The sequence below is a fragment of the Colwellia sp. 1_MG-2023 genome, from assembly GCF_030546755.1.
GTDB lineage: Bacteria > Pseudomonadota > Gammaproteobacteria > Enterobacterales > Alteromonadaceae > Thalassotalea_H.
Map to the genome: position 1 here is coordinate 115,343 of NZ_JAUOPE010000001.1, position 115,343 is coordinate 230,685.

At 37.4% G+C, this 115,343-nt stretch carries 96 protein-coding genes, 1 other RNA gene and 1 pseudogene (1 of these 98 cut by a window edge); 41 read left to right on the top strand and 57 right to left on the bottom strand.

Features of this window, described 5'->3' with window-relative positions:
• The first annotated feature begins 202 nt into the window (after positions 1–202).
• Positions 203–1,090, top strand: coding sequence for a dienelactone hydrolase family protein (locus Q4493_RS00435; RefSeq protein ID WP_303448538.1), 888 nt, complete (start codon positions 203–205; stop codon positions 1,088–1,090).
• Between the two features lie 160 nt (positions 1,091–1,250).
• On the opposite strand, the gene ssrA is transcribed toward Q4493_RS00435, so the two are convergent.
• The 10 genes and pseudogenes from ssrA to Q4493_RS00485 all read right to left on the bottom strand — a co-directional run.
• Positions 1,251–1,601, bottom strand: a transfer-messenger RNA (tmRNA) gene (ssrA, locus tag Q4493_RS00440).
• Positions 1,602–1,751: 150 nt separating this feature from the next.
• Positions 1,752–3,149: a polysaccharide lyase family 7 protein gene (locus tag Q4493_RS00445; protein ID WP_303448540.1), complete on the bottom strand. Its 1,398-nt coding sequence runs from the start codon at positions 3,147–3,149 to the stop codon at positions 1,752–1,754.
• 187 nt (positions 3,150–3,336) lie between these two features.
• Complete coding sequence (locus Q4493_RS00450) at positions 3,337–4,281, bottom strand: polysaccharide lyase family 7 protein (RefSeq protein WP_303448543.1); 945 nt, start codon at positions 4,279–4,281, stop codon at positions 3,337–3,339.
• Between the two features lie 124 nt (positions 4,282–4,405).
• A complete protein-coding gene (locus Q4493_RS00455) occupies positions 4,406–6,331 on the bottom strand; it encodes a hypothetical protein (RefSeq protein ID WP_303448545.1) in 1,926 nt (641 codons plus the stop codon).
• Positions 6,332–7,166: 835 nt separating this feature from the next.
• The gene (locus Q4493_RS00460; RefSeq protein WP_303448547.1) at positions 7,167–7,592 is read right to left on the bottom strand and encodes a DUF3010 family protein; all 426 of its coding nucleotides are present in this window, start codon (positions 7,590–7,592) and stop codon (positions 7,167–7,169) included.
• A gap of 107 nt (positions 7,593–7,699) precedes the next feature.
• On the bottom strand, positions 7,700–7,939 hold the full coding sequence (locus Q4493_RS00465) for a hypothetical protein (protein ID WP_303448548.1): 240 nt from the start codon (positions 7,937–7,939) through the stop codon (positions 7,700–7,702).
• 89 nt (positions 7,940–8,028) lie between these two features.
• On the bottom strand, positions 8,029–9,027 hold the full coding sequence (locus Q4493_RS00470; protein ID WP_303448549.1) for a Gfo/Idh/MocA family protein: 999 nt from the start codon (positions 9,025–9,027) through the stop codon (positions 8,029–8,031).
• Positions 9,028–9,119: 92 nt separating this feature from the next.
• Entirely contained in the window at positions 9,120–9,803 is a 684-nt protein-coding gene (locus tag Q4493_RS00475; RefSeq protein ID WP_303448550.1) for a response regulator, read from the bottom strand.
• Positions 9,804–9,873: 70 nt separating this feature from the next.
• Positions 9,874–11,529, bottom strand: coding sequence for an ATP-binding protein (locus tag Q4493_RS00480; RefSeq protein WP_303448552.1), 1,656 nt, complete (start codon positions 11,527–11,529; stop codon positions 9,874–9,876).
• Positions 11,530–11,682: 153 nt separating this feature from the next.
• Positions 11,683–11,862 (bottom strand): annotated as a pseudogene (locus Q4493_RS00485) (hypothetical protein); the annotation flags it as partial.
• Between the two features lie 56 nt (positions 11,863–11,918).
• On the opposite strand from Q4493_RS00485, the gene Q4493_RS00490 reads away from it, so the two are divergent.
• The gene (locus tag Q4493_RS00490; RefSeq protein WP_303448554.1) at positions 11,919–13,568 is read left to right on the top strand and encodes a cytochrome-c peroxidase; all 1,650 of its coding nucleotides are present in this window, start codon (positions 11,919–11,921) and stop codon (positions 13,566–13,568) included.
• A gap of 83 nt (positions 13,569–13,651) precedes the next feature.
• Here Q4493_RS00490 and Q4493_RS00495 read toward each other — a convergent pair whose 3' ends face one another.
• Positions 13,652–14,131, bottom strand: coding sequence for a GNAT family N-acetyltransferase (locus Q4493_RS00495; protein ID WP_303448556.1), 480 nt, complete (start codon positions 14,129–14,131; stop codon positions 13,652–13,654).
• Positions 14,132–14,463: 332 nt separating this feature from the next.
• Between Q4493_RS00495 and Q4493_RS00500 the strand changes: the two genes are divergently transcribed.
• The gene (locus tag Q4493_RS00500) at positions 14,464–15,936 is read left to right on the top strand and encodes a dipeptidase (RefSeq protein ID WP_303448557.1); all 1,473 of its coding nucleotides are present in this window, start codon (positions 14,464–14,466) and stop codon (positions 15,934–15,936) included.
• 123 nt (positions 15,937–16,059) lie between these two features.
• Here Q4493_RS00500 and Q4493_RS00505 read toward each other — a convergent pair whose 3' ends face one another.
• The 17 genes from Q4493_RS00505 to Q4493_RS00585 all read right to left on the bottom strand — a co-directional run bounded on the left by Q4493_RS00505 (position 16,060) and on the right by Q4493_RS00585 (position 37,404).
• Positions 16,060–17,859, bottom strand: a complete 1,800-nt coding sequence (locus Q4493_RS00505; protein WP_303448558.1) for a DEAD/DEAH box helicase — start codon at positions 17,857–17,859, stop codon at positions 16,060–16,062.
• Positions 17,860–18,150: 291 nt separating this feature from the next.
• A complete protein-coding gene (locus Q4493_RS00510) occupies positions 18,151–18,975 on the bottom strand; it encodes a hypothetical protein (RefSeq protein WP_303448560.1) in 825 nt (274 codons plus the stop codon).
• 206 nt (positions 18,976–19,181) lie between these two features.
• Positions 19,182–20,627 (bottom strand): NADH-quinone oxidoreductase subunit N, encoded by a 1,446-nt coding sequence (locus tag Q4493_RS00515; protein ID WP_303448562.1) that lies wholly within the window; start codon positions 20,625–20,627, stop codon positions 19,182–19,184.
• 2 nt (positions 20,628–20,629) lie between these two features.
• The gene (locus Q4493_RS00520; protein ID WP_303448563.1) at positions 20,630–22,066 is read right to left on the bottom strand and encodes a NuoM family protein; all 1,437 of its coding nucleotides are present in this window, start codon (positions 22,064–22,066) and stop codon (positions 20,630–20,632) included.
• On the bottom strand, positions 22,063–23,925 hold the full coding sequence (nuoL, locus tag Q4493_RS00525; RefSeq protein WP_303448564.1) for an NADH-quinone oxidoreductase subunit L: 1,863 nt from the start codon (positions 23,923–23,925) through the stop codon (positions 22,063–22,065). Before nuoL ends, Q4493_RS00520 begins: the two co-directional genes overlap by 4 nt.
• Before the next feature lie 8 nt (positions 23,926–23,933).
• Entirely contained in the window at positions 23,934–24,242 is a 309-nt protein-coding gene (nuoK, locus tag Q4493_RS00530) for an NADH-quinone oxidoreductase subunit NuoK (protein ID WP_303448566.1), read from the bottom strand.
• Positions 24,239–24,769, bottom strand: coding sequence for an NADH-quinone oxidoreductase subunit J (nuoJ, locus tag Q4493_RS00535; protein ID WP_303448568.1), 531 nt, complete (start codon positions 24,767–24,769; stop codon positions 24,239–24,241). The genes nuoK and nuoJ overlap by 4 nt, the downstream gene beginning before the upstream one ends.
• Positions 24,766–25,281: an NADH-quinone oxidoreductase subunit NuoI gene (gene nuoI / locus Q4493_RS00540; protein ID WP_303448570.1), complete on the bottom strand. Its 516-nt coding sequence runs from the start codon at positions 25,279–25,281 to the stop codon at positions 24,766–24,768. Before nuoI ends, nuoJ begins: the two co-directional genes overlap by 4 nt.
• Positions 25,281–26,252, bottom strand: coding sequence for an NADH-quinone oxidoreductase subunit NuoH (nuoH, locus tag Q4493_RS00545; RefSeq protein WP_303448571.1), 972 nt, complete (start codon positions 26,250–26,252; stop codon positions 25,281–25,283). Before nuoH ends, nuoI begins: the two co-directional genes overlap by 1 nt.
• Positions 26,245–29,094, bottom strand: a complete 2,850-nt coding sequence (gene nuoG / locus Q4493_RS00550; RefSeq protein ID WP_303448572.1) for an NADH-quinone oxidoreductase subunit NuoG — start codon at positions 29,092–29,094, stop codon at positions 26,245–26,247. The genes nuoH and nuoG overlap by 8 nt, the downstream gene beginning before the upstream one ends.
• 1 nt (position 29,095) lies before the next feature.
• Positions 29,096–30,397, bottom strand: a complete 1,302-nt coding sequence (gene nuoF, locus Q4493_RS00555; protein WP_303448573.1) for an NADH-quinone oxidoreductase subunit NuoF — start codon at positions 30,395–30,397, stop codon at positions 29,096–29,098.
• Entirely contained in the window at positions 30,394–30,933 is a 540-nt protein-coding gene (gene nuoE / locus Q4493_RS00560) for an NADH-quinone oxidoreductase subunit NuoE (RefSeq protein WP_303448575.1), read from the bottom strand. The genes nuoF and nuoE overlap by 4 nt, the downstream gene beginning before the upstream one ends.
• Positions 30,934–30,947: 14 nt before the next feature.
• The gene (gene nuoC, locus Q4493_RS00565) at positions 30,948–32,744 is read right to left on the bottom strand and encodes an NADH-quinone oxidoreductase subunit C/D (RefSeq protein WP_368506770.1); all 1,797 of its coding nucleotides are present in this window, start codon (positions 32,742–32,744) and stop codon (positions 30,948–30,950) included.
• The gene (locus Q4493_RS00570; RefSeq protein WP_368506771.1) at positions 32,744–33,382 is read right to left on the bottom strand and encodes an NADH-quinone oxidoreductase subunit B family protein; all 639 of its coding nucleotides are present in this window, start codon (positions 33,380–33,382) and stop codon (positions 32,744–32,746) included. Before Q4493_RS00570 ends, nuoC begins: the two co-directional genes overlap by 1 nt.
• The gene (locus Q4493_RS00575; RefSeq protein WP_303448577.1) at positions 33,382–33,849 is read right to left on the bottom strand and encodes an NADH-quinone oxidoreductase subunit A; all 468 of its coding nucleotides are present in this window, start codon (positions 33,847–33,849) and stop codon (positions 33,382–33,384) included. The genes Q4493_RS00570 and Q4493_RS00575 overlap by 1 nt, the downstream gene beginning before the upstream one ends.
• A 571-nt stretch (positions 33,850–34,420) precedes the next feature.
• A complete protein-coding gene (locus Q4493_RS00580) occupies positions 34,421–36,811 on the bottom strand; it encodes an ATP-binding protein (RefSeq protein WP_303448578.1) in 2,391 nt (796 codons plus the stop codon).
• A gap of 110 nt (positions 36,812–36,921) precedes the next feature.
• Entirely contained in the window at positions 36,922–37,404 is a 483-nt protein-coding gene (locus Q4493_RS00585; RefSeq protein WP_303448579.1) for a hypothetical protein, read from the bottom strand.
• Between the two features lie 267 nt (positions 37,405–37,671).
• On the opposite strand from Q4493_RS00585, the gene leuS reads away from it, so the two are divergent.
• From leuS to lipA, 13 genes are all read left to right on the top strand, one after another.
• Positions 37,672–40,251: a leucine--tRNA ligase gene (gene leuS, locus Q4493_RS00590; RefSeq protein ID WP_303448581.1), complete on the top strand. Its 2,580-nt coding sequence runs from the start codon at positions 37,672–37,674 to the stop codon at positions 40,249–40,251.
• A gap of 31 nt (positions 40,252–40,282) precedes the next feature.
• Positions 40,283–40,846 carry an LPS assembly lipoprotein LptE gene (gene lptE / locus Q4493_RS00595; protein WP_303448583.1) on the top strand — a complete coding sequence of 188 codons (564 nt, stop codon included), beginning with the start codon at positions 40,283–40,285 and terminating at the stop codon, positions 40,844–40,846.
• 50 nt (positions 40,847–40,896) lie between these two features.
• A complete protein-coding gene (gene holA / locus Q4493_RS00600; protein ID WP_303448585.1) occupies positions 40,897–41,940 on the top strand; it encodes a DNA polymerase III subunit delta in 1,044 nt (347 codons plus the stop codon).
• A gap of 4 nt (positions 41,941–41,944) precedes the next feature.
• Positions 41,945–42,652 (top strand): nicotinate-nucleotide adenylyltransferase, encoded by a 708-nt coding sequence (nadD, locus tag Q4493_RS00605; RefSeq protein ID WP_303448587.1) that lies wholly within the window; start codon positions 41,945–41,947, stop codon positions 42,650–42,652.
• Between the two features lie 133 nt (positions 42,653–42,785).
• Positions 42,786–43,103, top strand: a complete 318-nt coding sequence (rsfS, locus tag Q4493_RS00610) for a ribosome silencing factor (protein ID WP_303448589.1) — start codon at positions 42,786–42,788, stop codon at positions 43,101–43,103.
• Between the two features lie 9 nt (positions 43,104–43,112).
• On the top strand, positions 43,113–43,583 hold the full coding sequence (gene rlmH / locus Q4493_RS00615) for a 23S rRNA (pseudouridine(1915)-N(3))-methyltransferase RlmH (RefSeq protein WP_303448590.1): 471 nt from the start codon (positions 43,113–43,115) through the stop codon (positions 43,581–43,583).
• Between the two features lie 2 nt (positions 43,584–43,585).
• Complete coding sequence (gene mrdA / locus Q4493_RS00620) at positions 43,586–45,583, top strand: penicillin-binding protein 2 (RefSeq protein ID WP_303448592.1); 1,998 nt, start codon at positions 43,586–43,588, stop codon at positions 45,581–45,583.
• Positions 45,583–46,698 (top strand): rod shape-determining protein RodA, encoded by a 1,116-nt coding sequence (gene rodA / locus Q4493_RS00625; protein ID WP_303448595.1) that lies wholly within the window; start codon positions 45,583–45,585, stop codon positions 46,696–46,698. Before mrdA ends, rodA begins: the two co-directional genes overlap by 1 nt.
• 12 nt (positions 46,699–46,710) lie before the next feature.
• Positions 46,711–47,508, top strand: a complete 798-nt coding sequence (locus Q4493_RS00630; protein ID WP_303448596.1) for a septal ring lytic transglycosylase RlpA family protein — start codon at positions 46,711–46,713, stop codon at positions 47,506–47,508.
• A gap of 177 nt (positions 47,509–47,685) precedes the next feature.
• The gene (locus tag Q4493_RS00635; RefSeq protein ID WP_303449079.1) at positions 47,686–48,858 is read left to right on the top strand and encodes a serine hydrolase; all 1,173 of its coding nucleotides are present in this window, start codon (positions 47,686–47,688) and stop codon (positions 48,856–48,858) included.
• Between the two features lie 178 nt (positions 48,859–49,036).
• Positions 49,037–49,300 (top strand): DUF493 family protein YbeD, encoded by a 264-nt coding sequence (gene ybeD, locus Q4493_RS00640; protein ID WP_303448598.1) that lies wholly within the window; start codon positions 49,037–49,039, stop codon positions 49,298–49,300.
• A gap of 88 nt (positions 49,301–49,388) precedes the next feature.
• The gene (gene lipB, locus Q4493_RS00645; RefSeq protein WP_303449080.1) at positions 49,389–50,051 is read left to right on the top strand and encodes a lipoyl(octanoyl) transferase LipB; all 663 of its coding nucleotides are present in this window, start codon (positions 49,389–49,391) and stop codon (positions 50,049–50,051) included.
• Positions 50,041–51,009 (top strand): lipoyl synthase, encoded by a 969-nt coding sequence (lipA, locus tag Q4493_RS00650; protein ID WP_303448599.1) that lies wholly within the window; start codon positions 50,041–50,043, stop codon positions 51,007–51,009. Before lipB ends, lipA begins: the two co-directional genes overlap by 11 nt.
• Before the next feature lie 65 nt (positions 51,010–51,074).
• On the opposite strand, the gene Q4493_RS00655 is transcribed toward lipA, so the two are convergent.
• The 5 genes from Q4493_RS00655 to prmB all read right to left on the bottom strand — a co-directional run bounded on the left by Q4493_RS00655 (position 51,075) and on the right by prmB (position 57,970).
• On the bottom strand, positions 51,075–52,445 hold the full coding sequence (locus Q4493_RS00655) for a PepSY domain-containing protein (protein ID WP_303448601.1): 1,371 nt from the start codon (positions 52,443–52,445) through the stop codon (positions 51,075–51,077).
• A gap of 34 nt (positions 52,446–52,479) precedes the next feature.
• A complete protein-coding gene (locus Q4493_RS00660) occupies positions 52,480–54,564 on the bottom strand; it encodes a TonB-dependent receptor (protein WP_303448602.1) in 2,085 nt (694 codons plus the stop codon).
• Positions 54,565–54,658: 94 nt separating this feature from the next.
• Positions 54,659–55,825, bottom strand: coding sequence for an MFS transporter (locus Q4493_RS00665; protein ID WP_303448603.1), 1,167 nt, complete (start codon positions 55,823–55,825; stop codon positions 54,659–54,661).
• Positions 55,826–55,888: 63 nt separating this feature from the next.
• A complete protein-coding gene (gene aroC / locus Q4493_RS00670; RefSeq protein WP_303448604.1) occupies positions 55,889–56,980 on the bottom strand; it encodes a chorismate synthase in 1,092 nt (363 codons plus the stop codon).
• Positions 56,981–57,022: 42 nt separating this feature from the next.
• A complete protein-coding gene (prmB, locus tag Q4493_RS00675) occupies positions 57,023–57,970 on the bottom strand; it encodes a 50S ribosomal protein L3 N(5)-glutamine methyltransferase (RefSeq protein ID WP_303448606.1) in 948 nt (315 codons plus the stop codon).
• 114 nt (positions 57,971–58,084) lie between these two features.
• Here prmB and smrB point away from each other — a divergent pair, with 114 nt between their 5' ends.
• Positions 58,085–58,630, top strand: a complete 546-nt coding sequence (gene smrB, locus Q4493_RS00680; protein WP_303448607.1) for an endonuclease SmrB — start codon at positions 58,085–58,087, stop codon at positions 58,628–58,630.
• Positions 58,631–58,649: 19 nt separating this feature from the next.
• On the opposite strand, the gene sixA is transcribed toward smrB, so the two are convergent.
• On the bottom strand, positions 58,650–59,126 hold the full coding sequence (gene sixA, locus Q4493_RS00685; protein ID WP_303448609.1) for a phosphohistidine phosphatase SixA: 477 nt from the start codon (positions 59,124–59,126) through the stop codon (positions 58,650–58,652).
• A gap of 188 nt (positions 59,127–59,314) precedes the next feature.
• Here sixA and Q4493_RS00690 point away from each other — a divergent pair, with 188 nt between their 5' ends.
• The 3 genes from Q4493_RS00690 to Q4493_RS00700 all read left to right on the top strand — a co-directional run bounded on the left by Q4493_RS00690 (position 59,315) and on the right by Q4493_RS00700 (position 67,282).
• Positions 59,315–62,098 (top strand): insulinase family protein, encoded by a 2,784-nt coding sequence (locus Q4493_RS00690; protein WP_303448610.1) that lies wholly within the window; start codon positions 59,315–59,317, stop codon positions 62,096–62,098.
• Between the two features lie 146 nt (positions 62,099–62,244).
• Positions 62,245–66,813, top strand: coding sequence for an EAL domain-containing protein (locus tag Q4493_RS00695; RefSeq protein ID WP_303448612.1), 4,569 nt, complete (start codon positions 62,245–62,247; stop codon positions 66,811–66,813).
• Positions 66,814–66,949: 136 nt separating this feature from the next.
• A complete protein-coding gene (locus Q4493_RS00700; protein ID WP_303448614.1) occupies positions 66,950–67,282 on the top strand; it encodes a hypothetical protein in 333 nt (110 codons plus the stop codon).
• Positions 67,283–67,524: 242 nt separating this feature from the next.
• Here Q4493_RS00700 and Q4493_RS00705 read toward each other — a convergent pair whose 3' ends face one another.
• The 3 genes from Q4493_RS00705 to fadI all read right to left on the bottom strand — a co-directional run bounded on the left by Q4493_RS00705 (position 67,525) and on the right by fadI (position 71,408).
• On the bottom strand, positions 67,525–67,728 hold the full coding sequence (locus tag Q4493_RS00705; protein WP_303448615.1) for a hypothetical protein: 204 nt from the start codon (positions 67,726–67,728) through the stop codon (positions 67,525–67,527).
• Between the two features lie 216 nt (positions 67,729–67,944).
• The gene (gene fadJ / locus Q4493_RS00710) at positions 67,945–70,086 is read right to left on the bottom strand and encodes a fatty acid oxidation complex subunit alpha FadJ (protein WP_303448617.1); all 2,142 of its coding nucleotides are present in this window, start codon (positions 70,084–70,086) and stop codon (positions 67,945–67,947) included.
• A 17-nt stretch (positions 70,087–70,103) separates the two neighbouring features.
• Positions 70,104–71,408, bottom strand: coding sequence for an acetyl-CoA C-acyltransferase FadI (gene fadI, locus Q4493_RS00715; RefSeq protein WP_303448618.1), 1,305 nt, complete (start codon positions 71,406–71,408; stop codon positions 70,104–70,106).
• A gap of 264 nt (positions 71,409–71,672) precedes the next feature.
• On the opposite strand from fadI, the gene Q4493_RS00720 reads away from it, so the two are divergent.
• The 8 genes from Q4493_RS00720 (at position 71,673) to Q4493_RS00755 (ending at position 80,146) form a co-directional block, all read left to right on the top strand.
• Positions 71,673–72,629, top strand: a complete 957-nt coding sequence (locus Q4493_RS00720) for a MoxR family ATPase (protein ID WP_303448619.1) — start codon at positions 71,673–71,675, stop codon at positions 72,627–72,629.
• 20 nt (positions 72,630–72,649) lie between these two features.
• Entirely contained in the window at positions 72,650–73,678 is a 1,029-nt protein-coding gene (locus Q4493_RS00725; RefSeq protein ID WP_303448622.1) for a DUF58 domain-containing protein, read from the top strand.
• Positions 73,666–74,196, top strand: coding sequence for a DUF4381 domain-containing protein (locus Q4493_RS00730; protein WP_303448624.1), 531 nt, complete (start codon positions 73,666–73,668; stop codon positions 74,194–74,196). Before Q4493_RS00725 ends, Q4493_RS00730 begins: the two co-directional genes overlap by 13 nt.
• Positions 74,196–75,230 carry a VWA domain-containing protein gene (locus Q4493_RS00735; protein ID WP_303448625.1) on the top strand — a complete coding sequence of 345 codons (1,035 nt, stop codon included), beginning with the start codon at positions 74,196–74,198 and terminating at the stop codon, positions 75,228–75,230. Before Q4493_RS00730 ends, Q4493_RS00735 begins: the two co-directional genes overlap by 1 nt.
• Entirely contained in the window at positions 75,223–77,073 is a 1,851-nt protein-coding gene (locus tag Q4493_RS00740) for a VWA domain-containing protein (protein ID WP_303448627.1), read from the top strand. Before Q4493_RS00735 ends, Q4493_RS00740 begins: the two co-directional genes overlap by 8 nt.
• The gene (locus tag Q4493_RS00745) at positions 77,067–78,731 is read left to right on the top strand and encodes a BatD family protein (protein ID WP_303448628.1); all 1,665 of its coding nucleotides are present in this window, start codon (positions 77,067–77,069) and stop codon (positions 78,729–78,731) included. The genes Q4493_RS00740 and Q4493_RS00745 overlap by 7 nt, the downstream gene beginning before the upstream one ends.
• A 193-nt stretch (positions 78,732–78,924) precedes the next feature.
• Positions 78,925–79,440 (top strand): sigma-70 family RNA polymerase sigma factor, encoded by a 516-nt coding sequence (locus Q4493_RS00750; RefSeq protein ID WP_303448630.1) that lies wholly within the window; start codon positions 78,925–78,927, stop codon positions 79,438–79,440.
• Positions 79,433–80,146 (top strand): DUF3379 family protein, encoded by a 714-nt coding sequence (locus tag Q4493_RS00755; protein WP_303448631.1) that lies wholly within the window; start codon positions 79,433–79,435, stop codon positions 80,144–80,146. Before Q4493_RS00750 ends, Q4493_RS00755 begins: the two co-directional genes overlap by 8 nt.
• A gap of 361 nt (positions 80,147–80,507) precedes the next feature.
• On the opposite strand, the gene putP is transcribed toward Q4493_RS00755, so the two are convergent.
• A complete protein-coding gene (gene putP, locus Q4493_RS00760; RefSeq protein WP_303448632.1) occupies positions 80,508–81,995 on the bottom strand; it encodes a sodium/proline symporter PutP in 1,488 nt (495 codons plus the stop codon).
• A gap of 214 nt (positions 81,996–82,209) precedes the next feature.
• On the opposite strand from putP, the gene Q4493_RS00765 reads away from it, so the two are divergent.
• Positions 82,210–83,433, top strand: a complete 1,224-nt coding sequence (locus tag Q4493_RS00765; RefSeq protein WP_303448633.1) for an EAL and HDOD domain-containing protein — start codon at positions 82,210–82,212, stop codon at positions 83,431–83,433.
• 121 nt (positions 83,434–83,554) lie between these two features.
• Here the strand turns inward: Q4493_RS00765 and galE are convergent, their stop codons facing one another.
• The 9 genes from galE to Q4493_RS00810 all read right to left on the bottom strand — a co-directional run bounded on the left by galE (position 83,555) and on the right by Q4493_RS00810 (position 94,089).
• Positions 83,555–84,565: a UDP-glucose 4-epimerase GalE gene (gene galE / locus Q4493_RS00770; RefSeq protein WP_303448635.1), complete on the bottom strand. Its 1,011-nt coding sequence runs from the start codon at positions 84,563–84,565 to the stop codon at positions 83,555–83,557.
• An 88-nt stretch (positions 84,566–84,653) separates the two neighbouring features.
• Positions 84,654–85,610: a DHHA1 domain-containing protein gene (locus Q4493_RS00775; RefSeq protein WP_303448637.1), complete on the bottom strand. Its 957-nt coding sequence runs from the start codon at positions 85,608–85,610 to the stop codon at positions 84,654–84,656.
• Positions 85,611–85,710: 100 nt separating this feature from the next.
• Positions 85,711–86,316, bottom strand: coding sequence for an adenylyl-sulfate kinase (gene cysC, locus Q4493_RS00780; protein ID WP_303448639.1), 606 nt, complete (start codon positions 86,314–86,316; stop codon positions 85,711–85,713).
• Between the two features lie 78 nt (positions 86,317–86,394).
• The gene (locus Q4493_RS00785; RefSeq protein WP_303448640.1) at positions 86,395–88,122 is read right to left on the bottom strand and encodes an SLC13 family permease; all 1,728 of its coding nucleotides are present in this window, start codon (positions 88,120–88,122) and stop codon (positions 86,395–86,397) included.
• 119 nt (positions 88,123–88,241) lie between these two features.
• Positions 88,242–89,666, bottom strand: coding sequence for a sulfate adenylyltransferase subunit CysN (gene cysN, locus Q4493_RS00790; protein WP_303448641.1), 1,425 nt, complete (start codon positions 89,664–89,666; stop codon positions 88,242–88,244).
• 87 nt (positions 89,667–89,753) lie between these two features.
• Positions 89,754–90,653, bottom strand: coding sequence for a sulfate adenylyltransferase subunit CysD (gene cysD, locus Q4493_RS00795; protein WP_303448642.1), 900 nt, complete (start codon positions 90,651–90,653; stop codon positions 89,754–89,756).
• A gap of 404 nt (positions 90,654–91,057) precedes the next feature.
• Positions 91,058–92,680, bottom strand: a complete 1,623-nt coding sequence (pgi, locus tag Q4493_RS00800) for a glucose-6-phosphate isomerase (RefSeq protein WP_303448643.1) — start codon at positions 92,678–92,680, stop codon at positions 91,058–91,060.
• A gap of 189 nt (positions 92,681–92,869) precedes the next feature.
• On the bottom strand, positions 92,870–93,769 hold the full coding sequence (gene galU / locus Q4493_RS00805) for a UTP--glucose-1-phosphate uridylyltransferase GalU (RefSeq protein WP_303448644.1): 900 nt from the start codon (positions 93,767–93,769) through the stop codon (positions 92,870–92,872).
• Positions 93,770–93,864: 95 nt separating this feature from the next.
• The gene (locus Q4493_RS00810; protein ID WP_303448645.1) at positions 93,865–94,089 is read right to left on the bottom strand and encodes a hypothetical protein; all 225 of its coding nucleotides are present in this window, start codon (positions 94,087–94,089) and stop codon (positions 93,865–93,867) included.
• Between Q4493_RS00810 and Q4493_RS00815 the strand changes: the two genes are divergently transcribed.
• The 4 genes from Q4493_RS00815 (at position 94,065) to serA (ending at position 98,463) form a co-directional block, all read left to right on the top strand.
• Positions 94,065–95,609, top strand: a complete 1,545-nt coding sequence (locus Q4493_RS00815; RefSeq protein ID WP_303448647.1) for a peptide MFS transporter — start codon at positions 94,065–94,067, stop codon at positions 95,607–95,609. The genes Q4493_RS00810 and Q4493_RS00815 overlap by 25 nt on opposite strands.
• Before the next feature lie 126 nt (positions 95,610–95,735).
• Complete coding sequence (locus Q4493_RS00820; RefSeq protein ID WP_303448648.1) at positions 95,736–96,344, top strand: 5-formyltetrahydrofolate cyclo-ligase; 609 nt, start codon at positions 95,736–95,738, stop codon at positions 96,342–96,344.
• Between the two features lie 84 nt (positions 96,345–96,428).
• Positions 96,429–97,085 (top strand): ribose-5-phosphate isomerase RpiA, encoded by a 657-nt coding sequence (rpiA, locus tag Q4493_RS00825; protein WP_303448649.1) that lies wholly within the window; start codon positions 96,429–96,431, stop codon positions 97,083–97,085.
• A 148-nt stretch (positions 97,086–97,233) separates the two neighbouring features.
• Entirely contained in the window at positions 97,234–98,463 is a 1,230-nt protein-coding gene (gene serA, locus Q4493_RS00830; RefSeq protein ID WP_303448650.1) for a phosphoglycerate dehydrogenase, read from the top strand.
• A 114-nt stretch (positions 98,464–98,577) separates the two neighbouring features.
• Here the strand turns inward: serA and Q4493_RS00835 are convergent, their stop codons facing one another.
• From Q4493_RS00835 to ribE, 4 genes are all read right to left on the bottom strand, one after another.
• The gene (locus tag Q4493_RS00835; protein WP_303448651.1) at positions 98,578–99,039 is read right to left on the bottom strand and encodes a phosphatidylglycerophosphatase A; all 462 of its coding nucleotides are present in this window, start codon (positions 99,037–99,039) and stop codon (positions 98,578–98,580) included.
• Positions 99,026–100,012 (bottom strand): thiamine-phosphate kinase, encoded by a 987-nt coding sequence (gene thiL, locus Q4493_RS00840; RefSeq protein WP_303448653.1) that lies wholly within the window; start codon positions 100,010–100,012, stop codon positions 99,026–99,028. The genes Q4493_RS00835 and thiL overlap by 14 nt, the downstream gene beginning before the upstream one ends.
• Before the next feature lie 146 nt (positions 100,013–100,158).
• A complete protein-coding gene (gene nusB, locus Q4493_RS00845; RefSeq protein ID WP_303448654.1) occupies positions 100,159–100,572 on the bottom strand; it encodes a transcription antitermination factor NusB in 414 nt (137 codons plus the stop codon).
• Positions 100,573–100,601: 29 nt separating this feature from the next.
• The gene (gene ribE / locus Q4493_RS00850; RefSeq protein ID WP_303448655.1) at positions 100,602–101,066 is read right to left on the bottom strand and encodes a 6,7-dimethyl-8-ribityllumazine synthase; all 465 of its coding nucleotides are present in this window, start codon (positions 101,064–101,066) and stop codon (positions 100,602–100,604) included.
• A 440-nt stretch (positions 101,067–101,506) separates the two neighbouring features.
• On the opposite strand from ribE, the gene pssD reads away from it, so the two are divergent.
• From pssD to Q4493_RS00870, 4 genes are read left to right on the top strand one after another with little or no spacing between them, the layout of a single operon-like run.
• A complete protein-coding gene (gene pssD / locus Q4493_RS00855) occupies positions 101,507–102,001 on the top strand; it encodes a PssD/Cps14F family polysaccharide biosynthesis glycosyltransferase (RefSeq protein ID WP_303448656.1) in 495 nt (164 codons plus the stop codon).
• Positions 101,998–102,450, top strand: a complete 453-nt coding sequence (pssE, locus tag Q4493_RS00860; protein WP_303448658.1) for a PssE/Cps14G family polysaccharide biosynthesis glycosyltransferase — start codon at positions 101,998–102,000, stop codon at positions 102,448–102,450. Before pssD ends, pssE begins: the two co-directional genes overlap by 4 nt.
• A gap of 48 nt (positions 102,451–102,498) precedes the next feature.
• Entirely contained in the window at positions 102,499–103,359 is an 861-nt protein-coding gene (locus tag Q4493_RS00865) for a glycosyltransferase family 2 protein (RefSeq protein ID WP_303448659.1), read from the top strand.
• Entirely contained in the window at positions 103,337–104,233 is an 897-nt protein-coding gene (locus Q4493_RS00870; RefSeq protein WP_303448661.1) for a glycosyltransferase, read from the top strand. Before Q4493_RS00865 ends, Q4493_RS00870 begins: the two co-directional genes overlap by 23 nt.
• A 73-nt stretch (positions 104,234–104,306) precedes the next feature.
• Here Q4493_RS00870 and Q4493_RS00875 read toward each other — a convergent pair whose 3' ends face one another.
• From Q4493_RS00875 to Q4493_RS00890, 4 genes are all read right to left on the bottom strand, one after another.
• Positions 104,307–105,575 carry an oligosaccharide flippase family protein gene (locus tag Q4493_RS00875; protein ID WP_303448662.1) on the bottom strand — a complete coding sequence of 423 codons (1,269 nt, stop codon included), beginning with the start codon at positions 105,573–105,575 and terminating at the stop codon, positions 104,307–104,309.
• Positions 105,576–105,613: 38 nt separating this feature from the next.
• On the bottom strand, positions 105,614–106,075 hold the full coding sequence (locus tag Q4493_RS00880) for an adenylyltransferase/cytidyltransferase family protein (protein WP_303448666.1): 462 nt from the start codon (positions 106,073–106,075) through the stop codon (positions 105,614–105,616).
• Positions 106,076–106,367: 292 nt separating this feature from the next.
• On the bottom strand, positions 106,368–107,471 hold the full coding sequence (locus Q4493_RS00885) for a glycosyltransferase (RefSeq protein WP_303448668.1): 1,104 nt from the start codon (positions 107,469–107,471) through the stop codon (positions 106,368–106,370).
• 55 nt (positions 107,472–107,526) lie between these two features.
• Positions 107,527–108,675, bottom strand: coding sequence for a CDP-glycerol glycerophosphotransferase family protein (locus Q4493_RS00890; protein ID WP_303448670.1), 1,149 nt, complete (start codon positions 108,673–108,675; stop codon positions 107,527–107,529).
• Positions 108,676–109,250: 575 nt separating this feature from the next.
• Between Q4493_RS00890 and Q4493_RS00895 the strand changes: the two genes are divergently transcribed.
• The 3 genes from Q4493_RS00895 (at position 109,251) to Q4493_RS00905 (ending at position 112,365) form a co-directional block, all read left to right on the top strand.
• Positions 109,251–110,555, top strand: coding sequence for an O-antigen ligase family protein (locus Q4493_RS00895; protein WP_303448671.1), 1,305 nt, complete (start codon positions 109,251–109,253; stop codon positions 110,553–110,555).
• The gene (locus Q4493_RS00900) at positions 110,552–111,304 is read left to right on the top strand and encodes a WecB/TagA/CpsF family glycosyltransferase (protein ID WP_303448672.1); all 753 of its coding nucleotides are present in this window, start codon (positions 110,552–110,554) and stop codon (positions 111,302–111,304) included. Before Q4493_RS00895 ends, Q4493_RS00900 begins: the two co-directional genes overlap by 4 nt.
• A gap of 131 nt (positions 111,305–111,435) precedes the next feature.
• Entirely contained in the window at positions 111,436–112,365 is a 930-nt protein-coding gene (locus Q4493_RS00905; protein ID WP_303448674.1) for a Wzz/FepE/Etk N-terminal domain-containing protein, read from the top strand.
• Between the two features lie 98 nt (positions 112,366–112,463).
• Here Q4493_RS00905 and Q4493_RS00910 read toward each other — a convergent pair whose 3' ends face one another.
• Together Q4493_RS00910 and Q4493_RS00915 are read right to left on the bottom strand one after the other, a co-directional pair.
• The gene (locus Q4493_RS00910; protein ID WP_303448676.1) at positions 112,464–113,612 is read right to left on the bottom strand and encodes a polysaccharide pyruvyl transferase family protein; all 1,149 of its coding nucleotides are present in this window, start codon (positions 113,610–113,612) and stop codon (positions 112,464–112,466) included.
• Complete coding sequence (locus Q4493_RS00915) at positions 113,612–114,610, bottom strand: nitroreductase family protein (protein ID WP_303448677.1); 999 nt, start codon at positions 114,608–114,610, stop codon at positions 113,612–113,614. Before Q4493_RS00915 ends, Q4493_RS00910 begins: the two co-directional genes overlap by 1 nt.
• A gap of 313 nt (positions 114,611–114,923) precedes the next feature.
• On the opposite strand from Q4493_RS00915, the gene Q4493_RS00920 reads away from it, so the two are divergent.
• A protein-coding gene (locus tag Q4493_RS00920; protein WP_303448679.1) for a flippase crosses the window boundary here: on the top strand, positions 114,924–115,343 show its beginning. Its footprint extends 909 nt past the window's final position; 420 of the gene's 1,329 nt are visible here — the first part of the coding sequence; it begins with the start codon at positions 114,924–114,926; its stop codon lies off the right edge, out of view.

The window sequence follows — 115,343 nt, forward strand, 5'->3', positions numbered from 1 at the left end:
TATAAATTGTCCAATCTTAACTACCTCTCGCTTTCATTAGTATCATAATTATTTGTTTAACTAAATATTCTAACATTTTTTTGTAATCTATAAATTGGACACATAGTCAATTTTCTTGCTGGCTCAAGGTTAAAAATGGTGCTATTTTTAAACCTTAAAAATACCTATGTCATCAATTTAACAAAGACTAAAGGCCACAAATATGAAAGAACAATCGACTCAAATTCCACAAGAAGCATTTGATTGGTATGACGACTATGCACATGGTGGTATGGAACGACGCGACTTTATGAAAAAGTTAGGCACTTTAGTTGCTTTAGGTTACTCAATGACCACACTAACCTCTGCCCTTTTGCCTAATTACGCTTTAGCTGAGCAAGTCTCTTTTAATGATGATGATATTGTTGCCAGTTATCAGGAGTTTGATTCACCTCAAGGGCACGGCAAAGGTCGAGGGTATTTAGTTAAACCAACAACTAAAAAGAATACTTACCCTGTGGTATTAGTAATTCATGAAAATAGAGGCTTAAACCCCTATGTTAAAGATGTTGCCAGACGACTAGCTAAACAAGGTTTTATCGCTTTCGCTCCCGATGCGTTATTCCCCGTTGGTGGATATCCAGGTAACGATGATGAAGGCAGAGCAATGCAACGCGAATTAGATCGAGCTAAGATTCAACATGACTTTGTAGCAGCTGCCAACTTTTTAAAAGCGCAGCCATACAGTAATGGAAAATTAGGTGCTGTCGGATTTTGCTTTGGTGGCTACATGGTAAATTATTTAGCTGCTATCGATAGCAAATTGTTAACTGCAGGCGTGCCTTTTTATGGAACCCCTGCTACGAAAGAACTACGAAAAAATATCAAAGCATCAATGATGATCCAACTTGGTGAACTAGATGAAAGAGTGAATAAATCGTGGCCTGAATACGAGCAAGATCTGAAAAAGCAATCTGTTGACTATCAAATGTATATGTATAAAAACGCAAAGCATGGTTTTCATAATGATTCAACGGCCAGATTCGATAAAGAAAACGCCGAACTTGCTTGGCAACGCACGATTGATTTCTTCAAAAGTAAATTAGCCTAACGTTAATTTTTGACTAACAACAACTCATCAGTAAGAATAATCATGGGTATAAGTTACTCAGTTACTAGTCAGCTAGATATGAGAGTATTGTTTTAGATTTCTCTTTTACTATCAGTATAGCGATAGATAACAGATATTTTAGAAAGGTACTCTAAGTTGCATTTGGACCTGGGGGGAATCGAACCCCCGTCCAGAAAGCCTAGACCTTCGGTACTACATGCTTAGTCGATTATTTATTTAACCAATTAGACGCCAACCGACAGGCTTCGTCATGGTGAGCTTAATACTATTTCGCGGTTCAGCCTTAAGCGTGCTTCCCTCGCTATCCTATTTGGGGTGACCATCAATCCTCTAAACAACAGGACAATTTATGAGGTGATGGCTAGCCTTAAGCGGCTAGTGCGAACGTTTCGTCGTTTGCAATTATAGTTTTGCGGCTTTTTACCAGGCCAACCGCCCCTGGGCATGCACCTCAAGCTTCGTGAATCCTGTCGAATCCTAGATCAAGCCCGTTGCAACGGAGCACATGTCATATATAGTTATATACATGTCAGTGCAGGTCCAAATGCAACCTAGATGTGCAACCATTCTATCACAGTAAATTGAGCCGACAACGGTTATTTAATCTATTTAACGCTATTCGGCTAATTTACGAACAATGTTAACCATCGTAATTTGAATGGCTATTTTCTATTTTATAAAACGTTGCTTGAACATAGTCTTTAGGATCACCCGAATTGTTTTGATTATATACCCCTGCTTTAAAATACATATATTGACCGCCTGCGTCATACCCACTATTGCTCATATCAATCACTTCAGTAATATCTGCTTGACCATCTCTCGTTAACGTGAATGTTAATAAGTTGCCAGCAACTGAAATTTGATAGCCAAACCGTTCATTTAATTCAATACCATTTTCAGGGTTCTCTGCACTTTTTGATCGCGTACCAATTAATTCAAAATACGTATCATCGCCATCTTTTATTTCATGAGCTAAATAAATAGCGCCCTTTGAATTATTAGGTAATTTACGATAATAAACACGAATGGGCTCATCGTCATTTGCATGAATTTGACCTATGATCACTCGTCCTACTTGTGAGCTATCCCCTGTCTCTGTAACATAATTTACTGACAATTCAGCAGTAAGCGTACCATCAACCCCACCTGCCTTTGATTGATCGCTTGCTGGTGCACTAGAGAATACCCAATTATTTTTATTTACCCCTTGCGTGCTGATACTCGTGTTGCCACGCCTTAACATTTCCCTTAACTCTGTACGAGTATATTTGGTATTAGTCGAGGTTTTAGCGCCTTCGATAGGTGATCGAAATACCATGCCGCCCTCTTTATCTAAAAAGAAAAATTCAGCATTAAAATAATCATCGTTGAGCGTAGATTCATAGATACTTTTAGCTTTTGAATTGCTGCTTTCATCCACAGGAATACTTAAATACCAATCGTTTAGTTCTATCGACGAAGTTATATCTTCTCGACAACCAAAAGCTTCAACTTCAACGATATGATTACCATCATTTTTATCACTTCCATTGGCAATAATTTTGATATATTTGGCCGAGCTTTCAGTTAACTCCACATACTCACTACGGGTGGTTGATGGGTTACTTATTGCCGATGTTAAAACCGCTTGCCAGTCTTCTTTATCTTGCGAAGTTGCTATGTCAAAACTATAGCTTCGTTCATCGGTATTCAACCAATTAATTGAAATTCCTTTGACTAATGATGTTTCATCGAGTGTTAAAATTAAATCATGCTGATTATTGTTGGTTGACCAACGATTTGTTTCAATAAATGAGCCATCAATCGCTTTACTTGCTTCAAAACCTTGCATTTGTGATTGTACTGATGCTTGTGTTAATTCAAGTTTATTTAAACTTGAGCAACTAATATTCTCTATTATTACTTCTGGTGTTTCAGGCGTACTTGGTTGCTCTTGAATAGGGGGTTGAACCTCCTTTTCTGATGAAGATGATGAACCACAGCCTTGTAGTAAAAATACTATACTGAATAAGGTAAAATAGTGTCGTAAAAGCACTTAAGCCTCCAACATTGTAAAAACAATGTATGTTTAAAGTTGCTGAATATAAAACCTTTATTCGCTATTAAAAATCCTAATAATTAAAAGGAAGTATTAGCGAGGTTCTGATTACTCTTGATTTGTACTGCTGAATTACTCATCCAGCAATATGTGTTTTTTTTAGAAAAGTTCTAGAGTATAAAACTTATCGTTTTTTGTGATTGTTTTCTAATTGATAAAAGGTAGCCTGTACATAATCAGTTTTATCGCCGGTATTATTTTGATTGTAAACACCTGCTTTAAAATACATATACTGATCACTCTTGTTATAGCCACTTTCACTCATATCAACTTCTTGTACTACATCGGCTTTTCCTGGACGCATTATAGTAACGGTTAATAAATCACCCTCAACATGAATTCGATAACTAAACACTTCGTTAAGAAGCACGCCATCAGGATCATCTTTAGCGTTACTCGCACGTGAACCAATTAAGTCATACCATTGTTCATCACCCGTTAAAGGTTCATGAGCTATATAAATGGCACCATATTTATTTTCAGGCAGTTTGCGATAATATAATCTGACAGGTTCGTCATCTTTCGCATGAATTTGACCTATGATGACACGACCGACTTGTTTCTCATCTCCCGTTGTTGTGACGTGATTAACCGCAAGCGTCGCATCTAATGTGCCATCAACACCGCCAGACTTTTTCCTAACGGATCTTTTGACCGTGCTAAATACCCAATTATTTTTGGTAATACCTTTCGTTTTAACTCTAAGATTACCGGCTCTGAGCATTTCTCGTAATTCAGTTCGAGTATATTTAGTGTTTTTCGAGGTTTTTGGTCCATCAATGGGCGCAGTAAAAACCATTCCGCCATCTGTAGCGGTATAAAATATTGGTGAAATGGTTAATCCTTTTGATAAATAATTTTCTGGAATATTATCAGCGATACCATCTTTATTTGTATCAACAGGTAAACTAATACTCCAATCAGATAAATCAAAGTTTTTAGCAGGTGTTAACGTAGGATCAAGTTTGATCACTTCGTTACGGGTATTTCTAATTTCCTCAGCTTGAATCTGTCCGACAACTGAAATAATTAGCGCTAAGCTCATTAATTTTTTAACTGAAAACAACATTATTTTTTACCTTTGATATATTCAAAATAAAAAATAGCGCTACTAATAGCGCTATTTTAATAAGTTGAGTTAGCCCGATTGTAATACCAAATTAACTCAACTTAATTTTTCAATAGCTGCCTAATTATAGTCTGTCGGCAACAACCGCTTCAGCAGTACTTGAGTTATACGGTGAAGCTGAATTATCCGTATCTAAAGAGTCACCTACTGTGTAACCTTCAAAGTCATCTGAGAATACTTCAGTTGTACCTTCCATATCAGAATAGAGTTTAAAGTCATCAACTAAGAATGCTGCATCAGTTACACCACCATTGTCTCCAATTTTAAAGATCACCGTTGAAACGCCATCAGTCGTTAAATCAGGACCTTCTTGTGTAGCTGAAAGAAATGGACCATACATCACACCATCAATAGATAAAGTTAATGTTGTTACTTCAGTTGTACTTGAAGAATCCCATGTCATTTCAACATCATGCCACTCACCTAAAGTGTAAGTAACTTCGCTTAAAATACCTTCAGCGTTATTACGAATTTCAAACACACCATTTTGAATTCTTAAATCAATCACAGCATTATTTGTACTAGTTGAGCTACCGTATAATCCTATGTAAGCATCTTTACCGTCATCCATTGTTTTGTTAAATGAAACAGTCAGTTTACCTTGCTCTAATGTTGAATCTTTGTAACGTAATTCACCGGCATCATCTGTCATAGTATCTGTGATAGAAGCAAGTTTGAAGTTTGGCTCAGCTGGTTCTTCAGGCTCTTCTTCAACTAAACGCTCAGCTTCAGCGACAACAGCTTCTGCAGTGCTAGAGTTATATGGTGATGCTGAATTATCAGTATCAAGTGAATCACCTACAGCATAACCTTCAAAATCATCAGAGAATACTTCAGTAGTTCCCGCCATATCAGAATAAAGCTTAAAGTCATCAACTAAGAATGATGCGTCAGTTACACCACCATTATCACCTAATTTAAAGATGACTGTTGATACACCATCTGTAGTTAGATCTGGACCTTCCTTCGTTGCTGAAAGAAATGGACCATACATCACACCATCAATAGATAAAGTTAATGTTGTTACTTCAGTTGTACTTGAAGAATCCCATGTCATTTCTACGTCATGCCATTCACCTAAGGTGTAAGTCACTTCACTTAAAATAGCATCTTCATTATTACGTATCTGAAATACACCATTTTGAATTCTTAAATCAATCACCGCATTATTTGTACTAGTTGAGCTACCGTATAATCCTATGTAAGCATCTTTACCGTCATCCATTGTTTTGTTAAATGAAACAGTCAGTTTACCTTGCTCTAATGTTGAATCTTTGTAACGTAATTCACCGGCATCATCTGTCATGCTATCAGTAATTGATGCTACTTTAGTGATCTCTACTGCAGGTGGAACAATCACTTCATCAGTAACAGGGCCAACGCCTTCAGACGTTGCCATTTCATCAAACCCGTCATTATCAGTATAAACTACTGAAACTGTGATAATCGAACCTAGCTCAGCCGCAGTTAAGGTATAAGTTGAAGCATTTGAATCAGCAATATCTGAACCATCAACCATCCAAGTGTAAGCGATTGGCGTTGCACCTGAACCATTTGGATCGGTAACCGTTGCTGTAAGCACGCCATCAACAACTGCATCACCAGAAATAGCAACAGTACCTTCAGTGTTCACAGCTGGAAACTCTACCGTGCTTGAAGGGTTAGATTTAGCAATTTCATCATAGCCATCGTCATCTGTATATGAAGCAGAAACCGTGATTTTCGTAGCAGCATCTGCATCTACAAGCGTATATGAGCTTGAAGTTGCACCCGAAATTACCACATCGTTAGCCATCCAAGAATAAGTTACCGCAGCAGCGTCATAACCATTAGTGTCAACCAAATTTGCTGACAATGCTGAACCCACTATCGTGTCACCAGAAATACTTATTGAGCCAATTGAGTTACCTTCTTTATTGCCTTCAAAGTCATTATCACATGCACTTAATGCCAAAAGAATTGGCAAACTCATTAATAATTTCGTTTTCACAATCATTATTCCCCTAATAAATTATTGTATGAACCATTTAAGTACTAAAAAAGAAAACTAATTTTGTTATTTATATTTCTTCAGTACTAAATACTATATACGATACTCTCAACAGCTTACCAATTTGTCAACCAAAGTTTTAAAAATAACTGGATAAAAATAAGTAATCGGTAAACCAAAACGGTTAACAATGGCAACTTACTATTATTATTTCGCAAGTTATATTTATAGTAGGGCGTGTTGATCTTTCGCGATGATTTTTGCAACTGTTTGTTTGGTATTTATACAAAGCATTGCGAATGTTATGTGGTTATTCCACCTCAATGAGCAAAAATGCAGTAGAAATGACAAACAAACGTTGCCCGAAGGGTTCAATTAAAAGCCATTTTTTATTCGTTGCTCGCTATTTACATGGAACAACCATGCTACTTAACTCACGCCTTGAATAAATGACTTTTATTTTGAACAAAATTTAACCTCGAAAGGTCAACACGCCCTAATAAAGAGAATTGAATTGATAAAGTTAGCTAAGTTAAATTTTATTTAGCTTATTATCTCAAACAAGAGTTATATGCTTTCTTTGTACTTTATTTAGCTAGAAAATCGTGGTTATAGGTATGTAAAGCAATACCTTAATTGTTTTTTATCATGATCAAAGGGGGAAGTTAAGAAGAAAAATATTTGGTAAGCTCACACTTAGTTTACTATTAGCCAAAACAACAAACTTACCAATACCCTTAATATTGGTAACCACTAGAAATGTTTTTTTAACGACATATTAAAGGATGATAAAAACACTTCGCATGAGAAATGTTTTTATCATTAAGACTGGAGTTTACTGGTTTTCCAAGTATGAAAAAACCGTTTGAAAGGCTGTCTCTTGAAGATTTTTTAATCCTGTATCTCTAAAATCAATATTCACTTGTGACTTTGCTAAGGTATTTTTGACATAACTTGCCGACAATATTTCAACCGGTAAATTATTGATTAATTGAATAGCAGCTTCTAATTTAAAACCAACTGGGCCACCAGAAAACTTGCCTTTTAAAGCTCTACCTTTGATAACAACTTTATCAATTTTGTAATCTTCAATTAATTTTGCAAAAGCAAATTGAAAATCTCGTAAATGATCAGCGTCACCAGCATCTTTTATTGATATTTTAGGCACTCTAATGTGTGGAATATCATATAAACCATTAGCTTTTGACATCACACAAATAATGGCATCACTACCCTTTAACTCTACACCACAAACTTTCATAATTTTCCTCACGTATAAACTCGCGTTATTATAAGTGAGATTACCAAGGTCTGCTGCTTTTTATTAAAATATTTAGGAAATAATTACCGCCTGATATATAAAACGGTTTAGTTTTCTTTTTTCAATTTTATGATTAAATCAATATGAGGAATTAACTCTTCTATTTCTCTGATATGATCACGTAACGACTTCCACTGACCTAACTCTAACTTTCCTGAGTCTAAAATAGCTCGTTTTAATTCACTCACTAATGAATTTTCATCTTGCTGGCCAATAAATTCATTTATTCGCAGTAAATCATCCAGATCAGATTGTGAAAGGATTTTTAATTCTTTTTCAGCTGCCACAATAAATACCTCACAGTTTATTCAAAATAACTTATCTGTTTCAACGAAATAAATAAGGATACTGTTGAGTATAGCTTACACTTTACAATTTACACATTATCATTAGGATAAACAATTGATTGCTGAGCTCTCACTTGCTCTAGTACCTTTAATACATTTAACGATAATTGCCATGTATTAATGGGCGACTCTATACGTTTTTCAGAAATTAAATCTAAAAAATGCTGACATTCATACACCATTTTATTGCTATGCTGCTCAACTGAAAGAATCCGTTCTTCACCATCGTTAAGCACGAGCTTTACTTGATTGAACTCGGATGAGTGCTGCCAAACAAGTCTTCCTTTTTCTCCTTGCAATTCACCTATATTTTCACCCGAACTCACTTTTGAATGGCTTATTATCGCCTGAACTTGTGACGATTTTTCATAACTTAATAACACATCTCCGCAACCATCTACACCAGAAGGTAATTTAGTGCATTGACTTTGGATATTGTCTGGCATGCCAAATAGTGAAACGGCAGCATAAAGTGGGTAAATACCAATATCAACCAATGAACCGTTCGCGAACGTTAAATTAAAGGTATTAGGGTTTTCACCATTTAAATATGCTGGATAGCGTGATGAATATTGGCAAAAACTAGCAGTAAACTTTCTTAAATGACCAATTTTATCGAGAGAGTTTTTAATAATTAAAAAATTAGGAACAAATGAACTTAACATGGCTTCCATTAAGCAAACATGATTTTCTTTAGCCGTTGTTACCATCATCTGAAACTCATTGCTATTAACTGCAATAGGCTTTTCACATAAAACATGCTTACCTGCTTCCATCATTTTTATCGCTTGTTTTGCATGTAAACTATTTGGAGAAGCGATATAAACAGCATCAATGTCTGCACAAGAAGCTAATTGGGATAAATCATCAAAAAAGGTATGAGCATTATGTTCTTTAGCAAATAATTGTGCGGTATCAATATTGCGAGAATACACCGCGTGTAAATGAAATCGCTCGTCATGTTTAGCCGCAGCTAAAAACATTTTCGTTATTTTACTGGTACCGATAACCGCAAACTTTATCTTCACATCATTGCCTATTTAATTTTTTATATGGTTTATTTATTGATAGTAAGTGACTTTTTCATTCTCTCTTTATTCACTCTTCATTCGATTTTCATTCACTGTTCATTAGGCAAAAACCGATACCCCACGCCATAAACTGAATGAATTAACTCTTCGCTGGGACTTAATTGATGGATTTTTTTTCTTAATTTTTTAATATGGCTATCAATTGTTCTATCACTGACAATGCGGTTATCTTCGTACATATTTTGCATTAATTGTTCACGAGAAAATACTCGGCCAGGCTCAGCGCACATTGGTTTGAGTAACTGAAATTCAACCGCAGTTAAATCTAAACTGTTACCTTGATAATTAACTTGATAGCGGCTTTCATCTAATTCCAACGTTGAACTAGATTTTAAAGGGTGTTGACTAAATTGTGTTCTTCGCAGTACTGCTTTCACCCGTGCCACAACTTCTCTTGGACTAAATGGCTTACAAATATAATCATCTGCACCAAGCTCTAGGCCTAATAGTCGATCTATTTCTTCAACTTTCGCGGTGATCATTAAAATAGGCACTTGGGTAAACTGACGTAACTCACGACAAATTTGCATACCATCTTTATTGGGTAGCATTAAATCAAGTAATATTGCCGCTGGATTATTTTTCTTTACCCATTCAATGACATCATTACCGTCATGAATGCAATGAGAGGTAAACTGTTCAAGAGAAAAGTAATCTACCAATAAGTTAGCCAACTTCACTTCGTCTTCAACAATCAAAATTTGATTTGACATAACACCTTCGAATTCATAGCTTTCTGACATATCTACTGTATAAAAATAAAGGGAAAAATAACAATAATCTTTATTGTAGTGGTAAACATATATGAATAGCTAAACCACCTAAATGAGATTTTTCTGCGTATATTTCACCCTGATGAGCCTGCACAATATGCGCGCAAATAGATAAACCTAAACCACTCCCGCCGGTTGCTCTATTACGAGAGCCTTCTACCCGGTACAAATGTTCAAACAATAAGGCCAAATGTTTATCTTCAACACCAACACCATCATCTTCTACGATAATTTTAATTTTTTTATCTAGATGGTAAATTTGTAATGATAGCCGAACTATCGTGCCTGACTCGGCATATTTAATACAGTTATTGATTAGGTTTTCCAATAACTGACATAAACGAGTTTGATCGGCAAAGATCATTGCTTTGTCATGAGGGATCTCTTTTTCTAATGTAAAACCTTTTTGAGCAAGATAACTGCCTAGTTTTTCTACTTGTTGGTCGAGGAAAACAACCACGTCGATAGTTTGCTTCCTGTAGCTCATCCCACCAATATCAGCACTCGTTAATGCGTGTAAGTCACTAATTAATCTTTGTAAATGAGTAACTTCCTGATGGGCTGAGTGTACATGCTCTAACGATAACTCTCTTACGCCGTCAATAACCGCTTCAAGCTCACCTTTTAATATAGCAACTGGCGTTCTAAGTTCATGTGAAATATTAGCTAACCAACGTTTTCTCGCACTTTCATTCTCCATTAAGGTTTTGGCAAGTTCATTAAAATCTCTCGATAACTGAGAAAACTCATCTTTTCGCTCAATAGATATGTGTGATTTATACTGACCTTGAGTCAGTTGACGCATTCCTTTAGTAAAAGTACGTATTGGCGATATTATATGCCGCGCGAACGGGTAAGTGATCATCATCACCAACAGCATAACCGCAGCAGAAATATACCAAAGATAGTTTTTTTGTTGCTCAACAAAGTCAAACTCATAACCCTGCGCTAACCGGTTTCTTTTTGATATAGCCATAAAACCAATCACTTGCTGATTAATCTTTAACGGCGTATAGCTATATTCCCGCTCTTTTGGAAAATAACCAACCACATAATTTTTATTCGCATCTAATAGGGCATAACTTACCGCATGCTTTCTAACCGGTGCTCGAAGATTATCTGTTTGAACATTATTACTCATAGGATGAGGAATTCCCTCAGCTTTACCCATAGGCTTTTTCGGAGGTTGACCGCTTCTAGGATGCGCTTGTCCATTGTAGGGTCTATGTTGAGGATGTCCTTGTCTACGGGCTTGTTTTTGCTCTTGTGGTGGTATTTTACTTTCTTTTCTATGGTCACTTTCACCATAAACTGACCGTCTTTCAAAGCGCTTTTTTTCGTGAAAGCGTGGAGCTTGTCCTAACTCAGAACGAAAGCGAGGCATTCCTGCTGAGTGTGGTGGCAGTGCAAAGTCACTATTTAATAATGCTTCTCTGAGCATAAAATCAAAATCACGATCAGCCCCTCTTAAACTTTCCCAACTACTATTTTGTTGATAAATAATGGCGAGTTGCTGCATAAAAGGACGAAGTTCACTAATTTCTCGCTGATTGACATACTCAATCATGCCTTTATCAAGACTCCACTTCATCAAGCTCACTAAAGACACCACTAGAACTGTGGCAAATACAATCAAAACACTGAATAATTTATTTTGTATTCTCATTAATAACCTTGATTGTTCCTTTTACATTTTATTTTTAAAAAGTGTAACTGACTTGTTTTCTTAGATTTTTATCATTTAATCTTTACTAAGATTACTATTTCATCACACGATTACCTAGTGGTAATTCTCGCTTCCTTAAAATTTGCCCTTTATTTACACATTTGCTGCACATTTGACGAGTAAATTAGGGGCTGTTGATCTTTCGAGATTGTTTTTTCCGCATTTTGTTGGGTATTTAAACAAGGCAGAGCCTTTGTAATAGGGTTGTTCCACATAAAAAGGCGATTACGCCGTAAAAATAACCAACAAACGCTGTCCGAAGGATTCGGCTAAAGATCAACAGCCCCTAAATGATGACGAAATAATATTAGCGATAAGTGAGTAATCATATGAACATAAAATCAGTAACAAACGTTATTCTATTAAGCGGTATACTCATTAATCAAGGTTTTGCGCAAGAAGGCCCAAGACGTCCTCCTCCACAGCAGCCCCCCGGTCAACCTCAACCACAACCGCCTGGCCAACCACAGCCTCCGAGCCGAACTGAACCTACTAATGAAAATATTGATGAGCAATTACAAAATATTATTAGTCAACAAAATATTCTCCCCATTGAGCTTAGCAATATTGATGTTCTTCCCGTGTCAGATCAAAAAGTACAATTGGGAAAAAAATTATTTTTCAGTAAAAACTTAGGTGGGGAACAAAGTGCCGCATGCGTAAGTTGCCATCATCCTATGCTAGGTGGCGGTGATGAACTATCTCTTTCTGTTGGCGTTGATGCTGTTGATGAGTTAGATAATCAAGCACATGACTTACTTGGTCATGGCCGATTTAATGAAAATAATAATCACCCTGTCGTTCCGCGAAACGCCCCTTCACTTTTTAACATTGCGCTATATAACCAAGGGCTATTCTGGGACAGTCGCGTAGAAAGAACACGAAACGGCGCCATACTCACGCCTGATTCAACCATTGATCAGCAAGGCAGAAGACGTCCAGATCAAAATATTCCACCAGGTGCCACATTAGTGAATGCTCAAGCAAGATTCCCAGTCACTTCAGGCGAGGAAATGCGTGGCAGTTTTGCAGCATCATCCAATAATCAAACGTTACGCTCAGCACTTGTTGCTCGGTTAAATAATGACATTGGTAACATATCAACAACGTGGCCAAGTGAATTTTCACAAGTATATGGCGATCAAGAAGTAACCATAAACCGCGTGTTTGATGCAATAGGAGAATATGAACGCTCAATGCTATTTGTAAATAATCCATGGCAGTCCTATTTATCAGGAAATACTCAAGCGATTACTGACAGCCAAAAACAAGGCGCAATATTATTCTTTACGCCTAGTCAACAAGGAGGCGCCGGTTGTGTCGCTTGCCATAATGGCAATAACTTTTCAAATTCTCGTCATCACTTAGTCGCATTTCCTCAAATAGGAGTCGGTAAAGGAAACCCTAGTACCACAGAGACAAGTCAGGATTTTGGTCGTGAAAATATCACGGGAAACAGTAATGATAGGTATCATTTTAGAACACCAAGTTTGCTAAATGTGGCCGTTACTGCACCTTATGGCCATACCGGCGCCTATCAAACTCTCGAAGAAGTGGTTGAACATTATAATAACCCTAGACGTGCAATAGAGCGGTTGTTTGCAGCAAGAGACAATCAAGCTCCTATCAATAATAATTCACCTTTTTGCCGTTTACCTCAAATTGAACAATTAATGGTAAAACATAATGTTAATTGTGAAGATGTATTTTCAGATTCGTTCGCCAATTCAATTGAAATAGCAAATTACTTACAAGCCGCTCGAAATAACAATATAATCGCTTCAGCACCTTTACGTGCAAGGCCTAACTTATCGCCATTTCAAGTAAGTTTAGTGGTTGATTTTCTGCATACTTTAACGGATCCATGCGTTGAAAGTAGAGAATGTTTAAATCCTTGGCTTCTCGATGATAATGATTTAGCTACTTTTCCTGACTCTCAAGCATTACCAGCAAAGGATAAATTTGGCAATGTGCTTTAACAACTAACCTAAAGGTCGGGAATTCTTTCATCCATCAAAAAAAGAGCTTATTTATTAAGCTCTTTTTTCGTTTTAACTAGCCGTTATTTGGCAAAGTCTAGTAACGTTTTTCCAGACATTCTATAGCCTAGCCATTCATGTTGTGGTTCAGCACCCAGTGATTCATAGAATTCACGAGAAGGAGTATTCCAATCTAAACAACTCCATTCAAAACGACCACAACCTTCATTTAAGGCAATTTTCGCTAGTTTTTTTAGTAATGCAACCCCTGCCCCTTGGCCGCGATATTCTGGAGAAACGTATAAATCTTCTAAATAAAGACCTGGTTTTGCTAACCAAGTAGAGTAGTTGTAAAAATACACTGAAAACCCGATGGCTTTGCCATCAAGTTCACAAATTAAACCATGTACACCACCCTTTTCACCAAACATACTTGATTTGATTGTTTCTTCTGTCGCAAGCACTTCATGTTCCGCTTTTTCATAAATAGCAAGTTCACGAATAAAGTATAAGATGGTTGCTGCATCATCAATCGTTGCAGTTCTAATATTTAGGTTTGACATATATTGCTCGTTTAAGTGTGTTGTTTATATAAATGTGACGATAATAGCGTATTTCAAATACTGACGTTTTTTCACTTATTGCTATTATCAAATTCTGTTTAAAGCTTTATCTAACTGTATAGGTTTATTTTTTTATTTATTGTAGCTGTTTTTACCTTGAACCAGTTAATATATTAGAGGTCTACGTTATCAGTTTATATTTGAGATCAACCATTACTATCAAATATTGTACGTTAACTGATTTGTTACTTTATTAATATCTGAAAGGAAATCTTGTGTTAAAAAACTTGAAAAATTCATCCTTGCTATCACACGCTTTATTGGGAATAACTTTGCTGATATTCACTAATAATACTATGGCAGACACAGTGAGTGACCTAGCAAAAAATACTGCACAATACGCAGTAGAAACCTACAAAAAAGACATGATTGACAGCCTCAGCCAACTGGTAAAGCACAATACAGTTGCTGTTGAAGGAGTAAAATCTACTGATAACCCAGAACATATTGCCTTTAAAGCAACATTAAAAGATCAAGCTAAGCACTTAGGCTTAGATTATCACGATGACGGTTATGTGGTGATAATCGGTTTAGGTGACAGCGAAGATAGGGTTGGCATTATCACTCATGGTGATATTCAACCTGTTAATCCTGCCAAATGGGCTAAGTCACCTTTTGAATTAGATAGTACCACTGAGCCTGGCAAGTTAATCGCTCGTGGCAGTGAAGACGATAAAGGGCCAATTTCTACTGTACTTTACGCCATGAAAGCAATTAAAGACAAAAACATTAAATTATCTAAACGATTAGAACTTTATATTTATATGGCAGAAGAATCTGACTGGGGACCATTACAAGCGTATGTTAAAGAGAACCAGTTACCAGAAATCAATATTACCACAGATGCCGAATACCCTGTTGTTACCGCAGAAAAAGGCTACGGTACGTTGAAAATAGCATTTAACAAACAAAATAAAGCTAACAGCTTAGACCCATATATTAGTCATTTTGAAGGTGGATATTTTGGCAGCCAAATACCTGAAGACGCTAAAGCGATTATCGAAAATGCCGACATATCTTTACTGCAAAAATTAATGAATAAAGTACAATTTTATCAAGGAGTCTCATTTGATCTGACGTTAAAAGACAATCAATTGATCATTACTGCTTTAGGAAAATCGGCACATTCTTCTAAACCTCAAGAAGGTGTGAACGCTATCCCTTATTTAGCGGATTTATTGTCGAATACGCGTTGGCCAAACAATGGTGCCGGAACTTTAGTTAATTTTATTAACGACAATATTGGCTTAGGCCTAGAAGGAAAAAAATTCGGCAGTATCGCTTACGCTGATGACTTTATGGGACCGATGACAGTGTCACCAACAGTAATCAAACAAAATAAAAACAATGTCGAATTAAATATCAATATCAGACGACCAAAAGGTAAGAGTGCACAGCAATTGCGAAATGAAATTAATCATGCCATTGCCAGCTGGAAGTTAAAGAATATGGCAGATATAACTGAATTAGATCATTATATCGGCGACCCCTTTGTACAAGATAAGGCACCACAAACTGAGACATTGTTAGCCGTTTTTTCTCATTTCACGGGTATAGACGATGCTAAGCCAATTTCAATTGGCGGCGGTACAAACTCTCGTTTATTTCCTAATGCGGTTTCTTTTGGTCCGTCTATGCCTGGCGCTGAATATACAGGGCACTCTGAGCATGAGTTTATAACGGTAGAACAATTTGTGCTTAATTTAAAAATGTATACCGCGGTATTGGTTGAATTAGCAAAATAAGTTTATTTGATTATTTATCTAACTCATTAATTACACTAATAAAAAAACAAAATCAACAAACAAAAAAGGCGAGTCAGATGACTCGCCTTTCCTTTAAATATTACTGCTTATCAGTATTAATACTTAGTTTGCGCGTCTTGGACGCTCAGTTCTATTTGAACGACGAGGACGGTCTTTAACCAAAGCCGCATCTGAAACTGAAATTTCTAATGCTTGACGTCTAATGCGAACATTCTTTAATTGTTTAAATGACTTATCAGGCATACCTTTTGGTAATTGCACAAAAGTATGACGTTCATGTAAATTAATTTGGCCAATGTAACTGCTATCAAGTGAAATTTCATTAGCAATAGCACCAACAATATCACCAGGTTTAGCGCCATGCTCTTTACCAACTTCTAAACGGTAAGTTTGCCAATCTACATCGTTACGTACTTCTTTTGCTTTACGAGGAGCACGTTCAGCACCATTATCACGACCACCGCGGTTATCTCTACCACGACCTTCGCCACGAGCATCACGACGAGAGTCATTTCGACCACGTCCATCTCTATCATTGCGATTTTCTGAACGCGCATCACGACGAGGTTTAGGATCTTCTTTCGGCTGTAAAGGTTGCTTTAATTGTTTTTGGAACAATAAAGCTGCCGCTAAATCTGTCATAGAAAGTTCAGACTCTGCAGCCATACCTTCAATAATTTCGCGCATTGCTGATAAATCTTTTTCAGCAATTATTTCAGCTATTTCAGTGCGTGTTCTTTCGATACGTTTTTTACCAATTTCTTGAATATTTGGTAAGTCGTAAGGTTTCACTACCCCTGAAGTTAAACGTTCGTAATGACGTAATGAATACATTTCACGCGGACGAACAAAAGAGATTGATGTCCCTTCACGACCCGCACGACCCGTACGACCAATACGATGAACATATGATTCATTATCGCTCGGTAAATCATAGTTAATAACTAAAGAAATACGAGGAATATCTAAACCACGTGCCACTACATCAGTAGCAACTAGAATAGAAGAGCCACCTGATTTTAATTGGTCAATCGTACGTTCACGCTGTTGTTGGTTCATATCACCATTAAGCGCTAAAGCCGGATAACCTGCACGCTCTAATTTTTCAGCCACATCAACTGTATCGTTACGGGTACGTACAAAAATAATCATCGCATCGTATTCAACGATTTCAGCAATACGTGTTAAGGCTGTAATTTTTTGAATGCCGCTAACTTTCCACGCATATTGTGTAATGTTAGCTTTTTCTTTCTTAACCGCGGCAATTTTTACATGTACCGGATCTTTTAAGAATCGATTAGCAATTTTACGAATACCAGCTGGCATTGTTGCTGAAAATAAACACATTTGTGTAGATTCAGGCACATGATCTAATGTCCAAGTAATGTCTTCTAAAAAGCCCATGTTTAACATTTCATCAGCTTCATCAAGCACACAAACTTTTAACTGGTCTAATTTAAGACTCTTACGACGTAAGTGATCCATTAAACGGCCAGGTGTGCCAACAACTACTTGTGCACCACGCTCTAATTGCTGAAATTGTGGGCCATAAGATTGACCACCATATAAAGTAGCAACCTTAAGTCCATTAATATTTTTCGCGAATGACTCAATTGCTTCTGCAACTTGCATGGCTAATTCACGTGTTGGTGCTAACACCATCAATTGTGGTTTTCTAATTGAAGTATCTATTTTAGCTAAGGCAGGTAAGCCAAAAGCCGCCGTTTTACCGGTACCAGTTTGCGCCTCACCTAAGACATCATAACCTTCTAATAAAGGTGGAATTGTCTTTGATTGAATGGGTGTTGCATTATCAAAACCAAGTGTTTTAAGGGCAGATAATAGATTTTCAGGCAAACCAAGGGCATCAAAGCCTACAGAGGCATTGTCAATATTTAACATAAATTTTGTCTTCTCAATGGCAGGTATAGCTGTAAACTAACAACCCCTGCGTTCAATAACGAGGAAACCACCGGAAGACTCAAGGCACATTCTAAAGCTTAGTTAGGAAACTAGCTGGGCAAGTCTATTGGGATAACCCCACACTATAATAAATATATCAGGTACATCCAACGACCTGATATCGAGGCGCGCATTATACAGATGTTTAAAATAGAAGCAAGTAAAACCCAACTAAACGCTAAATTATTGCAATTTAGCGTTATTTAACGACACAATTAAGTTAATTACCGACTAGCTATCTATATTAAATCCGCCTTTAACATTATCAACTGTTAAGCCACCTGAGCCTGATTCTAAGATTTTCAACCCACCGACATTATCGACCGTAATACTGCCTGAACCATCATCAATGGTAACCATACCGGTAATTTGTTTTACGGTTAAATCACCAGAACCATCATCAATATCAGCACTACCTTGAATATTACTCACGTAAATAGTTCCTGAGCCATCATCTATTTCAATATTGCCTTTAATTTCATTAATATTTATTTCACCTGAGCCATCAATAACATGCAAATTACCTTTAACTTGACTCACGTCTATTTCCCCAGAGCCATCATTAATATTGGTATCGCCTTCAATATCTTGAACCAATACACCACCCGAGCCATCTTTTATATCCAGTTGACCAAGTATGTTTTTCACTTCAATATCACCAGAGCCATCATTAATCGCTATCGACATAGACTTAGGCAGATGAATAACTACGTCAATATGCGGTGAGTTGCCTACCCAATAGCCTGATGTACTATGATTTTTCGCCACAAAAAAGCCAGAACTTCCCGACTTATTTAAAGAAAGTTCATAGTTATCGGTATATTTTTTATCCATATAAATATCAGCAGTCACTTGAATTTCAGTTAACTCTGCATCACCAACCACCGTTAATGAACCACTACCTGTTTCAATATCTAAAGCCGTTAAAGAACTAGCGTCTAAGGATAGTTCTTTTTGGATATGAAAATCTGCGCGAGAAGGTGAAGAAGCGATCACTACGCAACCACTCATTAATGTTGCAAGCGTAATAGCTGTAATTATTTTTATATGTTTCATTTGCAATATTCCTTGAATAATAAATAAAAGATCATCGTACGGATCAATTTACCAAGGATGTATACAAACATCGCGCCAATATAATTTTTATAAATTTAACAATGAGTTAAAAATAAACTTGTATTAACTGATTTATTTAACAGCCTATAAATAGTCAAGAAAACAATAAGTTTGTTAAATTAACCAAGTCATTATTTTATAAAGAATTAAATCGCCTGTAATACACTACCGATAGCATCAGGAAAAATACCAATTGCTAAGCCAGTAAAAATAAATAAGGTAACGACAAACTTTTCAAGCAGCGACATAGAAACGGTATGTTTATCATCACTCACTTGATCTTGCGAAAACAACGAAAATATAACCGGTAAATAATAAGCTAAAGCAATACCGCTACCGATAATCAGCGCAGCTAATAATGCCCAAAGTGATTGATTAGCCGCTAAACTGACTAAATAAAACTTACCAATAAACCCAGCTGTTAAGGGGATGCCTGCAAAGCTTAACAAAGAAAAGATTAACAAGCATGCTTTCAAAGGCTGCTGCCAAAATAATCCACACCAATCGTTAATCGTAACATCGAGGTACACATCACGGTCTCGATCCATCAAAGTTATTACCGTAAAAATTGACGCATTCGCCAAAAGGTAAGCAGTTAAATAAAACAACACACTCTGCCATGCCATATTAAGTCCACTGCTGTTACTGATCAGCACTACAATTAACAGATAACCCATATGTGCAATTGAAGAATAAGCCAGCAAGCGCTTAATCGATTGTTGTTTTAATGCCAGGCTATTACCGACAATCATCGATAAAATGGCAATCCACGATATAAATTCAAAGAGCTTTTCATGCTGTAATACCGCCAAGTTTGTTGCGGTATAACAACATTTTAATAACACGATAAACATCGCACACTTAGAAACAGTCGCTAATAACATAGCTACAGGAGAACTTGCTCCTTGATAAACGTCTGGTGTCCAAAAATGAAAAGGCACCAAAGATAACTTGAACGCTACCCCTGAAAAAAACAGCATAAAACCAATTTGGTAAAGCAAAGGTATAGTCAAACCAGTATTTTCTATACTTGACTGTGTAAAACTTAAATCACCCGTTTGAGCATAAATAAATGCAATGCCAAGTAACATAAAACTCGATGCACTGGCACTTAAAATCAGATATTTAAATCCGGTTTCAACGGCATTGGGCGCTTTTCGGCAATAACCAACTAAACCAACCAATGCGATGCTTAATAATTCAAAACCTAGAAATAAACTAGCAAAATGATCACTAACAACTAAAATTCCAGCCCCTAACACCACTAATAATAATAATAAGTAATATTCGTCATGTACGTCTTCGACTTGTTTAAGCATTATTTTGCTCAAATACAAACAAATCATAGTTGCCGATAACACTAAAATAAAAGCAAAACGGCTATAATCATCAACCGCTAATAACTGAGTGACCGATAATTTATCGACCCCAAAACCATTAATCGTCGCAACCAATGAAAGTATTAAAATAAACAAAGTGAAGTTTGCAATAAGTTGCTGACTTCTTCGCCATGCCACTAACAACATAGCTAAAACAATACCTGCAGCAATAATTAATTGTGGGATAATCATACTAAGGGCAAGTAAATCCATGGTTATAGCCCTCCATTATAAGAATACTGCAACACTAAATTTGGAAATAGTCCGAGTACTAACAGAAAAATAAAAAGACTTGCCGCGATAAATCCTTCTCTTATCGATAAATCAATAAAACTGTTTTTTACCGGCCCCTGAAAACTCGACTGAAACAGTAACATGCCATAAATCGCTGAACCTATAATGCCTAAAGCGGCAAGGATAGTGATCAAAGGAAAACGTTGAAATGCGCCAATCAAACTATAAAATTCACCAATAAAGTTCGCCAAGCCCGGCATACCAAATGCCGCAGCAGCAAATGCTAAAGCAAAACCTCCCATCACTGGCGATGATCGCCAAAAACCTCCCATCTGCCTTAAGTCTCGTGAGTGAATACGCGCATAAATCATGCCTGCAAAGGCAAATAATGCCGCACTGCTTAAACCATGAGCAACTAAGGTAATAACCGCCCCTTGAAAGGCATTAGCATTAAAAGCAAATAACGCCAACATTACAAAGCCCATATGACTAATACTGCTGTAAGCGACTAATCGTTTAAAATCGGTTTGTGCAAAAGCCATTTTCGCGCCATATAAAATACTGATTAAAGCTAACACCGCAGCAATTGGCGCAAACTCAGCACTCGCTTGAGGAAATAAGACGATCACAAAGCGAATTAAACCATACGCCCCTGTTTTTAATAAAATACCGGCAAGTAAAACACTGCCTGCCGTTGGTGCTTGCGTATGAGCATCAGGTAACCAACTATGCACAGGAAAAGAAGGCAGCTTAACTGCAAAAGCAATAAAAAATCCTAACATTAAATAATAAGAATAATCTGCAGTAAGGGTTAAAGTTAACCAGTCTTCATAAGCAAAACTTAACTGACCTACTTGTTGCTTATGAAGAAAAGCCATCATGATAATAGCAATGAGCATTAATAAACTACTCACTTGAGTGAATATGAAAAATTTAATTGCCGCAAATTGACGATTTTCATGTCCCCATATCGCTATCAATGCAGTCATCGGTAACAGCATCACTTCCCAGAAGAAGAAAAATAGAAACATATCTACTGCAGTAAATACCCCAATAATACCTGCAATAGTGGTTAATAAATTAAAATAGTAGAAACCTTGTCGATGAGTGATCTCACGCCATGAAATTAAAATAGCCACAACAGTTAGTATGAACGTTAGTATTAACAACAAGTTACTTAAGTTATCTAAAGCGATCATATAACGGATATTAAACACCGAAATCCATGTCACATTGGTTAGTAACACTAAATCGGCAAAACTATCAGGCGAGGTAACAATATAAAGGGTAAAACTAAATCCTAGTACTAGTGTTGCTAACAAGGCAATAAACTTTGCTTGACCTGACCGTTTTGTTTCCATATACCAAGCAAAACCACCCGATAAAACAAGCCCAATCATCAGTAAAGAAATGATCATAATAACCAGCCTCCAATAAAGCAGACCAAACCTATTGCAAAGGCTGCAGCATACCAACGCATTAAACCATTTTGACTATATACTAATACGTCTCGCCATAAGCCAATATACCAAGTAAGACTCATCACTAATTGATCAACCACATCACGTTTATTTAAACGAGCAATAGCAACAAAAGGTTTGATCAAAAGTATTTCATATAAACGATCAAAACCAAGCCCTGAAAAACAAAAGCGAACAATCGGGTTTTGGTTTTGTTCAGCCTTTTGGTAGTTCATAGGCTCTACACTGCGATACTTGCTAAAATAAAACCAAGAAAACACAATGCCAATGATAGGTGTCGCAATAGCCACAGCATGTAACCATTGAGGCTCAACCATATGACTCACCTCTTGAGACGCTTTAGCGAAAACGGTTGATAAATCAGGAGCGAGAAAACCGCCAACAAGGGATAAAACAGCTAACGTAATTAACGATATTTTTAATCCTACACTTGATAAGTTTTCAACTTGATGACTGAACCGCTCTTTACTTAAAAAAGCAATAAAAAATAGCCGACAGCTATAAATACTGGTTAGTAATGCACCTAAAATGGCACACCACCATAAGGCCTGCCCCGCAGTTGGTGAAGACCAAAGATGAGCAATAATGGCTTCTTTTGAAAAAAAGCCAGACGTTCCCGGTAACGCCATCAGACAGATCAAGCCAATAATAAACAGACCTGACTCAAACGGTAACCGCTTTAACACGCCTCCCATTTTAAAAATATTTTGTTGATGATGTAATGCATAAATAATCGCACCTGCAGTTAAAAACAGTAACGCTTTGAAAAAAGCGTGAGTCATCAAATGAAAAATACCCGCAGACCAAGCACCAGCACCTAAAGCTAACATCATATAACCTATTTGACTCATGGTGGAATAAGCTAAAACTCGTTTGATATCAGACTGTACCAGCGCAGCAAAGCCGGCTAGAAGTAAAGTGCTTGCTCCAATCCAGGCAACATAATTCATCACTTGCGGTGACAAGATAAATAAGCCGTTCATCCGCGCAATTAAATAAACACCTGCCGTTACCATAGTTGCCGCATGAATCAAGGCGCTTACGGGTGTTGGCCCAGCCATCGCGTCAGGCAACCATGTTTGTAAAGGTAGTTGCGCTGATTTTCCTACCGCGCCACCTAGCAACAATAAACAAATCCAATAAGCGTCATTATTCCCAACTTGCCATTGAGCCGTGGCAAGCTCATTCACTTCAACAATATTTACGCTACCTAAGGAGTTAAAGAGCATAAAGAGCCCTATTGCCATTGACGTGTCGCCGATGCGCGTGACAATAAAAGCTTTTCTTGCTGCTAATACATTGGCTTTTTCTTGATACCAAAAACCAATCAGTAAAAAACTACACAGGCCAACGCCTTCCCAACCTAAATAAAGCAAAACTAAATTATCGGCTAAAACCAAAATCAGCATCGCAACGATAAATAAATTCATATACGCCATAAAGCGAGAAAAATTCTCATCTTCTTTCATATAAACAGCGGCAAAAAGGTGAATAAGAAAACCCACACAAGACACAACGCAAATCATCACTGCAGATAATGCGTCAAGATAAAAAGAAAAATTAACACTGGCAAAACTATCGCCATCACTTAATGAAAACCACCGCCATAAATGAGAGGTAATGACCCCATCAGGTGCTTGATTTAATGTATTTAATAACACTAAACTCGTAATAGCGCATATCAACATAGCACCAACACTTAGCACGCTAGTTTGCCACCATGACAGTTGTTTTTTTAATAGAACTATTAATAAGAAACTGATTAACGGATAAAAAGGTAACAGACTTAATAACATGATCACTCCTACCCTTTTAATTGGCTTAAACAGTCGATATCGAGAGACTTAAACCTTTGCTGTAAACGAATAAGTAACGCGAGTCCAACGGCCACTTCTGCTGCCGCCAATGTTAATATTAAAATAAACATCACTTGTCCATCTGCTTGCTGCCACACACTGCCTGCACCAATAAATGCAACGCCGACCGCATTTAGCATTACTTCTAAACTCATCAACATAAACAACGTGTTTTTTCGAACGATCACACCAAAAAAACCGATGGTAAAAAGAATGCAAGCCAAAATTAATACGTGCTCAAGTGGTATGGCTGTCATAAATGACCTCCTTGGGCGTCAGGTTTTGCATAATGATAACCAGCGACAAGACCGGCTAATAAAAGAAAAGAGGCTATTTCAACCGCAAGTAAATACGGACCATAAAGCAGAATACCCACTTCTTTAGAGCTTATGACGGTTGCATTGAGTTGCTGCTGAATATCAGCGCTATCAAAAGAAAACAATAAGGCGACCAGCAATAATACCGCTAATACACATGGGCCAAGCCAAATCGTTAATCCTTTACTTTGCGGGGCATACTTCGTTTCATCATTTTTTAAACCAAACATCATAATGGCAAAAACAAATAACACTAAAATTGCGCCAGCATAAACAATGACCTCTAAACCGGCGGCGAAAGGAGCTCCCATCAAATAAAAACAAACGGCAACAGCTAGCAAAGATACGACTAAATATAACAAGGCATGCACGGTATTTTTTTGCGTCACCACTTTTAAACTGGCGATTATGGCAATCAAGGCCGCTAGATAAAATAACGATTCAATTGAAGCAAAACGAACAATCATGGCATTAACCCCTTCACATCAATCGGCGGTTTCTCTTGTACGCCTTCCCCTTTATCTTTGTCTTTTATTTTGATACCTGACTGTTGATAAAAACTATAATCAGGATATTTACCGACACCTTTTATTAACAAATGTTCTTTTTCGTACACCAAATTTTGACGGTCATATTCGGCTAACTCAACATCTGGGGTTAACTGAATGGCATAAGTAGGACAGGCTTCTTCACAAAACCCACATAAAATACAACGAGAAAAATTTATCCGAAAAAATTCGGCTCGCTTTCTTCCGTCATCATCAATGGTTTGTTGCAAAGCGATACAATCAACAGGGCAAGCTACCGCACATAAATTACAGGCAACACAACGCTCTTCGCCATTAGGCTCTCTTGTTAAGACAATACGCCCTCTATATCTTGGCGCTAGGTATGGTTTTTGTTCAGGGTATTCAACCGTATCCGCCTTAGTAAATGTATGTTTTAGCACTAACCACATGGTTCTTAATTGACTAAACATTACAATACCTCCATCAGTTTGAGTGCTGCGGTGGCCAATAAATTAAAAAGCGCCAGTGGTAACATCACTAACCAACCAAACGCTAATAACTGATCGAACCTTGGCCGTGGTAATGAGGTGCGAAGGAGAATAAAAAATAAAATGAAAAAAGCAATTTTAACGATAAACCACACTATCGCTGGCAACCATGTATCTAAAGGTGCGGGCATTAACCAACCACCAAAAAATAACACCACTGACATTGCCGAAATTAATGTCACGCCTAAATATTCTCCTAAAAAGAATAAGGCGAATTTCAAGCCTGAATATTCGGTATGAAAGCCTGCGGTTAACTCCGTTTCAGCTTCTGGTAAATCAAATGGCAAACGATGACTTTCAGCAATACCCGCCACTAAAAAAACAAAACAGCCAATAAATTGTGATTGAATAAACCACCCTTCCGATTGCGCTAATACGACCTCGCGTAAATTAAAACTCCCCGAAAGTATCACCACCCCCATCACGGATAAGCCCATGAACACTTCGTAACTCACCGTTTGCGCCGCCGCTCTCATGCCGCCAAGTAAGGCATATTTCGAATTTGAAGCCCAGCCCGCCAATACAACGGAGTAAACTGCCAGTGAAGCCATCGCGAGAAAAAACAACAAACCGATATTTAGATCAGAAACGCCAATATCAGGGGCAAAAGGGATCACCGCAAAACTCATCAATACACAAACGGCACCAATAATTGGTGCTAAGGTAAAAACTAACTTTTCACTAAAAGGTGGGATCCAATCTTCTTTGCCGAGAATTTTTAATAAATCGGCAAAAGACTGCAAAATCCCAAAAGGCCCTACTCGATTAGGTCCTAAACGGTCTTGCCATATACCTATCATACGGCGCTCAACCCACACTAACATGGCTGCCATAGGGATCAATAAGGCAATAATGATAGATATTTCAACGAGTTTCCAAATCATTTCAGGCATTATCTAACCCTCCTGAGACTAATCGAATTGGAATATAAGCGTCTTGTACTTTAAGTTTTTCAAGGATCAACGCTTTATCTTGATTTGCTTTTTGTCGTAATTGTTGACACCGGTTTTGATAACTTTCTACTTGTTGTGCACTTGCAATTGAGACACTAACCTCGCTATAAATTCGATCAGGCAATTGGTCGATATCACCATAAATTAAATCACCGGTTAGTTTTTCATCCAGCAAAAGTTGCGCAATATATTGTCTTTTTTCACCGGTACACGCAGCGGTAAGTTCAAGGCTCACCCAATGATTTTCCATTAATTGTCTTTTCGCTATTTCGGTTGATGACATAAAAACCTTATTTACTTGATGTAATAAAGCAAATTCCGGATTCAAACTCGATTGCAAACCGCTTCGGTGCCATGGTATTTGCGGGTAAAAACATTGCTGATGCTCACTTAAAGGTGTTCGAGGCTCTATTACACGTTTAATGTCAGTGAAATCAATAAACTGGGCGTTTGCTTGATGGGTTAACTGCCCGGCTACCTTTCGTTGAAATTGATGAATTGATTGATTTGAATTCCAGCCAGGAGACCAAGTAAAAGGCATTTCTGTAGCATGATTTAAATCTCCACCTTCCATTGAAAATCGATAATTGTCTGTACTTTGACTAACTTTCGCTTCATGAACACTGATATTGGCCATTTTAGCCGTGCGACCGCTAGCTCGATGAGGCTCTCTTGCTATTGCTTTAATAGCCTTAGCATCATTAGCGTTTGCCGCTGTATTCAGCGGCCAATTTGCATCTTGTTGAAAAAAGAGCTGATGAAGTTCTGCTAATGAATCAACTTCTTGTGCAAGGGCATGTTTAGGGTAAATAGCTTTAGCAATTAATGATAACCAACGCCAACTCTCTTGCACCGGTAAAACACTTGGATGGACTTGATAAAAGGCTTGGATTTGACCTTGATAATTGACCAAATGCCCATCACTTTCTGTGATCGGCGCAGCAGGAAAAATAATATCAGCCAAAGCCGTTATTTGATTGTCACTGTGATCTAAACAAATGATAGTTTTATCCGTTTCTTTTAAACAATTTAGCTGTGCATCATTGAGCACCGCAAAGTCATTTTCTAACAGGATAAGACCATCGATTTCATCTTCTGTATCCATGACCTTATAGAGGACTTGTTCAATCGATAAACTGTTTTCATCCATCAAGGCTAATTGCCCAATACTATTGGCTTCGGGCGGTAATAAACACGCTCGTAAAGTATGTTTAGCCTTAGACAACACCGCAATAAATTCAATGGTTGCGCTAAATAAAGCGGATGATTGATGACTCCAACCACCTACAATTAAAGGCTTTTTAGCCGCTAATAATTTATTCAACAACGAAACATTATCATCACTTAATTTTGACAATTCATGATTATTTTGAAGCAAGGTGGTAAACAAATGTAGCAGTTCAATGGTGTCTTGCGTTTTTTGCAATATCACCGCTTCAGCAACATCGTCTAATTTAGTTGCTTTACTTTGCAGTAAATACAATGGTGAGAGGGTGTTACCTCCTATAGTTCTCACGGCACTGTCTTGCCATGAAGGCACGCCCAGTTTTTCAGCTTGTTCAATACTTGCATTACGTAATGCTTGACGCACCGAAAGCGCTATTCTTGGAGCAATTTGGGTAATATCTTCATCAATAATAAGCACAAAATCGCTTTGCTCAATTTCAGCTAAACTAGGCGCTTTATGATGCTTTAAAAATTGTTGATGTTGCTCTGCAAATACCATTTCATTGTGGCTATAACCTAGAGAGAATTGTTTTTTTCCAACAAGTTGTTGCAAATAATAGTTTGCTTCAAATGAAGCACGGGCAGAGCCAACACCGATAAAGTGCTTTCCTTTAAAATGTACTAAGGCTTTACTTACATCTAAGCGGCTCAGTTTATTAGGGAATTGTGGCGAGATCCCTTTGGTTTTTCTAATCCGAGTCAACCCATTAACAAAACCAATACCAAATCGTCCTTTATCACATAAAAAATAACCATTTATGTCATAGTTATAACGATTCATCACTCGTCGAACACTGCCATAACGCTCACCAACGCTAGTATTACAACCAACGGAGCAAAATGAACAAATGGAAGGAGCCGATTGTAAATCCCATTTTCGCGTATAGTGGGCAGAAAAGAGTTTATTGGTGAAAACACCCGTTGGACAAACTTCAATTAAATTACCGCTGAATTCGCTTTCAAGTTGCCCTTCTTCTTGGCGACCAAAACACACTTTATTACTTGTGCCATACACACCGAAATCAGTACCGCCAGCATAATCTTTGTAATAACGAACACAGCGATAACAAGTAATACAACGATTCATTTCATGACCAACAAATTCACCCAAATTTTGATTAACAAAGGTGCGCTTGTCGCCTTTATATTCTCGTGTGCTATGACCTGTCATTACCGTCATATCTTGTAAATGACATTCACCACCTTCAGCGCAAACCGGACAATCATGCGGGTGATTAGTCATCATGGCTGAAATAACTTGCTCTCTAAAAGTTTCAGATTGACTGTCTTTTAAACTAATGCGCATGCCGTCTGTAACAGGTGTTGTGCAAGCCATGACTAAACGGCCGCGTTGATCATTTTCATCTTGATATTGAGTAACAGCACATTGTCGACATGCGCCAACAGAGCCCATTGAAGGGTGCCAACAAAAATAAGGTAGGTTTAGTTTTTGTGAAAGCACGCCAGCCAATAAATTATCGTCGGTACTCACTTGATAGGGTTGATCATCAATATACACAGTAACTGTATTTGGCGTGTTGTTATCATCACTCATCTTAGTAAGCTCCATGATAAGGGCAACAACCATGTTCAATGTGTTGCATAAATTCATCATTAAAATACGTTAACGCGCTTTTTAATGGCTCAACGGCACCAGGGGCTAATGCACAGTGGGTTTTGCCTATCCACATAAAATCACATAATTTTAACAGCGAATCGATGTCGTCAATGGTGCCTTTTCCTTGTTCAATACGCGTTAATATTTCAACCGCCCATGGAGTCCCATCACGACAAGGTGTACACCAACCACACGATTCTTGTGCAAAAAATTGTAAAAGATTTAACACCATAGCCACAGGACAATTCTTATCATCTAAGACAATTAAACCACCGGTACCTAATCGGCTTCCTGCTTTAGCAATAGAGTCATAATCCATCGGAGTATCTAAATGTTCAGGCAATAGAAAGTCTGTTGATGCGCCGCCTGGTAACAAGCCTTTAAGCTTCAAGCCATCTTGCATGCCGCCAGCATGTGTATTAAGCACTTCACCAATCGTGACCCCCATAGGCAATTCCCATAAACCAGGATTTTTTATCCGACCACATGCACCATATATTTTACTGCCGGCATCACTATTAGGGCTGATGTTAATAAACCAATCAGGACCATTTTTAAGAATATGAGGAAGGTTACTTAAAGTTTCGACATTATTAACAATTGTAGGTTTGCCAAATAAACCTGCTACTTGAGGAAATGGCGGCTTAGCACGAGGATTAGCACGTTTACCTTCAAGCGCATTAATCAAGGCCGTTTCTTCACCACAGATGTAACGCCCGGCACTAGTATGTAAATATAAATCTAGCTGATACTCACTGCCTTGAATATTTTCCCCTAGCCAATTAGCTTGATAAGCCTCTTTCAACGCAGATTCGATACGTTTTGCCGCGAGATGATATTCGCCACGTAAAAATATATAGGCTTTATTAGCGCCTATGGTATAGGCAGCTATAATCATAGCTTCAATTAATTGATGAGGCACACCTTCGAGTAATAAACGATCTTTAAAAGTGCCCGGCTCCATCTCATCAGCGTTACAGACTAAGTATTTATTATCTTGGCTGCGTGCATCTGATTCATCATAATGTGGTACAAAGCTCCATTTCATCCCAGTTGGAAAGCCCGCACCGCCACGGCCTTTTAATTGTGAATTTTTCACAATATCGAGCACTTGCGACGGGCTATACTCTTTCAACGCTTTTTCAGCGCCTAAATAACCACCTTGTTGAGAATATTCATTTAAATTCAAAGGCGATTGTAAATTAACTAAATGGGTCAATGGATGAGTTAAGGCATTCATAATTCAACCTCAACGTTTTCATTTTGATTTTGATTTTGCAAAGCTGTGATGATTTCAACGGCTTTTTCCGGGGTTAAATGCTCATAGTGTTGTTTGCCTATCATCATCACAGGCGCCTTATCACAGCCGCCTAAGCAAACATTTGATAGCAAAGTAAAAAGGTTATCTTCAGTCGTTTGTCCATAGCCAATATTAAGGTGTTGTACTATGGCATTGAGCACTTGTTGATAACCCGTTAAGTGACAACTCACACTATCACAAAGATGGATCACATATTTGCCAACAGGTTGTCGATAAATCAAATTGTAAAATGTTGCGACACCCTCCAATTCAGCTGACGACATCCGTAAATAAGTCGCGATAACATGTAACGACTCGTCACTGATCCAACCGCGATGTGCTTGCACAACTTTTAACGCTTCAATGCCGGCCGCCTCGCGAGTTTCCATAATGCTAATTTCATGATCAATTTCTGCCAATTCTTGTGAGGTTAAGTAATCTTTTGGATGTACTGTAATTGTTTTAATGATTTCCAATGCAACTTCCTCCTCTATCTATCAACATCAGCCATGACATAATCAACACTGCCTAACGTGGCGATTAAATCTGCTACCATTTGCCCTTTGCAGATCACCGGTAGCATTTGTAAATGAGCAAAACTTGGCGTGCGAATACGGGTGCGATAACTCATGGTTGAGCCATCACTAATCAAGTGATAAGCCATAATGCCTTTTGTGGCTTCAACACTCATTGAAACCTCTCCTGCTGGAATAGTTGGTCCCCAAGAAACATTGACAAAGTGTGGGATCAAACTGTCGATATCTGTCATGGTATTTGCTTTATTTGGCGGCGTAGTTTGCGGATGTTCTGCCTTGTAAGGACCTTCAGGCATATTATTTAAGCATTGCTCAATAATACGAATGCTTTGACGCATTTCCTCAACGCGGACACGACAACGATCGTAACAATCACCTTTATGACCAAGTGGCACTTCAAAATCAAATTGCTCATAACCGCTATAGGGTCGTTGTTTACGTAGATCCCAAGAAAAGCCGGTAGCCCGTAATCCAGGTCCTGTAATCCCCCATTCAATGGCTTCTTTCGTTGAATAAGCGCCAACATCAACCGTTCTTTTTTTCAGAAGACTGTTTTGCATCACCATTTTTTCATATTCATCGAGTCGCTTAGGCAAATAATTAACGTAATCACGCACTAAGCTATCCCAACCTTTTGGCAAGTCTGAAGCTATGCCACCAATACGAAACCAACTTGGATGCATTCTTGCCCCAGTAAAGGCTTCAATAATGCCAAAGAGTTTTTCTCGATCGACAAACATATAAAATATTGGCGAAAGTGCACCAATATCTTGAGCAAAGGTGCCATAGAAGAGTAAATGAGAAAGGATACGAAACATTTCAGAGGTCATAATGCGGATCATTTTCGCCCGCTCAGGTACTTCAATTCCCGCTAATTTTTCCACCGCCATCACATAGGGAAAATTATTCATCACGCCACCGAGGTAATCGATACGGTCGGTATAGGGAATATAACTATGCCAAGATTGACGTTCGCCCATTTTTTCAGCACCGCGATGGTGATAACCGATATCAGGAACACAATCGACAATTTCTTCGCCGTCCATTTGTAGCACAATGCGAAACGCGCCATGAACACTAGGATGGTTTGGACCAAGATTTAAGAACATAAAATCATTATCTTGGCTCTGGCGTTTCATTCCCCAGGCTTCAGGGTTAAATTGTAAGGCTTGTTGCTCTTCATCTTGCTTATGAGGAGGAAGTACGAAAGGATCCATTTCAGTGGCACGAGCAGGATGGGTTTTCAATAGTGGGTGACCTTGCCAGGTATTGGGCATTAAAATTCGCGTTAAATGCGGATGTCCCTCAAAAATAATACCGAACATGTCCCATACTTCACGTTCATACCAGTTGGCATTTGGCCAAAATGAACAAACGCTTGCTAAGGTTTTATCATCGTTAGTTAGGGCAACTTTAATGCGAATGTCTTGGTTTCTTTGATAAGATCGCAAGTGATAACTAACCGTAAAATCACTGACGAGGCCTGCAACATGCTGCCTTTCAGACTCATCGATAGCGCTGATATCAAAACACATATCAAACGGCTCTGATAAGTCAAACCTAAGTACTTGCATTAATTGTGTTAATTGCTTTTTATCCAGCCAAAATGTCTCTATACCATCAACAATATTTTCAATCGCTGTAACCGGCGTTAACACTAAATGATCGGCGATTGCTTGTATTTCGTCACAAATAGGTAACACGTGAGTCGGTTGCCAATCTTTACTGGCTTTTAAGTCTATATTCGCCATTAAATTGAATCCGGCTCATCAAGATTAGTGACATTCATGCGATGTTCGTGTTTGATGTCACGTAATGAAGGTTTCGCGATTTGTGACACAGATTGTTCGCCAACCACCCAGCTTAATGGTCTTGGCTGATGGGCAATAGAGTTTTGCAATAATAATAACGCCTCCAATAAGGCTTCAGGTCTGGGAGGACAACCGGGCACATAAACATCAACAGGGATAAATTTATCAACGCCTTGCACAACACTATATATGTCGTACATACCGCCAGAATTTGCACAAGAGCCCATTGAGATGATCCAACGAGGTTCTAATAATTGTTCATATAGATGTTGGATCACAGGCGCCATTTTTCGAAAGCAAGTGCCAGAGATCACCATCAAATCGGCTTGTCTTGGTGTTGCTCTGATGACTTCAGCACCAAAACGAGCAATATCATGTCGAGAAGTAAAGCTGGTTGCCATTTCTACATAACAACAACTTAAGCCAAAATTAAATGGCCAGATTGAGTTTTTTCTCCCCCAATTCACCATATCATCAAGCTTGGCCATAAAGACATTTCGCTTAAGCTCTTCTTCAGAAACTTGTTGAGCTTGCGCCATGGCTTCATCTAATTTAGCTTTTGTTAACGACCACTCCATTAAGCACCTCTCGAATTATCAGTAAATTGATGTGATGATTTAGGGGGGGTTGCACTAGGATTAGTTAATTGTGATAGTCGATAAGGTAAGTGACGCTTTTTCAGTGATAAGCCACCAATGCGCCAGATATAGATCAGGGCAACCAGCAAAACGATTATAAAAATGCTCGCTTCAATAAATCCTAACCAACCCACTTCATCAAATGCAATTACCCAAGCGAACAGATAAATCGTTTCTAAATCGAAAATAACAAAGAAAATAGCGTAGAGAAAAAAATGGCTGGTAAAACGTGTTTTGTTGTCTGACACTGAAATGATGCCAGATTCATAAGGTGTGTTTTTTGCGCGACTTTTAGTTTTAGGCCCCAAAAAGTGAGACAATAACATCATCACCGCCAGCATTGCCGCCAATATTAAAAAATATGCAGCGATAGGCCATAACTGATCTATTTGATTCGATTTATCCACGACGCCCTCACAACTGACAGTATTAACTACTGACAAAAACGATAGACAACTGACTTATCGTACCCAAAATAAAGAATGCTACGGTTTTATAATTGAGTATTCGTTTACTTTTTAACCATCTTTATTAAATGATAAACCAAAGTCAAAAAATTGCAAAATATTCTTAAAATTCAACAACTTTAATAATTTAAGGCATGCATTAGTCGGGGCGTCAGAGCGAAAGTGACGTCAAGTGAAGCGGCAAAATGAGCATGCCATATCGGATAAAGACCTTAATGCGTTTCACTGAAAGCAGTAATAGCGCGTTACTCAGTTTACAAGCAGTTAAGGGTATTGTTTTTTATTATTGTTATAAACCATCCTTCTCTACAGAGTATTGATAATTTTTTAAAAACGCAGTTATCTATGAATTAAATCAATTATCAATTTAATAAAACGATAAATGTATATTTTGATCTCAGTATAGAAAGAAAAACTTTATTTGCTTAATTTTTAAACAAATAAAGTTTTTGAAGTGATTGAACGTACAAGGGGAATTTATTGTACGATTGAAGTAAAGCTTTGGCTGGACTTAACCTTCGCCACCTTCTAATAATTCTGACAAATGAGACAACTTGTTTAGTACTAAAGCGTGAATTGATTTTCTTGGATATCGCCCTACGCTATTCATCACACCAGCGCTTTGTCCCATCAATATTTCTAATGATTGATCAACATTATCAACCGCATAAATATGAAAATCATCGTTTTTAACCGCATTAATCACTTCATCACACAACATTAAGTTAATCACATTAGTTTTAGGAATGATCACTCCTTGTTCACCTGTTAAACCTTTATCTTTACATAAACGATAAAAGCCTTCGATTTTTTCATTTACGCCGCCAATAGATTGCACTTCACCATGTTGGTTCATTGAACCCGTAATCGCGATACTTTGATCGATAGGCAAGTGAGAAATAGCAGAAATAAGCGCGCAAAGTTCAGCCATTGAGGCACTATCTCCATCAATATGACCATAAGATTGTTCAATGGCGATATTGGCAGATATTGCCACGGGTAAGTTTTGTCCATATTTATGGCCAATATATCCAGACAGTAACAATACACCTTTTGAGTGGATTGACTTGCCTAAATCAACTTCTCGTTCAATATCAGTTATACCGTGGCTACCAGCATAAACAGTTGCAGTTATTCTTGCCGGTGTGCCAAAAACACTATCACCAATTTCGAGTACGGTTAAACCGTTTACTTTACCGATCTGCTTACCTTGCGTGCTGATCAATACTTGTTCTTCCTTTATTTCAGAAAGCCATGCTTCACTAATTCTTCCCGTTCTTCGCTGTTGTGCATTTAATGCTTGAACAACAAATTCAGGTGTTAGCATGTTTTGCACCGTTTGCTTTTTCCAAAAATAAACGGACTCATCCAATAAGTCATTAACCTGAACAATATTGGACGATATTTTATGTTGATGCTCAGCTCTTCGTAAGGCATATTTTACTAATTCTTTAATGGCAGCATCTGAAACCTTAGGATAATCATATTTTTCGGCACGCTGTCTGATCAATTGCGCATACTCAATCAAATTCTGATCGGTACTATCTAAATAACGGTCAAAGTCTGCTAGCACTCTAAATAGTTCAGTAAATTCTTGATCGTAGTCTTGCAACATATAATAAATTTCAGGATCACCTAATAAAATTACTTTAACTTTCAGCGGGATTTTTTCAGGTTGTAAACTAAATGCCCCTGGCTGTGAAAATTCAGAGTAAGGATTTTCAATGGTAATTTCTTGGGTTTTAAGCGCCAACTTTAATCGTGACCATACCAAAGGTTGATTCAGCAGTTTTTCCGCCTCCAATAGTAAATAACCACCATTAGCTTTATGTAACGCGCCCGGTCTAATTAAACGGTAACTGGTATAAGAGCTTCCCTGAAAACTAGCAAAATCAACATGGCCAAATAAATTTTGAAAAGTTGGATTTTGTTCATAAACAACAGGCGCTCCCTCTTCGGGTTCACGCGCAACAAGTAAGTTTGGTAAAAAGCGTTCTTGCATCAACTTACGAGCATCTTTGTCGTTTTGGTTTTCGTTACCTTCATCGACTAAAATTTCAAGCACCGCATCAACCACATGCGCTTTAACTTTTGAAAGATACTTGAGTACACCAATATTGCTGGCAAATTCATGCTCTAACTCTTTTAAAAATGGCCGAATACTTTGTTCAGCCGTTTCATGTTTAAGTTTGCGCATTTTATCGGAAGAAATGCGTTTCCAAAGGGGTAACTCGATCAATTGCTCAGACAATAAGTTTTCTAATTTTTCCAATAAAACATAAAAATCATTACGTTTTTTTTCATCTAAATTAGCAAATTCTTTATCGCCTAACGGTTTACCATCCACTAATAACGAAAAGCCAATTTCACCATTTTCTTCAAATAAAATGACATCATTTTTTAAAGCTGTCTCTTCAACTTTACTGATCGCTTCGTCATACTTTTGATTAAACTCGCGATCAATAGCCGCTTTTTGTCGTTGATAGCCTGGATTATCAAATATTTCAGGAAATAAATCTAACAACTCGTCTATAAATGTGTTGATTCGAGTAAGTAACTGCTTACCATCACCAGGACTTACATAGAGTTTATAAGGGGCATGTACATCATCAAAATTATTAATGTAGCACCATTCAGAAGGTGTTGATTGCTCACTGGCTTTTGCACTTAACATTTGTCTAATTAATGTTTGACGACCTGTACCATGCTCTCCCATAGCAAAGACATTAAAACCGCGAGATTCCATAGACAAACCAAAATCTAAGGCTTCTTTAGCACGATGATGACCAAGAAAAATATCGTTGTTATCGCTATTTTGCTCCGATAACGAAAAAATATCATCACGTAAATCGGCCGTTAATTGTTTTGGAGATAAACGCCATTGCGTTGAATGTTGAGTCATGAATGAATCACCGTAAGCACCTAAAGCATATTTTGCGAACATAGTTAATGATGGATGATTGTACTCGCTAAGCGTTTTAATTGGAAAAAGATCTTAAGCTATTCAAACAATTAAGGGGTTAAACTTTTTCTTAAAAATTGATTATGTCCACAATGCAAACAATTATTCACGATAGAGAAGTGAGTGATTTGTTGGGTTTTCGAGCATTTTTGACATGCTAATAAACCAAAACCGATCACATCATTGGTTTGATAAATACCATCATGCTCAAAGTCTTCGCATAATTCTGCCCACTCCACTTGAGATTTATCGGTAATATTAGCCATAACAGCCCAGAAAGATTCTTTCATTAAACCTAAATAAATAGAATGTTTGGCCTGTTCTTGATTCTGCTGATAAAACTCATGTAAATCGTATTTAAAATTATCAATAAATTGTTTAAGTTTTTCTTCTGGAATTTCCTCAGCGGCTTTAATTAAAACTTTAGCATGTTCAATTAATTCAACGGCTTGGGTGACTTCGTGTTTTTTAACATCAGTTAGCCATTGCGCCAAGTTTTGATAAAAATCTGCTAATATATTTTTATTCGCCATCACTCGCCCCTTATTCGTCTTTAATTAATTTATAGCTTAATTAACTCACGAATACCTAACTAATACCGCATTAATAGGCCAGTAAGTTGGTTGTTCAGTTATTTAAGCGATAATTTTGATGAAAAACCACTCTATATCACGGATTAAACTTGTCGACTGTAGGGGTGTTCATGTATTCTATGGCGATTATTTTACTCGCCATATTTCCTGACTACTGACACATTAAGTCATGAGTGGCTCCCACATCAATTTTTGAGAAAATCGTTAATGGAATCCATTTACAACCCCCAAGCAATCGAAGCTGAAGTACAATCTTTTTGGACTACAAATCAAACGTTTAAAGCGGTTGAACAACCAGAAAAAGAAAAGTTTTATTGTCTCTCTATGTTTCCCTACCCAAGTGGTAAATTACATATGGGTCACGTGCGAAATTATAGTTTGGGTGATGTTATTTCTCGTTACCAACGCATGCAAGGTAAAAACGTCATGCAACCTATGGGATGGGATTCTTTCGGTTTACCTGCTGAAAACGCCGCAATTAAAAATAACTCAGCCCCTGCCAAGTGGACATATCAAAACATTGATTACATGAAAAACCAATTGAAATCATTAGGTTTCGGTTATGATTGGGATCGTGAATTAGCAACCTGTAAAAAAGATTATTATCGTTGGGAGCAATGGTTTTTCACTCAACTTTTCGAAAAAGGCTTAGTGTACAAGAAAAATGCCACCGTAAACTGGGATCCTGTTGACCAAACAGTTTTAGCCAATGAACAAGTGATTGATGGTCGCGGATGGCGTTCTGGTGCAATTGTTGAGCGTAAAGAAATTCCACAGTGGTTCATCAAAATTACCGACTATGCCGAAGAATTATTAACTGATTTAGACCAACTTGAAGGCTGGCCTGAACAAGTTAAAACCATGCAAAAAAATTGGATAGGTCGCTCTGAAGGGGTTGAAATGACCTTCCAAGTTGCCGACTCTGATGACAGCTTTGATATTTATACCACTCGACCTGATACCTTAATGGGCGTCACCTATGTTGCCTTAGCAGCTCAACACCCTCTGGCGTTAGCCGCTGCAAAAAACAATGCTGAACTCGCTGAATTTATTAACGAATGTAAAACCAATAAAGCGACTGAAGCCGATATGGCGACAATGGAGAAAAAAGGGGTTGATACTGGCCTTAAAGCTGTTCACCCATTAACGGGTGAATTAGTGCCTGTATGGGCAGCTAATTTCGTATTAATGGATTATGGTTCAGGTGCGGTCATGTCTGTACCAGGTCATGACCAACGAGATTATGAATTTGCCAAAAAATATGACTTAGCAATTAAACAAGTTATCGAAGGCACTGATGCAGATGATATTGCCAAAGCTGCTATCACCGAAAAGGGTAAACTAATTAACTCAGGCGAGTTTGACGGTTTGAACTTTAAAAAAGCATTCAAAGCAATTGCTTATAAATTAAAAACGGAAAACAAAGGCCAAATAAAAGTTAATTATCGCTTACGCGATTGGGGTGTTTCACGCCAACGTTATTGGGGAACACCTATCCCAATGATCAATTTAGCAAATGGTGAATCAGTTCCTGTTCCTGCAGATCAATTACCCGTTGAACTGCCTGAAGATGTGGTAATGAACGGTGTAACATCACCGATTAAAGATGATCCAGAATGGGCAAAAACTACCTTTAATGGCGAAGCAGCGTTTCGTGAAACGGACACGTTCGATACTTTTATGGAGTCATCTTGGTATTACGCACGCTATTGTTCACCAAGTGATGATAAGCAAATGCTTGATCCTGAAAAAGCCAATTATTGGTTGCCGGTTGATCAATATGTAGGTGGTATTGAACACGCTATTTTACATTTACTTTATGCCCGATTTTTCCACAAGCTATTACGTGATTTTGGTTTAGTAAACAGTGATGAACCTTTTAAAAGTTTGTTATGTCAAGGCATGGTATTAGCCGATACTTATTATCGTGAAGCAGAAAATGGTGCACAAGATTGGATTGCTCCTACAGACGTTGAAGTAGAACGTAACGAAAAAGGTCAAGTCATCTCTGCAGTAAGTAAACTAGACGGCCAACCTGTTATTTCAGCAGGCATGAGCAAAATGTCTAAATCTAAAAATAATGGTATTGATCCTCAAGAAGTTATTAATCAATATGGCGCTGATACCGTACGCTTATTTATTATGTTTACTTCACCACCTGAGCAAACATTAGAATGGTCAGATTCAGGCGTAGAAGGTGCTCACCGTTTTATCAAACGTGTTTGGAAATTAGTGCATGATTTTCAGCAAGGTGACACACCGGTTTCACTTACAGGATTAACGCTCAATAGCGCACAAAAAACATTACGTCGTGAACTGCATAAAACCATTCATAAAGTCAGTGATGATATTGGTCGACGAAATACCTTTAATACCGCGATTGCAGCCATTATGGAATTAATGAATCACTTATCAAAAGCGAGTATTGACAGCACTGAAGATCGCGCTGTGATGCACGAAGCGATTCAAGCATTAGTGTTAATGCTTACGCCAATCGTACCCCATGTTTGCCATCATTTATGGCAAATGGTTGGTGACGGTAGCCCTGTTGAAAATACACTTTGGCCACAAGTAGACGAAGCAGCTTTAGTAGAAGATGAAAAACTCATTATTGTTCAGGTTAATGGCAAAGTGCGTGCAAAACTTACCGTTGCTGCTGATGCCAGTAAAGAGCAAGTTGAAACAATGGGACTAAATGAAGAAAATGTCGCTAAATTTATTGATGGTAAAACGGTACGTAAAGTAATTTATGTACCAGGTAAGCTATTAAATATTGTAGCGAATTAATCCATTTTCTATAAGAGAAATGATCGTTAATATGAGTCAAGTAAATAAACATTTAGCATTAATTAAACGTTCGGTTTTATTAGTTGCTCGCGCTAAATTAAGCACTTTCAAACCTAATCAGTGGTTACTGCCACTGGTTATACCACTGATGGTAACAGGATGTGGCTTTAAATTTCGTGGTGATTATTTACTTGCTCCTGAGCTACAAACTTTGTATCTCAGCTCGGTTGATAAACATGGCGAATTAACCCGATTAACTCGCCAACATTTAACCCGAAATCAAGTAACACTAACAGAAACATTTACTCGACAAACCCCAGAGTTACGCATACTAAAAGATGAATTAGACCGCCGCACTTTATCCGTGTTTCCCAATGGGCAAGTGGCTGAATATGAATTAATTTATACCGTCAAATATCAATTACGTTTTGCCAATGAAGAAATTCAGTCATTTAAATTTGAAATCAATCGTGATTATCAAGATGATCCCGATATTGCGTTAGCTAAAAGTCGTGAATTGTCATTAATGCTAAGAGAAATGCGACAAGAAGCGGCTGATAAAATATTAAGAAATATGGCCACCATTCAACGATAACACACGAGTAATACAACTAGTTTTTCCGTTGAATTGCCAAGGTAATCAATATGCGTATTTATCATAACCAATTAATCAACACATTAAATCAAGGCGTTAAACCTGTTTGGTTGATATTTGGTGATGAGCCTTGGCAAAAAAACGACAGCCTTTCAAACATTAAAGCTCACTTTAAACAACAAGGGTTTGATGAATTAATTCGCTTTAGCGTGGATGATAAATTTGATTGGTCTTTGCTATTACAAGAATACCAAGCCATGAGTTTATTTTCGAGCCAGCGCATTATCGAGCTTGAGTTAATGACTAACAAATTGGGTGATAAAGGCAGCAAAGCTCTAGCTCAAATCAGTGAACAATTACATCCTGATGTCTTGCTTATTTTACACGGCGCGAAAATGGATGCTGCGGGTCAGAAACGAAAATGGTTTAAGGCTTTAGAAAAAAACGGTTGTTTTTTACCGCTTTATGATATTGAAGGTAAACAATTAACCCAATGGATTCAACGCCAGGCCAGACAAAACAATCTTAATTTACACCCTGATGTTTTCCTCATGTTAGCGGAATTATTTGAAGGTAATTTGAACGCCTTAACGCAAGAAATTCAAAAACTCTCAATATTATTCGGACAACAATTAATTACAATAACTGATGCAGAAAACTTACTGGTTAAACAGGCTAAATTTAATCCATTTCAATTAATAGATGCGATGTTAGTAGGTGATATCAATAAGTGTGTAGCCATGTTAGATCAGCTGCAACAAGATGGAACGGCCATTAATCAACTTATTTGGTTTATTCATAAAGAAATTAAACAGTTGTTTGTAATACAAGAAAAAATGGCGATGGGAGAATCGTTCGCTAACCTGTGTAAAGAGTTTCGTATTTGGGATAAAAGAAAACCTTTATATCAACAAGCCATCAATAGCATTTCTTCACATAACTTAGCCTATGCACAAGCAAGAATTGCGGATGTTGATACTATCAGTAAAACCAATAGTGAATTTAATCCCTTTGTATTACTCGCTGATGTGCTTGTCAGTTTGTATCATGGCGAAACAATGAAGCATTATTCATTAAATTATGACTATGGATAAGTTTTTGAAACAAAAGTGCCAAAAAGATAAAAGTGAACAGCAAAGCACTTCAGTAAAATCGAAAATTTCTCCTATGGCACGTATTGGTATTTTAGGTGGTACGTTTGATCCTATTCATCAAGGTCATATTACCCTCGCTTTAGAAAATGCTAAATGGTTATCTTTAAATTCAATTTACCTCTTACCTGCGCATATTCCGCCGCATAAAACACAAACAACAGCCAGTGCAATTCACCGTAAAGCTATGGTTGAATTAGTTTGTCAGCAATATCCCATCTTGCAACTTGATGAGCGTGAGTTAACAAAAAACACACCTTCTTATACAGTAGAGAGCTTAAAAGAGATCAAGGAGCAAAATCCAAATAGCCAAATATTTTTTATCATTGGCATGGACTCATTATTAACCTTTACCCAATGGCATCGCTGGTCTGAAATACTCCAATATTGCCACTTAGTGGTGAATACTCGACCAGACTATGATTTAAAAAAACTTAAACAAGCTTGCCACCAATCTTTATCACTCTACTTTACTGATGACCTTAAAATATTGGATTGTGTAAAATCTGGAAAGATCATCTTTTACCAGAACACGCATATCGACATTTCTTCTACCGATATTCGACGTGAACTGAGCCAAGGAATATTTGCTCAAAACAAACTTTCAACTAAGGTAATCGACTATATCAAACAACATCAGTTATATAGCCAATAATAAAGTTGCCAGTATAAAAACGCGATGTGTGAATCCTAAATGCGTAAAAATATAGCGTCGCTATTAACCTAGCTATAGAATAGTGATATTATTAAACAATATATCCGTTTATAAATGATGAAGAGAATTTACTTTGCAAATTGAAGCATTAACCGCTTTTGTTATTGAAAAAATAGAAGACATGAAAGGGCGTGATCTTATCACGTTGAATATTGCCGAAAAATCTGACTTTGCAGATGTTATGATCATTGCGTCTGGCAACTCAAACCGTCATGTAAAATCAATCGCACAATCATTAACAGCCGAATGCCGTGCTGCTGGTACTGAGCCACTAGGTGTTGAAGGTAACGATGTTGGTGAATGGGCTTTAGTTGATTTAGGCGAAATTGTGGTTCATATCATGACAGACACCACCCGTGATACTTATCAACTAGAACAACTGTGGGAATAAGTTAAACACATGCGTTTAACCCTATATGCTGTAGGCAATAAAATGCCTACATGGGTCACTCAAGGTTTCAACGAATATAGCCGTCGTTTCCCAAGAGATATGTCATTTCATTTAGTTGAAATTACCCCAGGAAAACGCGGTAAAAACGCCGATATCGCCCGCATATTAGAAAAAGAAGGTGAGCAAATGCTCGCCGCTATTCCCAAAGGTAGTCGTATAGTTACGCTAGAAGTTGAAGGCAAGCCTTGGACAACACCGCAATTGGCAAAACAACTGCAAAGCTGGCAACTCGATAGTCGCGATGTGGCATTATTAGTCGGTGGCCCTGAAGGTTTAGCACCCGCTTGTATTAAAGCATCTGAACAAAAATGGTCCTTATCACCATTGACACTTCCTCATCCAATGGTAAGAATTGTGCTCGCTGAAAGTTTATATCGCGCATGGAGCATTAACAATAACCACCCTTATCACCGAGAATAAAGATGCCTAGGCAAAAACGTGTCGTTATTCGAAATCATAGTGCTGAAGCAAATTTATTTGCCCGTCGAGCATTTATAACGTTACTAGGTGTGATTGTTATCATTCTTATCTTGTTCAATAATATTTATGAACTAGAGATCAGCTCTTATGAAAAATATCAAACACGTTCAAATTCTAATCGGATAAAACTCCTCCCTGTTGCGCCTAACAGAGGGCTAATTTATGACAGAAATGGCGTATTGCTTGCCGAAAACAAGCCTATTTATAGTTTAGAAGTTATCCCTGAACAGGTTGAAGATCTTGAAAAAAGCATCAAAGAAGTCAGTGAATTATTAGACATTCCGCAAGAGAAACAAAGCAAACTGTTTGAGTCATTGCGCAGTAAACGACGCTTTAAACCATTAGAGTTGATTTCAAGGTTAAGTGATCAACAAGTTGCGTTATTTTCAGTTAATCAACATAAATTTCCAGGCTTGTTTATCGATGCTCGATTAAAAAGATACTATCCTTTTGCCGATTTAACGACACACTCGTTAGGTTATGTAGCTCGCATTAATCGCCGAGATGCTATTAAATTAGAAGAACAAGGAAAAGAAGAAAACTATGCTGCGACGCGAAATATAGGCAAGTTGGGCTTAGAAAAGTTTTATCAAGATATTCTCCATGGCACCATTGGTCACCAAGAGGTAGAGATAAACAACCAAGGTCGCATTATTCGCACGTTAAGCTTTACTCCACCAGTGCCGGGTAAAGACTTAACTTTAACACTTGATATTGAATTACAAATGATTGCTAAGCGTGCCTTATCAGGCAAACGTGGCGCCATAGTCGCTATTGATCCGCGCGACGGCGGAGTGCTCGCCATGTACTCTAACCCCAGTTATAACGGCAATTTATTTGTGCACGGCATCAGTAGTAATAATTATAAAAAATTACTCAGCTCTCACGACCGACCACTTATTAACCGGACTGTACAAGGTTATCCCCCTGCTTCAACCATCAAGCCGCTACTTGCTCTCACTGGATTAGAAGAAGAATTAATAACCCCCGAAAAAGAAATTTATGATCCCGGGTTTTATCAACTACCGGGTATTGAAACTAAGCGTCGTGATTGGAAAAAATGGGGACATGGTAAAGTCAACCTATCTAAATCTTTAGAACAATCCTGTAATGTTTATTACTATGATTTATCTTATAAATTAGGGATCACACGTATTGCAAGGATGATGGAAAAATTTGGTTTTGGTGAATATACTGGCATAGATATTTATGAAGAAAACCGAGCAATAATGCCTAGCGTAGAATGGAAGCGTGCTCGTTATAACCAACCTTGGTATACCGGTGAAACTTTATCAGTAGGTATAGGGCAAAGTTTTTGGACTGTAACCCCACTGCAATTAGCACAAGCAATGTCGATATTAGTGAATAAAGGACAAATCAAAGTCCCCCATTTATTAAAAGCAACCACAGAAATTTCATTAACACCCAATGAAAATCAAGATGAACAGCCTCATCGCTCAGAAATAGTCCTTGAAATGCCAATTGATGAAAAACCCCCTATTGTGCTAACAAAAGACAGCTATTGGGACATCGTCCTTGATGGTATGCATAATACAGTACAGAAAGTAGGGGCTACCGGTTATTCTGCCTTTAAAGGAAGTAAATATGATGCCGCAGGTAAAACAGGTTCAGCACAAACAGCCAACATAGGGCAAGATGAAAAATACGATGCTGAAACAATTCAAGAAAATCAGCGAGATAATGCAATGTTTGTCGCTTTCGCACCTTATGAAAAGCCTGAAATAGTCGTTGCTGTTGCCATAGAAAACGTGGCAAAAGGTGGTGGCGGCACCAATGCTGCTCCGGTAGCTCGTCAAATAATGGATCAATACTTTGGTAATCGAGTTATTATTAGTAAAAAAGCTCATCCACATCATGAAGAAACCTATGGTGAGCAATATCTTGAAGTCAATAACAATAATAGCTCAGGAAATAACTAATGCGTTCTATTGGTCATGATCAACAAAAACAACGCAGTATTTGGTATCGATTAAATATTGATGTGCCCTTATTAGTGGGGATTTTATCTTTACTTACCTTAGGTTTATGTGTGGTTTACAGTGCTGGTGGTCAAAGTGCTGATATGGCAATTAGGCATGCTAAACGAATTGGTATCGCATTATTTGTTATGTTCTTTGTCGCTCAAATCCCCCCGTTAGTTTATCGTAAATGGGCGGTTCCAGCTTTTATTGTTGGTATTGCCTTGTTAGTGTCAGTTCTCTTATTTGGTCATGTGGGCAAAGGTGCACAACGTTGGATAGACCTAGGGTTTACCATGTTTCAGCCTTCGGAAATTATGAAATTAATCGTTCCTATTATGATCGCTTGGTATGTCAGTCAATTCAATTTACCTACTAAAATCATACATATTCTTGCCGCATTTACTTTAGTATTGATCCCAACATTATTAATCGCCAAACAGCCAGATTTAGGCACATCATTACTTATTGCTAGCTCAGGCATTTTCGTGATTTTTTTAGCGGGCGCAAGCTGGAAACTCATTGGCACATGCGCAGTGATAGGCTCAGCTTTTGCTCCTATCTTATGGTTGTTTTTAATGAAAGATTACCAAAAGCAACGTGTACTTACGTTTTTAAACCCTGAGCAAGATCCGCTTGGCTCAGGTTATCATATCATTCAATCGAAAATAGCGATTGGCTCTGGCGGCTTGCAAGGCAAAGGTTGGCTACAAGGAACTCAATCGCAATTAGAATTTTTACCTGAACGTCATACTGATTTTATTTTTGCCGTATTTAGTGAAGAATTTGGCTTAATAGGCGTTACTTTATTACTGTTGGTTTATTTAGCAATTGTGATGCGTGGTTTATGGATTGCCATCAGCGCCGAGCATGCGTTTACCAAACTGTTAGCCGGCAGTCTTACGCTTACCTTTTTTGTTTACGTTTTTGTCAATATTGGTATGGTATCTGGCTTGTTACCCGTTGTAGGTGTACCACTGCCTTTAGTTAGCTACGGCGGAACCTCAATGGTAACCTTAATGGCTGGATTTGGTATTTTAATGGCAATCAGTACTCATCGACGCTTTATCGCGTAGCAACAATTAGACATGACAAATAAAATCTCACTTTCTCCGACTATTTTCAGCCTCAGTATATTACTCATCATTGCAGGGTGTAGTAATAACTACGGTCGATATCAGCAAAAAAATGACAGTACGCCAACAAGATTCCCCACTGAAATTGAATTACGAGATGCTATACCTCGTCCTGAAGCCAATAGTAGGGGCGGAAATAAACACTATCAAGTGAGAGGAAAAAACTATCAAGTTTTAAGCACTGCTCACAACTTTAAACAAACAGGTATCGCTTCTTGGTACGGTAAAAAATTTCATGGTCACTTAACGTCAAACGGTGAAATTTATAACATGTATGCGATGAGCGCCGCACATAAAAATTTACCGCTACCTACCTATGTGAAAGTAACTAATAACGATAACCAAAAAACCGTTATTGTTCGCGTCAATGATCGAGGCCCCTTCCATCATAACCGAGTGATAGATTTGTCCTACAGTGCGGCATTTAAATTAGATATGCTAAAAACAGGAACGGCCAATGTCACTATTGAGGCAATTTCTTATTCAACAGATACCTCTCCTAACATTATCATTGATAATAAAAAGCAATCAGGCAGTTTTATTCAGGTGTTTGCCACCCGTAATAAATTGTTAGCAGATAAAACCGCACAAACAATTACCACGTTATTTAATCACCCTGCCTCAAGTCAAGTAAAACAAGCGCTTTATAAAGTACAAGTTGGCCCCTTTAAGGATGCAACTTTATTAGAAAACGTGTTAATTCAGCTCAAAAACAATGGTTATCCTGGAGCCTTCAAGGTCAGTCGTTAATTTCTCGAAATAAAGTTTAACATCAAAAAATACATTTGCTTTATTCCCCCCCATAGCAATCAAAGTTAAAACTGGTATACTGCTGAAAACACTTATTTTCCATGTAGCGTTTTTTCATCAAAACGATTACGTACAACTTTTCACAGGACAGTTATGCCTCAGCAATTGGCCAAAAAAATGACCAAAAAACATCGCAAAATAATTAGCCTTTTAGGCTCTATCGCATTTACCCTTTCTTCATTATCTCATGCGGCTACTATTATTCCTTCGCCGCCGCAAATGAATGCAAAAGGTCACATTCTTATCGATTACACCACAGGTAAAGTCATTGCTGCGGGCAATGAAGATACGCTATTAGCACCAGCGAGTTTAACTAAAATGATGACAAGCTACATCATAGGTAAAGAGTTAGAGTCAGGTAACATTACCAAAAATGACAAAGTTAAAATTAGTGAGAACGCCTGGGCGACAGGCAATCCTGTTTTAAGTGGTTCGTCATTAATGTTTTTAGAAGTGGGTAAAGAAGTCGAAGTCGATTTACTCAATCAAGGTATTATCGTTGCTTCGGGAAACGATGCTTGTATCGCTATGGCAGAGCACATTGCTGGTAGTGAATCAGCGTTTGCTGACTTAATGAATGCTCATGCAGAACAATTAGGAATGAGCAGTAGTTATTTCGAAAACAGTCATGGTTTAGATAGTCAAGAACATAAAACAACCCCACGTGACATGGCAACATTAGCTGTGGCGCTGATTCGTGATGTCCCAGAAGAATACGAACTTTATAAACAAAAATCATTTACCTTTAACAATATCAAACAATATAACCGTAATGGCTTATTGTGGGATAAAAGCATGAATGTCGATGGTTTAAAAACAGGCCACACTTCTCAAGCTGGCTACAGCTTAGTTACTTCAGCAACGAAAGGAGATATGCGTTTAGTCAGTGTCGTAATGGGTACTGAAAGCGATCGAGCTCGTAAGGTTGAAAGTAAGAAGTTGCTTAACTATGGTTTTAGATTTTTTGAAACTTATACACCATATAAAGCAGGTGAAAAGTTTGTTTCTGATCGCGTTTGGATGGGAGATGTTAAAGAAGTTGATCTTGGTATTTTAGAAGATACCCCGATTACCATTCCACGTGGTCAACGTAAAAATATTAAAGCCAATTTTGAATTAAACCAACAGTTAATTGCACCGTTATCTAAGGGGCAAGTTGTGGGTAAAGTATTTTTACAACTCGATGGTGAAGATATTGGTCAATATCCACTCGTCACCCTGCAAGAAATAAATGAAGGTGGTATGTTTGATCGTTTAATGGATTATGTAAAACTACAGTTTCAAAATTAATTAACGAAAATATCCGCCATTAATAATATTTAAAGCTCAGTTTTAACTGGGCTTTTTTTATTATCTAAAAAAACTTGATTTATAACAAAACGTCACCATTTTTCTTACCAAGAAATAATGTTAAAATAATGCCCTTAACGCCGTTATTGTAAAGTTATACTCAAGATTGAGAGCTTAAATGAAAACCAAATTTGATGAACTACTTGAATTTCCAACTGTTTTAAACTTCAAAGTGATGGGAGTTGCCAGTGATGATCTACCAGATATTGTCATTGCTGAATTACAGAAACATGCCCCTGGAGATTACTCACCTACAATAAAACCAAGTTCAAAAGGGAATTATCATTCATTATCGATCCCTGTGACCGTCACCAGTAAAGATCATATTGAAACTATCTACAAAACCTTAACCGCTCTTGAACAAGTAAGATACGTGTTGTAACAAGCAACAGTTCAGTACAAATAGTACAGATATTTGAGCTAATTAATTCAACAAGTAAAACAAAACAGCGCCGCCTAAAACAAGGTATATTTTGAAACACTCGCTTATAATTCGGCAACTTAACCAAATGGATTATGTATCCGTTTGGCAGGCCATGCAAAATTTTACAGATAACCGTGACGAATCAACTCAAGATGAACTCTGGTTAGTTGAACACCCAAGTGTTTTTACTCAGGGGCAAGCAGGTAAAGAAGAACATTTACTGATGCCGGGTGATATTCCTGTGGTAAAAGTTGATCGAGGTGGGCAAGTTACCTATCACGGCCCCGGCCAACAAGTTATTTATTTTATGATTAATTTGCGCCGCCGTAAAATGGGTGTACGCCAACTGGTTACATTAATCGAAAATGGCATAGTACAGGCGTTAGCGGATTATAATATTCAAGCTAACGCTAAACCCGATGCTCCAGGGGTTTATGTGAACGGCGATAAAATTGCTTCATTAGGACTAAGAGTGCGCAAAGGTTGCTCTTTTCATGGTTTAGCACTAAATGTTGATATGGATTTATCACCATTTTTACGGATTAATCCATGCGGTTATGCCGGACTAGCCATGACACAAACGGCTAGTCTGAGTACATTAAAAACCCTGGATGAAGCAGGAAAAGCATTAATCAAACACATGTCAGCCTTATTAGACACTGACACTATTAGTTATCAAACGGGATTGGAGTCATTAAATGACCACTAAATCATCACGCATTGCACCGGGTACAAAATTACGAGACGCTGAAAAAATGGCGCATATCCCCATTAAGGTAGTGCCTTCAGAACGTGAAACCATGTTAAGAAAACCAGAATGGCTTCGTATTAAATTACCTCGTACAACGGAGCGTATTGATAATATTAAATCTGCTTTACGTAAACATGACTTACACTCGGTTTGTGAAGAAGCTTCTTGTCCAAATTTATCAGAATGCTTTAACCACGGCACCGCCACTTTTATGATTTTAGGTGATATCTGTACAAGACGTTGTCCTTTCTGTGATGTTGGTCATGGTCGTCCGTTAGCACCGAATGCTGAAGAGCCGAAAAAATTAGCGCTAACGTTAAAAGATATGGCATTAAAATACGTCGTGATCACCTCAGTTGACCGGGATGACTTACGTGATGGTGGCGCACAACAATTTGCTGAATGTATTAAAGAAATTGCCGTACATGCCCCGAACACAAAAGTAGAGATCTTAGTACCAGACTTTAGGGGTAGAATGGATAGAGCGTTAGAAATATTAAATGCTCACCCTCCTCACGTTTTTAATCATAATTTAGAAACAGCGCCGCGTTTATATACCAAAGCTAGACCCGGAGCGAACTATCAATGGTCGTTAGATTTATTGAAAAAATTTGGTGAAGCAAACCCAACGGTCAATACTAAATCAGGTTTAATGGTTGGCTTAGGTGAAACCAATGAAGAAATTTTACAAGTCATGCGAGACTTACGTGCCCATGGCGTTAAAATGTTAACAATTGGTCAATACTTACAACCGAGTAAGGATCATCTCCCTGTTGAACGTTATGTTCATCCAGATGATTTTGACATGTTCCAAGCAGAAGCCATGAAAATGGGCTTTGAACATGCCGCTTGTGGACCATTGGTGCGTTCTTCGTATCATGCTGATAAACAAGCTGCCGGTGAAGAAGTAAAGTAAACAAGATAATGTGACGTTAAAAGGTGATCTCTGATTTAACGTCACAATTTCAAGGGGCAAGGAAGTTACTTAACTAATCGACGCCACAATGTTATGCGTGCGGTCATTAGCCAATCGACACAAATAATGCCTATTAATGTGACTGCTGTCATAGGGAAAAATAGCGAAAACACCATCATAATTATAGCTACATTTCTGGTATTAATTTTAGCTGCTTTAGGTGCATTTACGCTAATAGTATGCTGACGCTGTCGTTTTAACCACATGACAAGTCCAGACACCATTAACATAAAAATAATCACGACAAAGACAATATTTAATAACCAATTCCATCGCCCAAGATTGCCTTCGTGGAACGGGATAAATGCAGCCATCGCCTTCCCCATTGCAGGGTAATCATCAAAAGTGATATTGGCTAATACCTGTCCAGTACTTGGATCAAGATGGACAATATTTTCAGCTAAAGGGTTAGTGATATCTCCTGCCATAGTTGTTGCTGATATTGTCCAGACACTATGGTGACCTTGTGGTAAATGCACCCTAAACCCTTGAAAACCAAATTCTTTAGCAATCTTAGTGACCTCATTAAGCGTTAAATGAATATCATGGCCATGCGATTTAGGTAGTGGTGTCTGTTCTAGCGCCCAAGGTACGCGATGCGCGCCGTGATCATTTAAGTCACTATGGTTAGCTTCACTGGTTTTAAAACTTGTTCCCGGTAAAGAATTCCATGGTTGGATTAACTTACCTCCCCAAATATTTGTCCACGCTAAACCAGAAATTAAGAAGAAGAAGAGGGGAATAGCAATAAGCCAACCTATCGTTTTATGTAACTGTCGCCAGTCAGCTCGCGATTGAAACTTTTTAGGTGGTAATAATGTTCGCCAACCTTGCACAGGCCAAGCTAAATATAAGCCAGTAAACACCAACATCACCGCAAAACCTGCAGTCACTTCTATGATCAGGTCACCAATGTCACCTAAATATATTGAACCATGTAAAGTCTTGACGGTTTCATACCAAGAATCTGATGAAACGCGATCGCCTAAAACCTTACCTGTATACGGATTAACATATACCAATATACTTTTAGGGTTATGACCGCCATGTCCTTGAGTATGTGCAGGCTCTAAAGAAAATACCGCGGAAGCATTTTCATGCTGAGCAGGAATATACAACTTAACGCTATCATGTTGATAATTTTCTTTAACTTTATTCAGTAATACTGAATCAGCAAGCCTATTTTCTTGAGATTCAACAATTAATAAATGTTGATTTAATGCATCATCCACGGGCTTTGCTAATAACATCAACAAACCTGAGATGGTTAATAACATTAAAATCGGAATCACCATAAGTCCAGCGTAAAAATGCCAACGCCACACTGCTTTATATCGCTTATTATGATTTTCCATAGGTAAATTTTCCGTTGTCATCACCTGCCCTTAACAGCTTAAAATATAAATAAGATCAAAAACGATACTTAACGCCAGCATATACAGAACGTGGCTCACCCGCTTGTAAAATTTCTGCACTTGGTAATGTGGTATCTTTTACACTAAACACAGATACGTACTCTTGATTTGTGATATTTCGAAGTTCGGCAAATAATTCCCAATTATCTCCCGAAAGACCTGTCCTAAAACCAAACAAGTGATAACTATCAATCAGGTAGGAATTACTAAAATCAGCATAACGACCATCAACAAAGTCAAATGTAGGGCCGGCAAAAAAACCACTGGCATGACGATAAATGACCTCACCTTTAATCGCGTAATCAGGAGCAACTGGTAGTTTGTTGTTTTGGTAAATCACGTCATCATCAAACGAAAATTTATTATAGGTAACATTTAAAACAGGCTCAATTACATGAGTTCCCGCAGAGTTAATAGCAAAACTACCGCCTAACATAACCTCTATGCCAGCATGAATAGTACTTTCTACATTGGTAGATAAACTCGTACCAGGGGCCATAGGATCATCGATGGATAAAATTTCATCGCTCAGCTTGCCATAGTAAAACGCTAATTCCCAATGCCATTGATCATATTTATTGAGCATTTTATTACCTCTAGAGCCAAACTCGATAACATCGCCATTCATGGCCGCCAGTGTTTTACTATCTTGGCTAGCATCATCTTCTAACTCATAGGTTGTGGGTGGTTCATATAATCTACTAACATTGGCAAATAACTGATGACTATCTGAGAGTTGATAAATAACACCTAGGCGAGGATTAACTTGTTGATAATCGTCCTTTGGGTTATAGAGTGAAAGGTTGGCAACATTAGTATTACGGACTTCTCGCGTTGCAAAAACAAACTGAAAACCGTAAATAAGCCTCCAGTTAGTGGCAAATTGCCAACGATCTAATAAGAAAAGCTCTAAGCTATCGGCATTATTGTCAACTATCGTACTCAGCTCTTTGCGGATGCCCGCCGATTGACGATAATTGCCTCCCTTTACTGTTGTTTGCCCGTAATTCAGACCAACTAAAAAATCATGTGTGTTTACCTTAGCTTGGTAACGTATCGATGTTCCTAACGTGTGTTGGTCAGTGTCAATCAACAAGCTAAAATAAGGATTCTCAACAATGGGATGATATAAAGATTGTTCTTCATATGACACGCCTACTGATAGGTGACTGTCTTTATTTAACTGCCAGTCAGTAATATTCGCTAATCGCCATGTTTCCACATTATGTTGAAAATGTCCTGCTATTGAAGAAGGGTTACCTTGATAAGGATCTTCGTTAAATTGACTTGCAGATAACGCGCCTGGTAACTCTTGATCATTATGAATATAGGTTCCATAAAATCGTGTTTTGATTGTATCATTGAATACCCAGCCGGCATTAGCATACACCCCTTCTCTACTTTGCTGTTGATGATCCCTAAAACCATCTGTTGTTTTCTTTTCAACTGTCACTAAACCATCAAATTTATCAACCACAGTACGAGCAGTGAATCTACCCTGAAAATGGCCATGACTTCCTACATTTAAATAAGTTTCTGGTGTTTGAATATCGTGTGCGGTAGGCGTAATAAAATCAATTGCACCACCTAACGTACTTGCACCATAAGCTAACGCATTGGCGCCACGAGCAATGACAGCGTAACGAGCACTTAATGGGTCTACAACACGGTTGTGATTATTACCATCTGCTGCTGTCACGGGTAAACCATCTTGAAATAGTTTTATACCATTACCATCATAACTCGTCGCGTCTAAATTTGAGCCGCGACTTGAAAAAAAGGTAGAGTCTCCAGTAGAGCCACTTGCAACCCACATACCCGGAACATAACGAAGCATGTCACCTAAATTAGCTACATTTCGTTGGTATAATTCATCACCATCAACAAGGCTTACACCACCAGGTGTTAATGCAGCTTCTGACGCTATTTTTAATTTCTTTTTCTGACCTAGAACCTCAATATGCTCTACGTCAACTAATGCCTCTTTATCCTCTGAATATTCAGCACTAAAAACTTGAAATGAACAACTTATGAAAAATGCAATGCTGACAACACGTAATGGCTGTTTCACAATTAGCATGAAATATCCTTTATTTATAATATGTTATAAAAGGAAATTTAACGTAAAACACCTAGAGAAAGAATGTGGCAAATTGTCGCAGTTTGTTAAAAATCTATCTTACTTTAATTGAAGAATGCTGATTAATATTTATAAAACAAGCTAAGCCACTTGCAATTAAACACATGATTGCGGCGAATTCGAATGATTGTACAGCGCCAAAGCCATCTTTCCATAGATAACCGGAAACATAAGCGCCAATCGCGCCACCAATACCGTAAACACCTGCAATATAAATCGCTTGGCCACGATTTTGTTGGTTGCTTTGAAAATGTTGTTGAACAAACTGAATTGAGGCACTGTGATATAAACCAAAGCTAGCAGCATGTAGTAATTGAGCAACAAATAAAATAAAGACATTATCGGCAAAGTTACCAGTGATATACCAACGAATCGCGGTGACGAGAAAACTGAAAGCAATTAACAGTCGAGCACCAAAAAGTTGGTATAAGCGCCCTGCGATAAAAAATACGCCTATTTCAGCGACAACGCCTACACTTATAAACAAACCAACCGCATAACTTGGGTAGGATAAATCTCTTAAAAATAACGCAAAAAAGCTGTAATAAGGACCAAAACTAACCTGTAACAATAAACCAGAAATAAAAAATAAAATGAAGCTTGGCAAAAGTAGTTTAGATAAAAGAGAATGATTTTCTGATGCTTTTTTATAAACAACTCTGGGCTGTTTTAACCGTAAGCTCGATAAAAATAATGCCAATAAAATTAACCAACCAATATAAGTAAAGGCTTCTGAGCTAAACTGTTCTATGACTTTTCCGGCAGTTATTGCTAAAACAATAAAACCGACACTACCCCATAAACGAATACGCGCGTATATTTTGGCGCTTCGACGAATAGACGTCATTGTCATCACTTCTAACTGCGGCAAAATAGCGGTCCAAAATAAACTAAACAGCGCTAACGCAAAAGTTATCGGCCAATATCCTGTCATCCAAAATAGTAAAGTAAAGGAGAGCAATGCCAAGCCTGAGCCTAATTGAATAATCGATAATTGTTTACCAGACTTATCGGCTAACATGGCCCACAAGGTTGGCCCAACTATTTTAGTTGCGGTAAATATTGCTAAAATTTCACCAATTTCCATCGAGCTATAATTGCGGCCATCAAGAAACACAGACAAATAAGGGACGATAAGACCTAAAATGCCAAAATAAGCAAAATAGCTAAACGAGAGCTTAGTAAAAAGTGGTGAGTTCATTTAAATATCAAGATGAGAGTTGCTCTTTCATGCTTCATGTTAGCATAAAAGAGCAAGGAAATATTACTGACAAATATCAGGGGTAATACAAGAAACATCGGCATTTTGAGCACGATGACGTAGATAATGGTCAACTAAAGTTAACGCTAGCATTGCCTCGGCAATAGGAACCGCGCGAATACCCACACAAGGATCATGACGACCTTTAGTAATAATATCGGTAGGCTCTCCTTGAAGATCAACCGTTTTACCACTGACGCCAATACTAGAGGTGGGCTTCATCGCAATATGAGCAACAATAGGTTGACCAGATGAAATCCCCCCTAAAACACCACCGGCATGATTGCTACTAAAACCTTCTGGCGTTAATTCGTCACGGTGTTCTGAACCTTTTTGATTGACCACTTCAAAACCGTCGCCAATTTCAACGCCTTTTACCGCATTGATACTCATTAAACCATGCGAAATATCGGCATCTAAGCGATCAAATATCGGCTCACCTAAGCCAACCGGAACATTATTCGCCACCACAGTAACTTTTGCGCCAATAGAGTCTTTTTGACGAATAATACCCCGTAGTAATTCGTCTAGTTGTTCAAGCTTTGACTCATCAGGAAAGAAAAAAGGGTTGTCTTCAACAATATCCCAATCAAATTTTTCCGCTTTAATATCACCAATTTGCGTTACACACGCTTGAATAGTAATACCAAATTTTTCCGCTAAATATTTTTTAGCTACCGCACCAGCCGCCACTCGCATTGCCGTTTCACGTGCCGAAGAACGTCCGCCGCCTCGGTAATCTCTTAAACCATATTTTTGCCAATAAGTGTAATCAGCATGACCTGGGCGAAAACTTTGCGCAATATTGCCATAATCTTTTGAACGTTGATCGGTGTTTTCTATCATCAAACCAATTGGCGTACCAGTAGTTTTACCTTCAAAAACCCCGGACATTATTTTCACTTGATCAGGCTCTCTGCGAGCTGTGGTATAACGAGAAGTGCCAGGTCGTCTTCGGTCTAAATCATGTTGCAAATCCGCTTCTGATAATTCAATCCCAGGAGGGCAACCATCAATAATCGCTCCTAACCCTAAGCCATGGCTTTCGCCAAATGATGTAACTGTAAATAATTTTCCGAATGTATTACCTGACATATTTATTTCTCAACATATTTATTACTCGACACAGCTAATTTTTCACTCACTATTTTTTAATGCATAGTTAAAAATTTCTTGAAACTCAACTAACTGCTGTTGCGTTAGCATAAAAACTCCATGGCCACCCCGTTCAAAGGTTAACCATTGAAAATCAACTTCCGGATAAAGCGCTTCAACATGTATTTGTGAATTACCAACTTCACATATCAAAATACCATCGTCATTTAAATGTTCAGCACTTTGAGCCAAGATTTTACGAACAATATCTAAACCATCAGCGCCACAACCTAACCCCATTTCGGGTTCATGAGTAAACTCAGTTGGTAACGAGTCAATATCTTCTTGATCAACATAAGGAGGATTAGTGACAATTAAATCATATTTCTGCCCTACTATCCCAGAAAAAACATCAGATTGAATTGGAATAACTTGTTCTGTTAACCCATGATTTTCAATATTTATCTGGGCAACATTTAAAGCGTCAATTGATAAATCGACCGCATCAACTTCAGCTTCTGGAAAATAACTCGCACAAGCAATTGCTATACAGCCACTACCTGTGCATAAATCAAGAATGCGACCAACGCTTTTTTCATCATCAATAATAGGAGAAAAACGCTTTTCAATCCATTCACCAATGGGCGAACGAGGCACTAATACGCGCTCATCGACATAAAAAGGTAGATCAGCAAAATAAGCTTGGTTAGTAATATAAGCTGCCGGAATTTTTTGCTCAATTCGGCACTGAATAATCTCCAATGCTTGCCTTTTTTCTTCAATGGTTAATCGACATTGCATGATATGTTCGGTTAATTGGTCCGGTAATTCGAGAACAAACATGATTAACGTAATAGCTTCATCCCATGCATTATCATGTCCATGACCAAAAAATAAATCAGCACGATTAAATTCACTCGCCGCATATCGAATATAGTCGGCTACGGTATGCAACTGCTCTGTTATATCTGTTGATTGCTGTATAACCACTCAACTCCCCTAAATTTAAATTAAAACTATAAAGATTGAGCGAAAAGAAGGTAAAATTCACTCATAAAACTCATTTATAGTGCTATTGTACAGGTAAAATTTTAGACTGCGCATATGAAATTTAAAGATATTCTCTCAAAACAAGAAAAACAGCTCTTTAAAGACGCGATAGGTAAAGTAAAACCTATGGTGCAAGATAAAATACCGCCAAGTAAAAAAAACATTCAAGCAAATAAAACTCCCACCAAACACAAAAACGCTAAACAACAAGCAAGCTTTTATTTCTCTGATGAGTTTGAACCGAATCTAAACGATCAAGGCCCGACAAAATATGTCAGAGATGACGCTAACAGTTTTGAAGCTAAAAACTTACGCCGAGGTGTTTATGCGCCTGATCTTATCCTTGACCTACATGGCTTAGATCAAAACCAAGCAAAACAGGAAATAGCCGCGTTATTATATGCTTGCCAAAAAGAACATGCGCAATGTGTTTGTATTGTGCACGGTTTAGGTGGCAGAATTTTAAAAACGAAAGTGCCGCATTGGTTAGTACAACATCCAGATGTGATAGCTTTCCATCAAGCTCCTTTGGAATGGGGAGGTAATGGTGCGCTACTAGTATTGATTGATTTACACGATAAATTTAACGTAAAAGATTAGCTCTGTTAAATATTTAAACTTAAACAAGATCAGCAGGAGAGATAAGTTTTACTAAACTACCCGCCATTTTTTCAACATCATAGTTAATGTGAGCAATTGCCGCGGTTTGAAAAATGGGCGATTGATGTTCTAAGGTCAACTCTGCAACTAAATAGCTCACCAAAGGCATATGCGAAACAATTAACAGATGCTCAATTTCTGACACACCACATATACCATCGATAAAATCATGTACTTGCTTTGCGTTATCAAGTGGAGTAATAAAATCTAGGGTTTCTGGTTTTACTGAATCGTTCAGTTCAATGAGCAATGTTTTAGCCGTTTGTTGAGCTCGGGCATATGGACTCATCAAAACTTTATCAAAGACAACTGCTTGGTCGTTAAACCATTTTCCCATACATTGTGCTTCTTTATAGCCAACAGGTGTTAATTCACGTAAATGATCAATGTTTCCCATTGGATCTGCTTGACCATGACGCATGATATAAAGCTGCATATTCTTACCACAATGCTAAAAAGGTTTAATGAACTTGTTATTTGCGGCTATAGTAAAGGAATCTAAGCAATTGTTATAACATCCGTTAAGAATAAAATAGACTCACCTTATTCCATAGGGTAATTTAGAAGACCAATAATGATAATTTTTGCTTATGTCACTCGTAAAGGAATCCGTCGGAGCATGTATTGAAACAAAGTCCTAATGATCACAAACAATATTTTCCATTTACCTTGGAAAATGGTTTAAGGGTTTTAGCCGTACATAATAAAGACACGCAAAAGTCTGCAGCTGCCTTAGCCGTTAATGTCGGCCACTTTAGCGATCCTATTGATAGACAAGGTCTTGCTCACTTTTTAGAACATATGTTGTTTCTCGGGACAAAGAATTATCCTGATGGTAGTGAGTATCAGAAATTTATTAGCCAATATGGCGGTAGCAATAATGCATGGACAGCAACAGAACACACCTGTTTCTTTTTTGACATCCATCATCAACATTTTGAACCAGCATTAGACAGATTCAGCCAGTTCTTTATTTCACCACTATTATCTGAAGAGTTCGTCAATAAAGAGCGTAAAAATATTGACGCTGAATTTAAATTAAAATTAAAAGATGATATCCGACGTTTATATGACGTACACAAAGAAACGATTAACCCTGAGCACCCTTTCGCAAAATTCTCAGTTGGTAATACCGAAACACTTTCAGATCGTCCAGGTAAACATTTAAGAGATGAAGTAGAAGATTTTTTTCTACAACATTATGTCGCTAAAGCAATGACGCTAGTCATTGAAGGGCCACAGTCATTAGAAATATTACAACAATTAGCAGTAGATAAATTCAGTGATATTTCAAGCAACGACATAAGTCAACGCAAGCCAGACATTCCTCTTTACCTACCAGAGCATCAACAAATATGCCTGCAAGTAAAACCGGTTAAAAATGATCGCCAGCTAATCCTCAGTTTTGCGATGCCAAGTATTGATGAATTCTATCGAGAAAAGCCTGAGTCGTTAATTTCCTACTTAATGGGCCATGAAGGGCCGCATTCAATTTTATCTTTACTGAAAAAAAATCAATGGGCACTAGGCTTAACTGCAGGCTCAGGGGTCAATGGCTATAATTTTAAAGATTTTAATATTAGTATTCGTTTGACCCAAGCAGGCGAAAAACAGGTAGACGAAATTATATCTATCGTTTTTTCATATATTTACTTACTTAAACAAGCTCCGCTGGCCGAATATTACTATCAAGAAAAAAAGCAAATAGCAGAGCTATCTTTTCATTATCACGAAAAAATGAAACCGTTAGATTCGGTGAGTCAATTAGTCATTAACATGCAGCATTATCCTCAAGAAGATTACATTTTTGGTGATTATGTCATGGAGAACATGAATCAGCAGCAGTTAACTAATTTACTTAATTATTTAACTCCAGAGAATATGCGCACGATTTATATTAATAAAAATGTGCCCACCGACAAAGTTAGTCGTTGGTATCAAGTGCCATATCAAGTGGAAAAAATTGCAAAAAATCAGATAAACAAATGGCGTGAATGTCAATTACATCAAGAACTAGCTTTGCCACCTAAAAATAAATATATCGTTGAAAAACCAAAACTTTATGGATTAAAAAAACCAGATAACTCGTTAACGCCACAATTATTTAAGCAAGAGAACGGTTTACAATTTTGGTATAAGCAAGATCATACTTTTAATGTCCCCAAAGGCTATATTTACCTTGGTATCGATAGCCCTAAAACATTAGAAAACGAAACGAATATAGCCATGACACGACTTTTTGTTGATTTATATACAGAGTCGGTCATTGAAAAACATTATGATGCGGAATTAGCCGGTATTCATTATCATTTGTACTCTCACCAAGGTGGCTTAACGCTGCAATTGTCTGGAGTTAGTGAAAACCAAGGCTTTTTACTCAAACAACTTTTAGCTGAGTTGCAAATGTTTTCTTTTTCTGAAGAAATTTTTCACTTGATGAAACAGCATTTAATTAATCATTGGAAAAATGCAGATAACAGCAAATCAATTTCACAGTTATTTTCGGTTTTAAGTTCAACAATGCAACCAAAGTGCCCAAGCTCTGAAACGCTAGCAAATGCATTAATAAACGTTGACTTTCAACAGTTTAACGATTTTTGTCATACTATATTTAATGAGATTAATTTAGACGTGTTAGTCCATGGAAACTGGCGTGAACAAGACGCTGCTGAAATACATTCGATTATTAAACAAGCATTCAATGGACAATACGCTCAACAACACCAAGTAAAAATTCCTGTTTTAAATATAAAAGATCAAGCAAGTATCCAATATCCTCTGCATCTTCCAGAACATGATTATGCGGGAGTTATTTATTACCCTATGGAAGAAAGAAGCTTATTGACTGTGGCTAAAACTATGATAGCGAGCCAAATTTTATCACCGCAGTTTTTCCACCAAATGCGTACTGAAAAACAATATGGTTATCTTGTTGGTGTAGGATTTGTCCCCATTAATCGCTACCCTGGCATCGCTTTTTATATTCAATCACCCAATTTTGAAGCAAACCTTTTACTTGAGGCAATGGATGAATTTATTAATGAATGCCATTTAGTGGTTGAAAACATGCCTGAAGCAGATTGGCAACATTTACAACACGGACTTGCCAGTCAATTACAAGAGAAAGATACGAGTTTACGTATTAAGAGCCAACGCTTCTGGACATCAATTTGTAATAAAGAAACTGATTTTAAGCAAAAGCAACATCTTATTGAAACCATATTGTCATTATCTAAAACTGATATATCTGAATTTTTATTTTCACAAATAACGAATAATCAAGGCGTTATCGATAGATTCTGTTTGCTGTCGACAAAACAACCAAAAGAAGAGCAAAATTCAAACACCTCATTAAATGACTCACAATTACTTGAATATATTTTCAAAAATTGCTCAATAAAATATTAACTTTGCCGATAAGTTATAGACAACTAATTTAGCCGTTAAGCCATAGCTACTGCTTTATGTCTAGCTAATAAGTTGACTTAATCGCTGCCATCCTTTGTAATAGTGGCTTCCATAAGAATAATTATAAGTTAAGCAAGGTCGTATTTGTGCAATTTTCGTTTAATAGCTCTGCTTTTTTCCTACGTAACTCCCTGATTTTCTTGCCGCTATTATTTATATTTCTAATAGGTTTAAGTTTTTCTGCTTTTGCTGCTCCTGCCAATTATGATGAAAATTTAAAATTTAAGCATATTACTGCCGCTGACGGCCTATCACAAAGCTATGTTTTCGATATTATTCAAGATGAAGAAGGTTATATTTGGCTTGCCACTCAAGATGGTTTAAATAAATACGACGGAGCAAAATTTAAATATTATCGTAGTAATATTCTTGATGAACATTCTTTAGCAGATAATTATATTCGAAAATTATTTAAAGATAGCTCAGGCGTTATTTGGGTTGGAACGCAAAATGGTTTGAGCCGTTACAATAAAAAACTAGATAGCTTTGACAATTTCACTTTAAATATCAACGAAGATAACACACTAATCGATAACACTATTTGGGATATTTATGAAGATAGAGCAAGCGAGACCACTAACTTAGATGTTCCTAATAATATATGGGTGTCTACCGCAAAAGGTTTGCATAAATTTGATGTTGCTAATCAAGAGTTTATTAGGACTAAAATTCGACAGCCGAGTAATAACACCTCTATTAGTCCGCAAGAAATCAAAAGCATCTTTCACGACAAAAATGGCAATTATTGGTTTAGTAGCTACGATAATGGCTTCTATGTCACCAATAAAAATTTATCTATAGACAACTCTCTTCATAAGCAAATTCAAGCACAAATAGGCAATGAAACGACACAAATCAATAAAATTTTACTGATTGAAAAAGAATACTGGTTAGCGACTAATACCGGCGTATATGTTTTAGATGAGCGATATGAATTAACAGAACAATATTCACTTACAGAAGCTGATTCACCAGCCATTCTTGCTAGAAATATAGCCGTTGCTAGCGATTCTCATATTTGGATCGCAACAGATGAAGGTTTAAAGTCGATAAACCCATTAAATGAAACATCAAAATCGCATCAATACAGTAATGTACAAGAACAAGAATATAATGATTATACCTATGGGTTATTAGTCGATAATACCGAAAAATTATGGGTTGGCTCTTTAAATGGGTTGTTTGTTCTAGCTCCAGAGTACAATATAATTAAAGAAAGTAAGTTTTTAAGCGAGCTAACAAATACTAACATCACATCTTTTACTGCTATTAGTGACTCCGTTTGGTTTTCAAGTGACAATGACATTTTTCAACTAACGCCTCAAAAACAAATCAAAAAAATAAATTTAAAGATAGATGGGCTCATTACACATATCCAAAGCAATGAAGCTGATATTTTTATTATTACCGATAATAATCAACTATTTACTTATAATATTGAAAACAAAACCATAAATGAACATTCAAATTGGAAAACTAAATCAGACCACAACGGAATAGCTCCTATCTTTTATGGTGCTGAAAAGATTTGGTACTTAAATCAGTCAGGTGATCTTCGCAGTTATCACCCAAGCACAGAAAACTTTTATTCAACTCCCGATGTTGATATAAAATTTACAAATTTATACTTAAACAATGATATTGAAATTTGGCTAACTTCAAAATCAGATAAAATAATTCAGTTCGATGTTAAAAATAATAAATTCAATGAATTTAATCTTGAACACAACTCAAATTATCGTATCAACAACACAACTACGATCAATGTTTCTAAAGAAAATTTAATACTTGGTTCATATAACCAAGGTGTATTATTAATCAATAAAGAATCCCATAAAACTCAACTATTTAATGAAGATAATTTACTTTCTAACAATTTCGTAGCTGACATCGTTAAAGACCAATCAGACAATTTTTGGATAAGTACAAATAAAGGCATAAGCGTTTTTCAAAACAAAAATAGAAAAATTCAAAGTTTTTACATGGATTTTTCTATCAATAATAATGAATATTTAAGTAAAAGCTCATTTATAGCTAATAAAGTAGTTTATATCGGCGGTAACAATGGTTTCCATTATTTCTCTCCTAAAGAATTACTCTCAGTAGAGCAATCCATCAATAAACCGGTATTATCTAATTTGCTTATTGCGAATAAAAAGATAAATATCGAACAAAAAAAACAAATTGAAAATTATACGCTTCCAGAAAGTTTAAATAATCTATCAAGCATCAAACTCAAATATATTCATTCCCCCTTTAGTATTGAGTTCGTGTCACCTAATGCTAAATTGCCATCGCAAATTGGTTATAAATATAAACTTAATGGAGTAGATGAAAATTGGTTAGAAACGGATAAAGATAACCTCAGAGCAACTTACACAAACCTAAGTGCCGGCTCATATACCTTTGAAGTGCAAGCGTTCGATATTTATAATCCGGCAATTTTTAAATCTAAATCCATTGATGTGAAAATATTACCTCCCTGGTGGTTATCAAACAGTGCTGTATTAATTTACACCTTAACTATATTTCTCATTATCGCTTATTTACTGCAACAATTTCGTCATAAACGTTTATACCACTTACAGATTAAAGCCAGTGAAGAACGCTTGAAACTTTCACTATGGGGAAGTGGTGATGAAATGTGGGATTGGAATATTAAACGAGGAAAAATATATCGTTCTAATATTTGGGGTATTTTAGAGTTCCCACAAGACGGAAAACGTAACTTAGGTAATGACGGAGATAATGAAACCAATATAAATCAAGATGATATCGCCCGAATTACCCAATCATTACAAGAGCATTTTGATGAAAAAACCGAGCATTTCGAAGCTACCTATCGAGTAAAAGATAAAGACAACAAATGGATATGGGTACTCGACCGAGGAAAAATAGTCGAACGAGACGAAAACAATCAACCTTCTCGTATGACAGGCACATTGAAAGACATTAGCCAAATTAAGAAGGCGGATGAAAGGCTTAAATTATTTGCTAAATGTATCGAAAATATTTCCGATGCTGTCGTCATTTACGATAGAAAGTTTAATATTGTCGATGTTAATAAATCATTTCAACGAATTACCGGTAAAGCAAAACGACAAATGATTGGCAAACACATAGCTTTTAGCCGTTACCCTGACAGTTTCACTCAAGATGTAAAAAAACATTTACTTAATAAAGGTGGTTGGCACGGCGAGATTGAAAGTAAACGTGATAATGGTGAATTATATTTAACTGATTTAAACATTGATATCATTCGAGACGAAAATAACAGTATTTCGCATTTTGTCGGCGTGTTTTCAGATATTACTAAACGCAAAGAAACCGAAGCAGAGTTAAGAAAGCTCGCCAATTCAGATACCTTAACAGGTTTACCTAATCGTTCTTTCTTTCAAGCGAACCAAGCACGTTTAGTTAAAAATAAAATTTCGCATGCGTTATTAGTTTTTGACTTAGATAACTTTAAAAAAGTCAATGATTCAATGGGTCATGAAGTCGGTGATTTACTGCTGTGTAAAGTGGCGCAAAGAATAAAAAATATTGGCCGTCAACTTGATACCGTTTACCGTTTAGGTGGCGATGAATTTAGTATCATTATTGAGGATACTAATGATATTCATACTATAACCACCATAGCAAAGAAAATTTTAAGCACTATTGCTCAGCCTTTAAAACTGAAAAATCAAGAAATAGTACTTTATTCTAGTATCGGTATTGTACTTTATCCTGAAGATGGCACATCTCCTCAAGAGTTATTAAAAAATGCCGACACAGCCATGTATCACGCAAAACATAATGGCGGTAATCAATACCAATTCTTTAACGGTTCAATGAATAAGAAAGCGGTAAAACGCTTACAAATTGAAGGCTTGATCCGTCATGGTTTAAAAGAAGATTTTTTCTCTGTTTATTATCAACCCAAAATAGAAATATCAACCGGTAAAGTCGCGGGTATGGAAGCCTTGGTGCGTTTTGAAACACCAAGCAAAGGTATTATAAGTCCTGTAGTTTTCATTCCTGTTTCGGAAGAAACTGGACAAATCATAGATATTGGTGAAACAGTATTGAGAAAATCATGCTTTGCAACAAAACAATGGCTTGATGCTGGCTTATTTGATGGACGTATTGCCGTTAACCTTTCTGCGGTACAATTTACCCAACCTAATCTTGTTGGCATGATTGAAGGTATCTTGAAAGAAAGCCAATTGCCAGCGAAGCACCTAGAATTAGAAATAACCGAAGGAACGGTCATGGACTCTCCACAAAGAGCCATAGAAACCATGTTGCAAATTCGCGCGATGGGGATTCATTTATCATTAGATGATTTTGGTACCGGTTATTCGTCCTTAGCCTATTTGAAAAAATTCCCTTTAAACACCTTAAAAATAGATAAAGCTTTTGTCGACGACATAGAGTCATCTGAACAAGGTCGTAACATGGTTGCCACCATTGTTACTATCGCACATAACCTCGGCTTACAGGTTGTCGCTGAAGGGGTAGAAACTAATCAACAGCTAAGTTTCTTATCTGGATTACGTTGTGAACAGATGCAAGGCTATTTATATAGCAAACCATTACCAGAAAAAGACTTTCGCCGCTATTTACTTTCTCATCAGATCACTGACAAATCTACGACTTTTAATAAAAATTAATACTCATCTCTACTGACAACTTTCTGACAGTCAGATAAATCCATCGCAAAGCCAATAAAAATAGAGCTTTGCGTATTGGCACACTTATCGCTTTACTTCCTTCGAGTTATTTAACCAATCAGAAAGGAATATATAAATGTTAAGTTCAATAATTTTATCTCTAGCGATGAACGCAGCTCCAGTTCCAAGTGTTGATGTAGTAACGTTAGATATAGAACAAGTGGGTACTAAGCGCAGTGAAATCAGATTAAATAATAAATTTGAATCAATTGAAGTTGGTACAAAGCGCGGTGAAATCAGATTAAACAATAGATTTGAATCAATTGAAGTTGGAACAAAGCGTGGTGAAATCAGATTAAACAATAAATTTGAATCAATTGAAGTTGGAACAAAGCGTGGTGAAATCAGATTAAACAATAAATTTGAATCAATTGAAGTTGGTACAAAGCGCAGTGAAATCAGACTTTAGGAGATAATTATGATCAAACTAATTAAGTCATTATTTGTTGAAACACCTAAAGAAAACGCAATTGCTGCAACAATTGTAATTAAAGAAATGCCTGCTAAATCTTTGTGGTCTTAATATAAGAATTAAAACAAGAGATTTAACTTAGATATTCGCTACACGGACGGTAGCGGCTATATTTTAGCTAAGAAAGGAAGCATTAACAGCCTAAGAGCTTTATCAACCTCCCTTCCCTTAACCGTCAATTACGCTCTGAAAATTAAACAATTAAATCCGAATAATCGATTTATTTTCATGCGCTTTTTCATGTTAAACATTGGCCAAATAAATGGGCCAAACATAAAACCTGCAAACGCCCAGCGCTTACGCCCTAAACCGTTTGATAATGCTTGGCAATAGAAAAATATAGAAAACATTAGTGCAACGATAACAACAAGTAACGACAACATACTTTACCTAAGCTTTAATGATTAAAAGTTAAAAACCCCGATTGCGGGGCAATATAATGCAATTAGAGTTTTTATTCAAATAATTCGCAATTAATTTGATAAAACACAATTAAATATCGCATAAAAAAGAGGCAAAAACTTGCCCCTCTTTTTACAATATTTGCCACTACAATCGGAAATAAATTTCCTCTTATTCGACTTTCAATTTGGTTGCTTTTAGCTATAAAACTTAGCGTTACTTTCAGCCATTTCGACAAGTTTAGAGCAAGGAGCAAATCGTTCTCCACACTCATGCTTAAAAGCATTCATTTGTTTTACAACTTCCGCGGCACCTAAGCTATCAATGTAGTTAAAAGGACCACCTAAAAACGGTGGAAAACCTATACCAAAAATGGCGCCAATATCACCATCTCTAGCATTTCTAATAATTCCCTCATCTAAACACCTTACCGCTTCATTTAACATCATATAAACGCAACGTAAGCTTATTTGCTCAGCTGATAGCTTTTCTTGCTTAGTAATCGATAATAATGGATACACCGTTTCATCAACGACTTTCTTTTTGGTATTGTACTGATAAAAACCTTTTTTCACTTTTCTCCCTAAACGACCATCAGCAATTAATTTATTAAATGCTTCTGGCGGAGAAAAACGATCGCCCAATTCCGCTTGTAAAATAGGACCTATTTTCGCGCCAATATCAATACCAACTTCATCTAACAATTGCATCGGACCAACAGGAAAACCAAACTTCACTAAAGCTTTGTCTAATTTTTCAACAGGTTCACCAGCAAGTAACAATTGAGCCGCTTCGTTCATATATGGCGCAAGAATACGGTTAACATAAAAACCCGCTTTGTCTTTTACAACGATGGGGGTTTTACCTTGTTTTTTCGCTAACGCAACCGTCGTTGAAATCGTCTGATCTGAGGTTTTATCATGCGCAATAATCTCAGCAAGCGGCATTTTATCAACCGGTGAAAAATAATGTAGACCAATAACATTTTCGGGACGTTGAGCTAATTGCGCAATCTGACCAATAGGTAAGCTGGAAGTATTACTAGCGAAAATCGTAGTCTCTTTACAATGACTCTCAATATCAGCCACCATATTTTGTTTTAACGTTAAGTCCTCAAATACCGCCTCAATAACCACATCAACATTTTTAAAACCTGAGTAATCTGTGGTACCTGTGATCATCGCCAATTGCTTTTGCATTTCGCTTTTCATCATAAAGCGACGTTTAACTTTTTTATTTAATAAGTCAAAGCTGTATTTAAGCGCTGAATGTATTCCTTTTTGATTAATATCTTTAATGCGAACCGGAAATTTAGCCTTCGTTGCCGTAACAAATGCAATACCGCCGCCCATCAAGCCACCTCCAAGTACACCGACATTATTGACAGCAGCAGCTTCAACGCCTTCAATGCCTTGCTCTTTTTTCATATCAGTGGTTGCAAAAAATATTTGTCTCAACTGCGCTGAGACATCTGTCATCGCTAATTGTCCAAAATTGTCCGCTTCCAGTTGATAACCTTTAGCTTGAGATTGCTCGACACCAGTTTTAATACAATCGATAATTTTTAACGGGGCAGGATAATTGCCTTTGGTCTTTGATAACACCGTTTTAGTGGCTTGATTAAATAACACTTTACGGCCAAAAGGTGTGCGCTCTAAAATTTTACCAACTACATTTAATTTAACCGTTTTAGCTGATTGAGCACCGGCTTTAACTTTACCAGATAAAATAAATTTCTCGGCGACTTCTACCAATACAGTGTTAGGCACCACATCGAGCACTAAGCCCGCTTTCAATGCTTGTTTAGCACGAAGTTGTTTACCCGTTAGCATCATATCTAATGCTTTTTGAATACCTACCAGTTTAGGTAAACGTTGAGTACCACCACTGCCTGGCAACAAGCCTAACTGAACTTCAGGTAAACCTAATGCTGTTTTAGGGCTATCGCTACATACGCGCGCATGACATGCCATTGCTAGCTCTAAACCACCACCTAAACATGGACCATCAATAGCAGCAATCACCGGGATAGTTAATGATTCAATTTGATCAAAGATCATTTGACCTTTGCGTGATAAAGCGGTTGCTTCTTCTGCGCTTTGACAACCGGCGATCATATTAATATCAGCACCAGCGACAAAAGAATCTTTTTTACCACTGATTAACACTAAACCTTTTAAGCTTGTGTCGGCTTTGATTTCTTGTAAAACCTCGGCAATTTCTTCTGCAAATTCTGCTTTTAAGGTATTCATCGACTCATCGGCTACATCCATCATCAAATGAGCAATATTATTTTCTTGACGAATAAGCGTGAAGGTATTTGTTTTTTTGTTAGTCATTAGTCTGTCTCCACTTATTAGTCTGTTTCAACGATCATGGCTGCGCCTAAACCACCAGCGGCGCATGCTGTCGTTAAGCCTGTTCCACCGCCACGACGTTTTAATTCATTTAAAGTTTGTACGATTAAACGTGTCCCTGTTGCCGCAAATGGATGTCCATAGGCAAGTGAGCCCCCCATCACATTGAATTTATCCATATCAATATCACCAATCGCTTTATCGCGACCAAGATTTTCCTGAGCAAATTTCTTACTGGCAAACATTTTCATATTGGCCAAGGCTTGTGCTGCGAAAGCTTCATGCATTTCAATTAAATCTAAATCTTTGAGTTCCATGCCAGCACGTTTAAGTGCGATTGGCGTGGCATAGCTTGGCCCCATTAACATATCTTGCCACACATCAATCGCGGCAAATCCATAGCTTCGAATATAGCCAAGAGGTTGATAACCCAATTCTTTCGCTCGCCCTTCTCGCATCATTAAAACGGCTGAAGCACCGTCAGTAAGCGCTGTACTATTTGCGGCGGTAACGGTGCCGTGTTTACGATCAAAACACGGACGTAATTTTGCGTAACCGGCTAATTCTGAGTTATCTCTAAAACAATTATCTTTATCGATGAATGCTTTATAAGGCTCAACATGAGCTGCCATCACTTCACCGTCAAGTTTGCCTTCTTGCCAACTTTTCGTAGCTAGCGTGTGAGAGCGATGCGCTAATTCATCTTGCGCTTGACGAGAAATGTTATGAGTTTTCGCCATTTGTTCAGCCGTCTGTCCCATAGAAATACCCGTAGAATATTCAGCAACTGCAGGAGGTACAGGTAAAATATCTTTAAAACGTAACGATTTTAAAATCGACAATTTTTGCCCTAAGGTTTTTGTTTTACTTAAATCAAGTAAAGCACGTGCAAATTTTTTCGATAAACCAATTGGCGCGACAGAAGAAGAGTCTGCACCACCGGCCACACCAACATCAACCATGCCTGCCATAATAGATTCAGCTACATTCACCGTTGATTGAAAACTAGTCGCACAAGCTCTTGATACGCTATAGGCGTCTGTATGAACATTCATTCCTGTACCTAACACGATTTCACGGGCAATGTTTGGTGCTTCTGGCATTTGTACGACTTGACCAAACACTAATTGATCAATAATTGCGGGATCAACATCATTTCTTTTAATGAGTTCATTTACTACCAACTTACCTAAATCAACTGCGGGTACACCGTGAAAAGCCGTAGCTTGTTTAGCAAAGGGTGTTCGCAAACCGGCGACAATGGCGATGCGTTCACCTTTTGCTGTTTGTAATTTAATTGTCATTGTTGATCCTTAAAAATTATTGAGCAAACAAGAGGTCAGACCTCTCAGCTTTTATTCCATTCTAACGTGTAAAATTGATATTTCAACTTAAAGCAGATGATGTGAGTCATTTTTATCCATATGATGCTCCCTATTACCTAAATTATTCGTAATAAATTTACTTACAATTTTATATTGGTACTTGTATTTCAAATGAGGAACCATATATAAATCCTAAGGTCGAAACTTTCTCGTAACACTTTAAACAAATAAGAATAAACCATTATGGCTATTGAACATTTTTCTTCACTAAAAGAACATTTATCAAAACAAATCATCGGACAACATGCATTAGTAGAGAACTTACTCATTGCCTTATTAGCAAATGGTCATTTAATTGTAGAAGGTCCTCCGGGTCTTGCAAAAACACGTGCAGTAAATTCATTAGCACAAGGTTTAGAAGCGGACTTTCATCGCGTACAATTTACTCCTGACCTTCTACCTGCCGATTTAACAGGAACTGACATCTATCGTCCTGAAGATGGCACCTTTGTTTTTCAACCGGGGCCTTTATTTAGAAACTTAGTCTTAGCGGATGAAATAAACCGCGCACCGGCTAAAGTGCAATCGGCATTATTAGAAGCAATGGCCGAAGGGCAAATAACGGTTGGCCGAAACACTTACCCATTGCCCGATTTATTTTTAGTCATGGCAACTCAAAACCCTATTGAACAAGAAGGTACTTATCCATTACCGGAAGCACAATTAGACCGATTTTTAATGCACGTTGAAATTGACTATCCCGATGCAGCAAGCGAATTAGAAATACTGAAGCTTAATCGTGGCGAAGCCATTAAACATGAGCAAGAAAAAGTTCAAGAAATAACCCAAGAGAATATTTTCGCGGCCCGTGAAGAAGTCATGAAAATTCATATGGCGCCTGCAATAGAAAAATATATTGTTGATTTAATCATGGCAACTCGCCAACCCGAAAAATATGACGATAATCTTAAAAAATGGTTAGCGTTTGGCGCAAGTCCTCGGGCAACTATTGCTTTAGATAGATGTGCTCGTGCACGCGCTTGGCTACAAGGCCGAGACTTTGTTGGTCCTGAAGATGTTCAAGCCGTTTTCCATAATGTATTACGTCATCGTATTTTATTGACATATCAAGCAGAAGCCGAAGGGATCAGCAGTAATCAATTACTCGATCACTTATTAAGTTTAGTGGCGATATCTTAAATAAAAGGATTATTTAAGACATGTGGTTAAAACAAACACAGCAACCATCATCAACCAGTGCTGAAGACAAACTTGTTTATTTGTTGTCTTCTGGCATTGATTTATCTATCGATGAGTTGATCCAGTATCAAAACAAAGCTTCATTGATCAATTTAACTGCGGTAAAAAACATTCAAAGTCAAATGAGTGGTAATTACTTAGCCCGCAGCAAAGGTCGAGGTATGGAGTTTGATGAAGTTCGACATTATCAAAATGGTGACGATATTCGCGCAATTGATTGGCGAGTTACGGCCCGTACCGGCACCACACATACTAAACTTTTTCGCGAAGAAGTAGAAAGACCGGTTATTATTGCCACTGACTTAAGCAGTAACATGTTGTTTGGTAGTCAATTATTATTTAAATCAGTACAAGCGGCTCATTTAGCAGCGCTAGTTGCTTGGCATGCAAAAATACGAGGCGATCGCGTTGGCGGTATTGTATTTAATGAATTTCAGCACAGTGAATTAAAGCCCCGTAGCCGCCAACAAGGTGTTTTGCATTATATTCATACCCTGATGACCTGTCATGAACAAACAATTGCTCACGTTCAAAATAACGAACCAAACAGCAATCAATCGATTGATGACAAAACAAATAATCAACTCGCTTTTGAACAAAACTGCCTACGGATCAGACAAGTATCACGTCCCGGTAGCTTAGTGTATTTGATCACAGACGGGCATTACATTAGCCAAGAAGCAATCCGACATTTAAGTCATATCACTAAACATTGTGAATTAGTGGTTTGTTTAATTTCAGATCCGCTTGAACATCAATTACCCAAGAGTGATAAAAAACTCAACGTTAGCATTACTGATGGTCAGCAAAAGCAGCAATTAACTCTAGGTGATGAAAAAATAGCTCAACGCTATCACCAACAAGCTCAAGCAATGCTTAACGAAAAAGAGCAATTATTAGCAAAATCAGGGGCTAGATTACTGCATTTTTGCGCCAGTCAATCATTAGAAGAACAACTAAAGAACGGAGTAGCTTCATGGATCCGTTAGCCGATTTAAAAACGATACATTTACCAGAACAAATCAATAATTATCCGCTTGCGTATGGATGGTGGATATTATTGGTTACTTTATTAATCTTAGTCGTTTGGGCATTAATAAAATACCGTAAACATCGCCAACATTGTCAAGCCAAAAAACAAGCAATGCAAAGCCTTAAAGAAAACACCTTAGATACTGAACAATTGATTTCATTGATAAAATGGGCTGCAATGCAATACTTTCCCCGAGAACAAATTGCCAGCTTAACAGGCGATGCTTTGCAAGCATTTCTGGTGTCATGTTTGCCCATTAAGCAGCAACAAACTTTTATAGTGCGTTTTCAACCTGCACTCGAAAAAAGATACCAACGAGATGAACCACTCGACAATAATGATGATTTAGCTGAAGCCGTCATGTTATGGATAAAACACGCTTTGCCAGCTAAAACATCCGTTCAAGTCTCGCCGCAAAATACCAGTAACAACACTTCGTTAACGAAGCCAGAAAAAATGGCAGGTGTAAACTAATGATTGAATTTGCACTTCCATGGGTTTTTCTTGTCTTACCTTTACCTTTAATCGTGTATTGGTTACCCGCGAAAAAAAATACCGAAGCAGCTCCTTTGAAAATGCCAACCATTATTCAAGGCATGAATAGCAATGAGCACGGTAGTTCTCGTAAAAAAACACCGCTATCGTTATTGATCAGTGTTTGGCTTTTACTTGTATTAGCAGCAAGTCAGCCACAATGGTTAGGTGAAGCAGTTAACATTCCTACTCAAGGTCGAGAGATGATGGTTGCCGTAGATTTATCTGGCAGTATGCAAGTAGAAGACATGAGTCTAAATGGCAGCACGGTAAACCGCCTTGATATGTTAAAAGTGTTATTGGGGGAATTTATTGACCGACGTGTTGGCGATAGATTAGGACTGATTTTATTTGGCGATGATGCCTATATGCAAACACCGATGACATTTGATAGAAAAACGGTTCAACAAATGCTTGATGAAACCGTGTTAGGACTTGTCGGTAAACAAACAGCAATAGGCGACGCCATTGCCCTAGCGGTAAAACGCTTTGATGAAAAGAAAGAATCAAACCGAGTGTTATTACTATTAACCGATGGTCAAAACACCGCAGGTAAAATCACGCCTGAACAAGCACTTGAACTAGCTGTAGCCAAAAAAGTCACTATTTATTCAGTCGGTATCGGTGCTGATGTTATGATCCAACGGTCTTTATTTGGTAAAAGACGTGTTAACCCGTCCAGTGAATTAGATGAAGATACGCTCACGCAACTTGCCGAGCAAACCGGTGGTAAATATTTCCGTGCAAGAAGCAGTGACGATATGAGTGAAATTTACAACCTGCTCGACCAACTAGAGCCTGTTGAACAAGAACAACAACAAATGCGTCCATTAACCGCGTTGTTCTTCTATCCATTAGCGCTAGCGCTTATTTTGACTTTTTTCTATATTTTATTGCTTAACGTACCTAATACATTATTTTCTCGCAAGCGTAAGCAAAATTCAGCTCCAGTAGTAGGCGGTGATCATGGCTGATTTTCATTTTATTAGACCTTTATGGTTAATCGGCATTGTTGCATTGATATTCGCGTTATATTTACTGAAAAAATATCGCATCAATCAATCAGGCTGGCATCAACTTTTACCTGCTCATTTATCGAAAGTGTTAGTCGATGGCTCAACTAAAACACAGTCAGCTTCTTTAATGCTGCCTTTTATCATCGGCTTACTAACGATAATTGCACTTGCAGGGCCAACTTGGAAAAAGTTACCGCAACCGGTTTATCAATTAGCACGCGGCTCAGTAATTATTATGGATATGTCGTATTCGATGTATGCGACTGACTTATCACCTAATCGATTGACACGTGCCCGCTATAAAGCGATTGATCTATTAGACCAACTTAATGAAGGTGAAATAGGTTTAATTGCTTATGCCGGTGACGCTTTTACAATAAGTCCACTCACTGAAGACATCAATAATATCAAACTATTATTACCCTCATTAAGTCCAGATCTTATGCCTGCATTAGGCAGCAACCCATATTCAGCACTCGCATTAGCCAATGATATGCTTAAAAATGCCGGTCATTTAGAAGGTGATATTTATTGGTTTACTGACGGCATAGATCGTGAAGACCTACAAGACATTACTCAATGGAATCGCAAGCATCCCTATCGACTAAACATTTTGGCTATTGGCACCTCTGAAGGCGCGCCAATTAAGTTAACAAACGGCGAATTAATGAAAGATGACAATGGCTCAATTGTTATCCCTAAATTAACAGAAAAATCGTTACAAGGCGCAGCAAGCAGTGGCCAAGGTTATTATGCCCGTATTACCAATAGTTCTGCCGATATTAAACATTTAGTCAGCCAACCGATTGTACAAGATGATGATAAAAAATCGGAAAGTGCACAAACGGGCGATCAATGGCAAGAATTCGGTCCTTATTTATTATTACTCGTGTTGCCGTTAGTGTTGGGATATTTTCGACGTGGCAATTTATTAGCCATTATTCCTTGTCTATTCCTTTTAACACCGACACAACCTGTGCATGCTGACTTTTGGACTGACTTATGGAAAACCAAAGACCAACAAGGCCAAGCTCACTTTAACAATAAAGAGTTTGAACAAGCAGCCGAGCAATTTGAAAATTCTCAATGGCAAGGCAGCGCTCATTACAATGCCGGCAATTATGAACAAGCTTTAGCGTCATTTCAAAAAGGCAACGATGCACAATCACTTTATAATCAAGGTAATGCACTAGCAAAACTACAAAAGCTTGATGAAGCAATTACAGCCTACGATAAGGCCTTACAACTAAACCCTGATCACCAAGATGCACAAGCGAATAAAGCTTTATTAGAAAAATTAAAGCAACAGCAAGATCAACAGCAGCAACAAAACCAAGAACAGCAAAACGATCAAGAAAACAGCGATCAAGAAAATCAGGATCAGCAGCAAGATCAAAATGGTGATCAACAACAAGAGCAGCAAGAGCAGAGCGAGCAACAACAGTCTGATCAAAACCAACAACAAAACTCAGATGAAAACGCAGAACAAGACTCAGAGCAAGATCAGCAACAACAAAACGAGCAACAACAAAACGAGCAACAAAGCCAAGAGCAAAAAGAACAAGAAGAGCAAGAGCAACAAGCCGAGCAGCAAGAAGACGAATCGGCTGAACAAAGTGAACAACAGCAACAGGCTCAAGCTATAAAAGCCCAGCAAGAAAAAGAAACTGAACAAAAACACAAACAATTATTGAATAAAGTGACTGATGATCCTTATTTATTATTACGCAATAAAATGCAATTGGAATATCAAAAGCGTCGTCAAGACAGAAGTAGTGTAGGAGTTAAGAAAAAGTGGTAAGAATAATAGTAACATTAATCGGCTTATACGCTTTATTGCTAACTAAAACCGGATTTGCTTTTGTTAATGTAACCGCAACCGTTGATAAAAACCCGGTGGTGGTATCCGAGTCATTTGTATTAACGGTGACCGCTGATGACGACATAAATACCAATGCATTAGACACCTCTCCTTTGATGCAAGATTTTATTGTCGGAAGAACATCCGTAAGTACGCAAACAAGTATGATTAACTTTAAAACCACGCGTACCACAAAATGGTCAACGGTATTAATTGCGCGAGAAGCAGGCACAAAAACAATTCCAGCTTTAACAGTAGACTCAGCAGTAACTCAGCCAATAACACTTAATGTCCTTGCCGCGAGCGATCCTCAAGCAAGCAAACAACAAGATTTATTTATTACTACGGATATCTCTGCCAAAGAGGTTTACGTTCAGCAACAATTAACCTTAACCGTTAAATTACACTTTGCGGCAGAATTAAAACGAGGCAGTTTAACCGAGCCTTCCTTAACTGGCGCGAACATCACGCAAATAGGCAAAGACAAAGAAGCAGATACCATCATTAATGGACGTCGTTATCGTGTCATTGAACGCACTTATGCCATTAGCCCGCAACAAAGTGGAGAGTTCACGTTAAAATCACCGATATTTTCAGGTGAAATTATGCAGCCATCTACCAGACGTAACGGCTTTTTAAGTTTTGCCGAAACCAAACCCGTCAGTGTCATTGGTGAAGAAATACCGTTAACTATTCGCCCCATTCCTGCAGATTATCAAGGTGCTTGGTTACCGAGCGAATTATTATCCATTCACCAAGAGTGGCAGCCATCGCCAGATAGCTTTATCGTCGGTGAACCTATTACGCGTATTATCACATTAACAGCAGCAGGGCTTTCTGAAGAACAATTACCTGATATAGAAATGGCGATGCCTGAAGGTTTAAAAGTATATCCAGACCAAGCCGAATTACATACTGGTTTAAATAATGAAAGATTGGTCAGTCAAAAAGTGAAAAATTTTGCCATTGTTGCTAATAAAGCCGGGGTTTATCAATTACCTGAAATCATCATTCCATGGTGGAACACAGTGACCAATCAATATCAACAAGCAGTTATACCTGCGCAAACAATAACGGTAGCAGCAAATCCAGAGCAAACAGCACAAGCACCTATTTCATTAGCTTCAGAAATGCCTGATTTAAACACACAACCGAGTACGGCAACTAAAACTGTCACCGTTTATCAATCCTCTTGGTTACAGTGGTTATTTTTAGCCTTGTGGTTATTAACTTCTTTCGCATGGTTTATCACTTATATCCGACGAAATAAATTATCATCTTCAAAGCAAAAAACGTCTAACGTAAATGATAGCTACTTAGCACTATTAGCCGCATGTAAACAACATAATGGCGAGCAAGCGTTAGCCCTTTTAGTCCCTTGGTATAATTCAATGGTGAATCAAAAAATATCGACCATTGCTGATGTTATTCATCATACTCAGCATGAGACATTAATAAGTGCGATTAATGATTTACAACAATGTACCTACAGTAAAGACACGCAACCTTGGCTAGGTGATGATTTAATGAAGGCAATAACAGAGGTTAACAAACAACCGAATATTTCTGCTTCACCCACCTTTGCGATCAATCCTTAAGTCCCTTTTGATAAGCTAGTAAGTTATCCAAATTTACTAGCTTTTATCCGCTATTTTTCCAAATTCAAGATGAATGCCTAAAATTCAGCTAACGTTAACCTTTAAAGAGCAACCACTAGAAAATAACCCCAAATTAACGAAAATAAAAAATTAATTTGGAAATAAAAAATCACCAGCTCGGGTCTCTTCATATATGGCGACAAAACAAGTTAGATACGAAGCACTAGTAAAAGCCTTACATAGCGATTTATACCGTTATGCTTATTGGCTCTGTCACGAAAAACAAGTGGCTGAAGACTTAGTGCAAGAAACATTTTTAAGGGCATGGCGAGCTTTAGATTCTTTAAAAGATGAAAAAGCCGCTAAGTCATGGTTGATCACAATTTTACGGCGTGAAAATGCACGTCGTTTTGAACGTAAACGTTTTGAAATGAGTGAATATGAAGAAGCAACTATCACAGACACGCGTTCAACAAGTTCAGAACAAGAAATTGAAAACCATTGGCTGCGAGAAAAAATAGCGCAAATGCCTGAAGAATACCGAGAGCCTTTAGTGTTACAAGTTATTGGTGGTTTTAGTGGTGAAGAAATAGCTTCAATGTTATCACTGAATAAAAATACCGTCATGACTCGACTCTTTCGAGCCCGTAATCAATTAAAAGAAGCTTTAGATGAAGAACCCAAGCTAAGAGGTCAATACAATGGATGATTTGCTATTTCGACGCAATATTTATGCAGATCCCAAAACACCTGATCCAGATGTTATTTCTGCAATAAATTCAGATCCAGCCAAGCAAAAGTTTGCGCATGAGCTTGAACAATTAGATCAAAAGATTTTTGATGCGTTAAATGTTCCTGTGCCTGAAGAATTAAGTGAGAAACTTATTTTACGTCAATCATTGGCGAGTCATCAGCAACAGAAGAAATCGACGAGAATAAAATTAGCCGTTGCCGCTTCCGTTGCCTTTGCTATTGGCTTAACCGTCAATCAATTACAATTCTCCCATGCGTACAGCTCTATTGGAGACTATGCAATTGCTCATACCAATCACGAAGCAAAACAGTTTAGCAATAATGCTGAAGCTAACGTAACCCTGACAGCTTTAAATAAAAAAATGGCAAGTTTTAATGGTCAATTTTCTGCTGATTTAGGCGAGTTAATAATGGCGGAGTTTTGTCGTTTTGATGGCATGAAAAGCTTGCATTTAGTGCTTAAAGGACAAAATTCACCGGTTAATATTTATGTGGTGCCTGCTAATGATCACCTCGCTTATATGAAAGAATTTACTAACGGTGAACTTAACGGAGTAGTTAATGACTTTAAAGCAAGCCAAATCATTGTGGTAGGCGATACTCAAGAACCATTAAAACAATGGCAAGAGAAAATTAATCAAAACATTCGCTGGTCAACCTAGGGCGTGTCAATCTTTCACGATGATTTTTTGCAACAGTTTGTTTGGTATTTATACAAAGCATTGCGAATGATATGTGGTTATTCCACCTCAATGAGCAAAAATGTAGTAGAAATGACAAACAAACGTTGCCCGAAGGGTTCAATTAAAAGTCATTTTTTATTCGTTGTTCGCTATTTACATGGAACAACCATGCTACTTAACTCACGCCTTGAATAAATGACTTTTATTTTGAACAAAGTTTAACCTCGAAAGGTCAACACGCCCTAGTGTATTCAAGATTGAATAAATATATATAGATAAAGAGAAAAGCCGAACGATTGTTCGGCTTTTCTTTTACTGTTTAAAAAGTTTCACGAAATAATTAAGGATGATGCGTTAACATTTCATCGAATTTACCTTCGATATCATCTTGTGGCTTATACGTTAATTTACTCACAATAACCACAGCCAAACTACACACTATAAAGCCAGGTACAATTTCATAAATAATAGAACTTAAACTTTGACCATCAATAGTAATTGGCGCATATATCCAAAACAATACAGTTGCTGCACCACTGACCATACCAGCTAGCGCGCCGTTACGATTCATTTTTCTCCAATATAAACTAAAGATAACGATTGGACCAAATGCCGCGCCAAAACCTGCCCAAGCATTACTCACTAAACTTAAAATAGAACTGTCTCTATCGTAAGCTAAATAGATAGCAACCAATGCCACCACTAACACAGATATACGTCCTACGAAGACTAATTGTTTTTCACTGGCTGTTTTATTTAAAAACGCCTGATAAAAATCGCCCGTTAATGAACTTGAAGTCACTAATAACTGAGATGAAATGGTACTCATTATCGCCGCTAAAATCGCCGCTAATAAAAAGCCAGAAATAAGGGGGTTAAAAAGTAATTGTGATAAAAGCACGAAAATCGTTTCAGGATCCTCTAATGGTGTACCTGTTTTAGCAATATAAGCAATCCCAATAAAGCCTGTCGCCATCGCTCCGCAAATAGAAACTATCATCCAACTCATGCCTATGCGGCGTGCAGTCGGGATATCTTTTACTGAACGAATTGCCATAAAGCGAACTATAATATGAGGTTGACCAAAATAACCAAGCCCCCATGCCATGGCTGACAATATTGCGACTATCCCGACACCATTAAATAAATTTAATAAATCTGGGCTGATTGATTCAACACTTGCCGTGACTTGAGAAATCCCCCCCATGTCATTTAAGACAACGACCGGCACTAAGATCAAAGCAAGGAACATAATACAACCTTGAACAAAATCCGTTAAGCTAACCGCAAGAAAACCACCAAACAAGGTATACACAACAACAACCCCTGCGGTAATGTACAAGCCTAACTCGTAATCAAGGCCAAATGAACTTTCAAATAATTTACCACCCGCTACAACACCTGACGAGGTGTATAGTGTGAAAAACAAAATAATAACGATAGAGGAAACTAAACGTAAGGCTCGAGATTTATCACCAAAACGATTTTCAAAATAATCTGGTAGTGTAATAGAATCATTAGCAATTTCGGTATACGTTCTTAAACGCGGAGCAACAATTAAATAATTTAAAAAGGCACCTATAACAAGCCCTAATGCTATCCACATACTGCTTAAGCCGGTTAAATACATGGCACCAGGCAAGCCCATTAACATCCAGCCACTCATGTCAGACGCTCCTGCTGACAAGGCAGTCACCGAAGGGCTCAAACTACGCCCTCCTAGCATATAACCTGAAACATCACTCGTTGATTTTCTATACGCGTATAAACCTATTGCCAACATCGCAATAAAATAGATAGCAAGTGAAACTAAAGTACCTGTAGCCAAAAGAGCCTCCTAAAGTGTATCGTTTTATGAAAATATTTATTATTTGTTAGAAACAAAACTGTTACACACAGAAAATATATTGAGTGTTATTATGCGGATCTCAAAATGCATTACCATGCTTTTAGGAAAATAATCTGACTTTTGGTAAAAAAAGAATGAAATATCAATGCATTTCTCATATATTCATACTATAAAAAGGTAAACAGGATCTTCTATGTATTTCTACGCAGCCAGACAACCTATTCTAGACAAAGAAAAGAACCTCTTTGCTTATGAATTATTGTTTCGCGACAGTATAGATAATGTATTTCCAGATGTTGATGGTGATGAAGCCACCAGTAAAATGGTTGAAGCAAGTAAGTTCAATTTAGGTATCAGTGAATTTACCGGCAGCAAACCAGCGTTTATCAATTTCACGCTAGAAACCATCGAACAAGGTTACCCTGAAATGTTAACCACGGATGAAGTAGTGGTTGAGATTTTAGAAACCGTTAAACCTGGCAAAAAACTGCTGTCCTTATGTAAAGATTTGGTCGATAAAGGTTACACCCTCGCCTTAGATGATTATATTCATCAGCCAGTTTGGGGACACTTTTACCCTTTCGTAAAAATTATTAAAGTAGACTGGCAAGACACTAGTCTCGAGCAGATCAAAGAAATCAAAATCGCAATTGCCAATCATCCACATATTCAATTATTAGCGGAAAAAGTAGAAACCTATGAAGAATATAATCAAGCATTAGAGTTAGGTTTTGAATTATTCCAAGGTTTTTTCTTTGCTAAGCCAGAAATGGTGAAAACAAAGGCATTATCGCCTTCGCAAATTGCCATGGCTGAATTATTATATGAAACATCGAAGCCAGAATTAGACTTAGCAAGTATCACGTCTGTTTTCGAACGTGACGTTTCTCTTTCATATAAATTATTACGCTATGCAAACTCTCCTATTTTTAGACGGAGAAGTGAGATATCGACGATTAAACAAGCCCTCGTGATTTTAGGCTCAGGTGAACTTAAACGCTTTTTAGGCTTAATGTTTGCCACGAATGTTAATCCTGATAAACCGACAGAATTAATTAACGCGGCGATGACTCGTGCAAAATTTTGTGAGATGGTTGCTCAAGATATTAATGCACCAGTAGATACTTCCATAGCTTTCTTAACCGGTTTATTGTCGTTAATCGACGCTATACTTGATGAAAGCTTAGAAAGTATTTTAGGCAAGCTTCCTCTCGCTCAAGAGATTAAAGACGCCTTAACCACGAAAAAAGGTGTGTTAGCGGCTTTAATTACCTTAGTAAAATTAATTGAACATGCCGATTGGGATAAAACAGCCACCGTGATGGAAAAATTAGGCTTGAGTAAAGAAAAAGTGGTTAAAGATTACAATGAAGCTATTGCATGGGCAGATGAACAATCTCAGCTCGCTCAAAGTTAATGCTTTTCACCGTTGAGCTCACAATTTCTCATATTGTTTATTAGGTCGTGTTGATCTTTAAAACAAAAAAGAGCCGAAAGGCTCTTTTTTTGTCGGCTTTTTTAAGTTTACGATAAGTATTTTACTCAAAACCATTCGGATTTTGTGATTGCCAACGCCACGTATCAGCTATCATAGCATTTAAGTCTCTACTCGCTTGCCAGCCAAGTAACTCATTCGCAACACTCGCGTCTGCATAAACCGTCGCGATATCCCCAGCCCGACGCGGCACAATAGTGTAAGGAATATCTTGGCCACTAATTGCTTTAAATGCATTAACAATTTCAAGCACGGATGTTCCCTTACCTGTACCAATATTAATCGGCTGACAACCCGATATTTTAGTTAAACTTTCAAGCGCTTTTACATGGCCAACGGCTAAATCAACTACATGAATATAATCTCTAACTCCAGTACCGTCTGGCGTATCATAATCATCACCGAATACTTGCAACTGAGGCAATCGGCCAACAGCAACTTGCGCCACATAAGGTAACAAGTTGTTAGGTATACCGTTTGGATTCTCACCAATTAAGCCAGTTTCGTGTGCACCAATTGGATTAAAATAACGTAAACAAGCAATTGACCAAGCATCATCGCTTTTGGCTAAATCCTGCAAAATATGTTCAACCATTAACTTAGTTTGACCATACGGATTGGTAGCTGAAATAGGCATAGTTTCTACAAGCGGTGCAGGGTTATTTTCACCATAAACCGTTGCCGAAGAGCTAAACACTAAATTTTTAACATTATGCTTTGCCATCACTCTAAATAAAGTTACTGAGCCAGCAACGTTATTTTGATAATAAGCCAAAGGTATTTCATTAGACTCACCCACCGCTTTTAATCCTGCAAAATGAATAACAGCTTCGATACTATGCTGCTCAAAAATACTGTTTAACGCAGCTTCATCGCAAATATCCGCCTCAATGAAAGTAACTGTCTTACCGGTAATTTGCGTGATACGGTCTAACACTAATGTGGAAGAATTCGACAAATTATCAACAATGACGATATCTTTATTTAACTGTAACAACTCTACAACCGTATGACTGCCAATATAGCCAGTACCGCCGGTGATCAATAAACCCATAATGTTCCTTATCTAATTGTCTTATCAAAGATCGCTATAAAGTAGCCATTAATAATAAATGATGGCAAATGAATGTTTGATTTCTATATTAAGTGTAATATTGTGCCACGGCTTTAATAAATGCGTTAATCATTTCTGCAGGTAATTCATTCACCCCAGCTGCTGCGGCTCTTCCTCCACCTGTGGGGAATTCGGCACAAATATCGCCAGCACCTTGTTTATTATTCATTGGTGCTCGTAAGCTAACGGTATAACTCGCATCACGGTTTATCGTGAAAACAATATGCGCTTTTTCCGGTGATTGATTAGCTAACTCATTGCCAAATACACCACTTACTCGCCGTGCCCACGCTTCATCAGGTAATTCGACCGCCTTACATTGTTCATTATCAGCCAATATTTTCGCATTGATCGCTTTGTCCATATCTTGGTGATAAGCGTTCTCTAACTGATGATACACAGAATCAGTTTCAGCAATTAATGTTAGTGGGTTTTCGTACTTTACTAATTGCTGAAACAGTTGATCAGGCGCAAAATGCAAATCATCAACACTGCGTCCATAGCCATTGTAATTAATATAAATACCCAAAGCTTTTAGTTGCGATTTTTCCAAGGGCGTTAACCCCATTTGATTAGCAAGCGCTTCAGCAGATGCAAGCATATTGTCGCCATAGGCAGCAGCAATCGCCCAATTAACATATTGATTTTCAAGATAAGTGTTTACAAGCAAGCTAGTACAAGTATTGGCATCAGTATCAATGATCGCGTGCAACTTATCGGTTTGTGGAATATCACCAGCTCTATGATGATCCACATAAAACACATCAACATCATGATTTAAAAGTTGAGTTAACGCTGTAATGTTTTTTTCCATGGAAACATCAAGTATGGTGACAGACGTTGCCTGTTCGGTAGACACGTTCTCTACCAAAGCAATATCACGTTTTACACCAGTGATCAGCGTTGATTTTTTCGGCTCAGCTAATCGTAATTGTACTAACGCAATGATGCCATCCGCATCACCGTTAAACACATCAAAATGCATAAATTAACACTCTTCCTTTTCAAGTTTAAAGATAACTCGCTTTTCTCGTTCAACGTTCAACCTAGTGATGATTGTAACGACGAGATATGTCTCTTCTAAACTATTTAATATATTGATTATTCAGTAAGTATTGAATGATTTGCTCCGCGCATTGACGAATATCTTGTTCTGCAGTTTTCACATGAATCGTTGGATTCTGAGGAACGTCATAAGTAGAATCTATACCTGTGAAGTCTTTTATTTCACCCGCACGTGCTTTTTTATAAAGTCCTTTAGGATCACGTTGCTCACAAATAGCAATTGGCGTGTCGATAAAAACTTCAATAAACTCGCCTTCCACTAATAAATTTCTCGCCATTTCTCTATCTGCAGCAAACGGTGAAATAAAGGCAGTTGAAACTATCGTACCAGCGTCGATAAAAAGTTTTGATACTTCGCTAATCCGGCGAATATTTTCCACTCTGTCTTCGTCACTAAAACTTAAATCACCATTTAAACCATGACGAACATTGTCACCATCAAGTAAATAGGTATGACAACCACGCTCGAATAGTAATCGGTCGACAGCATTTGCCACGGTTGATTTACCTGAGCCACTTAAGCCGGTATACCACAGCAAGCAAGGACGCTGCCCTTTCATTTCAGCACGCTGCTGTTTATTGACTAATTGCTCATGCCAAACGGTATTTTCAGTTTTCATATTCATTATTTATTCACTATTAAAATTTGTTAATGCAGAATGTCTTCTCGCCAAATCAATTGCTCACCTATTGATTGAAGCTTACTAAAAAGGAAAAACATATGGCAATAGTATTAATACAACCGAGCTATATGCCAAAGATACCGGCAAGCCAAAGCAAACAAAGTCTTTTAAGGTATAATTACCAGCGTTATACACCATAACATTTGTTTGATAGCCAAACGGACTGATAAAGCTGCCACTGGCAGCAAAGGCCACCGCCATAACAAAAGGCAAAGGACTAACTCCTAAACCTAATGCAATGTTATAAGCGATAGGAAAAACCAAGGCAGCCGCGGCACTATTAGTGATCAACTCTGTGATTAATAAGGTAGTAATAAAAATAACCACTAAGGTGAGATAAGCGCTTTGGCCATGTAAAAAACTTTCAATATTAACAGCAATTAATTCAGCTACACCGCTAGTTTCAAGTGCATTAGCAAGCGTTAATGCTCCCACCACAATCATCCAAATTTCTAAAGGAAAACGGCGCTTTATTTCATTAACCGTTAAACACCCGGTAAAAATGAGCAGTGAGATATAGAAAATTAAACATTTAAGTAAAGTAACATTTAGCAAAACGGAAACAAGAATACTGGCAATAAAGCCAAACAAGGTTAAATTATCGCGCCATCCTGACAGCATATTATCGGGTTTATGTCCCGACAAAATATAAAAGTTTTTCGTTAAGTTAGTACGTGCGCTAAAGTCATTACCCACCGCTAAAACAAGAAAATCACCAGGTTTAATGACCATTTCACCTAGCTTGCCTGATAAGGAGCTTCCTTCGCGCTTAATGGCAACAACAGCAGCATCAAATCGTGCTCTAAAACCCGCTTTTTTTAAAGTTTTCCCAACGATAGTCGAATCAGGCTTAATTAATACTTCGGTTAAATTATCTCTTAATAAACCACTTTTTTCAGCGTATAAGGTTAATCCGTCAAATTGCTGTAAAATTAATATTTTCGAAATATCACCTGAAAAAATAAGCTTATCATTTTTCAAAATAATCTCGTCAGGTGACACAGGTGAAATCAACCGGCTATTTCGAATAATTTCAACTAAAAACAACGAGTCTAAATTTCTTAAGCCATTTTCTTCGATAGTCAAACCGAGCATTTTTGAATCAGGGCTCACTTGGGCTTCTAACAAATAATCTTGGTTAGAAGCATGTTCTTCTTTAATATTCGGCAGTTTATTTTGACGGACAATGATTAATATTAAACAAATCAGCAAGGCAACAATGCCTATCGGAGTAAAATCAAAAAAGCTGATCCCTTCATGACCTTGTTCAATCAGCATTGTATTGACGATTAAGTTTGTTGATGTGCCCACTAACGTTAAACTGCCACCTAAAATGGCAGCAAACGACAAAGGTAGTAATAGTTTTCCGGGGTTAATTAAGCGATTATTTTTAACGGTAGAAATTAACGCTGCCACCACCGCGGTGTTGTTCATTAAAGCAGAAGAAAATGCGGTATAGGTTAAGGTTCTCACGGTTGATTTAAACGGCGAGCCATTAATCATTGTTGCTGACAGGCGACGTAAAATACTCGTTCTTTCAAATGAAAAAGAAGCTAATACCAATAAAATTAGGGTCACTAAACCAGAATTAACTGCATTGTTGAGAATATGCTCAGTATCAACGAAAGATGTGGCCAAACAGGTTAGCATTGCCGCTGAAAATACCCGTTCTGGTGTCCGTTGAAATTTTAAAAGTCCAATAAAGGTACCGATAAAAATGACTATTAAAAGCCATTGCATTGCTACCATTTTTATTTTCCTTTTCGAGGCTTGTTTTTCAATATAGATCAGTCGTTGATAATCAACCCTTTGACTATCAACGACTTCAGTAAGAATAAATCTATATGTTTAACTTGTTTAATCAACAGTTATTTCAATTTAGAAATATCACGTGCTCCCCAATGTGGGAAGTGTTTTCTGACAAGCGCATTATATTCAAGCTCAAATGCTGAAAATTCAGCTTTTTGATCTTTTGAAATGGCTTTATTGATCATACCGGCACCAACGGTGATATTACTCAAGCGGTCAATAATAATAAAAGCACCTGAGGTTTTATTATCGTTATATGCATCAAAATGAAGAGTTTCTGCGACTTCAAAATTTACAGAGCCTATTTCATTTAACGCCAATTGGGTCACTTCACTGGTTTCCATGGTATTGACATCAATGCGATGGTCAATATCAATAACATGTCCCGTTGTGGTCTTGCTACCATGTTTAATATAATATTCACGACCAGCTTCTAACTCATCTTCATGCATCCAAACCACTGACGCATTAAATTCTTTCGATGACTCAGGTAAAGCACCTTTTTTAACGATCATCTCACCACGGCTAATATCAATCTCGTCATCAAGCGTTAACGTAATAGCTTGACCTTTATCAGCACGCTCTAAATTACCATCAAAGGTTACGATAGATTTTACCGTACTTTCTTTCCCTGACGGTAAAGCAACAATTTCATCTCCTACGCGAATATGACCAGAACCAATCGTGCCAGAGAAACCTCTGAAATTTAAATTAGGACGGTTAACATATTGTACTTGTAGTCTAAATTGCGTGAAGCTTTCATCGTTATCTACAGAAATAGTATTTAACAGCTTCATCATAGTTGCGCCCGGATACCAAGACATATTGGCACTTTCTTCAACAACATTATCACCATTTAACGCGGAAATTGGTACAAATCGCACATCGCTAAATTCAAGGCCATCGGCAAAATCGCGATACTCTTTCTTGATTGACTGATATCGCTCTTGGCTATAATCAACCAAATCCATTTTATTTACCGCCACTAAAACATGCTTAATACCAAGTAATGAACAGATAAATGAATGACGACGCGTTTGAACTTGTACACCATGTCGAGCATCAATCAATATAATTGCTAAATCACACGTAGAAGCACCAGTTGCCATATTACGTGTGTATTGTTCATGACCTGGAGTATCAGCAATAATAAACTTACGTTTATCCGTAGCAAAGTAACGGTAAGCAACGTCAATGGTAATACCTTGCTCGCGCTCAGATTGTAATCCATCAACTAATAAGGCCAAATCAACCGCTTCACCCGTGGTGCCTGACTTTTTGCTATCATTTTCAATCGCGGCTAATTGATCTTCAAAGATCATTTTTGAGTCATGTAATAAACGCCCAATAAGCGTACTTTTGCCGTCATCAACGCTACCACAGGTAAAAAAGCGCAACATTTCTTTATTTTCGTGTTGCTTTAAATACGCTTCTATATCTGTTTCAAGCAAATTTGTTTCAAGTGAGTCTGATTGATTACTCATTTTTTTTCCTTTGGAATTCATTCTTATATCAGGATTAACGCCTGATACGGATTAATATTGTCAGTTGGATAAATCACTAATGAAAGCTTAAAAATAACCTTCCATTTTTTTCTTTTCCATCGAACCTGCTGAGTCATGGTCAATTACACGTCCTTGACGCTCAGAGGTTTTGGTTAACAACATTTCTTGAATAATTTCAGGTAAAGTCGTGGCATCAGATTCAACGGCTCCGGTTAACGGATAACAACCTAATGTTCTAAAGCGAACATTTTTCATCATCACTTCTTCACCCTCTTCAATCGGCATACGATCATCATCAACCATGATCAAGGTGCCGTCACGTTCAACAACAGGACGTTTTTCAGAAAGGTATAACGGAACAATTTTAATATTTTCTAAATATATATATTGCCAAATATCTAATTCAGTCCAGTTTGATAATGGGAAAACGCGAATACTTTCACCTTTATTTACTTTACCGTTATAAACATTCCACAACTCTGGACGTTGGCTTTTAGGGTCCCAACGATGATTTTTATCGCGAAATGAATATACGCGTTCTTTAGCACGTGATTTTTCTTCATCACGACGAGCGCCACCAAATGAAGCATCGAAACCATATTTGTCTAACGCTTGTTTTAAGCCTTGAGTTTTCATGATATCGGTATGTTTAGCACTACCATGCACAAATGGGCTGATATTCATGGCAAGACCTTCAGGGTTTTTATGCACTAATAGCTCAAAACCGTACTCTTTTGCCATTTGATCACGAAATTCAATCATTTCTTTGAATTTCCACGTGGTATCAACATGCAATAACGGAAAAGGTATTTTTCCTGGTGCAAACGCTTTTCGGGCAAGGTGAAGTAAAACAGCAGAGTCTTTACCGACAGAATAAAGCATCACTGGGTTATCAAACTCAGCAGCAACTTCGCGCATTATGTGGATAGATTCAGCTTCTAACTTTTGTAAATGAGTTAAATTCATTGGCTTCTTAACGTTAAATCCCTATTAAATATGCCATGAATTTTGACATAATAACCTAGTACAATCCAATATAAGAAAGAAATTTAATAGATAAAAAATGAATATCAAAACCATTCATACAATTATTTGGTATTAAGTCATGAATTATTTAGGGCGTGTTGATCTTTCGCGATGATTTTTGCAACAGTTTGTTTGGTATTTATACAAAGCATTGCGAATGATATGTGGTTATTCCACCTCAATGAGCAAAAATGTAGTAGAAATGACAAACAAACGTTGCCCGAAGGGTTCAATTAAAAGCCATTTTTTATTCGTTGTTCGCTATTTACATGCAACAACCATGCTACTTAACTCACGCCTTGAATAAATGTCTTTTATTTTGAACAAAATTTAACCTCGAAAGATCAACACGCCCTAGTTTGATTGAACTTAGCAATGAGTGCCAATGATGACGTAGATAATAAATCGCTATGCTCGCCATTCATTACTTTCAATACTTGATTACCTAACTGTTTGCCTAATTCAACGCCCCACTGATCAAAAGAATTAAGCTGCCACAAAGCGCCTTGAACAAATATTTTATGTTCATATAAAGCTAACAAGGCACCAAATGACTGAGGCGTGACACTATTTAAAAGCAAGGTATTACTTGGTGTATTCCCTTTCATGGTTTTATGCGGGGCTAAGTTGTTAATATCTGCTGGGGACAAACCAGCAGCTGATAACTCGTCTTTTACTTGAGATAAGGTTTTCCCTTGCATCAACGCTTCACTTTGCGCAAAACAATTGGCGACTAACACTTGATGATGTGCTTTAAGTTGGCTAGTGCCATTAAGCGCGATGATAAAATCGGTTGGGACAATATCATCACTTTGATGCATTAACTGCATAAAAGCATGTTGACCATTAGTACCTTCTTGACCAAATACAATTGGCGCTGTATCCCAAGTAAGTTTTTCACCCGACAAGGCTACAGATTTACCGTTACTCTCCATATCTGTTTGCTGTAAATAACCGGGTAACGCACGTAAGGCATGATCATAAGGCAAAATAGCTAAACTAGAATACGCTAAACCGTTACGGTTCCATATGCCTAAAAGCGCTAATAAAACGGGCATATTTTGTTCAAAAGGGGCGGATTTAAAATGCTCATCCATTTCGCCAGCCCCTGCTTTTAATTGCGAAAAGCCTTGGTTTCCAATCGCTAATGCCAAGGGTAAACCAACCGCAGACCATAATGAAAATCGACCGCCAACCCAATCCCACATAGGTAAAATATGTTGCCTTGAAATACCGAACGAGATCACCGCATTAATATTAGTACTAATAGCAAACCATTGTTTTTCGATAATATCTTGATTGTCAGAGGCCGACAGCATCCAATTTTTTATCGCAGTAGCATTGAGTAACGTTTCTTGAGTGGTAAACGTTTTTGATATCACCACAACTAATGTGGTTTCAGCGGGAAGCAAGTTAATTTTTTCGTCAACTGCTCCGCCATCAACATTCGCTAACACATGAACATTTAATCCGGTACTATGATAGGGTTTTAGTGCTGTAAGCGCGACTTTTATACCGTAATAAGAGCCACCAATACCAATCGCTAAAACGTCAGTGAATTTTTCTCCAGATGCTGAAACTAGCTTACCTGAGCAAACATTATCGACAATTTCAGCCATTTGATTTTCAGTATCAATTACTTCTTGTGCTTTTTCTTTTAATACTGAATGTTTTAAGGAATCAGGCGCTCTTAATGCCGTATGTAAAACCGCACGATTTTCTGTTTCATTTATCTTTTCACCTGAAAACATATCGTTAATCGTGTCAGATAAATGGCAATGTTCTGCCCACTGGACCAAAGCAGACAATTCATCATCGTTGATATTTTGTTTTGAATAATCAAGAAAAATGTCACCAACAGTGACTGAAAGCTTATCTGCACGATTAGTATCGGTGAATAAACTCAATATCGATCGGTTTTTCACTTTATCTGCTAGCAGACAGATATCATTTAAATCTTGAAACACACATATATCCTTATTTAAACCATGATAATTCAACGATTTTTAACAGACACTCAAATGACAATCGTTCATTTTAGTGACGACCATTGCAATTATTTGAAGTAGCACATTGCTGAGGTATTAATGCTCAAATTCATACAAACATTAACACCTCAATACTCTTAATACGTTTAATATAAACGAGATAAAAGCTTATTTTAACAACTCAATTAAGTGTTGTTTAAAGTCATCAGCAAGTTCTGGATGTCTTAAACCATATTCAACATTCGCATTCATATAACCAAGTTTAGAACCACAATCATGCGATTTACCTGTCATATGAAACGCTTCAACGGTTTCTTTTTCCATCAGCATGGCAATAGCATCAGTTAACTGAATTTCATCACCCGCTCCAGGAGGAGTTAATTTAAGTAAATCCCAAATTTTTTCAGATAAGACATAACGACCAACAACCGCTAAGTTTGAAGGCGCACTTTCTACCGGCGGCTTTTCAACGATTGCTGTCATGGTTTTCGACTCACCAGGCGCTAACTCATAGCCACCACAATCAACAACACCATAGCTGCTGACTTTCTCCATAGGTACTGGCTCAACCATAATCTGGCTATAATTACCCACTTCTTTATAACGGGTAAGCATGGCAGAAAGGTTTTCTGTTTTTAAATCGGCATGAGCATCATCAAGAATAACATCAGGAAGTACAACGGCAAAAGGCTCGTTGCCAATAATAGGACGTGCTTTTAATACCGCATGCCCTAAGCCTTTCGCTTCGCCTTGGCGCACATGTAAAATAGTGACATCTTTTGGACAAATCGCTTGAATTTCATCTAATAATTGACGTTTAACACGCTTTTCAAGCGTGGTTTCTAATTCAAATGATTTATCAAAATGGTTTTCAATGGCATTTTTAGATGAATGAGTCACTAAAACAATTTCTTTAATACCCGCGTCAATACATTCATTAACAATATATTGAATTAATGGCTTATCGACAATTGGCAACATTTCCTTTGGAATAGCCTTTGTTGCCGGTAACATTCTCGTGCCAAGTCCCGCTACCGGGATCACTGCTTTGGTAATTCTTTTATCCATATTGTCCATCTTTATATAATAAATTTATGTTAGCTTAGTTAAATATTACTATTAATTAACAATTAAACTCCAGTTTAATGTTGTTTTTTCAGAATTTAATCCATTTTTAAACGAATTATTCCGCGTAAAACATCAGATAACTGCGCGATTAACTTGCGCTTAATGGCTATCAAAGGTATAAATGCCGCTGATTTATTATAAAAAGCGTCGACATCGCCACGTTTAATTAAACCATTAAACAACCACACTAATAATAAAAATAGATGTACGTCGCCCCTTACGAAGGAAATTATATATGACAACGCAAACTGACCATTCATTCTTTGGTCATCCTAAAGGCCTGCAAACTTTATTTATCACAGAAATGTGGGAACGTATGAGTTATTACGGCATGCGCATGCTACTTGTACTTTTTATGACGGCTACATTACAAGAAGGTGGTTTAGGCTTAACCGTCGCTTCAGCAGCTGCCATTTATGGTTTATATACCGGTAGTGTTTATTTTATGGGGTTACCTGGCGGTTGGATTTCAGACCGTTTACTCGGTGGACAAAAATCTGTTTGGTACGGCGCTATTATCATTATGATCGGCCATATCATTTTAGCGATCCCAAGCGAAGATACTTTCTTTATCGGTTTAATCGTTGTTATTTTAGGTACCGGTTTACTTAAACCAAATATTGGCGCTATGGTAGGTCAATTATATGCAGATAAAGATGTTCGTCGTGATAGTGGTTATGCCATTTATTATATGGGTATTAATATTGGCTCAGTCATTGGTTACGGTGTTTGTGGTTACCTAATGGAAAATGTCGGTTGGCACTGGGCATTTGGTGCAGCTGCAGTTGGTATGGCATTAGGTTTAATTCAATATAAAATTACTACCCCTAAACTTGCCGGCGTAGGTGAACACCCTGTTTATCCAATGTCAGAAAAAGCACAGAAAACGAGTTGGTCAATCATTACCGCTGTTTTAGTAGGCATCGCGATTGTTACCGCCTTAGTTTTTAATGGCACTATTTCGATTAATCCTGTTGCTGTCGCTCAAAATGTTGCGATTGCCTTTTCACTTATTTTTGTCATCTATTACGCCGTTATTTATTTTTTCAGTAATTTAACCGGTAATGAAAAGAAAAGACTGTGGGCGTTATTACTTATCTGTATAGCTTCTGCCTGTTTTTGGTCTGGCTTTGAGCAAGCAGGTTCTTCTATGAACTTATTCGCTCGTGATTATACTGACCGCTTAGTGGGTTCATTTGAAGTGCCAACTGGTTGGTTTCAATCATTAAACTCAGTATTTATCGTCCTATTATCTCCTTTCTTTGCTGCATTATGGATTAACTTAGGTAAAAGATGGGTTAGCCCTTCTTACGGAATTAAATGTGCCTTTGGTTTAATTGTTATGGCAAGTGGCTTTATTGTTATGTTTTTTGCTGCACAATACGCCGCTTCGGGCATGAAAGTAGCACCTTATTGGTTAGTTGCTACTTACTTTTTACACACAGTTGGTGAATTATGTTTAAGTCCTGTAGCACTTAGTGCGGTAAGTAAACTTTCTCCGAAACGATTTGCTGGTCAAATGATGGGAATTTTCGTATTAACCTACTCAATTGGTAACATCATTTCTGGTTTATTAGCTGGTAACTACGATCCAAATAACGTAGAGCAAATTCCTTCGCTTTATATTCAAATTAGTTTATTTAGTATTGGCATCGGTATCGTAATGTTATTAATTGGTTTGAAATCAAGATTTTGGGAAAGTTTGGCTGCTGATGATGAAGAGCCTACAGCTGAAGATGCAAAAGCGAATAATGAAAAATCGGCGACAACCGTTGCTTAATCAACATTAACAACATTCGTTTTCATTAATATCAAAATAGCCAACAACTACGTTGGCTATTTTTTTCTTTCACTTTCTTGCGTCCCCGTTTATTGTTAAGCCACCAAATCAAATAATACACTTGTCATGACTACCTCTACTTCGCTTTCTAGAAATGAAATTAGGCAATTAATTCGTCAAAAACGTCAATCGTTAGATGAAAGCTCCCAACAGCAACAATCACAGCTTTTAGCAAAAAGTTTAAAGAATCACCCGAAAGTGCTAACGGCAAAGTCAATAGCCATCTACTTAACTAATGATGGAGAATTAAATACACATGACTTTATTAACGAGTGTTGGGATCAGAAAATAAAAACCTATTTGCCGGTGTTACACCCTTTTAGCAAAGGACATTTATTGTTTTTACACTACCATGCTCAAACGGCGATGATACGCAATAAATACCATATTTTAGAGCCGAAATTAAATGTTCAAGATGTGTTACCAATGGAGCAGCTCGATATTATTTTCACCCCGCTAGTGGCTTTTGATAATACTGGAGCAAGGCTAGGAATGGGCGGTGGATACTATGATAGAACACTCAATAAATGGTACACGCAAAAAGAGCAAACAGCTAAACCCTACCCCATTGGTTTAGCGCATGACTTTCAACAAGTGGATAAAGTTCCGAGCGAACATTGGGATATTCCCATTCCTGAAATTATCACGCCTAACCAGCACTTTAAGTTTTATTAAATTCATTATTACTTTTCCAAAGCCGGCATATATTCAGGCGTTATTGACTGTTATAATGTCGGCAAAAATTAGAGGAACTTCTCAATGACTCAAGATGAAATGAAAAAAGCTGCGGCGATCAAAGCACTAGAATTTGTACAAAAAGATTCTATCGTTGGTGTTGGAACAGGCTCAACCGTTAATCACTTTATCGATGCACTAGCAAAGATGAAAAATGATATTGAAGGTGCAGTATCAAGCTCTGAAGAGTCAACTAAAAGATTGCAAGCCCATGGTATTGAAGTCTTTGATCTAAATAATGTAGATATCATTGATGTTTACATTGATGGGGCTGATGAAATTACTAAGCATATGCATATGATCAAAGGTGGTGGTGCAGCACTTACTCGCGAAAAAATAGTGGCTGCGGTGGCCAAGTCTTTTATCTGTATTTGCGATCAATCTAAACAAGTTGAAGTGTTGGGCAAGTTTCCATTACCTGTTGAAGTGATCCCAATGGCAAGAAGTTATGTTGCCAGAGAGCTAGTAAAGCTTGGCGGCGATCCTGTTTATCGTCAAGGGGTGATCACTGATAACGGAAACGTCATTCTCGATGTGCATAACTTAGACATAATCGATCCAATACGTTTAGAAAATGACATCAACGCCTTGGTAGGGGTTGTTACTAATGGTTTGTTCGCCGCTCGCGGTGCTGATGTTTTAATACTTGGCACGCCAGAAGGTGCAAAAATAGTAAAATAACACTTTAGAGTTTATGCACTATATGTTAGTTTAACATTAGATTTAGGCATCTAGCCATCTATCTGTTTTTGTAAGCTGTTTTTAAAAGGTTGGGTTTACATTAACATTTTAATCGTTTCAGTAACTTTACCAAGAGTGATTATCGATCATGAGTAATAAATCGTTAGCAAAAGAAAAAATTAAGATCTTATTATTAGAAGGTGTTCATCAAAGCGCTATAGAAGAGCTTAAATCTCAAGGATATAGCAACATTGAATATCTTAAAACGTCTTTAGCTGAAGAAGAATTGATTGAAAAAATTGCCTCTGTGCATTTTATTGGTATTCGCTCGCGCACCATGTTGAATGAAAACGTCCTTAAGCATGCGAAAAAACTAGTGGCAATTGGTTGTTATTGTATCGGCACAAACCAAGTTGATACCAAAGCAGCGCAAAAATTAGGGATCCCTGTTTTTAATGCGCCTTTCTCAAACACACGTTCAGTCGCAGAATTAGTAATTGGTGAATTATTACTCTTGTTACGTGGCATTCCTGAAAAAAGTGCGCAAGCGCATCGTGGTGTTTGGAATAAGTCGGCCGTAGGCTCAGTTGAAGCCAGAGGAAAAACTTTAGGTATTATTGGCTACGGCCATATAGGAATGCAACTAGGCATTCTTGCTGAAACCATAGGTATGAAAGTACGTTTTTATGACATTGAAACTAAATTACCTTTAGGAAATGCCAGCCAAGCTTCAACACTTAATGCCTTACTCGCAGAATCTGATGTAGTGAGTTTGCATGTGCCTGAAACACCGCAAACTCAAAATATGATGGCTACTGCACAATTTAATGCGATGAAAGATGGCGTGATATTTATCAACGCTTCACGTGGTACTGTTGTTGATATTGATGCGTTATCACAAGCATTGACTGACAAAAAAGTTGCTGGTGCAGCCATTGATGTTTTCCCTGTAGAACCAAAAGGCAACGATGAAGAGTTTATTTCACCTTTACGTGAATTTGATAATGTAATTTTAACACCTCATATTGGTGGTAGCACAAAAGAAGCCCAAGAAAATATCGGCTTAGAAGTTGCCAGTAAATTAGCGAAATATTCAGACAATGGCTCTACATTATCGGCAGTAAATTTCCCGCAAGTGTCTTTACCTGGGCATACGGGTACCAGTCGTTTGCTACATATTCATCGCAATCAACCCGGTATTTTAACCAAGATCAACCAAGCGTTTGCCGAGCATGATATAAATATTGCTGCACAATATCTGCAAACTGATGATGAAATTGGTTACGTGGTTATTGATATTGAAACAGCGGATAGTAAAACGGCCCTTCGCGCATTAAAAGCCGTTGAAGGTACAATTAAAGCGAGAATCTTACATTAATAACTGTTTAGTTAATGTATAAAGCCCTAATAAAACGAAAGCCCAAATAGCGATATTTGGGCTTTTTATTATTTTATCTAAACATTGAGCTTATTATTTAACAATAACAAACGCTTAAAAAATTAAATGCATACATGCCAGAGCAGCTAAGCCTGCGACGATATCATCAATCATAATGCCAAAGCCACCATGACAATGTTTATCAAGCCAAGAAATCGGCCAAGGTTTAACGATGTCAAAAAAACGAAATAAAATGAAACCTACTAGCATTGTTTGCCATGTCAGCGGGATCAAGAACATGGTAATAAACAAACCGACAATTTCGTCCCAGACGATTGCCGGGTGATCATGAACGCCAGCCGCTTTCGCAGTATATCCACATAAATAAATACCGACTATCGACATTGCAAGCACCAACACAACATATTGAATGACGGGCAATGAAGCACACAACATTAATAAAGGAATTGCCGCAACGGTGCCAAATGTACCGGGCGCTTTCGGCGCAAGACCGCTACCAAAACCTAAGGCAAGAAACTGAATAGGATCAGATAATTTAAATTTATGGGTTTTCATGGGAATTTTCTTTCGTTGAAAAATGCTCAAACCCTTTAGCATTTATATGAGTCGCTTCACTATTAAGCGTTGTAGTTACCTTGCCTGTAGCATTTAATTGACCAATACAAGACACCTTTACCCCTACATTAGCAAGTGCCGTTTCCATTCCTACTTTATTATCTGCAGAAACAGTAAATAACAATTCGTAATCATCGCCACCTTGTAACGCTAATTCTATCGCCGCTTCATGCCCTAAGGTGTCTACAAGCTCATTTGATAGTGGTAAGTCTTCAAGCACGATATTAACACCCACATTAGAGGCTTTACGTATGTGCTCAAGATCAGACAATAAACCATCCGACAAATCAATCGCCGAAGAAGCATACTCACGCAGCGCTTGCCCTGCTAATACCCGTGGTTTAGGATAATTTAATCTTTGATAAGTTGCTGCTAATACATCGCTTGTCAGCTCAATGTTACCGTAATAATGCTTGATGGCTAAAGCGGCATCACCAATTTCACCTGTTACATATAACCAATCGCCAGCTTTGGCACCACTTCGGCTAATATGTTTGTCAAACGGAGTTACCCCTTGTGCAGTAACGGTTATACTTAACGGCCCTTGTGTGGTATCGCCCCCAACTAGCTGAACATTATAATATTCACACAGCTCAAACACGCCAGCGCAAAACTCACCAACCCAGGTTTCATCAATTTCAGGTAAGGTAATGGCAATGGATACCCATGATGGTTCAGCGCCCATAGCAGCAAGATCAGATAAATTAACCGCAATCGCTTTATGACCAATAGCACGAGGTTCAGTTTCGTGAGGAAAATGTACTCCAGCAACTAAAGTGTCGGTAGTTACTGCAATATTCTGACGCTCTGCAGGCGTTAATAACGCACAGTCATCACCAATGCCAAGCACCACGTCTTTCCGATTGACCGCTTGTTCAGTAAAGTATTTTTTAATCAGTTCAAATTCTTTCATAACGATTTATCACATTTCAAAAGGGCTAATATCAGATAAGTTCTCTGTTAATGCTTAAGTTATATAAAACAGAATGTTACGCGCATAAAAAGATAAAAGGCGCACATAATTATGGCGCCTAATAATAGTAATAATTCGAGATTAATTTACTCTGGACGAATTAACTTCACGGCTTTATCAAGTACACCATTAACAAACTTATGACTATCATCAGCAGCAAAAAGTTTCGCTAATTCGATTGCTTCGTTGATAACAACACGATAAGGCACATCTAAGCAGTCACTTAATTCGAAAATAGCAACGCGTATAATCGCTTTTTCAATATGGTCAACATCTGATAAAGGACGATCAACATGCGGTTCTATTGCTGAATCAATAGAGCTTACTTGTGAAGTAACACCTCGAAATAATTTTTGAAAAAATTCAATTTCAAAACGACGTTTAGCATTTTCAGTTAAAAAATGAGCTTCAACATCAGTGACTGAATTTTCGCTCATTTGCCATGAATATACGGCTTGAACAGCTAATTCACGGGCTTTTCTTCTAGGTGATGGTTTCACAACACACTCCAAATAAATTACTGGCTAAATTATAGCTGAGAAAGAACGTTAATCATTTCTAACGCACTCAGGGCAGCTTCACCACCTTTATTTCCAACCTTTAGACCAGCACGATCAATGGCTTGTTCGATGGTATCCGTTGTAATAACACCAAATGATACTGGAATTTCTGAATCTAAACACACTTGCGCTAGACCTTTATTACACTCACCAGCAACAAAATCAAAATGAGGTGTGCCACCACGAATTACCGCACCAATAGCAATAATGGCATCGAACTTTTCACTTTTAGCCGCTTTCTTAGCAACTAAAGGTAGTTCATAAGCGCCAGGCACTTTAATAACAGTGATGTCGTCATCAGCAACATTACCTTGTCGAATCAAAGTATCAACAGCGCCCTCAAGTAAACGATCAACAACAAAGCTGTTAAAACGTGAAACAACAATGGCAACTTTTTTGCCGCTAGCATCAAATTTCGCTTCAATTACGTTCATGGATAAATAACCTGCTTAAAAAAATTGCCGCGATTCTAACAAAAAATGAAGGGATTAGGTACTGGTTTATAGCTAACAACACAAACTTTAATTCTGCTGTTAGTTATGTTTAGAAGGTTATTATAAAGGGTATCTCAGCTTAGCTAAATGCAAAGAAGCATTTGTCATACATTCACTGCTTACTGTTAACGTGCAATAGATTCAACATAAACTAAAATGCTTACGGCAAAAAAGTAGCCGTTTTTCAAATTACTGAGATATATTTACAGGCAATTGTTCATAGGTATTTCATCAATAAATGTTTCCTGTTATTTTTCTTTAATGTAGAATGCAATTCCTTCAAGCATTAGATAATTCTCTTTAGAAAGTATTTTAAGATCTCTTTAGCTTTGATAATTTTAATTATATAAATAAAAATGGATGGGAGTATTAATCCTTAAATGTTAAAAAATCGTCCAGAAGTGATACTTATGGTATATGGAAAGGGAGGTCATGCAGCACAGATGACTCGCTTTATTAATGGCGCACCTGAAGAACTAAAAAGTATACCGTTTATAGCTTTAACTGACGTTGAAACTAAGGATAATAACTTTATTCGTCAATTTTATTGTATAGAAGCACGTGACAAATTTTCTCATTTTAAAAATATTATTACTTTCATTTTGTATTTTTTTTGGTCACTTGCCCAAATGACTCGCATAATGATTAATTACCGTGTAGTTTCTATGATTTCAACTGGGCCAGGGCTTGCAGTTGTTCCAGGAGTAATTTGTCGTTTGTTTAACATTAAAGTGATCTACTTCGAGTCATGGTCTCGTGTTTTTACACCGTCTCTTGCTGGAAAAGTTATGTATCACGTTGCAAATTTGTTTTTTATTCAACATGAATCATTAAAAAAACATTACCCTAAGAGCCGCTTCTTCGGTAGATTATGAATATTTTTGTTACCGTAGGCCATACTCATTACAATGCTTTATTTAAGGCAGTAAATGAGCAGTTATCATCCAAAAAGTATCACATCGTCAATCAGATCTCTGAAGGGACCTACCTTCCTGTCAACCATACGTATTTCAAATACACGACTCAGGTACAAGATGAAGTAAATAAGGCTGATTTAGTTATCACCCATGCCGGTGCGGGGTCTGTGTTTAATTTATTAGAAATGGCAAAACCAACCTTGATTGTGCCTAATTTTGACCGAATAGATAACCATCAACAAGATTTAGCTGATTTTGTCATCAAAAATAACTATGCTTGTGTATGCACTGATCTGCAACGGCTTGAAGAGTTCGTGTTAAAATCAGTTAATAACCAATTTACTCCATATCAAAAAAATAATTTTTGTGGTTATGAGAAAATACTTGAAGTAATCAATGAGGCTTAATACCCGAACGATAACAGCAAAACAGTGTGTTTATTAAGTTAGAACATCATGGAACCATATAAATTTAGCATTATCATCCCAGCATACAATGAAGAAGCTTTGATCGTTAAAACGCTTACTCAATTACTTGATGATAAAAAAGTAAACGCAATTGAAATAGTTGTTATCTGTAATGCTTGTAAAGATAACACTTATGCCGAAACCCTGTCTTTCATCGAAACAAATAGTTTAATACTTCAACAAAGAAACATTCATTTCTTAGTATTTGAAACGGATAAAGCCTCGAAAACAAATGCGCTGAACATAGGTATTAATAACAGCCAAGGTTCGCTTAAAGTATTGATGGACGCAGATATTCAAATTAGTGGCAAAGACCTCAACACACTTGTAGCAGAGCTTAAGGATAAGCAACTAAAAGCCATTTCGCCGAAAATAACATTCGCTTTCGATAAAAGTAATTTTTTCGTGAGACAATATTATCGTGTCGCTAGTCTTTCTTTTTACAATACTAACAAACGACTTTCTAATGTTATCGCTTTAAGTGCAAGTGGCATAAAGCAAATCTTTCCCTTACCTGAAGTTATTGCCGATGACGAATATATAAGACGACAGTTTTTGCCCGCTGAAGTGGCAGTATCTCAACAGTGTGCTTTAGTATTCACATGTGCTAAAAACTTAACCAATTTGCTGCAAGTACTTACACGAGTGGAACGTGGTAATGTACAATTAAAAAGTATGCAGGTTAACGCACCAATAACCAAGATTCCAAAAAAGTATAATAATCCGCCTGCATTATGTTACCCGACCTTTTTCTTCATCAAACTATTTGTCAAAATCAGAGCAAAATTGCAATTTATGCAAGGTAAAACCAAGCAATGGGAAAGAGATGAATCAAATAGAGTTAGCTAAAAACAATCATTCCTCACTACCTTTGGTCAGTGTCTATATTCCGACGAAAAATCGTCAAGAGTTGCTTGCTAACGCTATAGACTCGGTGCTTCAACAAACGTATCCAAACATAGAAATACTTGTAGTTGATGATGGTTCAACCGATACTACCTTTGAGTTTTTAACTCATCTTGCCAATAAACATAACAACATAGTTATATTTAAAAATGAAGTCAGTAAAGGAGCTTGTGCCGCTCGAAATATAGCGATCAAACATGCTAATGGTGAGTTTGTTACCGGTCTAGATGATGATGACGTGTTTTTACCGAATAGAATTGCAAGCTTAGTATCGGCTTATGATGATAAATATGCCTTTGTTTGCTCAAGTATGTATTGGGATTATGGTAAGAAAAAACGCATCATTGATGCCAAAGCAGGCCGAATTACGCTGGCACAGCAACTCAGTTACAATGAAGCAACCTCGCAGGTTCTGGTAAAAAAAGAGCGAGTGCTCAGTATTGGTGGCTTTGACGAGCAATTTGTAGCATGTCAAGATTACGATCTTTGGACTCGCTTACTGATAAAATACGGCGAGGCTTTTCGCATAGCTACCCCGTCATATATTGTCAACGACACAGGCTCCTCAGAGCGAATGATAGGTCATACTAGCAGTGTTGAAGGCTACTTACAGTATTTTGATAAGCATCAGCATTTGATGAGTAAAACTAATATTAACAATCAAACATTCATGCGGATTCGACGACGTAGAGAAGTATTGTCAATAAAGGAACTTGTTAAGCAACTTGGCTCGGGGCATTTTTATAGCAAATTGCGCTATTTTTTATCTTCTAATTTTAAACTGATACAGCAATTACACCAGAGGCATTATAAATAACAGTTTTTAGCTACTTATCAATATTTACAAGGTGACACTCAATGCGGGAGCAAAAAATAAAATTGCATTAAAATCAATGGTTATTCTCAAGCTGCGAGTTTGTACTGGCACGAAGATATTTATTTCCCCAATAAGCCCTTAGAAAAAATACCAGTAACTCTACCAATAACACGCAAATAGCGACAGAAAATGCCGTAACATAACCAAACCAATAACAAAAACTCAGTAAACACAATTGCAAAGCAGCACCTAAAAATACGCTTTTGTTCGCCAAATTGACCTTCCCTAAAGCGCCTAGCAAGGGATAACCTAGCATCGTAGAAGGCGTAGTAAACATTAAGGTAACTAAAAAAATCAGTAATACTGCATTAGCATTAACAAATTCTATACCAAATAAGAGTTCAATAACCTGATCACCTATAATAGAGCCGATTAATACACCTATTAGACAACATAAAACCGCCCATTTCATGACTTTAAATAACAAGGAAAAATTTCGATTTTTAAGCATGTTAGGATAGAGGGCCTGAGACAAAGGAGAGAAAAAAGCTTGCGCTCCTTTGTATAGTTGTTCAGCCGCAGAATAATAGGCAACTTGAACACTCGTACCCCAAAGCCCTAAGAAAACAGTGCCAGCCGCCGTATAGGTACTAACCGCAGCGCGCGACCAAAAAAACTCCATTGACGCCTTAAAGGTTTCCAATACGTTCTGCCAACCTGGCCAAGTTGCGCGATATCCCAACTTGTAAATAAGGACCAATCCTAACAATGCTGCGGCGCAATGAGTGATACCGTTAAATAGAGCTACGTAGAAGTAATCTTCTTTAGTTGCGACAAAAAGTACCACCAACAACAAAAAACTCAAACGTGAAAGTAATGAGAAAAACGTGATATATCCCATTTTTTCAATACCATGAAAAAACCAGACTGGCTGCAAGGTTGTTCCGGCCAGAATTAAAATACTAAGTAGTATCAATTCCCTGTGTTCTGCATATTGTTGAGTATTTAGTGCATAAAGATAAATTATGGCAGACACCAATAGGAACAGTAAAATCCTGCAACAGTAAATAGCGCCAACAACTTTGTTAATTTTTAAGACATCACCCCTGATTTTACTGAGGGCTACGGGCGCGTATAAAGAGAATCCATAATCGGTAATAACAAAGCCTAATTGCGCTATCCCTACACCAAAAGCGACTAATCCATAGTATTGAGCCCCAAGAACATGAGTTAGGTATGGCAACAAGATAAACGGCAGCACCATATTGGCAATTTGAATCACAAACAAAGCGCCAGCGTTTTGAAATACCCGCTTTTGATCTTCCTTTTCGCTATTTGCCAACGTGCTGTTTAGCCTATCATTCATAACAATTCATTTATTTAAGAGAGGTTATCGACTAAATTAGAAATCACTTCTAGTGCTTTTTTAAACTCTTCTCTATGCTCAGGCCCAAGAATAGATAAATTCTGTTTGATTTTGGTACTCGATATTCCTGTCGTTCTAGGTAAATAAACCACTTCACACTCAGAAGATAAATGATCAAACTTTCCTTGCCAGTCTTCACCCATACCCAAAATGTCTGCCGAATACTTTTCAATATCTCGCTTTTTTTGTTGCCAGTCATTTTCTGGGATAACCATATCTACACACTTAAGCCCAGATATAATTTCAATTCTGTCCTCAAAACAAATACTAGACGTCTTATTTTTCAGCGCATTAAATTCGTCAGTTGATACGCCAACAATCAGCTTATCTCCCAGCGCGCGCAATCTTTGTAACAATCGAAGGTGACCAATATGGAATAAATCAAAGGTTCCATAGGTTATAACCGTTTTACTCATCATTATTTACTCTTTAGTACGGTTGAATACGGTAATTTTTTAACAAGGTGATTAGATTTGAGAACAATAGCAGCTATTTACTCGCCTAAAATTCACAGCAATGCTTTTTTAGGGTTGGCTTCTTCCATGTCCATACCCGCTATAATTTACACTAAGTACATTGATAAAACTCGCGAATTCTATCATTAAAATAGATTTTTATTCAAACCAATTAACTAGGGCGTGTTGACCTTTCGAGGTTAAATTTCGTTCAAAATATAATCAATCGTAGGTTAGCAGTTATTGCTAGCACTTATACTTTTAGAAGGCTCAGATAGTTTTTTGCTGACTGGCTCGTATGAAATTCACTTAAATCAACAAGCGGACAGAAAGGCGAATTAAGTTGTAATAACATGGTATTGGCTAGCGCATCGGTATCAGGGAACGGGACCAACGCAGGTGAGTCATCACCCAATAACATTCTCGGGCCTGTTGGACAGTCAAATGCAACAACAGGTCGCCCGAGCGCGATAGCTTCGGGTAACACAATAGAAAGCCCTTCCCACCTTGAAGACAATACAAATAGCGAGCTTTGGCGCATAAAGTACCAAGGGTTGTCAGTGTAACCAAAGAAATGCACACGATCTTTGACGCCTAACGTACCACATAGCGCCTCCAATGATTCGCGATCTTCGCCTTCTCCAATCAGTACAAGGTCTACATCAGGTAAGGTTGCGGCTATTTTCTCAAACGCCGTGATGAGCAAGTCGAAACCTTTTTGCTCGGCAAGTCTTCCAGCCCCTAATATCACTCGTCTATTGGCAGGCCAGCCATTCAGTTTACTTGGCGTACGCTCGCTAAAACTAAAAATATCAGCATCGATAATCGGGTTTTTAATTGCCCTTACACAATGTTGTTTCGATTTTGGTACAGTGAGTTTTAACTGTGCGGCTATTTCATCGGTTACGCCAACAAAAGCATTGGCCTTGTAATATAAATATTTGTACAGCTTTTTCGTATACCAACGCACGTCACCTTTAGATTGACCAGGTTCTAGTGGTACGTGTCTTGTCACAAACCAAGCATTACAGGACTTGTTAAACAGTTGAGCCAAATACGTGAGAATATTTCCTTGTTCTTTACCCGAGATAATTAAATCAAAGTGGTGTTGCTGGAGATATCGTCTTAGCTTTAATGCTGATTTAAAAAATTGAAAACGGCCAGTAGTCGAGCAAGATACATGTTGAATCTTTATCGCCCCAGAAAGTTGCTGCGCTACAGGCAAATTTTCAAACGTAATTATAGTGCAATTACTACCATTTTCTTGCATTCCTTTTGCAAGTTGTACGGCATATCGTTCCACTCCGCCTTGGCCAAGGTTGGGGATTACTATAGCGACGTTCTTGTTTTCAATCATCTAATGTCTCATTCGTTCCATACAAATTTAAGTTACTTAACTATCTTTTTACCAACTACTGCGTGAAATGCATCACAATCCGCTGACTTGCATCATGGTCTTGATAATCAAAGCATAAGTCTTTTATGCGTTGTCTGGCTTCATTTAAATCTGTGGTATTTTCAGGGTTCAAAAGAAAGCTTTCCACTTGTTCCATTGTTGTCACCACAGGTCCATAGACGACTTCGTCAAAAGACATATAAAACTCCCGGCTTTTAGCCAAATAGTCATCTAGGTCGTGAGCGAAATAACAAATGGGCCTATCCAACAAAGCATAGTCAAACATGATTGACGAATAGTCGGTTATTAACCCGTGAGTATGAGGAAGTATGCAATAAACATCTTGGCTTGAATCGAGTAATTCAATGTTGCTACATTGCTTAACGCTGTTCACTAAAGACAAGGGCGTTAACGGGTGAAGTTTTAGCATTAAAAGCGTATTATTTTTCGCAAGTTTTTTATCCAAGCCTATAAAATCCCAATTTTGTTCTTTTATAAAGTGCGGTGCATGATCACGCCATGTTGGCATAAAAATAAATGCTTTATCGTATGTTTTAATTTTATTAATGAATTTTTGTTCATAGACAGATGACCAACGTTTAAGCCATTTAGCACTATAATCTTGATCCCAGAAAAAAGGATCTAACCTAGGGTAACCTAAGTTTAAACATTGCTCGGCAGGAACACGCAGTGCACTACTAAACGACATATCGCTTATATATTTAGAAGTAGAAACTAAGTTGTCATATATTTCATCATCAGGCGTATATAAAAATACTTTTCGCAACCTAAATGATAACGTCTTATAACGGTTAGCGTGAGACTCAACATCGAAGTGAATTTTTTTGAGTGGTACTCCATGCCAGAGATTGACCAACGACGCCCCTGCAGAAGCAACATAATTTATATCAGATGAACATACGTTAAAAAACCAATATTTACTTCGAAATGCTAGCCATATCCCCGGTAAACTCCAGCGATAATGAGCCTCGGCTCCTTTTGAACAAATATGACGACTTTCTTTACGGCTTCTAGCTATCCATATTGCCCGAATATTTGGCGAATGCTCGACTGTATAACAATATAAATACTTTGAGTTTCCTTCAAAACCATAAGCAGAACCAAAAGCCCAAACCTTACTATTTCTAGGAAAAATTTTACTCAACAAATAAAGCAAACAAAATAGAGGAAGAAGCAAAGTCGTTATTAGTTTCTTCATTAGATTTAAACGTGTATTTTTCAAACAATTCACCAAAGTTCAGTATCAAACTAAAAAAATTTATTAAGAAATGGCGCCACCATTTGGGGCGCGATGGTATCAAAAAATGAAATTTATTGATACTGGCTTTTGTCACTGTTAAAAGTATCAACGTTACTTCTGTAGAGGGAATATTAAAAGCCTATACGCTTTATTTATCCGTGACTCTATAGCCAATTGATAAATTAAAAATGCAGGAGAATATGCTAGCTCACCTTTTAACGTAAAAAGCCAAATTCAAAGCCCTTCCTATTTTTTTATTGTTCAGAAATAACAACAGTAAAATAAAGCAATTAACTTTGTGCTTTTAAGTGGTTCAATATAAAATGTTTGCCAAAATCAAAATATGTTGATTTTTGTTCTTTTTATAATCAGGTTAAACACATTGATAAAACACAAAAATTTAACTCGAAATAGCTACACTTTTCTCTAAATGAATATAAAACATTGGCGACTTTTATTGTTGTTAAGGTATTTTTCTTTTGAAAGTAAATAACTTATCAGTACATTATATTTTTTGGACTTTCCTCTTACTATTTCCTGCCCTTTCGTGGTTGCCAGGAGGGGTTGGTACTGCGCAAAAACTGCTTCACATTAGCGTTTTTCTATTTGTTATAACCTTAGTACTCATAAAAAAACCCGCTAGGCCTGAAGCTAAAATGGTGTATTTTCTTCTAGGCTATGTATTAGTTACCGTATCGTATTATATTTTTACCACCTTAGTTTTTACCACTAACTTAAGTTGGATGGATGTTACAGATTTCACTCGTCCTATCGTTTATTTAGTCTATTTATCCATCCCCCTTTTATATCCACTTACAGGTGAACAACTAAAAAGACTCATGAAGTTTTTTGTTATCGCTTGTGTAATACAAATTGTGTTTTCAGCTTTTGTATATTTTCCAACATTGTGGGGCATTGCTGATCTATATAAAGGACGTATGAGTGATGACGTTGTAGTTTTCCACTTTTTTAGGTGGTCTGGTACTTATGGTTTTCCATCAGATTTTGCGTTCTATCTTTCATTTTTTATATATTATCAATATTTTAAATTGGTTGACGCTAAAAATGAATTTCAGATTAAAGATTGGCTGTTTGTCGGACTTGTCTTTCTTGCCTTAATTTTAACCTTATCTAGAGGAGGAATTGGCACTGTTATTATCATGCTTGGCCTAAGCTATTTGCTCGGTAGAGGTAAAAAAAGTAAGGCGGTAAATGCAACGCTTATTTTAATCATTGTGGTTTCTATTACTTTCGTTACGAGTATTTCCCTGACATTTGAAAAATCGAATATGCTAAAGCTTGATTATATCGAGAGTATGTTTGGTGGCGAAGAAAAAGACTCATCAACCAATCACCGTGTTGTTGAAATGGAACTTGCTGTAGAATACTTTGATAAATGCTTTCCTTTTGGTTGTGGTTCAAACCGAATAGAGCTTAAAAAGCGTATTAGTGTTATTGAAAGCCTTTATGGATATCAATTAGCGAAATGGGGCGCTATTGGCATAATATTATATTTTATCTTGCTATTTTGGATGGTTAACATTTTAAGAGCGTCAGCAAAAACTCATGAAAGAGGAAGCTTTGAATCCATTTTTTCATATGCTACTTTACTTTTGGTTTTGTCTATCCCTGTTGCATTTGGTTTTTCTTCAGCGATGAGTGATAGGTTTAAAACACTCCCGTTACATTATCTTTTTATTGGCTATGTCATCAACTTGCATGCAATAAAGAAAAAACAACAGAAGATTAAAGTTGAAAGGCTTGAAGTTAAGGAAGTGAATTGAAACAAAACATCATGAAGAAGTTAGATGATAAAATATCTATTTGTTTAGATTTTCCTTTAATATTGTCTTCTGTTAAGAGCGAAAAGCAAACATTAGTATCTTTTGTGAATCCATTTTCATATAACGTATTAATAAAGTCGCCAGAAATTATTGATGGTATAGATTATTTTTATTCTGACGGTAGTCTGCTACAAAGACTTCACAATATTTTTCATCCCAAATCAAAGGTTGCTAGGCTGAGTTTTGATTACTCTTCCATTGCCGGTGAAGTATTTGAGTACGCTCAAAATAATGCGCTTAAAATAGCCTTGGTTGGTGGTACATCTTCTGAGGTACTTAAAGCCAAAGAAAATATTGAAGATAGCTTTCCCTCATTGGAAATTGCTTATGTTCGCTCTGGATATTTTGATGATCAACAAGATAAGCATGAAACATATAAGCGTATTGAACAGTCGGGTGCAAGTATCTTAATTGTAGGAATGGGAACCCCTATTCAAGATCAATTTATTATTGAAGCTAAAGTGAGCTGTCCAAGCGTTAAGTTAATGTTTACTTGCGGTGGATTTTTAACACAAACTTCAATTAAACCCGATTATTATCACCCTCTCATTAAAAAATGTGGCTTGCGGTGGTTACAAAGAATGGTCATGCATAAACATGTTCGCCAGCGCGTCATTAAAGATTATCCTAAATTTTTAATGTCTTACTTATATGAACATATTGCGATGCTAACATTTCGTAAAAACTAACAGATAAAAGATATGCTAAATTAAATACGACTCCTATTTAAATTCTATCAAGATCTGTTGTATTAAATTAAATTGGTATAAAACAACCTTGTTTTTACCCCTAAAACTCACTAATAAATGGCGTAAATTAAGTGATCAAACAAGAAGAAAATATAATGCAAGATGAAGAAGTAAATTTCAGTGAATTATGGCGAATCCTCTGGGCAAGAAAAATAACAATTATTGGCGTGACCATAGTATTTTCAGTCGCAGCGATATTTTTTGCCTTGTCAAAGCCTAATATTTATAAAGCTTCTGTGATCCTAACTCCTGTATCAAGCGAAGGAGGAGTTGGTGGCTTAGCATCATTAGCGGGGAAATTTGGTGGTTTAGCGAGTATGGCAGGGATTAACTTAGGCTCAGGCGGTAGCGATAAAACAACCTTGGCATTAGAGATCATTAAATCTCGTTCTTTTTTAGAGAGTTTCATTTCAAAGCATAATTTATTAGTGCCTCTTATGGCTGCGAGCCATTGGGATGACACAACTGACGAACTAATATTAGATGGTGATATATACGATCAAGCGAATAACAAGTGGTTAAGAGATGTTAAAGCGCCTAAAACCCCTAAACCATCACTATGGGAAGCTTATAGAGAATTTTCAGATATTCTCTATATTGACTACGATAAAAAAGCGGCAACTATCGTAATCGATATTGAATACTACTCTCCTAAACTAGCTCAACAATGGCTTGAATGGTTAATCGCTGATTTGAACGCATTTATGAGTAAGCAAGACTTTGAAGAAGCCCAAGCGTCAATTAATTATTTAAACAAAGAATTAAGTGGCATAAAAGTTAAAGCAATGGAAACCGTCTTCTATCAATTGATTGAAGAGCAAACCAAAAACATGATGCTCATTAGTGTTAAGCCTGAATATGTTTTAAAAACTATAGATCCACCTCAAGTGCCTGAGGAAAGAGCGAAACCTAATCGTGGTCTTATTGTTATCTTAGGTACGATACTTGGGGGTATGTTATCGGTATTTATGGTATTACTTCAAAACCGTCAAAGTAAATAGAATTAAGCGAATAGAAATACAGTCAATCTAACTTGTGCTGTATTTCTATATTAAAGATTCGCCCTACCATCAATTAATCACAATGACTGCCGTTCAACCTAAGCAGTGATATTGTTATATATTTTATTCCACATATCACTCGCTTCTTGTTTGAATTTGCTGATATTTGGCAATAAAATATTCTTTATTTCTGTTTGTTCTTCAATAACATAATTAACGAGGCTAATTAACTCTTCTTTCTCAATCGTGGCAGCTAATAATAAGTTACTCACACCATATTCTGAAAATAATTGCTCGTATTTATGGCTCCAACTTGTCGTTATACAAGGAACCCCTTGCGAAAGTGAGCTAACACAGCCATGAAACCTTGAACAAATAGTTAAACTGCATTGACCAATAATCGCTTTTACTTGCAACGAATCTGCCGGTGAAATGATTGGTAATTCTTTTTTTAATGCCTGATTGATTTGATGACAAATAGCTTCGTCGCTTTTACCTTCATGATTTAATAAGAAAACATGTTTACCTTGTTTCGTTAACAACTCAATAATATTGGTTAACACATTAAGGTAATTCTCTCGCCATACCTTATTTTTGTTCTGCTGGCTCAACATTTTACTGTTTGGTATAACGGCAACTCTGCCTTTTAAATCGGCATAATCGTTGTGCAAATGAGGAGATAGCAAATTAGTAAAATCAGGCGAAATAAAAAGGTTACTATTTGACGTTACCTTTTGTGTTGCTTGAAAAGATACGTCATCGCGAGCGAAAATTAATTGAGCATTTTCAAATGCAATCTTAGACCACTTTTGATTGTTATTACTGGTGAACGGTCCAAGTGCTTGCGGCATAAAAACATATTTTTTACTGTTATTATTTAAGCGTTTTGCCTCTTTAGCTGCTTGGATTAAAGCAGTATCACTCCATTGATCACCATAACTAAAACCTGAAGCATCTAATATTACATCTACGTCAACTTCAGTCACTATCCCCCATGCTCTTTTTAAATATTGGCGCATTTTTATAGGTAAAAAATAAGATAGTTTATTGAGATCTATTGTCCCCTTTCTTAAATTTAACTTTTGATATGTCCCAAGTTTAGCTCGATTTTTATAGGGTGAATTTATTCTAGGTAATAGACAAACTTCTGCCTCTGGCCATAGTTGGTGAATTTTTTCAACCATTGCCATTAGCATTAATTCAGCGCCTTTATTAACAAATTGAACGCCTTTAATTTCAATTAACACTAACTTATTTCCTTAATTAATTGCTCTGCACTTTTTTTCTGAGAAAAGGGAATGCCACCATCTTTTTCTCCATACCCCACGGCCATTAACATGATTGGTCGTTGATGTTTTTCTAGAGAAAGAGCTTTATCCATTTGTTTTTCATAAAGCTCAATATCAGGCCAATTAATTGGACAAGTCGATAACCCTAACGATTCAAACGCGAGCATTAATTGCATTGCAACTAAACCACCATCAATATAGATAACATGCCTATCCCGCTCTTTAGGATAGGCACTTAAGTCTCCCACGATCACGAGTAAGGCTTGAATATTTTCAGCAAACCCTTTGGTTCCCATAGGAATAGCCGCTATTTTTGACGCTTTTTTAGCATCAGTAATGGTATAAAACTGAAAAGGTTGTCTATTACACGCACTGGGTGCTTGAGAGGCCATTTCTACTGCTTGTTTAATTACTTGAATATCAACCGGCTTGTTGTCAAACCAACGAGTAGAACGCCGCTGTTTGAATAATTGATGTAAAGCCTTGCTGTCGATATTTGAAATGATTCTCTCTGAATACAAATAAGGTATAGATTGAATACTCGACTGACTATCGACTAATGGTAATTTTTCAAAAAGTTCATTTGCTTGTTTAATAACGGAGCAATGATCGACAGATTTAAAATACTTTTCAAGTACATCTTGTGCCCATTTCAATTCAGCTGGTTCAATAGTATTTAGATGTAAACATTGAGATAAGCAATTTACCGTTTCAATAATATAACTCTCAGCAAATATTGGTTTTCGTGGCACCATAATTAAACCTTTTTCAAGGCGGTGAGTGTTCCGGCGTAATAATGCACTGCTTTTTTCAAACACACCTTCATTAGCTTGATAAGTATTTTTTCCCGCTAAGGTAGCTTGTTGTTCTCTATGATATTGAAAATCGAAAATAAAGTAATACAAAGCGCTCGTAAAACGATTTTTCGCCATATAACGAGATAAAATACTTTTCATTCGAAAACGCATGTTGGTTATCTGATTGATAATTTTATTAGGCAGTATCTTTCTAAGTTGAGATTTCATTATATTTTAAATTATTATCGTTTTTTAATTTAGTCAGTAGTTTTAATAACGCCTTGTTACAGGTATGCATAAGGCTATTAAACAACAAAGAACAGAACTGGAAAAATTTATTCTATTCTATCGAATCCCCATTTAAACAGCTAGATATTTACTTGTATCCATTGATTAATTAAAGAAAAACTATATTTTCATTGCTCATTATTGTTATATAATCTTCCCATAATATTCATTACTAAGCTTATCCATGGCTGTATCAGCAAGTATTAAAAACAGCGCACTACTTATTTTAGAAAAAACACTCACTATAGGCATTGCGTTTATTACCGGCGTTTTTTTAGCGCGCATTGCTGGGCCTCAACTATTTGGAGAATACGCTTACATCCTGTCTTTCGCTGGTTTGTTTGCGCCATTATGTATGATGGGGTTAAACAACATCACCAGTAAGTATGTAATTAAATATCCAATAAATAGCCATCATTATGTTAAATCAGCACTAATAATTAGAGCTTTCGGTGCTTTATTATCTGTACTACTAGGCCTGTTTTGTGTTCTGAATTTTAATGAAAACAATAGCGCTAATAGCCTGACAATTCAGTTATTAATACTACAAAGTTTCCAATTCCTTTATGTTATTGAATATTATTTTTTAGCAAACAATCTTGTT

Bases quoted from the DNA above. Each gene is read 5' to 3' on its own strand.
- Q4493_RS00435 (WP_303448538.1), top strand. From the start codon at position 203: ATGAAAGAACAATCGACTCAAATTCCACAAGAAGCATTTGATTGGTAT.
- nuoJ (WP_303448568.1), bottom strand. From the start codon at position 24,769: ATGATTGTTCGTTTTGCTTCAATTGAATCGTTATTTTATCTAGCGGCC.
- Q4493_RS00655 (WP_303448601.1), bottom strand. From the start codon at position 52,445: ATGACAACGGAAAATTTACCTATGGAAAATCATAATAAGCGATATAAA.
- ybeD (WP_303448598.1), top strand. From the start codon at position 49,037: ATGAAAACCAAATTTGATGAACTACTTGAATTTCCAACTGTTTTAAAC.
- sixA (WP_303448609.1), bottom strand. From the start codon at position 59,126: ATGCAGCTTTATATCATGCGTCATGGTCAAGCAGATCCAATGGGAAAC.
- Q4493_RS00480 (WP_303448552.1), bottom strand. From the start codon at position 11,529: ATGAGAATACAAAATAAATTATTCAGTGTTTTGATTGTATTTGCCACA.
- Q4493_RS00510 (WP_303448560.1), bottom strand. From the start codon at position 18,975: ATGAAACATATAAAAATAATTACAGCTATTACGCTTGCAACATTAATG.
- Q4493_RS00915 (WP_303448677.1), bottom strand. From the start codon at position 114,610: ATGAAAAGTATTTTATCTCGTTATATGGCGAAAAATCGTTTTACGAGC.
- pssD (WP_303448656.1), top strand. From the start codon at position 101,507: ATGTTAAAAAATCGTCCAGAAGTGATACTTATGGTATATGGAAAGGGA.
- nuoG (WP_303448572.1), bottom strand. From the start codon at position 29,094: ATGAGTGATGATAACAACACGCCAAATACAGTTACTGTGTATATTGAT.
- nuoK (WP_303448566.1), bottom strand. From the start codon at position 24,242: ATGACAGCCATACCACTTGAGCACGTATTAATTTTGGCTTGCATTCTT.
- Q4493_RS00570 (WP_368506771.1), bottom strand. From the start codon at position 33,382: ATGGAGTGGTCGTTAACAAAAGCTAAATTAGATGAAGCCATGGCGCAA.
- aroC (WP_303448604.1), bottom strand. From the start codon at position 56,980: ATGTCAGGTAATACATTCGGAAAATTATTTACAGTTACATCATTTGGC.
- Q4493_RS00630 (WP_303448596.1), top strand. From the start codon at position 46,711: ATGACAAATAAAATCTCACTTTCTCCGACTATTTTCAGCCTCAGTATA.
- mrdA (WP_303448592.1), top strand. From the start codon at position 43,586: ATGCCTAGGCAAAAACGTGTCGTTATTCGAAATCATAGTGCTGAAGCA.
- Q4493_RS00490 (WP_303448554.1), top strand. From the start codon at position 11,919: ATGAACATAAAATCAGTAACAAACGTTATTCTATTAAGCGGTATACTC.
- Q4493_RS00660 (WP_303448602.1), bottom strand. From the start codon at position 54,564: ATGCTAATTGTGAAACAGCCATTACGTGTTGTCAGCATTGCATTTTTC.
- Q4493_RS00515 (WP_303448562.1), bottom strand. From the start codon at position 20,627: ATGGATTTACTTGCCCTTAGTATGATTATCCCACAATTAATTATTGCT.
- Q4493_RS00835 (WP_303448651.1), bottom strand. From the start codon at position 99,039: ATGAAAACCCATAAATTTAAATTATCTGATCCTATTCAGTTTCTTGCC.
- Q4493_RS00775 (WP_303448637.1), bottom strand. From the start codon at position 85,610: ATGCATTTTGATGTGTTTAACGGTGATGCGGATGGCATCATTGCGTTA.
- Q4493_RS00635 (WP_303449079.1), top strand. From the start codon at position 47,686: ATGACCAAAAAACATCGCAAAATAATTAGCCTTTTAGGCTCTATCGCA.
- leuS (WP_303448581.1), top strand. From the start codon at position 37,672: ATGGAATCCATTTACAACCCCCAAGCAATCGAAGCTGAAGTACAATCT.
- Q4493_RS00495 (WP_303448556.1), bottom strand. From the start codon at position 14,131: ATGTCAAACCTAAATATTAGAACTGCAACGATTGATGATGCAGCAACC.
- Q4493_RS00505 (WP_303448558.1), bottom strand. From the start codon at position 17,859: ATGTTAAATATTGACAATGCCTCTGTAGGCTTTGATGCCCTTGGTTTG.
- Q4493_RS00815 (WP_303448647.1), top strand. From the start codon at position 94,065: ATGACAACGCAAACTGACCATTCATTCTTTGGTCATCCTAAAGGCCTG.
- holA (WP_303448585.1), top strand. From the start codon at position 40,897: ATGCGTATTTATCATAACCAATTAATCAACACATTAAATCAAGGCGTT.
- serA (WP_303448650.1), top strand. From the start codon at position 97,234: ATGAGTAATAAATCGTTAGCAAAAGAAAAAATTAAGATCTTATTATTA.
- galU (WP_303448644.1), bottom strand. From the start codon at position 93,769: ATGGATAAAAGAATTACCAAAGCAGTGATCCCGGTAGCGGGACTTGGC.
- cysC (WP_303448639.1), bottom strand. From the start codon at position 86,316: ATGAATATGAAAACTGAAAATACCGTTTGGCATGAGCAATTAGTCAAT.
- Q4493_RS00755 (WP_303448631.1), top strand. From the start codon at position 79,433: ATGGATGATTTGCTATTTCGACGCAATATTTATGCAGATCCCAAAACA.
- nuoL (WP_303448564.1), bottom strand. From the start codon at position 23,925: ATGTTATTAAGTCTGTTACCTTTTTATCCGTTAATCAGTTTCTTATTA.
- rlmH (WP_303448590.1), top strand. From the start codon at position 43,113: ATGCGTTTAACCCTATATGCTGTAGGCAATAAAATGCCTACATGGGTC.
- Q4493_RS00585 (WP_303448579.1), bottom strand. From the start codon at position 37,404: ATGGCGAATAAAAATATATTAGCAGATTTTTATCAAAACTTGGCGCAA.
- Q4493_RS00885 (WP_303448668.1), bottom strand. From the start codon at position 107,471: ATGATTGAAAACAAGAACGTCGCTATAGTAATCCCCAACCTTGGCCAA.
- Q4493_RS00705 (WP_303448615.1), bottom strand. From the start codon at position 67,728: ATGTTGTCGTTACTTGTTGTTATCGTTGCACTAATGTTTTCTATATTT.
- Q4493_RS00785 (WP_303448640.1), bottom strand. From the start codon at position 88,122: ATGGTAGCAATGCAATGGCTTTTAATAGTCATTTTTATCGGTACCTTT.
- rodA (WP_303448595.1), top strand. From the start codon at position 45,583: ATGCGTTCTATTGGTCATGATCAACAAAAACAACGCAGTATTTGGTAT.
- Q4493_RS00730 (WP_303448624.1), top strand. From the start codon at position 73,666: ATGGATCCGTTAGCCGATTTAAAAACGATACATTTACCAGAACAAATC.
- Q4493_RS00870 (WP_303448661.1), top strand. From the start codon at position 103,337: ATGAATCAAATAGAGTTAGCTAAAAACAATCATTCCTCACTACCTTTG.
- smrB (WP_303448607.1), top strand. From the start codon at position 58,085: ATGAAATTTAAAGATATTCTCTCAAAACAAGAAAAACAGCTCTTTAAA.
- nuoH (WP_303448571.1), bottom strand. From the start codon at position 26,252: ATGCCTGAAATGATTTGGAAACTCGTTGAAATATCTATCATTATTGCC.
- Q4493_RS00880 (WP_303448666.1), bottom strand. From the start codon at position 106,075: ATGAGTAAAACGGTTATAACCTATGGAACCTTTGATTTATTCCATATT.
- Q4493_RS00735 (WP_303448625.1), top strand. From the start codon at position 74,196: ATGATTGAATTTGCACTTCCATGGGTTTTTCTTGTCTTACCTTTACCT.
- Q4493_RS00765 (WP_303448633.1), top strand. From the start codon at position 82,210: ATGTATTTCTACGCAGCCAGACAACCTATTCTAGACAAAGAAAAGAAC.
- Q4493_RS00475 (WP_303448550.1), bottom strand. From the start codon at position 9,803: ATGTCAAATCAAATTTTGATTGTTGAAGACGAAGTGAAGTTGGCTAAC.
- Q4493_RS00450 (WP_303448543.1), bottom strand. From the start codon at position 4,281: ATGTTGTTTTCAGTTAAAAAATTAATGAGCTTAGCGCTAATTATTTCA.
- Q4493_RS00720 (WP_303448619.1), top strand. From the start codon at position 71,673: ATGGCTATTGAACATTTTTCTTCACTAAAAGAACATTTATCAAAACAA.
- thiL (WP_303448653.1), bottom strand. From the start codon at position 100,012: ATGAAAGAATTTGAACTGATTAAAAAATACTTTACTGAACAAGCGGTC.
- Q4493_RS00820 (WP_303448648.1), top strand. From the start codon at position 95,736: ATGACTACCTCTACTTCGCTTTCTAGAAATGAAATTAGGCAATTAATT.
- nuoC (WP_368506770.1), bottom strand. From the start codon at position 32,744: ATGGCGAATATAGACTTAAAAGCCAGTAAAGATTGGCAACCGACTCAC.
- ribE (WP_303448655.1), bottom strand. From the start codon at position 101,066: ATGAACGTAATTGAAGCGAAATTTGATGCTAGCGGCAAAAAAGTTGCC.
- fadJ (WP_303448617.1), bottom strand. From the start codon at position 70,086: ATGACTAACAAAAAAACAAATACCTTCACGCTTATTCGTCAAGAAAAT.
- Q4493_RS00810 (WP_303448645.1), bottom strand. From the start codon at position 94,089: ATGAATGGTCAGTTTGCGTTGTCATATATAATTTCCTTCGTAAGGGGC.
- cysD (WP_303448642.1), bottom strand. From the start codon at position 90,653: ATGAATTTAACTCATTTACAAAAGTTAGAAGCTGAATCTATCCACATA.
- cysN (WP_303448641.1), bottom strand. From the start codon at position 89,666: ATGAGTAATCAATCAGACTCACTTGAAACAAATTTGCTTGAAACAGAT.
- Q4493_RS00865 (WP_303448659.1), top strand. From the start codon at position 102,499: ATGGAACCATATAAATTTAGCATTATCATCCCAGCATACAATGAAGAA.
- Q4493_RS00725 (WP_303448622.1), top strand. From the start codon at position 72,650: ATGTGGTTAAAACAAACACAGCAACCATCATCAACCAGTGCTGAAGAC.
- galE (WP_303448635.1), bottom strand. From the start codon at position 84,565: ATGGGTTTATTGATCACCGGCGGTACTGGCTATATTGGCAGTCATACG.
- rpiA (WP_303448649.1), top strand. From the start codon at position 96,429: ATGACTCAAGATGAAATGAAAAAAGCTGCGGCGATCAAAGCACTAGAA.
- Q4493_RS00700 (WP_303448614.1), top strand. From the start codon at position 66,950: ATGTTAAGTTCAATAATTTTATCTCTAGCGATGAACGCAGCTCCAGTT.
- nuoI (WP_303448570.1), bottom strand. From the start codon at position 25,281: ATGTTTAGTCAATTAAGAACCATGTGGTTAGTGCTAAAACATACATTT.
- lptE (WP_303448583.1), top strand. From the start codon at position 40,283: ATGAGTCAAGTAAATAAACATTTAGCATTAATTAAACGTTCGGTTTTA.
- Q4493_RS00665 (WP_303448603.1), bottom strand. From the start codon at position 55,825: ATGAACTCACCACTTTTTACTAAGCTCTCGTTTAGCTATTTTGCTTAT.
- fadI (WP_303448618.1), bottom strand. From the start codon at position 71,408: ATGACAATTAAATTACAAACAGCAAAAGGTGAACGCATCGCCATTGTC.
- Q4493_RS00520 (WP_303448563.1), bottom strand. From the start codon at position 22,066: ATGATCATTTCTTTACTGATGATTGGGCTTGTTTTATCGGGTGGTTTT.
- Q4493_RS00740 (WP_303448627.1), top strand. From the start codon at position 75,223: ATGGCTGATTTTCATTTTATTAGACCTTTATGGTTAATCGGCATTGTT.
- Q4493_RS00750 (WP_303448630.1), top strand. From the start codon at position 78,925: ATGGCGACAAAACAAGTTAGATACGAAGCACTAGTAAAAGCCTTACAT.
- lipA (WP_303448599.1), top strand. From the start codon at position 50,041: ATGACCACTAAATCATCACGCATTGCACCGGGTACAAAATTACGAGAC.
- Q4493_RS00580 (WP_303448578.1), bottom strand. From the start codon at position 36,811: ATGACTCAACATTCAACGCAATGGCGTTTATCTCCAAAACAATTAACG.
- nuoF (WP_303448573.1), bottom strand. From the start codon at position 30,397: ATGAATGCCTTAACTCATCCATTGACCCATTTAGTTAATTTACAATCG.
- Q4493_RS00460 (WP_303448547.1), bottom strand. From the start codon at position 7,592: ATGAAAGTTTGTGGTGTAGAGTTAAAGGGTAGTGATGCCATTATTTGT.
- pssE (WP_303448658.1), top strand. From the start codon at position 101,998: ATGAATATTTTTGTTACCGTAGGCCATACTCATTACAATGCTTTATTT.